106 protein-coding genes, 1 tRNA gene and 1 pseudogene (2 of these 108 cut by a window edge) are annotated in these 113,501 nt (G+C 64.5%); 51 read left to right on the top strand and 57 right to left on the bottom strand.

The features are described 5' to 3' along the window. Positions 1 to 1,006: the 5' portion of a cysteine desulfurase family protein gene (locus tag M2335_RS05970; protein WP_264594096.1), read on the bottom strand. Its footprint begins 47 nt before the window's first position; the window shows 1,006 of its 1,053 coding nt (coding positions 1–1,006); its start codon is at positions 1,004 to 1,006; the stop codon falls past the left edge of the window. Between the two features lie 99 nt (positions 1,007 to 1,105). Here M2335_RS05970 and M2335_RS05965 point away from each other — a divergent pair, with 99 nt between their 5' ends. From M2335_RS05965 to M2335_RS05955, 3 genes are all read left to right on the top strand, one after another. After that, positions 1,106 to 1,897 (top strand): TSUP family transporter, encoded by a 792-nt coding sequence (locus tag M2335_RS05965; protein ID WP_264594095.1) that lies wholly within the window; start codon positions 1,106 to 1,108, stop codon positions 1,895 to 1,897. Between the two features lie 115 nt (positions 1,898 to 2,012). Further along, positions 2,013 to 2,669 carry an alpha/beta hydrolase gene (locus tag M2335_RS05960; protein WP_181560275.1) on the top strand — a complete coding sequence of 219 codons (657 nt, stop codon included), beginning with the start codon at positions 2,013 to 2,015 and terminating at the stop codon, positions 2,667 to 2,669. After that, entirely contained in the window at positions 2,669 to 2,968 is a 300-nt protein-coding gene (locus tag M2335_RS05955) for a putative quinol monooxygenase (protein WP_264594094.1), read from the top strand. The genes M2335_RS05960 and M2335_RS05955 overlap by 1 nt, the downstream gene beginning before the upstream one ends. Before the next feature lie 14 nt (positions 2,969 to 2,982). On the opposite strand, the gene M2335_RS05950 is transcribed toward M2335_RS05955, so the two are convergent. Beyond that, positions 2,983 to 3,864, bottom strand: coding sequence for a DMT family transporter (locus M2335_RS05950; RefSeq protein ID WP_264594093.1), 882 nt, complete (start codon positions 3,862 to 3,864; stop codon positions 2,983 to 2,985). Between the two features lie 112 nt (positions 3,865 to 3,976). After that, positions 3,977 to 5,764 carry an ABC-F family ATP-binding cassette domain-containing protein gene (locus tag M2335_RS05945; protein WP_264594092.1) on the bottom strand — a complete coding sequence of 596 codons (1,788 nt, stop codon included), beginning with the start codon at positions 5,762 to 5,764 and terminating at the stop codon, positions 3,977 to 3,979. A gap of 139 nt (positions 5,765 to 5,903) precedes the next feature. Here M2335_RS05945 and M2335_RS05940 point away from each other — a divergent pair, with 139 nt between their 5' ends. The 4 genes from M2335_RS05940 to M2335_RS05925 all read left to right on the top strand — a co-directional run bounded on the left by M2335_RS05940 (position 5,904) and on the right by M2335_RS05925 (position 9,106). Next, the gene (locus tag M2335_RS05940; RefSeq protein ID WP_264594091.1) at positions 5,904 to 6,638 is read left to right on the top strand and encodes an SIMPL domain-containing protein; all 735 of its coding nucleotides are present in this window, start codon (positions 5,904 to 5,906) and stop codon (positions 6,636 to 6,638) included. 58 nt (positions 6,639 to 6,696) lie between these two features. Further along, positions 6,697 to 7,014 carry a hypothetical protein gene (locus tag M2335_RS05935; RefSeq protein WP_264594090.1) on the top strand — a complete coding sequence of 106 codons (318 nt, stop codon included), beginning with the start codon at positions 6,697 to 6,699 and terminating at the stop codon, positions 7,012 to 7,014. A gap of 48 nt (positions 7,015 to 7,062) precedes the next feature. After that, complete coding sequence (locus M2335_RS05930; protein ID WP_181560281.1) at positions 7,063 to 7,728, top strand: response regulator transcription factor; 666 nt, start codon at positions 7,063 to 7,065, stop codon at positions 7,726 to 7,728. A 73-nt stretch (positions 7,729 to 7,801) separates the two neighbouring features. Then, the gene (locus M2335_RS05925) at positions 7,802 to 9,106 is read left to right on the top strand and encodes a sensor histidine kinase (RefSeq protein ID WP_181561478.1); all 1,305 of its coding nucleotides are present in this window, start codon (positions 7,802 to 7,804) and stop codon (positions 9,104 to 9,106) included. A gap of 4 nt (positions 9,107 to 9,110) precedes the next feature. Here the strand turns inward: M2335_RS05925 and M2335_RS05920 are convergent, their stop codons facing one another. Next, positions 9,111 to 9,515 (bottom strand): MerR family transcriptional regulator, encoded by a 405-nt coding sequence (locus M2335_RS05920; RefSeq protein ID WP_264594089.1) that lies wholly within the window; start codon positions 9,513 to 9,515, stop codon positions 9,111 to 9,113. A 68-nt stretch (positions 9,516 to 9,583) separates the two neighbouring features. Between M2335_RS05920 and M2335_RS05915 the strand changes: the two genes are divergently transcribed. Next, positions 9,584 to 10,363, top strand: a complete 780-nt coding sequence (locus M2335_RS05915; protein ID WP_264594088.1) for a glutaredoxin — start codon at positions 9,584 to 9,586, stop codon at positions 10,361 to 10,363. A 49-nt stretch (positions 10,364 to 10,412) separates the two neighbouring features. Here M2335_RS05915 and purC read toward each other — a convergent pair whose 3' ends face one another. Further along, positions 10,413 to 11,192 (bottom strand): phosphoribosylaminoimidazolesuccinocarboxamide synthase, encoded by a 780-nt coding sequence (gene purC, locus M2335_RS05910; protein WP_181560284.1) that lies wholly within the window; start codon positions 11,190 to 11,192, stop codon positions 10,413 to 10,415. A 190-nt stretch (positions 11,193 to 11,382) separates the two neighbouring features. Here purC and M2335_RS05905 point away from each other — a divergent pair, with 190 nt between their 5' ends. The 3 genes from M2335_RS05905 to M2335_RS05895 all read left to right on the top strand — a co-directional run bounded on the left by M2335_RS05905 (position 11,383) and on the right by M2335_RS05895 (position 16,200). Then, a complete protein-coding gene (locus M2335_RS05905) occupies positions 11,383 to 12,624 on the top strand; it encodes a putative DNA modification/repair radical SAM protein (RefSeq protein WP_264594087.1) in 1,242 nt (413 codons plus the stop codon). After that, a complete protein-coding gene (locus M2335_RS05900) occupies positions 12,621 to 14,045 on the top strand; it encodes a UdgX family uracil-DNA binding protein (protein WP_413716104.1) in 1,425 nt (474 codons plus the stop codon). Before M2335_RS05905 ends, M2335_RS05900 begins: the two co-directional genes overlap by 4 nt. Before the next feature lie 940 nt (positions 14,046 to 14,985). Then, positions 14,986 to 16,200 (top strand): ATP-dependent DNA ligase, encoded by a 1,215-nt coding sequence (locus M2335_RS05895; RefSeq protein WP_264594086.1) that lies wholly within the window; start codon positions 14,986 to 14,988, stop codon positions 16,198 to 16,200. A 59-nt stretch (positions 16,201 to 16,259) separates the two neighbouring features. On the opposite strand, the gene M2335_RS05890 is transcribed toward M2335_RS05895, so the two are convergent. After that, positions 16,260 to 16,754 (bottom strand): cupin, encoded by a 495-nt coding sequence (locus M2335_RS05890; RefSeq protein WP_264594085.1) that lies wholly within the window; start codon positions 16,752 to 16,754, stop codon positions 16,260 to 16,262. Further along, entirely contained in the window at positions 16,751 to 17,560 is an 810-nt protein-coding gene (xth, locus tag M2335_RS05885) for an exodeoxyribonuclease III (protein WP_264594084.1), read from the bottom strand. Before xth ends, M2335_RS05890 begins: the two co-directional genes overlap by 4 nt. A 573-nt stretch (positions 17,561 to 18,133) precedes the next feature. Between xth and M2335_RS05880 the strand changes: the two genes are divergently transcribed. Beyond that, positions 18,134 to 21,247, top strand: a complete 3,114-nt coding sequence (locus tag M2335_RS05880) for a TRCF domain-containing protein (RefSeq protein WP_264594083.1) — start codon at positions 18,134 to 18,136, stop codon at positions 21,245 to 21,247. Between the two features lie 430 nt (positions 21,248 to 21,677). Next, the gene (locus tag M2335_RS05875) at positions 21,678 to 24,059 is read left to right on the top strand and encodes an arylsulfatase (protein WP_264594082.1); all 2,382 of its coding nucleotides are present in this window, start codon (positions 21,678 to 21,680) and stop codon (positions 24,057 to 24,059) included. 482 nt (positions 24,060 to 24,541) lie between these two features. On the opposite strand, the gene M2335_RS05870 is transcribed toward M2335_RS05875, so the two are convergent. After that, a tRNA-Ser gene (locus M2335_RS05870) sits at positions 24,542 to 24,631 on the bottom strand. Positions 24,632 to 24,774: 143 nt separating this feature from the next. Here M2335_RS05870 and hspQ point away from each other — a divergent pair. Then, positions 24,775 to 25,170: a heat shock protein HspQ gene (gene hspQ / locus M2335_RS05865; RefSeq protein ID WP_264571004.1), complete on the top strand. Its 396-nt coding sequence runs from the start codon at positions 24,775 to 24,777 to the stop codon at positions 25,168 to 25,170. Between the two features lie 47 nt (positions 25,171 to 25,217). On the opposite strand, the gene M2335_RS05860 is transcribed toward hspQ, so the two are convergent. Then, entirely contained in the window at positions 25,218 to 26,057 is an 840-nt protein-coding gene (locus M2335_RS05860; RefSeq protein WP_181560303.1) for an ABC transporter permease, read from the bottom strand. A gap of 134 nt (positions 26,058 to 26,191) precedes the next feature. On the opposite strand from M2335_RS05860, the gene M2335_RS05855 reads away from it, so the two are divergent. Continuing rightward, a complete protein-coding gene (locus M2335_RS05855; protein WP_264594081.1) occupies positions 26,192 to 26,893 on the top strand; it encodes a GcrA family cell cycle regulator in 702 nt (233 codons plus the stop codon). A 110-nt stretch (positions 26,894 to 27,003) separates the two neighbouring features. On the opposite strand, the gene M2335_RS05850 is transcribed toward M2335_RS05855, so the two are convergent. Further along, the gene (locus tag M2335_RS05850) at positions 27,004 to 27,855 is read right to left on the bottom strand and encodes an outer membrane protein (RefSeq protein WP_264571006.1); all 852 of its coding nucleotides are present in this window, start codon (positions 27,853 to 27,855) and stop codon (positions 27,004 to 27,006) included. Between the two features lie 352 nt (positions 27,856 to 28,207). On the opposite strand from M2335_RS05850, the gene parE reads away from it, so the two are divergent. Together parE and M2335_RS05840 are read left to right on the top strand one after the other, a co-directional pair. Then, on the top strand, positions 28,208 to 30,187 hold the full coding sequence (gene parE / locus M2335_RS05845) for a DNA topoisomerase IV subunit B (protein ID WP_264594080.1): 1,980 nt from the start codon (positions 28,208 to 28,210) through the stop codon (positions 30,185 to 30,187). Between the two features lie 97 nt (positions 30,188 to 30,284). Further along, complete coding sequence (locus tag M2335_RS05840; RefSeq protein WP_264594079.1) at positions 30,285 to 31,724, top strand: L,D-transpeptidase family protein; 1,440 nt, start codon at positions 30,285 to 30,287, stop codon at positions 31,722 to 31,724. A gap of 130 nt (positions 31,725 to 31,854) precedes the next feature. On the opposite strand, the pseudogene M2335_RS05835 reads toward M2335_RS05840, so the two are convergent. Continuing rightward, positions 31,855 to 31,977: pseudogene (locus M2335_RS05835) on the bottom strand (transposase); the annotation flags it as partial. Positions 31,978 to 32,097: 120 nt separating this feature from the next. Between M2335_RS05835 and M2335_RS05830 the strand changes: the two are divergent. Further along, on the top strand, positions 32,098 to 32,397 hold the full coding sequence (locus M2335_RS05830) for a hypothetical protein (protein WP_264594078.1): 300 nt from the start codon (positions 32,098 to 32,100) through the stop codon (positions 32,395 to 32,397). Positions 32,398 to 32,456: 59 nt separating this feature from the next. On the opposite strand, the gene M2335_RS05825 is transcribed toward M2335_RS05830, so the two are convergent. The 10 genes from M2335_RS05825 to uvrB all read right to left on the bottom strand — a co-directional run bounded on the left by M2335_RS05825 (position 32,457) and on the right by uvrB (position 45,397). After that, positions 32,457 to 32,726: a hypothetical protein gene (locus M2335_RS05825; RefSeq protein ID WP_181560308.1), complete on the bottom strand. Its 270-nt coding sequence runs from the start codon at positions 32,724 to 32,726 to the stop codon at positions 32,457 to 32,459. A 5-nt stretch (positions 32,727 to 32,731) separates the two neighbouring features. Continuing rightward, the gene (locus tag M2335_RS05820; RefSeq protein WP_264571009.1) at positions 32,732 to 33,292 is read right to left on the bottom strand and encodes a type 1 glutamine amidotransferase domain-containing protein; all 561 of its coding nucleotides are present in this window, start codon (positions 33,290 to 33,292) and stop codon (positions 32,732 to 32,734) included. Positions 33,293 to 33,441: 149 nt separating this feature from the next. Beyond that, positions 33,442 to 35,445, bottom strand: a complete 2,004-nt coding sequence (locus M2335_RS05815) for a TonB-dependent receptor family protein (RefSeq protein ID WP_264594077.1) — start codon at positions 35,443 to 35,445, stop codon at positions 33,442 to 33,444. A gap of 40 nt (positions 35,446 to 35,485) precedes the next feature. Next, on the bottom strand, positions 35,486 to 36,109 hold the full coding sequence (locus M2335_RS05810) for an SCO family protein (RefSeq protein WP_264594076.1): 624 nt from the start codon (positions 36,107 to 36,109) through the stop codon (positions 35,486 to 35,488). Next, entirely contained in the window at positions 36,096 to 36,566 is a 471-nt protein-coding gene (locus M2335_RS05805) for a copper chaperone PCu(A)C (protein WP_264594075.1), read from the bottom strand. The genes M2335_RS05810 and M2335_RS05805 overlap by 14 nt, the downstream gene beginning before the upstream one ends. A 67-nt stretch (positions 36,567 to 36,633) precedes the next feature. Further along, positions 36,634 to 37,020 carry a DUF2946 family protein gene (locus M2335_RS05800; RefSeq protein WP_413716137.1) on the bottom strand — a complete coding sequence of 129 codons (387 nt, stop codon included), beginning with the start codon at positions 37,018 to 37,020 and terminating at the stop codon, positions 36,634 to 36,636. An 87-nt stretch (positions 37,021 to 37,107) separates the two neighbouring features. Next, complete coding sequence (locus tag M2335_RS05795) at positions 37,108 to 38,349, bottom strand: DUF445 domain-containing protein (protein ID WP_264594073.1); 1,242 nt, start codon at positions 38,347 to 38,349, stop codon at positions 37,108 to 37,110. A 131-nt stretch (positions 38,350 to 38,480) separates the two neighbouring features. Then, the gene (locus M2335_RS05790; RefSeq protein ID WP_264573348.1) at positions 38,481 to 41,621 is read right to left on the bottom strand and encodes an efflux RND transporter permease subunit; all 3,141 of its coding nucleotides are present in this window, start codon (positions 41,619 to 41,621) and stop codon (positions 38,481 to 38,483) included. 98 nt (positions 41,622 to 41,719) lie between these two features. Beyond that, entirely contained in the window at positions 41,720 to 42,913 is a 1,194-nt protein-coding gene (locus tag M2335_RS05785) for an efflux RND transporter periplasmic adaptor subunit (protein WP_264585525.1), read from the bottom strand. Between the two features lie 288 nt (positions 42,914 to 43,201). Further along, positions 43,202 to 45,397, bottom strand: coding sequence for an excinuclease ABC subunit UvrB (gene uvrB, locus M2335_RS05780; RefSeq protein ID WP_264572290.1), 2,196 nt, complete (start codon positions 45,395 to 45,397; stop codon positions 43,202 to 43,204). A 229-nt stretch (positions 45,398 to 45,626) separates the two neighbouring features. Here uvrB and M2335_RS05775 point away from each other — a divergent pair, with 229 nt between their 5' ends. The 4 genes from M2335_RS05775 (at position 45,627) to M2335_RS05760 (ending at position 49,609) form a co-directional block, all read left to right on the top strand. Continuing rightward, positions 45,627 to 46,181, top strand: a complete 555-nt coding sequence (locus tag M2335_RS05775) for a DUF3617 domain-containing protein (protein ID WP_264594072.1) — start codon at positions 45,627 to 45,629, stop codon at positions 46,179 to 46,181. Positions 46,182 to 46,347: 166 nt separating this feature from the next. Next, on the top strand, positions 46,348 to 46,767 hold the full coding sequence (locus M2335_RS05770) for a VOC family protein (RefSeq protein ID WP_264585528.1): 420 nt from the start codon (positions 46,348 to 46,350) through the stop codon (positions 46,765 to 46,767). Positions 46,768 to 46,836: 69 nt separating this feature from the next. Then, positions 46,837 to 48,714 (top strand): ABC-F family ATP-binding cassette domain-containing protein, encoded by a 1,878-nt coding sequence (locus M2335_RS05765; RefSeq protein WP_264587636.1) that lies wholly within the window; start codon positions 46,837 to 46,839, stop codon positions 48,712 to 48,714. A 16-nt stretch (positions 48,715 to 48,730) separates the two neighbouring features. Continuing rightward, positions 48,731 to 49,609 carry an arylamine N-acetyltransferase family protein gene (locus M2335_RS05760; protein WP_264594071.1) on the top strand — a complete coding sequence of 293 codons (879 nt, stop codon included), beginning with the start codon at positions 48,731 to 48,733 and terminating at the stop codon, positions 49,607 to 49,609. Between the two features lie 134 nt (positions 49,610 to 49,743). On the opposite strand, the gene M2335_RS05755 is transcribed toward M2335_RS05760, so the two are convergent. Then, positions 49,744 to 49,989 (bottom strand): GlsB/YeaQ/YmgE family stress response membrane protein, encoded by a 246-nt coding sequence (locus M2335_RS05755; RefSeq protein ID WP_181560320.1) that lies wholly within the window; start codon positions 49,987 to 49,989, stop codon positions 49,744 to 49,746. Between the two features lie 172 nt (positions 49,990 to 50,161). On the opposite strand from M2335_RS05755, the gene M2335_RS05750 reads away from it, so the two are divergent. From M2335_RS05750 to M2335_RS05740, 3 genes are all read left to right on the top strand, one after another. Then, a complete protein-coding gene (locus M2335_RS05750; protein ID WP_264594070.1) occupies positions 50,162 to 51,685 on the top strand; it encodes a fumarate hydratase in 1,524 nt (507 codons plus the stop codon). A gap of 25 nt (positions 51,686 to 51,710) precedes the next feature. Then, positions 51,711 to 52,634, top strand: coding sequence for an EamA family transporter (locus tag M2335_RS05745; protein WP_181560322.1), 924 nt, complete (start codon positions 51,711 to 51,713; stop codon positions 52,632 to 52,634). 91 nt (positions 52,635 to 52,725) lie between these two features. Next, on the top strand, positions 52,726 to 54,138 hold the full coding sequence (locus M2335_RS05740; protein ID WP_264595365.1) for a methyl-accepting chemotaxis protein: 1,413 nt from the start codon (positions 52,726 to 52,728) through the stop codon (positions 54,136 to 54,138). Positions 54,139 to 54,142: 4 nt separating this feature from the next. On the opposite strand, the gene M2335_RS05735 is transcribed toward M2335_RS05740, so the two are convergent. Both M2335_RS05735 and M2335_RS05730 read right to left on the bottom strand, forming a co-directional pair. After that, positions 54,143 to 55,294 carry a Bcr/CflA family efflux MFS transporter gene (locus M2335_RS05735; protein ID WP_264595364.1) on the bottom strand — a complete coding sequence of 384 codons (1,152 nt, stop codon included), beginning with the start codon at positions 55,292 to 55,294 and terminating at the stop codon, positions 54,143 to 54,145. Positions 55,295 to 55,382: 88 nt separating this feature from the next. After that, positions 55,383 to 55,934, bottom strand: coding sequence for a hypothetical protein (locus tag M2335_RS05730; RefSeq protein WP_264594069.1), 552 nt, complete (start codon positions 55,932 to 55,934; stop codon positions 55,383 to 55,385). Between the two features lie 532 nt (positions 55,935 to 56,466). Between M2335_RS05730 and M2335_RS05725 the strand changes: the two genes are divergently transcribed. The 4 genes from M2335_RS05725 (at position 56,467) to M2335_RS05710 (ending at position 59,830) form a co-directional block, all read left to right on the top strand. Further along, complete coding sequence (locus tag M2335_RS05725; protein WP_181561483.1) at positions 56,467 to 58,335, top strand: ribonucleoside-diphosphate reductase subunit alpha; 1,869 nt, start codon at positions 56,467 to 56,469, stop codon at positions 58,333 to 58,335. Between the two features lie 261 nt (positions 58,336 to 58,596). Continuing rightward, complete coding sequence (locus M2335_RS05720) at positions 58,597 to 59,022, top strand: OsmC family protein (protein ID WP_264571026.1); 426 nt, start codon at positions 58,597 to 58,599, stop codon at positions 59,020 to 59,022. 109 nt (positions 59,023 to 59,131) lie between these two features. Further along, entirely contained in the window at positions 59,132 to 59,476 is a 345-nt protein-coding gene (locus M2335_RS05715; protein ID WP_181560327.1) for a glycine zipper 2TM domain-containing protein, read from the top strand. Positions 59,477 to 59,533: 57 nt separating this feature from the next. After that, a complete protein-coding gene (locus tag M2335_RS05710) occupies positions 59,534 to 59,830 on the top strand; it encodes a hypothetical protein (protein WP_264579531.1) in 297 nt (98 codons plus the stop codon). Positions 59,831 to 59,883: 53 nt separating this feature from the next. On the opposite strand, the gene M2335_RS05705 is transcribed toward M2335_RS05710, so the two are convergent. After that, positions 59,884 to 60,294, bottom strand: coding sequence for a low affinity iron permease family protein (locus tag M2335_RS05705; protein ID WP_181561484.1), 411 nt, complete (start codon positions 60,292 to 60,294; stop codon positions 59,884 to 59,886). Between the two features lie 172 nt (positions 60,295 to 60,466). Between M2335_RS05705 and M2335_RS05700 the strand changes: the two genes are divergently transcribed. From M2335_RS05700 to M2335_RS05675, 6 genes are all read left to right on the top strand, one after another. After that, entirely contained in the window at positions 60,467 to 60,790 is a 324-nt protein-coding gene (locus M2335_RS05700) for a hypothetical protein (protein WP_264571028.1), read from the top strand. A gap of 177 nt (positions 60,791 to 60,967) precedes the next feature. Continuing rightward, complete coding sequence (gene sucC / locus M2335_RS05695) at positions 60,968 to 62,164, top strand: ADP-forming succinate--CoA ligase subunit beta (protein ID WP_181560330.1); 1,197 nt, start codon at positions 60,968 to 60,970, stop codon at positions 62,162 to 62,164. Beyond that, complete coding sequence (locus tag M2335_RS05690) at positions 62,164 to 62,613, top strand: GFA family protein (RefSeq protein WP_264594068.1); 450 nt, start codon at positions 62,164 to 62,166, stop codon at positions 62,611 to 62,613. The genes sucC and M2335_RS05690 overlap by 1 nt, the downstream gene beginning before the upstream one ends. A gap of 49 nt (positions 62,614 to 62,662) precedes the next feature. Then, on the top strand, positions 62,663 to 63,409 hold the full coding sequence (locus M2335_RS05685) for an electron transfer flavoprotein subunit beta/FixA family protein (protein WP_264594067.1): 747 nt from the start codon (positions 62,663 to 62,665) through the stop codon (positions 63,407 to 63,409). Positions 63,410 to 63,516: 107 nt separating this feature from the next. After that, positions 63,517 to 64,446, top strand: coding sequence for an electron transfer flavoprotein subunit alpha/FixB family protein (locus M2335_RS05680; RefSeq protein ID WP_264594066.1), 930 nt, complete (start codon positions 63,517 to 63,519; stop codon positions 64,444 to 64,446). Positions 64,447 to 64,738: 292 nt separating this feature from the next. After that, entirely contained in the window at positions 64,739 to 65,404 is a 666-nt protein-coding gene (locus M2335_RS05675) for a DUF1345 domain-containing protein (RefSeq protein ID WP_264587646.1), read from the top strand. Positions 65,405 to 65,653: 249 nt separating this feature from the next. Here the strand turns inward: M2335_RS05675 and M2335_RS05670 are convergent, their stop codons facing one another. Together M2335_RS05670 and M2335_RS05665 are read right to left on the bottom strand one after the other, a co-directional pair. Further along, a complete protein-coding gene (locus M2335_RS05670) occupies positions 65,654 to 66,439 on the bottom strand; it encodes a 3-hydroxybutyrate dehydrogenase (protein ID WP_181560335.1) in 786 nt (261 codons plus the stop codon). Then, a complete protein-coding gene (locus M2335_RS05665) occupies positions 66,436 to 67,614 on the bottom strand; it encodes a patatin-like phospholipase family protein (RefSeq protein ID WP_264594065.1) in 1,179 nt (392 codons plus the stop codon). Before M2335_RS05665 ends, M2335_RS05670 begins: the two co-directional genes overlap by 4 nt. Positions 67,615 to 67,808: 194 nt before the next feature. Between M2335_RS05665 and M2335_RS05660 the strand changes: the two genes are divergently transcribed. Further along, on the top strand, positions 67,809 to 68,693 hold the full coding sequence (locus tag M2335_RS05660; protein ID WP_264594064.1) for a neutral zinc metallopeptidase: 885 nt from the start codon (positions 67,809 to 67,811) through the stop codon (positions 68,691 to 68,693). A gap of 840 nt (positions 68,694 to 69,533) precedes the next feature. Here M2335_RS05660 and dksA read toward each other — a convergent pair. Then, positions 69,534 to 69,995 carry an RNA polymerase-binding protein DksA gene (gene dksA, locus M2335_RS05655; protein ID WP_181560338.1) on the bottom strand — a complete coding sequence of 154 codons (462 nt, stop codon included), beginning with the start codon at positions 69,993 to 69,995 and terminating at the stop codon, positions 69,534 to 69,536. Between the two features lie 262 nt (positions 69,996 to 70,257). Here dksA and serS point away from each other — a divergent pair, with 262 nt between their 5' ends. From serS to rimO, 4 genes are all read left to right on the top strand, one after another. Next, a complete protein-coding gene (serS, locus tag M2335_RS05650) occupies positions 70,258 to 71,535 on the top strand; it encodes a serine--tRNA ligase (protein ID WP_264594063.1) in 1,278 nt (425 codons plus the stop codon). Continuing rightward, positions 71,535 to 72,308 carry a 5'/3'-nucleotidase SurE gene (gene surE, locus M2335_RS05645; RefSeq protein WP_264594062.1) on the top strand — a complete coding sequence of 258 codons (774 nt, stop codon included), beginning with the start codon at positions 71,535 to 71,537 and terminating at the stop codon, positions 72,306 to 72,308. Before serS ends, surE begins: the two co-directional genes overlap by 1 nt. Positions 72,309 to 72,415: 107 nt before the next feature. After that, positions 72,416 to 73,474 (top strand): potassium channel family protein, encoded by a 1,059-nt coding sequence (locus M2335_RS05640; protein WP_264595363.1) that lies wholly within the window; start codon positions 72,416 to 72,418, stop codon positions 73,472 to 73,474. Between the two features lie 79 nt (positions 73,475 to 73,553). Continuing rightward, positions 73,554 to 74,924: a 30S ribosomal protein S12 methylthiotransferase RimO gene (gene rimO / locus M2335_RS05635; RefSeq protein ID WP_264594061.1), complete on the top strand. Its 1,371-nt coding sequence runs from the start codon at positions 73,554 to 73,556 to the stop codon at positions 74,922 to 74,924. A gap of 97 nt (positions 74,925 to 75,021) precedes the next feature. Here the strand turns inward: rimO and M2335_RS05630 are convergent, their stop codons facing one another. Next, positions 75,022 to 75,849 carry a DUF3298 and DUF4163 domain-containing protein gene (locus M2335_RS05630; protein ID WP_264594060.1) on the bottom strand — a complete coding sequence of 276 codons (828 nt, stop codon included), beginning with the start codon at positions 75,847 to 75,849 and terminating at the stop codon, positions 75,022 to 75,024. Positions 75,850 to 75,932: 83 nt separating this feature from the next. Between M2335_RS05630 and M2335_RS05625 the strand changes: the two genes are divergently transcribed. The 5 genes from M2335_RS05625 to M2335_RS05605 all read left to right on the top strand — a co-directional run bounded on the left by M2335_RS05625 (position 75,933) and on the right by M2335_RS05605 (position 80,346). Next, positions 75,933 to 77,333, top strand: coding sequence for a leucyl aminopeptidase family protein (locus tag M2335_RS05625; protein WP_264594059.1), 1,401 nt, complete (start codon positions 75,933 to 75,935; stop codon positions 77,331 to 77,333). 91 nt (positions 77,334 to 77,424) lie between these two features. Next, positions 77,425 to 78,330 (top strand): C40 family peptidase, encoded by a 906-nt coding sequence (locus M2335_RS05620; protein WP_264594058.1) that lies wholly within the window; start codon positions 77,425 to 77,427, stop codon positions 78,328 to 78,330. After that, positions 78,327 to 79,253: an N-acetyl-gamma-glutamyl-phosphate reductase gene (argC, locus tag M2335_RS05615; protein ID WP_264594057.1), complete on the top strand. Its 927-nt coding sequence runs from the start codon at positions 78,327 to 78,329 to the stop codon at positions 79,251 to 79,253. The genes M2335_RS05620 and argC overlap by 4 nt, the downstream gene beginning before the upstream one ends. Before the next feature lie 242 nt (positions 79,254 to 79,495). Further along, a complete protein-coding gene (gene msrA / locus M2335_RS05610; RefSeq protein WP_264575208.1) occupies positions 79,496 to 80,026 on the top strand; it encodes a peptide-methionine (S)-S-oxide reductase MsrA in 531 nt (176 codons plus the stop codon). Between the two features lie 98 nt (positions 80,027 to 80,124). Further along, on the top strand, positions 80,125 to 80,346 hold the full coding sequence (locus M2335_RS05605; protein WP_264594056.1) for a hypothetical protein: 222 nt from the start codon (positions 80,125 to 80,127) through the stop codon (positions 80,344 to 80,346). A gap of 45 nt (positions 80,347 to 80,391) precedes the next feature. Here M2335_RS05605 and M2335_RS05600 read toward each other — a convergent pair whose 3' ends face one another. After that, entirely contained in the window at positions 80,392 to 82,170 is a 1,779-nt protein-coding gene (locus tag M2335_RS05600; RefSeq protein WP_264594055.1) for a glycosyltransferase, read from the bottom strand. Positions 82,171 to 82,551: 381 nt separating this feature from the next. Next, entirely contained in the window at positions 82,552 to 83,508 is a 957-nt protein-coding gene (locus M2335_RS05595) for an L-threonylcarbamoyladenylate synthase (RefSeq protein ID WP_264594054.1), read from the bottom strand. Between the two features lie 164 nt (positions 83,509 to 83,672). Between M2335_RS05595 and M2335_RS05590 the strand changes: the two genes are divergently transcribed. Beyond that, positions 83,673 to 84,494 carry an ATP-binding protein gene (locus M2335_RS05590; RefSeq protein ID WP_181561485.1) on the top strand — a complete coding sequence of 274 codons (822 nt, stop codon included), beginning with the start codon at positions 83,673 to 83,675 and terminating at the stop codon, positions 84,492 to 84,494. Positions 84,495 to 84,627: 133 nt separating this feature from the next. Here M2335_RS05590 and M2335_RS05585 read toward each other — a convergent pair whose 3' ends face one another. Together M2335_RS05585 and M2335_RS05580 are read right to left on the bottom strand one after the other, a co-directional pair. Further along, the gene (locus tag M2335_RS05585) at positions 84,628 to 85,995 is read right to left on the bottom strand and encodes a PQQ-dependent sugar dehydrogenase (protein ID WP_264594053.1); all 1,368 of its coding nucleotides are present in this window, start codon (positions 85,993 to 85,995) and stop codon (positions 84,628 to 84,630) included. A 73-nt stretch (positions 85,996 to 86,068) separates the two neighbouring features. Continuing rightward, complete coding sequence (locus M2335_RS05580; protein ID WP_264573378.1) at positions 86,069 to 86,251, bottom strand: hypothetical protein; 183 nt, start codon at positions 86,249 to 86,251, stop codon at positions 86,069 to 86,071. 225 nt (positions 86,252 to 86,476) lie between these two features. On the opposite strand from M2335_RS05580, the gene M2335_RS05575 reads away from it, so the two are divergent. Next, positions 86,477 to 86,686: a hypothetical protein gene (locus M2335_RS05575; protein ID WP_181560352.1), complete on the top strand. Its 210-nt coding sequence runs from the start codon at positions 86,477 to 86,479 to the stop codon at positions 86,684 to 86,686. 101 nt (positions 86,687 to 86,787) lie between these two features. Here the strand turns inward: M2335_RS05575 and M2335_RS05570 are convergent, their stop codons facing one another. The 5 genes from M2335_RS05570 to M2335_RS05550 all read right to left on the bottom strand — a co-directional run bounded on the left by M2335_RS05570 (position 86,788) and on the right by M2335_RS05550 (position 92,402). Next, complete coding sequence (locus M2335_RS05570) at positions 86,788 to 88,473, bottom strand: long-chain-fatty-acid--CoA ligase (RefSeq protein WP_264594052.1); 1,686 nt, start codon at positions 88,471 to 88,473, stop codon at positions 86,788 to 86,790. 125 nt (positions 88,474 to 88,598) lie between these two features. Then, positions 88,599 to 89,255, bottom strand: coding sequence for a DUF1013 domain-containing protein (locus M2335_RS05565; protein ID WP_181561486.1), 657 nt, complete (start codon positions 89,253 to 89,255; stop codon positions 88,599 to 88,601). 167 nt (positions 89,256 to 89,422) lie between these two features. Continuing rightward, entirely contained in the window at positions 89,423 to 90,481 is a 1,059-nt protein-coding gene (locus M2335_RS05560; RefSeq protein WP_264594051.1) for a glycosyltransferase family 4 protein, read from the bottom strand. Further along, positions 90,478 to 91,317, bottom strand: coding sequence for a UDP-2,3-diacylglucosamine diphosphatase (locus M2335_RS05555; protein ID WP_264594050.1), 840 nt, complete (start codon positions 91,315 to 91,317; stop codon positions 90,478 to 90,480). Before M2335_RS05555 ends, M2335_RS05560 begins: the two co-directional genes overlap by 4 nt. 104 nt (positions 91,318 to 91,421) lie before the next feature. Next, positions 91,422 to 92,402 carry an NAD(P)H-quinone oxidoreductase gene (locus tag M2335_RS05550; RefSeq protein ID WP_264595362.1) on the bottom strand — a complete coding sequence of 327 codons (981 nt, stop codon included), beginning with the start codon at positions 92,400 to 92,402 and terminating at the stop codon, positions 91,422 to 91,424. Between the two features lie 190 nt (positions 92,403 to 92,592). On the opposite strand from M2335_RS05550, the gene M2335_RS05545 reads away from it, so the two are divergent. The 4 genes from M2335_RS05545 to M2335_RS05530 all read left to right on the top strand — a co-directional run bounded on the left by M2335_RS05545 (position 92,593) and on the right by M2335_RS05530 (position 96,750). After that, positions 92,593 to 92,793 (top strand): DUF1192 domain-containing protein, encoded by a 201-nt coding sequence (locus M2335_RS05545; RefSeq protein ID WP_264594049.1) that lies wholly within the window; start codon positions 92,593 to 92,595, stop codon positions 92,791 to 92,793. Between the two features lie 143 nt (positions 92,794 to 92,936). Then, positions 92,937 to 95,267, top strand: coding sequence for an ATP-dependent Clp protease ATP-binding subunit ClpA (clpA, locus tag M2335_RS05540; RefSeq protein WP_264594048.1), 2,331 nt, complete (start codon positions 92,937 to 92,939; stop codon positions 95,265 to 95,267). Between the two features lie 124 nt (positions 95,268 to 95,391). Beyond that, positions 95,392 to 96,069: an alpha/beta fold hydrolase gene (locus tag M2335_RS05535; RefSeq protein ID WP_264594047.1), complete on the top strand. Its 678-nt coding sequence runs from the start codon at positions 95,392 to 95,394 to the stop codon at positions 96,067 to 96,069. A 51-nt stretch (positions 96,070 to 96,120) separates the two neighbouring features. Beyond that, entirely contained in the window at positions 96,121 to 96,750 is a 630-nt protein-coding gene (locus M2335_RS05530; protein ID WP_264594046.1) for a glutathione S-transferase family protein, read from the top strand. Positions 96,751 to 96,852: 102 nt separating this feature from the next. Here the strand turns inward: M2335_RS05530 and M2335_RS05525 are convergent, their stop codons facing one another. The 19 genes from M2335_RS05525 to M2335_RS05435 form a co-directional block, all read right to left on the bottom strand. Next, complete coding sequence (locus tag M2335_RS05525; protein WP_264575197.1) at positions 96,853 to 97,584, bottom strand: Bax inhibitor-1/YccA family protein; 732 nt, start codon at positions 97,582 to 97,584, stop codon at positions 96,853 to 96,855. 230 nt (positions 97,585 to 97,814) lie between these two features. Then, positions 97,815 to 98,903, bottom strand: coding sequence for an OmpA family protein (locus tag M2335_RS05520; RefSeq protein ID WP_181560360.1), 1,089 nt, complete (start codon positions 98,901 to 98,903; stop codon positions 97,815 to 97,817). 194 nt (positions 98,904 to 99,097) lie between these two features. Next, positions 99,098 to 99,595, bottom strand: a complete 498-nt coding sequence (locus M2335_RS05515) for a DUF2793 domain-containing protein (RefSeq protein ID WP_264594045.1) — start codon at positions 99,593 to 99,595, stop codon at positions 99,098 to 99,100. 56 nt (positions 99,596 to 99,651) lie between these two features. Beyond that, the gene (locus M2335_RS05510) at positions 99,652 to 101,868 is read right to left on the bottom strand and encodes a phage tail protein (RefSeq protein ID WP_264594044.1); all 2,217 of its coding nucleotides are present in this window, start codon (positions 101,866 to 101,868) and stop codon (positions 99,652 to 99,654) included. Positions 101,869 to 101,871: 3 nt separating this feature from the next. Beyond that, positions 101,872 to 102,270: a peptidoglycan endopeptidase gene (locus M2335_RS05505; RefSeq protein ID WP_264594043.1), complete on the bottom strand. Its 399-nt coding sequence runs from the start codon at positions 102,268 to 102,270 to the stop codon at positions 101,872 to 101,874. A gap of 3 nt (positions 102,271 to 102,273) precedes the next feature. Beyond that, positions 102,274 to 103,089: a DUF2163 domain-containing protein gene (locus tag M2335_RS05500; protein WP_264594042.1), complete on the bottom strand. Its 816-nt coding sequence runs from the start codon at positions 103,087 to 103,089 to the stop codon at positions 102,274 to 102,276. Beyond that, the gene (locus M2335_RS05495) at positions 103,086 to 105,413 is read right to left on the bottom strand and encodes a DUF2460 domain-containing protein (protein WP_264594041.1); all 2,328 of its coding nucleotides are present in this window, start codon (positions 105,411 to 105,413) and stop codon (positions 103,086 to 103,088) included. Before M2335_RS05495 ends, M2335_RS05500 begins: the two co-directional genes overlap by 4 nt. 161 nt (positions 105,414 to 105,574) lie before the next feature. Then, positions 105,575 to 106,138, bottom strand: coding sequence for a tail tape measure protein (locus M2335_RS05490; protein ID WP_264594040.1), 564 nt, complete (start codon positions 106,136 to 106,138; stop codon positions 105,575 to 105,577). Then, the gene (locus M2335_RS05485; protein ID WP_413716103.1) at positions 106,131 to 106,304 is read right to left on the bottom strand and encodes a phage tail assembly chaperone; all 174 of its coding nucleotides are present in this window, start codon (positions 106,302 to 106,304) and stop codon (positions 106,131 to 106,133) included. The genes M2335_RS05490 and M2335_RS05485 overlap by 8 nt, the downstream gene beginning before the upstream one ends. Before the next feature lie 32 nt (positions 106,305 to 106,336). Then, on the bottom strand, positions 106,337 to 106,657 hold the full coding sequence (locus M2335_RS05480; RefSeq protein ID WP_264594038.1) for a gene transfer agent family protein: 321 nt from the start codon (positions 106,655 to 106,657) through the stop codon (positions 106,337 to 106,339). Continuing rightward, entirely contained in the window at positions 106,654 to 107,061 is a 408-nt protein-coding gene (locus tag M2335_RS05475; RefSeq protein ID WP_264594037.1) for a phage major tail protein, TP901-1 family, read from the bottom strand. The genes M2335_RS05480 and M2335_RS05475 overlap by 4 nt, the downstream gene beginning before the upstream one ends. A gap of 61 nt (positions 107,062 to 107,122) precedes the next feature. Beyond that, a complete protein-coding gene (locus tag M2335_RS05470; protein ID WP_264594036.1) occupies positions 107,123 to 107,506 on the bottom strand; it encodes a DUF3168 domain-containing protein in 384 nt (127 codons plus the stop codon). An 8-nt stretch (positions 107,507 to 107,514) separates the two neighbouring features. Next, positions 107,515 to 108,054, bottom strand: coding sequence for a head-tail connector protein (locus M2335_RS05465; protein WP_264594035.1), 540 nt, complete (start codon positions 108,052 to 108,054; stop codon positions 107,515 to 107,517). A gap of 95 nt (positions 108,055 to 108,149) precedes the next feature. Beyond that, complete coding sequence (locus tag M2335_RS05460) at positions 108,150 to 109,301, bottom strand: phage major capsid protein (RefSeq protein ID WP_264594034.1); 1,152 nt, start codon at positions 109,299 to 109,301, stop codon at positions 108,150 to 108,152. Positions 109,302 to 109,380: 79 nt separating this feature from the next. After that, positions 109,381 to 109,800, bottom strand: a complete 420-nt coding sequence (locus M2335_RS05455; protein ID WP_264594033.1) for an HK97 family phage prohead protease — start codon at positions 109,798 to 109,800, stop codon at positions 109,381 to 109,383. Continuing rightward, positions 109,797 to 110,942, bottom strand: a complete 1,146-nt coding sequence (locus tag M2335_RS05450) for a phage portal protein (protein ID WP_264594032.1) — start codon at positions 110,940 to 110,942, stop codon at positions 109,797 to 109,799. Before M2335_RS05450 ends, M2335_RS05455 begins: the two co-directional genes overlap by 4 nt. 120 nt (positions 110,943 to 111,062) lie before the next feature. Further along, positions 111,063 to 111,797 (bottom strand): helix-turn-helix transcriptional regulator, encoded by a 735-nt coding sequence (locus M2335_RS05445; protein ID WP_264594031.1) that lies wholly within the window; start codon positions 111,795 to 111,797, stop codon positions 111,063 to 111,065. 78 nt (positions 111,798 to 111,875) lie between these two features. Beyond that, positions 111,876 to 113,180, bottom strand: a complete 1,305-nt coding sequence (locus tag M2335_RS05440) for a DNA-packaging protein (protein ID WP_413716136.1) — start codon at positions 113,178 to 113,180, stop codon at positions 111,876 to 111,878. Positions 113,181 to 113,193: 13 nt separating this feature from the next. Further along, positions 113,194 to 113,501, bottom strand: partial view of a hypothetical protein gene (locus M2335_RS05435; protein ID WP_264594029.1) — the 3' portion only. The gene runs 232 nt beyond the window's last position; the window shows 308 of its 540 coding nt (coding positions 233–540); its start codon lies off the right edge, out of view — the gene reads right to left on this strand; it ends in the stop codon at positions 113,194 to 113,196.

Genomic DNA, 113,501 nt, shown 5'->3' with positions numbered 1-113,501 from the left:
AATCGTCAATGTCGGCCGCACACGTGTCATGCCCCATAGTGACACGGATCACCTCGGCGGCCTCAGCCTGCGGCCAACCCATGGCCGCCAACACATGGCTGGTGCGCAAGCTACCCGACGAGCAGGCGCTGCCCGCCGACACCGCAATCCCGGCCATGTCGAAGCGGATGAGCTGCGCTTGCGCGGACACACTGGGCATTCGGTAGCTCGCGATAGTCGACAAGCGCGGGGAAGCGCCCGCCACGATCACACCGCCGGCGGCGAGAATAGCCGCGTCCATCCGCTCGCGCCAGCCGGCGACGTCAGCCAACCAGCCGCGCGGGGCTTCCAGCGCCGCCGCAAAGCCCTGCGCCAGCGGCATGGCCTCGGTGCCGGCGCGGTAGCCCTGCTCCTGCCCGCCGCTTGGGCTGAGCAGCGTCAGATCCCGTACCAGCAGCGCACCAATGCCGATCGGCCCGCCCAGCTTGTGCGCGCTCAGGACGATCAGGTCCGGACCTTTCGGAAGCGGCATCTTCCCAGCCGATTGGCTGCAATCGGCCAGCAGCAGGCCATTTTGCGCGTGGATGCGCTCGGCGAACGCCTCCAGCGGCTGGATCACGCCGGTCTCGCTATTGACCTGCTGGATCGCGATCAGCGTACCCGGCGCAATGGCATCGGGCAGGCACACGATCCCGTCATGATCGACCGGCAGCCGGCGATCCTCCGGAATGTGGCGCAGCACAGCATCATGTTCGCTTGCCCCTGCCAGCAAAGGAGACGCCTTCGCGCGCGTCAACGCGATGGCCAGGGCCTCGCTCGCGCCGGCGGTGAACAACACATGCCCATCCCAATCCATCGCCCGCGCCACGCGGCGGCGGGCATCCTCCAGCAAGGCGCGCGCCTGACGACCGGCGGCATGCGGCGATGAGGGATTGGCCCAAGCATCGAACCCGGCCAGCATCGCAGCGCGAGCCTGCGGCAGCAGCGGTGTGGTCGCGGCATGATCGAGATAGATGCGTCGGCTCATCGCCCCTTCCCTACAGGCCCGTCGCGCCGCGGCAAATGGATTTGCCCTCTGGTGCAATCAGCCATGTTGCGGCGCAACACAGACCTGATATGCGAAGGCATGGATCCAGCCTTCGACATCATCCTTATCCTCATGGCCGTGGCGTTTCTCGCCGCGACCATCGACGCCATGGCGGGCGGCGGTGGCCTCGTCACCATTCCCGCGCTGCTGGCGGCGGGCATCCCGCCCGTCGCCGCGCTGGCGACCAACAAGCTCCAGAGCAGCTTTGGCACCTGCGGCGCCGTCATCGCCTTCGCCCGGCGCGGACATATTGATTTCCGCCGCTTCGCCTTGCCGGCGCTGGCGTCATTTATCGGCTCTGCGGGCGGCGCGTTTCTGGTGACGCGGATCGATTCCGGCTTTCTCTCCGCGCTGCTGCCGATGCTGCTGATCGCGATGGTGCTCTATTTCCTCCTCTCGCCCCGCATGAGCGATGAGGACAGGCACAGCCGCTTCGGCCCGCTCGCGATTATCGTCACAGCGGCGATCATCGGCGGCTATGACGGCTTTTTCGGGCCCGGCACCGGCTCCTTCTTCACCACCGCGCTGGTCGGCCTGTTTGGCCTGGGCCTCATCCGCGCCGTAGCCCATACCAAGCTGCTCAATTTCGCTAGCAATTTCTCCAGCGTGATCGTCTTCATCATCGGCGGGCATGTGCTCTGGATCACCGGCCTTGCCATGGCGGTTGGCAGCATCGCAGGCGGACAATTCGGCGCCTATCTCGCGATCCGCTTCGGCGCCGGAATCGCGCGACCCCTGCTGATCGTCATGTCCCTCGCCCTCACCACCAAGCTCCTGCTGGACCCGACGAACCCCCTCACCGCCGCTGCTCTGGGCTGGCTCCGGGGCTGAAGCGGGCGCCCTCCACCAGAAACATTGCGAAAATCGCGCTTCCGCCTATATAAGCGCCCGTCCCGCGTCGTCGGCCAGTCTCGGTCGCCCGCTCCCATTTCAAGTCTCAGGTGCCATGCCCGACGTCATTTTTCCCGGTCCCGAAGGCCGTCTCGAAGGTCGTTTCAGCCCTCCGCCCCGCCCGCGTGCGCCCGTTGCGCTGATCCTGCATCCGCACCCGCAGGGCGGCGGCACGATGAACGATCGCATTACGCAGGCACTCTACAAGACCTTCGTGAAGCGCGGTTTCGCGACGCTGCGGTTCAATTTCCGGGGTGTCGGTCGCTCGCAGGGCGTGTTCGACAATGGCATCGGCGAGCTCTCCGATGCCGCCGCCGCGCTCGACTGGATCCAGAGCTTCCACCAGGAAGCGCAGACGACGTGGATCGCCGGTTTCTCGTTCGGTGCGTGGATCTCCATGCAGCTGCTGATGCGCCGGCCGGAAGTGCGCGGCTTCATCTCGGTCGCGCCGCCGGCGAACATGTACGACTTCTCGTTCCTCGCGCCCTGCCCCGCCTCCGGCATCATCGTCCAGGGCGTGAACGATGAGGTCGTCTCCGCCGCCTCCGTGCAGAAGCTGGTCGACAAGCTGCGCACGCAGAAGGGCATCACCATCCATCATGACGAGATCCGCAACGCCAATCACTTCTTCGAGCATGAGCTCGACCAGCTGATGATGAGCGTCGACAATTATCTCGACATGCGCCTCGCCCCGGATTCGCCGATCCGCTGATGCTGATCCTCGCCGGGTCCGTTCGGTTGCCGCCGGAGAACTTGGCCGCAGCGCGTCCGGTTATTGCGCGGATGGTCGCAGCTAGCCGCGCGGAGCCGGGTTGCATCGCCTACAGCTTCGCCGAGGACCTCGCGGAACCCGGGCTGCTGCGTATCTTCGAGGTCTTCCGCGACCGTGAGGCCCAGCAGGCCCATGCCGCGAGCCAGCACATGAAGGACTGGCGCGCCACATGGGAAGACCTCGGCATCGGCGACAAGCAGATCACCCATTATGAGGTTTCGGCCACCGCCGAGGGTTGACCCCTCGGGTGCGCTCACACCGTCGCGGGCGGAGTCCGGCGGCGGCGCTTCAGCACGATCAACATGCCGGCGCTGCCGATCGTCAGCATCCCGACAATCGCCACCGGATCGGGCACATGCCGGAACACGATCCAGCCCAGCGCCGTCGCCCACAGCACCTGCAGATAGGTGATCGGCGCCAGGGTCGAAGCCGGGGCGTGGCGAAAGGCCGCCGTGAACAGATAATGCCCCACCCCGCCCCACAGGCCCAGCGACGCCAGCAGCGCGCCTTCCAGCAGCGTCGGCATCCGTCCCGCCCAGTAGAAGGGCGCTGCCACGCCAAACACGAGGCTGCCAACAGCGGCGCTATAAAACAGCAGGGCGAAGGTTTTTTCGGTCGCCGCGAGCGTGCGGGACATCAGCTGATAGGTGCCATTGAGCATGGCGGCGCCCAAAGCGAGCATGACGCCCACGACATCCAGCCCGCCACCCGGCCGCGCGATCAGCACGACGCCAGCCAGCCCGAGCAACACAGCGCCCCAGCCTCGCAGCCCGACTTCCTCGCCGAGCAGCAGCCCGCCACCCAGCGCGACCAGTGTCGGCGCGAGAAACATGATCGCAGTCGCTTCGCCGACCGGCATGCGGGTGAGCGCCAGCGCCATCAGTACGGAGGCGCAGGCGAGGCAGCAGCCACGCAACCAGACGAGCGCGGTGCGCGTCGTGCGCACCATCTCCCGCCCGCCGCGCGGCGCCATGACGACGAGCATCAACAAGAGGTTGCCGATGAAACGCGCCGCCACGATCACCGGCGCCTCGAAATGCACGGTGAGCACTTTCGTGGTCGTATCCAGCGCCGCGAACAGCAGCAAAGCGGCGGCGCAGAGCAGAATTCCACGAATCGGTTGAGTGCTGGTCATCTGAATGCTCGTCGGCGACAACGCCCCCGCCGGCCATGGCTGGGCACGTCGAAAATCTTGATCGGGGCGATCTGGTCAAAGACAGCCGAACGCCACGCAACCCTTGCCGGGCTCAACCCTGCAGGGCCTCGACCTGCTCGGCCAATTCCAGCCAGCGCTCCTCGGCCGCATCTTTTTGCGCGCGCGCCTTTTCAATCGTCGCGCTTAGCTCGGCGAAGCGCTTGGGATTCTTGGTATAGAGGTCGGGGTCGGCGAGCGCGGCTTCATCGCGCGCAATCGCCGCCTCGAGCGCCTCGATCTGCCCCGGCAGCAGATCGTAATCCCGCTGGTCCTTGTAGCTGAGCTTCGCCGCCTTGGGGGGCGGAAGCGCAGCCAGTGTATCCGCCTTCGCAGCTGATCGCTTGCCCGCCGCATTGGGCTTTTGGCGCTTGGCTTCCCAGTCCGCATAGCCGCCGGCGATCACATCGATCCGGCCCGAGCCATCCAGTCCCAGCGTCACCGTCACCGTGCGGTCGAGAAAGTCGCGATCATGGCTGACGATCAGCACCGTGCCATCATAATCGGCGATCACTTCCTGCAGCAGGTCGAGCGTTTCGAGGTCGAGGTCGTTGGTCGGCTCGTCCAGCACCAGCAGGTTGGATTCGCGCGCGAACTCCCGTGCCAGTAGCAGGCGCGAGCGCTCGCCGCCCGAAAGCGTGCCGATCTTCGCCTCGGCCAGCGAGGGATCGAACAGAAAATCCTTGAGATAGCCATGGACATGCTTGCGCACGCCGCGCACGTCGATCCAGTCGCCGCCCTCGGCCAGCACATCGCGCACCCGTTTGTCCGGCTGCATCAGCGAGCGTTGCTGGTCGATGACGATGCCGTCCAGCGTCTTGGCCAGCGTGATGGTGCCGGTATCCGGCTGCAGATCGCCGGTCAGCAGGCGCAGCAACGTCGTCTTGCCGGCCCCGTTTCCGCCGACGATGCCAATACGGTCGCCGCGCTGAATGCGGATCGAGAAATCCTTGATGACCGCGCGGTCGCCAAACTGCTTGGTGACATGCTCGGCGGTGATCACGCTCTTGGTCTTGGTGTCGTTGGCGGTGACCTCCAGCTTGGCGCCGCCCTGCGGGCCGATCATCGCCGCGCGCTGGGCACGCATCTCCCAGAGCTTGGCCAGCCGCCCCTGATTGCGCTTGCGCCGCGCCGTGACGCCGCGCTCCAGCCAGTGCGCCTCGATCTTCAGCTTGGCATCAAGCTTCTCGGCCGCGCGGGCCTCGTCCGCATAGGCCTTTTCCATCCAGGCCTCGAACCCGCCAAAGCCGATCTCCTGCCGCCGCAGGCTGCCCCGGTCGAGCCAGAGCGTCGACCGAGTGAGGCGCGTGAGGAATGTCCGGTCGTGGCTGATGACGATGAATGCGCCATTGAAGCGCGTCAGCCAATCCTCCAGCCAGGTGATCGCGGCGATATCGAGATGGTTGGTCGGCTCGTCCAGCAACAGGATATCGGGCTCGCTCGCCAGTGCGCGGCAAATCGCCGCCCGCCGCCGCTCACCGCCCGATGCGGTCGATGCCGCGCGGGAAAGGTCGATGCCGAGTTGATCGGCAATCGCTTCCACCTCATGCGCCGCCGGCGCCTTGGCGCCAGACGTGGCGAAATCATGCAGCGTTGCGAAGGCGGAGACATCCGGGTCCTGCTCCAGCATCACCACATGCCGCCCCGGCACGACCGAGCGCTTGCCTTCATCCGGTTCCACCGTGCCGGCGATCAGCTTGAGCAGCGTCGTCTTGCCGGCCCCGTTGCGGCCGATCAGCGCCAGGCGATCACGCTCGCCGACATGAATGTCCAGACCACGGAACAGCCAGCCGGCGCCCTGGATGAGACCGAGATTCTCGAAGGAAAGAAGTGGCGGGGCCATGGCAAGGCGCTAAAACAGATGCAGGCGGCGGGAGCAAGGGCTGAGGCGCCAGATGAACGGGAAGAAACTCGATGGGTCAGGATGCGTTCAGAAGCTTCAGCCCATTTCTATGGCCATCACACAAAAGGGAAAATGTTCCATGCGTCGTTTGCCAATTCTGCTCGCTGCAACTGCCGCTCTCATGATGCCGGCGATCGTCTCGGCCCAGCCGCAACCACCGGCACCCCAGGCTGCCAAGGGCCCGCTGCTGAGCCTGAGCGTCAGTGAATCGGTGAACAGCGCGCCGGATATGGCGACGATCAACACCGGCGTGCAGACCCGCGCGATGTCAGCAAAGGATGCGATGGCGCAGAATGCCACCCAGATGGACCGGCTGATCGCCGCGCTTGTGAAGGCTGGCATCGCCCGCAAGGACATCCAGACCAGCGGCATCAACCTCAACCCGCAATATGATTATAGCGACCGCACGGATGGCAAAGGTCCGCGCTTCATCGGCTATGAAGCCAGCAACCAGCTCACTGTCGCGGTCCGCAAGCTGGATAGCGCAGGCGATCTGATCGACTCGCTGGTCGCCGCCGGGGCGACCAACATCAATGGCCCGAGCTTTGGCATTGCCGAGCCGGACAAGCTGCTCGATCAGGCCCGCACCAAGGCGCTAAAAACCGCTCAGGCCCGCGCAAACCTTTATGCGCAGGCGACCGGCTTCCGCACCGCGCGCCTGGTGAGCATCTCCGAAGGTGGCGGTTTCGCGCCGCCGCCCATGCCGATGATGGCGATGCGCGACTCTGCTGCAGCCGCGCCGCAGACCAAGATCGAGCCCGGTGAGATCGCCACCTCGATTTCCCTCAACGTCCAGTATATGCTGGAACCCTGAACGGGGGACAGATGGGACATTCAGCGCTTGTTCAATGCTTGATGGCTAACATGGCATCATGAAAACTCTTTCATCCTCTCTTCTGCTCGGCGGGCTGATGGCACTGGCGGCCACCAGCCTCCCGGTTTCGGCGCAGAGCTTTGCGCGGGGCGATGACCAGCGGGCGGCGCGGCGCGCCATGCTCGATGGTGAGGTGATGCCGTTTTCGATCATCAAGCGTCGTGTCGAGCGCGAGATCAGCGACGCCCAATATGTCGGCGTTGCCCCATCCGTTCGCGAAGGCGTGTACCGGATGCAGTTCCTCCAGCAGGATGGCAAGGTCATCTGGGTTGATGTGGACGGCAAGACCGGCAATATCATCGGACGGACGCGCTGATCCGGCCGGATCGCCTGCGCACGCTCCCTCATTCGGAAAGGAAAAGCCATGCGTCTGCTGATCGTCGAAGATGAGCCGACCTTGGGCAAACAGCTCAAGTCCACGCTCGAAGGCGTCGGCTATGCCGTCGACTTGGCGACCGATGGCGAGGACGGCCATTTCCTCGGATCGACCGAGAGCTACGACGCGATCATCCTGGACCTGGGCCTGCCGGAAATCGACGGCCTGACCGTGCTCGACCGCTGGCGCAAGGAAGGCTCGGCGGTGCCCGTGCTCGTGCTGACAGCGCGGGACAGCTGGTCCGACAAGGTTGCCGGGCTCGATGCCGGTGCAGACGATTATCTCGCCAAGCCGTTCCAAAGCGAGGAACTGATCGCCCGCCTGCGCGCGCTCATTCGCCGCTCGTCCGGCAATGCCTCATCCGAGCTCATCGCCGGCAGCGTGCGGCTGGATACTCGCTCGGGCAAGGTCACGCTGAACGGGGAGCCGGTGAAGCTGACCGCGCAGGAATATAAGCTGCTCTCCTATCTGATGCACCACAAGGGCAAGGTGGTGAGCCGCACCGAGCTGATCGAGCATATCTACGATCAGGATTTCGACCGGGATTCCAACACCATCGAGGTGTTCGTCACGCGCATCCGCAAGAAGCTGGGGGCCGATGTGATCTCCACCATCCGCGGTCTTGGCTACAGCCTGGAGGACCCCGCTGGCTGAACCGGTGCCGCACGATGCGGAGACGGCGCCCCCGCCAGCCTCCAGCCGCAGCACCGGATCGCTCAGCCGCCGCATTCTCGGCATCTCGGCCATCTGGATCGGCCTGCTGTTGCTCGGCGGCGCGCTGGCGCTCGACCGGGTGCTGGTCAGCACCGTCACGCGCACCTTTGATGACGGCTTGTCCTATGTGCTGACCGCCATGATCTCCTCGGCGGAGATCGGCCCGGAAGGCGAAGTGCTGTTCAACCGTCCGCTGGCCGACCAGCGGTTTCTGGAGCCGGCGAGCGGCCTCTATTACCAGATCAGCGGCCAGGGCCATGAGGACTGGCGCTCGCGTTCGCTGTGGGATCGCGCGATCCGCGTCACGCCGGGCATGACCACCAATCCCGGCGAGGGGATGGACAGCAACCAGTTCCCCGATGAGCCGCTGCGCCTGATGGCTCGCACCGTGATCCTGCCGGGCAGCAATACGCGGTGGATCTTCATCGTCGCACAGGCCCGCGAGGGGCTGGACGCGCAGATCCACGCGCTGCGGGCCACCCTGTTCAACAGCTTCGTTATCCTCGGCGTCGGGCTGATCATATTGGCCGGCTTGCAGGTGTTCTTCGGCCTGCGGCCGCTGCGCCATATCCGCCGCGAAATCGCGCGTATGCGCGATGGCGAGAAGAGCCGGGTGACGGTGCCCCTGCCCCGGGAAGTTCAGCCGCTGGTTGAGGAATTGAACGCGCTGCTCGCCCATAACGAACAGCAGGCGGAGGAAGCACGCCGCCACGCCGGCAACCTCGCTCATGCGCTCAAGACGCCGCTGACGGTCGTGATGAACGCCGCGACGGCCCAGTCGCCCGACCTCGCCACCACGGTGGTGCGGGAAACCGGGACGATGCGCCGCCAGATCGACCACCATCTTGCCCGCGCCCGTGCCCTCGGCCGGCGCGGCGCGGCGCAAAGCCGCACGCTGGTGTGGCCGAGCCTCGAAGCGGTGGAGCGCGCCGTCGAGCGCCTCTACCCGGATGTCCGCATCGACCGCGACGGCGCGCAGACGGCCGTCGTCCGCGTCGAGCGGCAGGATTTGGACGAGCTGCTAGGCAATCTGGTCGAGAATGCCGCCAAATATGGCGGCGGCAGTGTGTTCGTCACCGTGGTGCAGAGCACGCCCTGGGTCGACATTCTCGTGGAGGACGACGGCATGGGCATTCCCGAGGCCGCGCGCGAGCGCATCTTCGATCGCGGCGTGCGGCTAGATAGCGGCAAGCCCGGCACCGGCCTTGGCCTCGCCATCGTGCGCGATGTCGCGGAAATCTACGGTGGCTCCGTCACGCTGGACGAGAGCGAGGATCTGGGCGGCCTGATGGTGCGCCTGCGCCTCCCCGCCGGATAAGCTCTTACACACCGAAGGATTGCAGGATCGGGCACGGCCCTTCTTCGGAACGGGCACAGGTCCGCGCCAACTGGCGCAGCGATGCGCGCGCCGCTTCGAGTTGCGCGATCTTTTCATCGAGCTGGACCAGCCGCTCTTCCGCCAGAGCGCGCGCGCGGGCACGATCCTGCCCCGCATCGAGCGACAAAAGCGTGCGGATTTCCTCCAGCGTAAAGCCGGCCTGCTGCGCCGCCCGAATGAAGTGCAGCCGCCGGACATCCTCCTCACCATAGCGCCTTATGCCCCCGGACAGGTCGTTGCCGGCCTGTTTCTCAGGCGTAGGGAGCAAGTCCTTCCGCTGATAGAAGCGGATCGTCTCGACCCCCACGCCGCCGGCTTTCGCCAGACCCGAAATGCTCATCGCCGCCATGCTTGACTCCGTACCATGGTACAGACCCTATATGGGGTGCATGGACTTCTCAGCAAGGATGAGCGTCAATGCCTGAACCCCGTGCCACGAGCAGCGGTAAGGCCGTTCTCTATCGGATGGTGATGCCCGGCCACATCTGCCCCTATGGCCTCAAGGCGCTGCACCTGCTGCGCAGCAAAGGCTATGATGTCGAGGATCGCTGGATCGAAACCCGCGCCCAGCAGGAAGCGTTCAAGGCCGAGCATTATGTCACCACCACGCCGCAAGTGTTCATCGACGGTCAGCGGATCGGTGGCCATGATGACTTGCGCCGCTTCCTGGGCCTCAGCGTCAAAGATCCGAACGCGACGAGCTATACGCCTGTTCTGGTCGTGTTCGCTGTCGCGGCGTTGATCGCGCTGACGATCGATCTGTTGACGGCCGCGCCGCTGCTCAGCCTGCTCACCCTCGAGCGCTTCATCTCCGTGACGATGATCCTGCTGGCGATGCTCAAGCTGCAGGATGTGGATCGGTTCGCGACCATGTTCCTGGGCTATGATCTGCTGGCCCGCAAATGGGTGCCCTATGCCTCAATCTATCCGTTCGCCCAATTGGCCGCCGGCGTGCTGATGCTCGCGGGCGCCCTGCCCTGGCTCTCGGTGCCGGTCGCCGCGTTCATCGGCGGCATCGGCGCGGTCTCGATCTACAAGGCCGTCTATGTGGAGAAACGCAGCCTCAAATGTGCCTGCGTCGGCGGCGGGACCAATGTGCCACTCGGCTTCGTCTCGCTGACCGAAGACCTGTTCATGGTCGCCATGGCCCTGTGGATGGGCCTCAATGCCTGGGTGCTACCCGGCGCGCCGATGTAAAGGCGCGGGTGCCGGGCGCCGCTGATGAGCGCCCGGCCCGAACCGTCTCTTACTTGCCGCGCTTCTTGCGGTGGCTCTCCAGATCGAGAACGTCGTTCTCAAGGCCCTCGGGCAGCAGGCCCAAGCGGCGCGCGACTTCCTGATAGGCCTCGACCTCACCGCCCAGATCGCGGCGGAAGCGGTCCTTATCCAGCTTCTCGTTAGTGGCCATATCCCACAAGCGGCAGCCATCGGGGCTGATCTCGTCGGCCAGAATGATGCGCGAGAAATCGCCATCCCAGATGCGGCCGAACTCCAGCTTGAAGTCGACCAGACGGATGCCGATGCCGGCGAACAAGCCGCTCATGAAGTCGTTTACGCGGATCGCCATGTCGGCGATGTCGTGCATCTCTTCCTGGCTCGCCCAGCCGAAGCAGGCGATATGCTCTTCGGTGATCAGCGGATCGCCGAGCGCATCATCCTTGTAATAATATTCGATGAGCGTGCGGGGGAGCTGCGTGCCCTCCTCAATGCCCAGCCGGGTGGAGAGCGAGCCAGCGGCGACATTGCGCACCACGACCTCGATCGGCACGATCTCCACCTGACGAATGAGCTGCTCGCGCATGTTCAGCCGCTTGATGAAGTGGGTGGGCACGCCGATGTTCGCGAGCAGCGTGAAGACATGCTCGGAAATCCGATTATTCAGCACGCCCTTGCCGGAGATCGTCCCCTTCTTCTGCGCATTGAAGGCAGTCGCATCATCCTTGAAATACTGGATCAGCGTGCCGGGCTCGGGACCTTCATAAAGGATCTTCGCCTTGCCCTCATAAATCTGGCGACGACGGGACATGTGCGGGTGCCTACTCATCAGTTGTAAAAATCAAGGCCCCGGCGGCGCGAATCAGCGAGGATCAGCGGACACCGGGGCTCTTCCCCAGCGCATAGCGCAAGGCACATGGCAGTGCAATTTTCAGACGAACCGAGCCGGGCTGGCCCCCTCGGCGCTTGCCGCCCCAGCCGCTAGAACATATAAAGAACAAATGAAACAGGAGACGATTACGGATCGGCTGGCGATCCTTGCGGACGCCGCCAAATATGATGCCTCCTGCGCATCCTCCGGCACCGCCAAGCGGAACAGTCGCGACGGCAAGGGGATCGGCTCGACCGAAGGCATGGGCATCTGCCATGCCTATGCGCCGGATGGGCGCTGCATCTCGCTGCTGAAGATCCTGCTCACCAATCATTGCATTTTCGATTGCCATTATTGCGTCAACCGCAAGAGCTCGAATGTGCGTCGTGCGCGGTTCACGGCACAGGAAGTCGTCGAGCTGACGCTCAACTTCTACCGGCGCAATTATATCGAGGGCCTGTTCCTCTCCTCCGGCATCATCAAGTCCGCCGACCATACGATGGAGCAGTTGATCGAGGTCGCCCGCGCGTTGCGGGAGGATCATGGCTTCAAGGGCTATATCCACCTCAAGACCATTCCTGAGGCGGATCGCGCGCTGGTCGAGCAGGCGGGCCTTTGGGCCGATCGCGTCTCGATCAACGTCGAACTGCCGACCGAACGCGGCCTGACCGATCTGGCGCCGGACAAGAATGGCGGGCAGATCGAAGGGGCCATGGCGCGGCTAGGTTCGGCGATGGTCGAAGCGAAGGATGCGCGCAAACGGTTCAAACATGCACCGATGTTCGCGCCCGCCGGCCAATCCACCCAGATGATCGTCGGCGCGGACGGCGCTAACGATACCCAGATTATCGGCCGGGCCAGCGAACTGTATGACCGGCATCGGCTGCGGCGGGTCTATTATTCCGCCTTCAGCCCGATCCCCGATGCGAGCGCGGTATTGCCACTCAAGCGACCGCCACTGATGCGCGAGCATCGGCTCTATCAGTCCGACTGGCTGATCCGCTTCTACGGATTTTCGACCAGCGAGGTGCAGACCGCGACCGACGATGACGGGATGCTGGCGCTCGACATTGACCCCAAGCTGGCCTGGGCCTTGCGGCACCGGCAGGATTTTCCGGTCGACATCAATCTGGCATCGCGCGAGAAGCTGTTGCGCGTGCCAGGACTGGGCACGCGGGCGGTGGCTGCCATCTTGCAAGCCCGCCGCCATCATCGCCTGCGGCTGGATGATCTTGCCCGGCTCACCCGCACGGTCACCAAATTGCGGCCGTTTATCGTCACGGCCGACTGGCGCCCGACTGGGTTGATCGACACGGCAAACCTGCGCGCCCGACTGGCTCCGCCGCCTCGCCAGATGGAACTGTTCGGGTGAGGCCGGCCCCGCTCCAAGATCAGCCGGCGCTGTTCAATGCCGAGCTGGAGGACGCCCATGATTTCGACACATGGCGTGAGCTGGCCCGCGCCCTGGTCTTGCGGGGCGTCAGTCCGGAGCATATCCGCTGGGCAGCGGCATCGGACAGCGCGCGGGATTTGTTCGCGTCCAAAGACACGCCCGAGCCGGCTCCATCACCCCGCCCGGTCACGGCCAACAAGCGCTTCATCGAGTTGGCCCGCAAGGTGATCCTGCACAGCTCGGATACACGGTTGGCGCTGCTCTATCGCCTGCTGTGGCGCCTGCAAAGCGACCCGCACCTGCTTGAAAAGACGAGCGATGCTGATGTGCACGCCCTGACGCAGTTGGAGCGGCAGGTACGCCGCGACATTCACAAGATGCGTGCGTTCGTGCGGTTCCGGCTGGCCCACGATCCCGACGGAACGGACCGCTACGTGGCCTGGTTCGAGCCGGATCACGCGATCGTGCGCGCCAATGCCCCGTTTTTCCTCAATCGGTTCGCGAGCCAGCGCTGGTCCATCCTGACGCCCGATCTCAGCCTTCACTGGGATGGCACCCTGCTTGCGGAGGGGCCGGGCGCTGACTCCCGGGATGCCCCCGGCGAAGACGAGATCGAAGGGCTTTGGCAGCGTTATTATGCCTCCATCTTCAACCCAGCGCGGCTCAAGGTGGCGATGATGGTGAAGGAAATGCCTCGACGCTACTGGAAGAACCTGCCGGAAGCCGCGTTGATCCCCGCACTGATTGCCGGCGCGCAGGCTCGCGAGGCTCAGATGGTCGATCAGGGCGCCGATCCCTTCCAGCGCCCGCCCCCGACGTCCCTCGGCGAGATTGCCGAGGGCATCTCAACCTGCACGGCCTGCCCGATCGGCTGCAACGGCACGCGCGCCGTCGCCGGCGAAGGGCCCGGCAACGCGCGGCTGATGATCGTGGGCGAGCAGCCGGGCGATTTCGAAGAGCAGCAGGGCCGGCCTTTTGTCGGCCCGGCGGGGCAGTTGCTCGACGGGCATCTTGAGACGGCTGGGTTCGATCGTCCCGAGATCCGGCTGACCAACGCCGTCAAACATTTCAAATTCGAGCAACGCGGCAAGCGTCGTCTCCACCAGAACCCGACCGCCGGGGAGATCGACCATTGCCGCTGGTGGCTCGATGCCGAAAGACGGATCGTTCAGCCAACGATCGTGCTAGCCTTAGGCGCGAGCGCAGGACGCGCCCTGCTGGGCCGAACACCCAGCATCGCCAAGGAGCGTGGCCAACCCTATCAGCTCGCGGACGGCAGCCAGCTCTGGCTGAGCGCCCATCCCAGCTATCTGCTGCGCCTGAGCGGCGAGGCGCAAACGCGGGAACAGACTTTGTTCGCCCGCGATCTGGCGGCGGTCCGCGTGGCGCTGCAAGGTTGAGAGCGCAAGAGACGCGGTGCGACGGCCGCTGATGTTGCGCACAGGCCTGCGGAGATCACTTGGAATAAAAGGGGAGCAGAGAGCCATCGAACTGACCATCTCCCGATCGCAGCGAACGCAAGTACAGGCCGAAATCGGGAACGACGGAGCCGAGAGACGCGCGACATCGGTACTGCGCTCATTTTTAAAGGCGGAGGGTGTACGCCGAAATTTTTGTGTCCATAAGGCTTTGACCAAGGACAAGATCCTTCACGGCCGCCACGCGCGACGCCTCTTTAAGACGCCGATTAAAGGATGCGACCAACCGCGATCATGCGCTTCGTGTCGCCGAGCAAGGGAAGCACGCGCGAGCATTGCTTCCCGCCCCCATAAAGGCCGCCCCGCAACAATTTCGCGGCGAGGACAACGAAGCCTTGCCCGACGAGATTGTCCGCTGGAGGGACCCTGAAAGTCCTCCAACCCGATCCCGTCGTGCGCCAGCAAACCGGCTGGCCGGGAATCGAACCTGGCAGCGAGCGATGGGAAAGTGTTCGCGCAACTGCCGCCTTCAGAGATGACATTACAAGCTGCGAGATTGACCTGACGGCGCCAACGAATAGCGAGCTGTCCGTTTTTTCACTAGCTGGTCCGCCTAAGCGTCGCCTTCCGCAGGCAGCAGCACGACCAGCCGGAAGTCGGGATGCCCATTGGCGCCAACGGCATCTGCTTAGCCTGCACTGCGCCCCGCACCGGATTACCCTGTCCGCTCCTGACCAACTTACGCCATTCAGAGTTGGATGCCCGTATGGCCGCTTAGGTCTGAATCGATGACAGCTTTCAGCAACCGCCCATCGACATTTGAACAACGCTATCACGACCAATGCCCCCTGCCCCACCCTCCGCTAAGGCCGTGGACATAGCCAAGAGAGCGCTCGGTGGCGGGGTCCCGTGCGATGGAACGATGGAGCGGCCCATCTCAATCGGCACATGGCTCGTAACACCGCATATGCTGAAAGGTACGCCGGTCTGCCGACTGAATGGACTGCCAGCCCGGGCAACCGCTCTCCCCGCCAGGGGTTATCCTGGCATGGCTCGCTCGAAATCAACCCATACTGACGACAGCAAGGCTCCGCTTGCGCCCATGGAAGCGGTTTTGGTCGAGGAACTGCCCGAGTCACCCGGCTGGCAGTATGAACCCAAATGGGATGGCTTTCGCGCGATCGCTGCGCGCGAGGGCGACAATATCGAGATATGGTCCAAATCGGGCAAGCCGCTCGGCCGCTACTTTCCGGAAATGATTGCACATATTCGCAACCTTCCTGAGAAGCACCTGCTCCTTGACGGCGAACTGGTGATCCCGATTGGCGATCATCTCTCCTTCGATGCGCTTCAGGCCCGCCTCCATCCCGCTGCCTCGCGCATCGCCAAGCTCTCGAGGGAGACACCCGCGCAGCTTATCCTGTTCGACGCGCTGGCAATCGGCAGCAGCAACCTTCGCGACAAGCCGCTGGCGGAACGACGGGGCGCGCTTGAGGCGCTATACAGCTCGATAGCCAATTCATCACTGATCCTGTCGCCGGCCTCAGAATCGCTGGAGCAAGCAAAAACCTGGCTAGCCGAAACGGGCGGCGCCCTTGATGGCGTGATCGCCAAGTCGCTCGACGAGCCCTATCGACCAGGGGAACGCGCGATGCGGAAGGTGAAGCAATTGCGCACGGCCGATTGCGTGGTTGGCGGATATCGCAAGACTGCCAAGGGCTATGTCGCCTCACTGCTCCTTGGGCTCTATACTGAGACTGGTCATCTCGATCTTGTCGGATTTAGCTCGGGTTTCCCCGCCACCGAGCGCAAGGCCCTGATCAAAACACTCAAGCCACATGAAGGCGGGCCGGGGTTTACCGGAAAGGCGCCCGGCGGACCCAGCCGCTGGAATCCCGACAAGAGCGGTGATTATATTGCGCTCGATCATGGGCTGATCGCCGAGGTCATCTATGATCAGATCACCGCAGGCCGGTTCCGCCACGGCACCCGCTTCCACCGCTGGCGCCCTGACAAAGCGCCCGCGCAATGCACGTTCGATCAGTTGGTGCGAGAGTTGAAGCCTGCCGAACTCATTCAACTCGTCGAAAAGAGCGAGGAAATCGGGACGAAACTTCCGCCCGAAGACCTGACCTAAGCGAAGGGGACGACGCGGATCGACGCACTGAAAGCAGAGCTGTCTCGCGACTGACCTTCTTATGCCCCGATCCGCGCGCCCGTTTCGCCAGTCACGGGATCGCGACGGGGTTCAGGCACAGCGGCCATTCGGGCCTCGGCGGCATCGTCGGGCCCTTCCCGGCAGATGTCCCAGCTCAACCCTTTCGGGTACGCGCCAACAACCTGAAAATCTTCGCTGGACGCGACGCAACGGTGGCCGGTGCCGACGGGCAACATCACCGCATCGCCCGCCACGACTTCGACCTGCCGGCCATCGGGTCCGCCGAGTTCGAGCATCGCCCTTCCGGCAAACACGCCGAGCGCTTCATGCGTGGTCGAATGATAATGATGATAGTCGAACACACCGTCACGCCAGTCGGGCAACCAGCCGTTCTCCGCGAACAGCGCTTCGAACCGTTCGGCCAAATCCGAGTTACCGCCCTGCAATACGCCGCGATAGACGATTACGGGCAACCGATCGTTGTTCGGCACCCAGCCGTTTTTGCCCAGGAGGAAGCTTTCAGTCTCCATCATGACATAGCTTTCGGGGTTCTTTTGCGTTTGGGCTTATCGGCAAGTTCGATCCAAACTGGCGCATGGTCGCTCGTTTTTTCCCAGCTACGCACATGGGCGTCAACGTGAGCATCGACCAGTCGGCTGGCGAGGGCCGGGCTGAGCAGCAGATGGTCTATTCTAAGGCCTGCATTTCGGCCGTAGGCGTTCCGGAAATAATCCCAGAAGGTGTAGATGACTTCGCCGGGATGAAGCGTGCGAAGCGCATCTGTCCAACCTTGGTCCAGCAACCGGAAATAGGCCGCCTTCACCTCAGGCGAGAACAGGGCGTCGTCGAGCCAGCGCTCGGGCTTATAGACGTCCAGATCGGTGGGCATGACATTGAAGTCACCAGCAAGCATTACTGGCAGCCCGGTTTCGAGCAACCCGGCAGCGTGATCGATCAGCCGCTCGAACCAGCGCAGCTTATAGTCGAATTTGGGGCCAGGTCGGGGATTGCCATTCGGGAGATAAAGCCCGCCAATCAGGATACCGTTGACCGCCGCCTCGATGTATCGGCTTTGGCTCGGGTCCGGGTCGTCGGGAAGCCCTCGCCGGGTCTCGTGAATTTCTCCGACGCGGCTCAGCATCGCGACGCCGTTCCAGGATTTCTGGCCGTGCCAGATGACATTATAACCAAGATCGCGGATGGCGCCTTCGGGAAAGCGCTCCTGCGGCGCCTTCAACTCCTGGAGCACGACGACATCGGGTTCAGCTTCTTCCAGCCAACGGAGGAGGACAGGCAGCCGGCCGTTGACGCCGTTCACATTGTAGGTCGCGATCTTCACCGCCGAGCACCCGCATGTCCGGCAGCATCCCGTCGGCGGCCGCCCAAGCCTATGAAGACCTCTGGACCGACGCGCTTCATCTGCGCCACATCATGAATCCCGCCAATGGCATATCCACGAAATCCTTTGGCATGAGAGTCGTTCCAGCTTGGTCTAAGGAAGGTTCCAGCGGCCCAACGCACGTCGCTCACCCGCGGAAATGCTCGTTGAGCCGAGTGCAACCGCCGCTAAGGACGCGTTTACTTGCGGGGACGCAAATCTGCCGGTCGATGGATCAGGGGGGCAGTCTCAACATTGACAAGCTAGGGGCTGATGCAGCGAAGGCGGCGCATCGTTGACCAACGTCGGAAGTTCCGATCAGGACAATCAACATAAATCAGACTAAATTTGCTCGCGACCCTGCGACCAGGGGCGAACGTGCGCGTTTCAGGCTTCCTATCGTCCAGTGCAGGAGCAGACCCTGGAAGACTTTGCAGGCCGGATTGCGGCCGCGGCCACTATGATCGCCGCTACGATGGCCGCTGCCAATATCGGGCCGCGAACTGCGGTCGATCTTGCCGGAGAGAACGCGAAATGAGCGGCGGGCATGGAGTGGGTGTACGGGCCCTGACACTATGGAAAGCGCTGCAAGCCGAGGACGTTCTCTATCTCGCCGATGATGAACAGGAAGCGGAGGCGCTGGCCGCCGCCCTCGGCAAGCTAGCGCCCGAGAACGTTGTCATCTTCTTACCATCAAGTGACACACTGCCCGGCGACAGTGCTCCTGCTTCACCTGCGAACATTGGGCAGCGTGTTGCCGCGCTGCGCATGCTCAGGCGCTCCATGCAGGCGGGCGGCGTCAAGCCCATCGCTGTGGTAATGAGCGGCGAAGCGGCGGCAAGGCTTTATCCGGATCCATCCGCCTTTGACGCCGCGCCGCCTACGCTGAGGGAGGGCGACAAGATCGATCCTGCGGGGTTTGCGCAGGACATGAACGCGGTTGGCTATGTCAGTGACGACCGCGTAGACGAACCGGGCGAGATCGCGGTGCGGGGTGAAGTCATTGATATCTATCCGGCGGATGCCGGTGCGCCCGCTCGCATCGAGATTTCTGATGGGCAGATCGCCAGCATCCGGCATTACGACCCGGCGACCCAGCTTAGCACTGGAGATTGCGAAGCGCTGGAGATCGGCCGCGCGCTGGAGCCAACGGATGGTCGGCGTTGCAGCGTTTTCGCTCATCTTCGGCCGGGGCGCCTGTTTCAAAGTGGAAAAGCCGACCAGCGCCGTCGTCGATTTGCTCGACTGGCAGCTGAGACAGGGGGCGAACAGCCGGCGGACGCCGTGGCGGAAGGTGAGTGGAGGGCGGGCGAAGAAGGCTGGAACACAAGTGAGATTACCGATGCTCAAATCGAAGCACTCCCCCGTTTCGCTGAGCAACGCGCACCACTCAACGCGATGGTCCGGTTTGTGAAGCCGCGACTTGATTCCGGCGACCGATTACTGCTCGTTGGAAGCGAGCGGGATGTCCGATTCCTGCGGTCTCGCATCGCGCGCAAATTGGGTCTCGAATTGCGGGACGTGGCCGATCTCGGTTCCGTTCTCGCGTGTCCAAAGTCGAGCGGTGGCGCTTTAATTGCGCCGATCGACGCGGGCGCTGTCGGAGACGGATTGATCATGCTGGCGGCCGCCGATCTCTTGGGCAGCCGGGCGTTGCTGAACGAGGCCCCGGAGACGGCATCGTCAGAAATTGCGCGCGCAGGCGGCGATATTCGCGTGGGCGATGTGGTCGTCCATGAAGACCATGGCGTCGCGCGAGTCCTCGGGCTCAATGCTGCGCCAGCCGAGGGCGGATCGGAAGCGATCATTTTGGAATATGCCGGCGGTACCCGCCGACTGGTGCCTGCCGGAGAGGCGGGGCGTATCTGGCGCTATGGCGCCGATGCGGACGCAGTAAAGCTCGACAAGCTTGATGGCACGAGCTGGGCAAAGCGGCGTGGCGAGATCGACGAGACCGTCGCGGCGAGCGCAAAGGCGCTTTTGAAGCTGGCGCAACAGCGCATGAATACAAAAGCCCCTTCACTGGAGCCGGAGGTGGCTGCCTATGAGCGCTTCGTTGCGACCTTCGCGTTCAATGAGACGGCTGATCAGGCGCGGGCCATCGCAGCCGTGCGCGATGATCTTGCCAGCGGTCGTCCAATGGACCGACTGATCATTGGCGATGTAGGCTATGGAAAGACCGAAGTTGCCCTCCGGGCTGCGGCATTGGCTGCCCTTGCCGGGCATCAAGTCGTGGTGGCAGCGCCGACTACCGTGCTTGTGCGCCAGCACCTCGAAACGTTCGAACGCCGCTTCGCAGGGCTGGGAGTCAAAGTCGCTAGCCTATCCCGCCTTTCGAGTGCGGCAGAGAAAAAGGTCGTCAAGGCGGGCTTGGCGGACGGATCGATCGACATCGTCATCGGAACGAGCGCGGTAATGGCGAAGGACGTGCGCTATGCGAAGCTGGGTCTCGTTGTCATAGATGAGGAGCAGCGTTTTGGTGCAGCTGACAAGGCGAAGCTGCGCGGCCGGGCCGACATTCATTTGCTCGCGATGAGCGCAACCCCGATCCCGCGAACACTCCATCGGGCGATGATCGGACTTCAGCAGATTTCCGTCATCGCAACGCCGCCAGCGCGCCGCCAGCCGATCCGCACCAGCCTTGCCGAGCCGAACGACACGCAGATCAGAACGGCGTTGCTACGCGAGTGCTCGCGGGGCGGGCAAAGCTTCGTCGTCGTGCCACGGATCGAGGATCTCGCGCCCCTCTCGGAGCGATTGCGGCGCATCACGCCCGATCTTGTGCTGATTGAGGCGCATGGCAAGCTGCCGGCGGCGGAGATTGACGCGGCTATGGTCCGTTTCGCCAATGGCGAGGGCGATGTGCTCCTCGCAACGAATATTATCGAGGCGGGTCTGGACGTGCCGCGCGCCAATACCATGCTCGTTTGGCACGCCGACCGTTTCGGCCTCGCCCAGCTTCATCAACTGCGCGGACGGGTCGGCCGGGGCAATAGGCGGGGACAGGTCATGCTGTTCACCGAGGGTGGGACGATTGCCGAGCAGACGATGAAGCGCCTGCGAACGCTTGCGACTTACGACCGACTTGGCGCGGGATTCGAGATAAGTGCAGCAGACCTTGATCAGCGCGGCGCCGGCGATCTGTTAAGCGATGTTCAGGCGGGGCATATGAAGCTCATGGGCGTCGACCTTTACCAGCATTTATTTGAGGCGGCGTTGAAGGCCGCACGCGGCGAGGATGACGGGCTTTGGCTCGCGGAGGTGAATGTTGGAACGGCCGGCGCGTTGCCCGAGGACTGGATTCCCGACGTCGACATTCGTTTGGGTCTCTATGTGCGGATCGCCAGGGCGAGCGACGAAGGAGAACTCGAAGCCTTACAAGAAGAGCTCATCGATCGGTTCGGCTCGCTCCCGGATGCTGCTGAGCGACTTCTTGCGGTCGCGCGGATCAGGCTGCTCGCTCGATTGGCCCAGATAGAGAGGGTCGACGCAGGACCTGCAGCAATCGCGCTGACCCCGCGCGGGCGACGCAGGAAGGTCCCGACCGGGCTGGTCCCTAAAGACGGGCGCTGGCTGCTCAAGGAGCGGATCGCTGAGGAAGAGCAACTGGAGCGGCTGGCAGGCGTGCTGCACGCCATCGCGCCATAATCGCATTGGTCTATCGCTGTGTTTCTTACACCCTCTGCGACGCGCTTTATAAAACCAGAGGGACGCTTGCCAACTTTTCATCCTTTGGGCGCCCTTGACTAATCGGGCCCGACGAGTGCGCTCCCCCCGGGGCCACTACCGCCCCGCCAACTGAGCCAGCCAGACCGGCCCGGAACTGATGCCAATCGACCTGAGCGAATGGCGGCTTTCGGAACGCGGGCAACGCAGACCGCACGACCGCAACCAAGGCGAAGGCACATGCTGCTTTCCAACGACAGGCTTGCTGGTGACGAGTAGTGAACGATCACCTACGTCCTACAGTGTGGAAACAACCTGCTGGACGTCGCTGCCATAGCCGTGCTGATGACGGGCCTGTGATTATATGTGAGGCGGAACGGCGTCAGCGAACTGAGGGATGCACGACATGATTATGAGCCGACTCATTTCGACGTCCTGCCTCACCTTCATCTGCGCGAGCAGCGCGGCGCTGGTGCATGCGCAGTCTGCAGGAGCTGGACAAGCAGAGGTGCGATCCGCACCGGCCCAGACGGCTGGCGCGATCCTGCCAACGCCGGAACAGCGCTTTGAAGGCAAGATCGGCCGCACGCTCGCGCAGTCCGATCCGCCCAAATATGCGCCGCTGCCCAAGCCGCCTGCCGGCGCGCCGAACGTTCTGGTCATCATCACCGACGATGTCGGCTTCGGCGCCACCACCCCGTTCGGCGGCCCGGTGCCGACACCGACCTTCGAAGCACTCGCCCAGGATGGGCTGCGCTACAACCGCTTCCATACGACGGCGCTCTGCGCGCCGACCCGGGCCTCGCTGCTGACCGGCCGCAATCCGCATCGCGTCGGCTTTGGCGCCATTACCGAAATGGGCACGGGCTATCCCGGTTACACGACGATCCTGCCCAAGAGCGCGGCGACGGTCGGCGAGGTGCTGCGCCAGCATGGCTACGGCACGGCGTGGTTCGGCAAGAACCACAATACCCCGGAATGGGAACAGAGTGCCGCCGGTCCCTTCGACCGCTGGCCCAACGGGCTGGGCTTCGACTATTTCTATGGCTTCATGGGCGGCGCGACCAGCCTGTGGAACCCCTCCCTGTTCGAGAACCAGCTTCCGCTCGCCCGCGGAAATTTTCCGCCGGGCTATCATCTTGAGCGCGACATGGCCGATCACGCGATCGAATGGATCCGCATGCAGGGGATTTCGGCACCGGGTCGGCCCTTCTTCATGCTCTATGCACCGGGCACCTCGCACAGCCCCCATCATGCCCCGGCCGATTGGATCGCGCGGTTCAAGGGCCAGTTCGATCAGGGCTGGGACAAGATGCGCGAGCAGATTCTGGCGCGGCAGATCGCGGCCGGCGTCGTCCCGGCCGGCACCAAGCTGACGCCGCGCCCCGCCTCCATTCCCGCCTGGGACACGCTCGGCCCGGACGAGCGGCGGCTCTACGCCCGGATGATGGAGACCTACGCGGGCGCCCTCTCTTATGCGGATCACCAGATCGGCCGGGTCATCGAGACGCTGCGGGCGTCCGGCCAGCTTGAAAACACGCTCGTCATCTACATTCAGGGCGACAATGGCGGGAGCGGCGAAGGCGGCCTGAACGGATCGACTAATGACATCGCGGCGATCAACGGGATGCGCCCCGATCTCCAGACAATGCTCGGCCAGATCGACAAGCTGGGCGGCCCGGAACTCTATAATAATTACCCCGTCGGCTGGGCCTGGGCGATGAACGCCCCGTTCCAGTGGACCAAGCAGGTTGCCTCTCATCTCGGTGGCACGCGCAACGGCCTGGTGGTGTCCTGGCCTGCGCGGATCAAAGCGCACGGCGAAGTGCGCACGCAATTCCACCATGTCGCGGACATCGTCCCGACCATCTATGAGGCGGTGGGCATCACGCCGCCCGAGCAGGTGGATGGTGTGACGCAGATGCCGCTCGATGGCATCAGCATGGCCTATAGTTTCGTTCAGGCCGATGCGCCGGACCGCCGCCACGAGCAGATTTTCGAACTGCAAGGCAATGCCGGCCTGTACCGCGACGGCTGGTTCCTGAGCAGCACCCCGACCCGCGCACCGTGGGATTTCGCCGGCCCCGGCGGCCTGCCCACCGACAATGGCTGGGAGCTCTATAATCTCTCCGAGGACTTTTCCCAGTCGCGCAATCTGGCGGCGCAAGAGCCGGCGCGGCTGAAATCGATGATCGACCAGTTCTGGGCGGACGCCAAGAGCGGGGACATTCTGCCGCTCGACAACCGCTCCTTCGCACGCTGGTCGAGCCGCAATCGCCCTACGCTGCTGGCCGGGGAGACACGCTTCACCTACCAGCCCACGTCACGGCCGATCACCGGCCCCGGCTTCCCGGATCTGGCCGGCCGCTCGTGGCGGGCAGAGGCGGATATCGCCCTTGCGAAAGGCATACGCGCCGAGGGCACGCTGGTCATGAACGGCAGCCGTTATGGCGGCTGGAGCCTCTACATGACAGGCGGGCGACCGACCTTCCTCTACAAGGCCTCGGATTCGCCCGGCGACGTTCTGCGCCTGCAGGGCCCTGCCCTTCCCGCCGGCAAGCACCGCATCTCGGTTGCGGTGACCGACAATGGGCAGGGCAAGCCCGGCGATGCGGTGCTGCACGTGGATGGCGTCACTGTAGGCCAGGGTCCGATCAAGCGGACCATTCCCGCCATCATTCGCGGCGGCGGCGCCATCGGGCGCAGCTTCGACACGCTGGACGGCAGCTTCACGGCCCCCTTCGCCTTCAATGGGCAATTGGACAATGTGACGATCGAGGTGGTGCCGGAATAGATTGGATATTTGCAAAACGCTTGGGGTGTCGCGCGTCGCTCGTAGGACAAGGGCCAACAGCGCATGCAACACGTCAGCCGATACGTTCCATTAAAATGGTGTCGCAACATCGGTCCCGAGTTTTAGGAAACGTCTAATGAACAAAGGGCAGGTTTCAGCGACCATTCGAGCAGTGAATGTCGGCTATGCCGGGGCTTCCACGCGCCTGATCAAGCACGTGCCAATGATAGGTTTCAGAGAGAGCGAAGATATACGGCGGGCGCGCTTGAAGGGCGACCGAGTGCCAGAGTTGCGGACGCGCAAATAGAAGCCCGCCGTCGGAATGGATCCCCGCTTCGCAAGTCTCTCCAACGGGTTGACGTTGAGTTTGTGTGGAGTGCGCATAAGCCGCCATTATTACAATGGGTTAAGCCGTAAAGTCGGCCGTGTCGCACGCGATCTGCCGCAAACGGGACTGGGCTTGATCACTGAGGTGCAGGAACTGGCGGAGAGGGTGGGATTCGAACCCACGGTACGGTTGCCCGTACACCGCATTTCGAGTGCGGCGCATTCGACCACTCTGCCACCTCTCCGCAGAGGTTTTCGCGTCGCAGTGCCCTGAGAGAGGGCGCCGCTGCGGTAGTCGAGCGCGCGCTGTTAGCGGATGATCGGGGCTTTGCCAAGCAGTCGGTGCGGGAAAACTTGCACTCGGTGCCAGCGACACTAAATCTGTCTCATGAATCAAGCCCAAGCCCGCAAGTCATTCTCTTCCGTGACGCACATTCCGACGATCAGTGCCGCCCATCGCGTGTCGCACGCGCATTTCGGCATTGGGGAGAAGGTCCGGCACCGCCTGCTGGGGTTTCGCGGGGTTGTGTTCGACATCGATCCGGTCTTTTCCAACAGCGAGGAATGGTATGAGGCCATTCCCGAGGCGATGCGGCCGGAGCGGGACCAGCCTTTCTACCATCTGTTCGCGGACAATGGTGAAGCGACCTATGTTGCTTATGTGAGCCAGCAGAATCTGGTGGCCGACGGAACCGACGAGCCGATCGATCATCCGGCTGTCACCGCCTTGTTCGGCGAGCATCGCGGCGGGCATTATGCGCTCGACCCGAGCTACTGGCACTGAACTGACGGGCGGCGCCTCGCCTGTTGCAGTCGGGGCGATGCCTGTCTTCAGGATTTGATCCGCCACCCCTGCCGCAGCCCGATATAGCAGACGGCGGCCAGCACGAGGTTGAGCGCGAGCAGGAGCGCCGCGCCCACCGCGATGGGCGAATCGGCCGCGGCGAGGAAGCCATAGCGGAAGCCCGAAATCGCGTAGAAGAACGGATTGACGTGGCTGATCGCCCGCATGATCGGCGAAACGTGGTCCATCGAGTAAAAGGTGCCGGAGAGCAGCGAGAGCGGCGCGACGAGGAAGTTGGTAACGGCCGCGGCATGATCGAACTTCTCCGCCCAGATCCCGGTGAGAATGCCGAGAAAGCCCAGCATCGCCGAGCCGGCAATGCCGAAATAGACGACGGCCCAGAGATGATGCGGGGCCACATGGACGCCCGGCCAGGCCAGCATCGCCAGCCAGATCGCGCCACCGACAAAGGCCGCACGGGTCACCGAGGCCGCGACGAGGGCGAACAGCAGTTCCCCGGCGGAGAAAGGCGGCATGAGATAATCGACGATGGTCCCCTGCAGTTTGCCGGCGAGCACCACGGTAGCGGTATTCTGGAAGCTGTTCTGCACCATCGCCATGATGATGAGGCCGGGCGCCACGAAATCGGCGAAGGGCACGCCCATCACCATCAGGCCGCCACGCCCCAGCGCGACGGTGAAGATGATCAGGAACAACAGGCTGGTGAGCGCCGGCCCCCAGATCGTCTGCAGATGCACCTTGAGGAAGCGGCGGACTTCCTTGAGGTACAGGGCCTTCATCCCGGACCAGTTGACGCCGTGGATGACGGGAACGCCCGGTTCGTGACGAATGAGCGGTTGGGTGTGCGAGGAAGCAGGTTCGGCCATGAAACCGCCCTATCGCGTCCCACCCGCAGCAGCAATGGCACAGCGATACTGTGCCGCCCGGCTTTGTCGATGACAGGCCGTTTGACCTTTGGGCCATGGATGCCCATATGACCCGATCATTTGAAGGAATAGGCATGTCCTGGACAGACGAACGCATCGATCAGCTCCGGCAGATGTGGGAGCGCGGCATGACTGCGAGCCAGATCGCTGAAGAGCTGGGCGGCGTGAGCCGCAACGCCGTGATCGGCAAGGCGCACCGCCTTGGCCTGCAGTCGCGCCCCTCCCCCGTGAAGGCGGCGGACTCCAGCCGCGCTGCTGCGCCGCAAAGCCGCAAGGCCGCGCCTCCGCCGGCACCCGCCGCACCCAAGGCGGAAGCCGCGCCGGCGCCCGAGCCGCGCATCGCAAAGCCGCAGCCCAAGGCGCCGCCGGTGGTGGAAGCACGGCCGCAGCCGCCCGTCGCGGCCCAGCCTGCTGCCGACGCCCCGCCGCCGCCTCCCCAGCCCCGGATCGTCTCGGTTGGCCCTGGCGGCTTCCTGCGGCAGGGCCCGGGCGAGATGCAGCAGCCGATTCCGCCGGCACCGCCGCGCCGGCTGGTTCCCGCCAAGCCCAGCCCGGAAATCGCGGACAAGACCAGCCTGCTCGATCTCAACGAGAAGATCTGCAAATGGCCGATGGGCCATCCGGGCGAGCCGGACTTCCACTTCTGCGGTGAGAAGGTGAACCCCGGCTTCCCTTATTGCGTGGAGCATTGCGGGCGGGCCTATCAGGCGCAGCTGCCGCGTGGCACGCGCCGTCCGCCGCCGCCCATGCCTTATGGCGGCCCGCGGGTGCGCTGAGGCATCAAGCGATGACAAAAAAGGGGCCGGTTTCGGCCCCTTTTCTATATCTGGCATTCCAGTGCGACATACACCCTCCCGCCTTATGAAGCGGGAGGGCGCTATCGATCTTAGAAGCGGAAGCTCGCCGTCGCGCGAACGGTGTGATGATCGAACACATCGTTGGTGCGCTGGATGTCGGTGAAGCCAGCCGGCGTGATAACGAACGGGTTCGTCAACGAGGGCGGCGTGCCCTGACCGGCGCGAACCGTGTAGCCATCCGTGTTGAAGCGGGTGTAGCGATACTGCACGCCGATCGAGAAGTTCTGGCTCACGCGCTGCTCGATGCCGCCGCCAGCAGTCCAGCCCCACTCGTCCGCGCTTTCGTTGGACTCGGTGAAGGTGTTGAAGGTGTTGCTGGTGGCGAAGTTGTTCTTGATCTTGGCGTAAGCCACACCGCCGGTGCCGTAGATCAGCGTACCGGTGCCGAGTGCCAGACCGGCGCGCAGACGAGCGTTGGCATCCCAGTCAATCCGACGCGACAGGACATAGCTGGCCGGAGTGGTGCTGAAGCCGCTGACCGAGTTACCGATCATCGTGCGACCGCCTTCGATGACGGCGCCGACGACAAAGTTGCCCATCTGCATGTCATAACCGGCATGGACACCCCAGGCGACGCGACGATCCTTGTCACCGGCACAGGAGCCGGGCGTGGCACCAAGCGCGCGGCCGCGGCAGAAGCCGGGCGCGAAGGCATTGCCGGGGACAGCCGTAGAAACGGTATCGCCATAATTGCCGTCATTGTTGGTGTCGAAGGTCAGCGTCTCGAGCGTGTCGCGGTCATAATTGGGCTGCCAGGCCATGCCGAGCGAGCCACCGACATACGGACCGGTCCAATCACCCGCGCCATCCTGCGCCAGAGCCGGAGCGGCCAGCAGGCCTGCCATGGCGGTGGTGAGCGAAATGAGAGCGATCTTTTTCATACAATAAATCTCCTGCCTCTGAACTGGCTGGCCGCAATACGTTCACCCCCTCCAATTGGTTTCGCGAACTCGCTCACAAAATTCTGTTAACCACGACACCTGTCTCTTTTTTGTAACGCCTTGCCCGCGAATATTGCTGCCAGATGAACGAAACGGTCGCGATTATTGATTTTGCGTACTTCGTTGCTCACAAAGCCGTCTGCATCTGCAGGCTATTCTATTGCATTTGGCCGCGGTGCGGCGCTGCGATGATCGATCCGCTAGAGCGCTCGGGCGCCGACATGGTTCCACCACCCGCCGGATAAGATCACGCCGCTTGCGCCCGTGACTCCGCTGGCCCTATAGTTCCCGCATGTCCGACAACCTGTTCGACCAGAACATCGCCCGCACAACCGAAAGCTACGACGCCTCCGCCATCGAGGTGCTGGAGGGGCTGGAGCCGGTGCGTCGCCGCCCCGGCATGTATATCGGCGGCACGGATGAGCGCGCGCTGCACCATCTCGCCTCCGAAGTGCTCGATAATGCGATGGACGAAGCGGTCGCCGGCCACGCCACCCGCATCGAGGTGACGCTGGAGGCGGGCAACCGGCTGACGATCACCGACAATGGTCGCGGCATCCCGGTGGACCCGCACCCCAAATTCCCCGGCAAGTCGGCGCTGGAGGTCATCCTCACCACGCTGCACTCGGGCGGCAAATTCTCGGACAAGGCCTATGCGACCTCGGGCGGCCTGCATGGCGTCGGCATCAGCGTGGTCAACGCGCTGTCCGTCGACACCGAGATCGAGGTGGCGCGAAATCGCGAACTGTTCCGCCAGCGCTTCTCCAAGGGGCACCCTGTGGGTCCGCTGGAGAAGGTGGGCGCGGCGCCCAATCGACGTGGCACAAGCGTCAGCTTCACCCCGGATGGCGATATTTTCGGCGAGCTGAAGTTCAAGCCCTCCCGGCTGCACCGCCTCGCCCGCTCCAAGGCCTATCTCTTTGCCGGTGTGGAAATCCGCTGGAAATGCGATCCCGCCATCATCACGGATGACACACCCGCCGAGGCGGTGTTCCAGTTCCCCGGCGGCCTGTCCGATCATCTGCGTGAGCAGCTGGGCAATCGCGAGTGCGCGACGGCGGAGTTCTTCCGCGGCACGCAGGATTTCCCGGACGGTGTCGGGCGCGTGGAATGGGCCATCGCCTGGCCGCTCTGGTCCGACTGTTCCACCAGCTGGTACTGCAACACCATCCCCACCCCGGACGGCGGCACGCACGAGACCGGGCTGCGCGGCGCGGTCACCAAGGGCATCCGCGCCTTTGGCGAGCTGGTCGGGCAAAAGAAAGCCAAGGACATCCAGACGGACGACATCATGTCCGGTTGCGAGCTGATGCTGAGCGTGTTCATTCGCGATCCACAATTCCAGAGCCAGACCAAGGACCGGCTGACCAGTCCCGAAGCCGCGCGGCTGGTGGAAGCGGCTATGCGCGACCATTTCGACCATTTCCTCACGGACAATATGGACCGGGGCAAGGCGCTGCTCGGCCATGTGCTGGAGCGGATGGACGAGCGCCTGCGCCGCAAGCAGGAAAAGGAAATCAAGCGCAAGACGGCGACCTCCGGCCGCAAGGTCCGCCTGCCGGGCAAGCTGACCGACTGCTCGTCAGATGACCCCGAGGGCACCGAACTGTTCATCGTGGAAGGCGACAGCGCCGGCGGCAGCGCCAAGCAGGCGCGTGATCGCAAGACGCAGGCGATCCTGCCGATCCGCGGCAAAATCCTGAACGTCGCCTCGGCCACCTCTGCCAAGATCCTCGCCAATCAGGAAATCGCGGACCTGATCCTCGCCATCGGCTGCGGTACGCGGAAGGACTGCAACCCGGACAATCTGCGCTATGAGCGCATCGTCATCATGACCGATGCCGATGTCGATGGCGCGCATATCGCCACCTTGCTGATGACCTTCTTCTTCCAGGAGATGCCGGAGCTTGTGCGCCGGGGCCATCTGTACCTCGCCCAGCCGCCGCTCTATCGCCTCGTGGCGGGCGGCAAGAGCTGGTATGCGGCGGACGATGCCGCGCTCGCCAAATTGCGCAGTGGCGAACTCAAGGGCAAGAAGCTGGAGGTCAGCCGCTTCAAGGGCCTGGGCGAGATGAACCCCATGCAATTGCGCGAAACCACCATGGACCCCAAGAAGCGCAAGATGATCCGCATCACGCTGCCGCAGAAATATGAGGAGCGCGCGGGCGTGAAGGATCTGGTGGACCGGCTGATGGGCACCAATCCTGCGCATCGCTTCGCGTTCATTCAGGAGAATGCCGCGCAGGTCGACGAGGACGTCATCGACGCCTGAGCCGGGCGAGCCCACGGAATTTCGCGCTTGAAACCGCCCGTAACGGGAGCGTTATCCCGCGCCTCGCGTTTCCCTACCAAGCAGTCGGGAGACATAAGTGCGCACTGGAATTTTTGGATCATCGTTGCTGGCGGTCGCGCTGCTTCTTTTAGGTTGCGATAAAACAAAGGACAATCAGGATCAGGCCGGTGTCGCGCTGGAAGACATGCAGTGGAGCGACGAGGCAACCCATCAACTGACCGAAGCGCTGGCCCAGCGCGCCGCCCATGGACTGGACCAGAAGGATTTCGGCCTCGGCGGCTCGGGTGAAAAGGCCGACAAGACCCAGCTCACCAAGGCCGCGCTCGCTTATGCGCAGGCGCTGGCGCGGGGCGCGACCGACCCAACCAAGCTGTATGAGATTTATACCGTCCCTCGCCCCTCGCCCGATCTTCGCGCCGGGCTTGCGCAGGCGTTGCGGGAAGGCAAGGTCGGCGCGTGGCTGGCCAGCCTCGCGCCGCAGGATGCAAGCTATCGCAAGCTGTCCGAGACCTATCTCGCGCTGCGCAAGCAGGGCAATGGCGCCAGCACCGAAATTCCGGCAACCAGCGCGCCTCTCAAGCCGGGTGAGAGCGATCCCCGCATCCCGGCCATCGCCCGGCAGCTCGTCGCGACGGGTTATCTCGACAAGGCGAATGCCAGCACGGACACGCGCTACACCCCGGCAATCGCCGCCGCCGTGCGGGCCATGCAGGCGGACTATGGCATCGCGACCGACGGGGTGATCGGCGACGATGCGCTGAAGATCATCAACCTGTCCGACGCTGACCGCGCCCGCGCCATCGCGGTGACCATGGAGCGGATGCGCTGGCTCGAACGCACGCCGCCTGCGACGCGCATCGATGTGAACATCGCGGCGGCCCGGCAGAGCTACTGGCGCGACGGCAAGCTGGCCGATGTGCGCCGCGTGATCGTGGGCGAACCGGACCATGAAACGCCGATGCTCGGGTCGCCCATCTATCGCCTCGTCGCCAACCCGACCTGGACCGTGCCCCGCTCTATCGAAGAGAAGGAACTGGCCGGCAAGGGCGCAGACTATCTCCGCCGCAACAACATGGCGCGGAAGGACGGCTGGATCGTCCAGCAGCCCGGGCCGAAGAATTCGCTCGGACTGGTCAAGTTCGACATGAAGAATGATCACGCCATCTATCTGCACGACACGCCGGCCAAGCAGCTGTTTGATGACGTGCAGCGCCAGCGCAGCCATGGCTGCGTGCGCGTGCAGGATGCGCTAGGCTTCGCCGATATGATCGCGCGGGACGAAGGCGTGACGGCCGAATGGCAGAAGGCACGCGAAACCGGCAAGGAGAGCTTTGTCCCCCTGCCCCGCGAAATCCCGGTGCGGCTGCTCTACCAGACCGTGATCTTCGACGATGCCGGCGATCCAGTCGTGCGTGACGATCCTTATGGGTGGAACAACTCCGTCGCCGCCGCACTTGGCTTCGGCTCGGGATCGGAGCGGCGGGTGCGGGGTGACCGCGGCGACATTGGGCCGTGAGCCACTTGGTGCCGGCCGTAGACTCATAAGCGCTGAATCACAGGCTTGTCCGCCGGCACGATCGTGCGCGGGCAGAGATGATTGAGCGGCCTGTTTGCCCGACGTCAGGCCGAGCCGCATCGGTACCGTTGATGATCCAGAAGATGCCCTTCAGCACGCGGCGCCCATGGAGCTGCGGGGCGCCACGCAGCTCCATGGGTAGCAATGGTTCAATCGCGCGCCACTCGAAGCCGGTTAGATCGTATTGGCTCAGGCCGCTCCTGAATCAGAATGTGGCGCGATATGAAAGCCGCCTCTGGCAAATCCGCCGATAGCGGGCATGGGGGAGAATTGTTAAAGGAGTGGCGCCCGTCAGGAAAAGAGATGCCACGAAATGGCAACATTCAAGATCATTGGCAGTCGGCGATGTGGCCTCGAAGATTGCGAGTTTGATGTCATTCTCGAAGACGGCGAGATTATCGTGAACGAGATATTCCCAATCTGGGAAAAAGGAACGCTTTGGGAATTTATTATCCGGGCGATCGAACACCGATCAGATTCTATCACTCTTTTCTGTAAGACGTGGCTTCCGGAAAGCGGCGCATTCGTTGGCCTGAGCGTAAAAACCCGTGCGATGAATGCGGTGGATCGCAAACGCTATGCCAGCGTACTCGGTGGCCAAGATAACGGCTGAGTGTCGCTCCAGTTCAGACGGGCTCCTTCGATGATCGGTCCCGATTAAAGGTTCGCCGCCTAGCCTTCCGCCCGGCGCCGGCCGGGCCGCAGCAGGTAGCGCCACACCCCGACGAGATTGATGACGAGCAGCACGATGTTCTGCACGCCGATGCCTTCGCTCTCCGGCTGGAGGAAACCCCAGCCGATAAGCGCCATGGAGCTGGTGACGAAAATCACCATCGCCCAGCCCGTCCATAGCCTGCCGAGATTGAGCGACACGATGAGCGCGGCCAGCGTCGCCGCGGCCGCGCCATAATATTGTAAGGCTGTCAGCAAGCCGTCAGACATGCAGGTCAGGCCGCATCGACATGACGACCTTCAGCAAATTCCTCAATGATCTTGGCGCAGAAGGCGTCCAGATCATCCGGCGTGCGGCTGGTGACGAGGCCGTTGTCGACGACCACTTCCTCATCCACCCAATCCCCACCGGCATTTTCGATATCGGTCCTGACGGTGGGGTAAGAGGTGAGCGTGCGCCCCTCGACCACATCGGCCTCGACGAGCAGCCACGGACCATGGCAGATCACGCCGATGGGTTTGCCAGCTTCGGCGAAGGCGCGAACCAGATCGACGACATCATCATCGCCGCGCAGCTTGTCTGCGCCGACGCTGCCGCCGGGGATGATCAGGCCGTCGAAGTCATCGACAGACACATCGGCAACCGCGCGATCCACGGTGTAGGTGCCGCCGGGGTCGAGATCATTATTGTTGGTCTTGGCTTCACCCGTCTCGATGCCGATTACGGTGACGGTGGCGCCCGCCTTGGTCACGGCGTCGCGGGGTTGAACGAATTCGGGCTCTTCCGTGCCGCGCGGCGCGATGAGGATCGCGATGGATTTTCCTTCCAGACTCATGGGGTCTCTGCCTTTCCTTGCGTTTGGGGATATTCCGGACAACGCACCGGCAGGCGTTCCGAGCCCAAAGGACGTGCAAGACAGGCTGAACCGAACCAATCATACGCTGGCGGCGGAGCAACCCCCGCCGCCAGCGCTCTCATTCAGGCTCAGAAGCGGGCGCGAACGCCGCCGTACACCGCGCGCCGCTCGACCGGGTAATAGATTGCGGAGGCTGCATTAGCGGTGATTACGGCGGAAATGTCACCGATGGCCTTCTTGTCGGTGATGTTCCGTACGTCGAGGAACAGGTCGATCCCGCTGGTCAGCGTCGCGCCTGCTGTCAGGCCAAGCAGCGCATAGCCGGGCGTGCGCGTGCTGTTGGCGTAATCGGCAAACGCCCCCTGCGGCACCCATTCGAGATTGGGCGCGACATTGAGCGCCGGCGTCCCGATCCGTACTTCGCTGCGCAGCACATTCAGCGGCACGACCGGCAGGCGGTTGTTCCGGAAAACCGCGTCGCTGACGAAGTGGAAGTCCGAATATTGCCAGATCTGGCGCAGGCGCAGCCAGGGGGTCGGCGCGAGGCTGACGGCGGCCTCGATGCCACTGTGCCGCGTGCGATCCGCGTTGAAGGTGGCGGCCGGAACGGTGGTGCCATTGGGGGAATATTGCAGCAGCTCATCGCGCAGGGTGGCACGGTAGGCGGTGATATCCCAGCTCACCATGCCCGCCTGCCCGCGGGTGCCGATTTCCGCCGTCCAGGCCGTCTGCGGAGCGATGGCCGCAATGAGCGTGCTGACCGGCGGCGTGCCGACGCTCTGGAAGACCTCCCCGAAGCCCGGGAATTCCGCCGAGCGGCTGTAGTTGGCGAAGAGCTGGATGTCCGGTGTCGGCTCGATGAGCACGCCGAACTTGGGCGAGAATTCATTGAACGCCAACCGCCCGCTCTGCCCCGTGGAGAGCAGCACTGTGCGCTTGCGGAAGCCATCGGCATAAATGCCACCGGCAATCAGCGTGACGCCCGGCACCGGCTGCAGGCGCGCCTCGCCATAGACATTGGCGGTGCGCGCCGTCTGATCGGCATCGAAGGTCAGGGCACCACGTTCGCCATTCACATTCCGATACTGACGCGCCCGCGTTTCGCCATGGCGGAACTCGCCGCCCAGGGTGAAGGAGAGAATGCCGGCATCATGGTCCAGCCGGGCGAAGACGCCCCGGTCGGTCGATTTCTGATCGATCACTTCATAGATGGGGTGGAACAGATCCTTCATGTTGAGGAAGGCCCCGACATCGAGCCGGGTCTGCCCCCAATCGAAGCGGGTGCGGTTCTGCAGGCGGATCGAGTCGATATCCCGCCCCTGATCGCCGCTGAAATTGCCTTTTTGCGGATTATTCAGAACATCCGTAGCGGTAAGCGCGCCGGGCAGATCCTGACGGATGCGGTTGAGGCTCGCATAGAAGCGCGTGCTCACAACGTCGGACAGAGCGAGGCCGACATTGCCATGGACGCGCATGCTCTCGCGATGGGCGTGCTGGCGGTCGCCATCCGAGCTATCGGCGCTCATGCCGACCCAATAGTCGGCCGGGCCACTGGTGCCGCCATAGGCCGCCAGCCCCCGGACTGTCTCGAAGCTGCCGGCATCGGCACGTAGATACAGGCCGGGCGCGTCCTTGCCGGTGGGCGTCACGCCATTGATCGCGCCGCCCAGCGTGCCCGAGCCGAAGCGCAGGGCGTTGGCGCCGCGATAGACCTCCAGCCGCTCGAAGAAGATCGGGTCCAGTTCCTGAAAATCGCCATTGTCATCGGCGAGATTGATCGGCGCGCCATCCTGGAGCAGCGTGATGCCACGCATGTGGTAGCCGCGCGAGAGGCCCGAGCCGCGAATGGAGAGGCGAACCTCCTGCCCGTAGCGCGGCTGGGTGTAAACGCCCGGCGAAAAGGCGAGCGTATCGCGCAGCGAGACGATGGTCTTGTCGGCATAATCCTCGTGCCGCACGACATCGGTGCCGCCCGGCGTGGCGCGGGCGAGCCGCTCGGCTTCCTGCGTTTGGGACTGGCCCACGACGATGATGGTGCGCTCGCCATCGGCGGCGGCATCGGCAGCCTCCTCGGCAAAAGCGGGCGTGGCCATGGCGAGCATGGTTGCGAGAGCGATAAAGGACGTTTTCATGATGATGTCTCCCCCCGTTCGGGGTCTGAAATGTGGTGGGTCAGGCGATCAGGCGGCGAAGTTCGGCGAGGGCCGCATCTTCGCTATCCTGATCGCTCAGCAGGGATTGCAGGCGCCCGTCACGATCCATGAAGATGACGAAGGCGCTGTGATCGATGGTATAGTCGCCGCCCTCGAGCGGGATCTTCTGGTAGAAGACCCGGAATGACTTCGCGGCGTCGGCAATCTGCGTTGGCGAACCGGTGAGGCCGAGAATGGGCGTGCCGAACAGATCGACATAAGCGCCCACATCGGCCGGCTTGTCATGGCCGCTATCCACCGAGACGAAGACGATACGGAACTTGTCCCCATCGGCACCCATCGCCTTGCGCAGATGCGCCATGCGGCTGAGCGTCGTCGGGCAAATATCCGGGCAGCGCGTGAAGCCGAAAAAGATCGCATAGGGCGTGCCCTTGAGCGTCTGCGCGGTGACCGGCTTTCCATCCCTGTCGACCAGCGAGAAATGCTGGCCCACATCGGCCGGCGCCCCCGCAATCACTTGCGGTGGACCTTGGGTGACGAACCGTAAGGCCAGCAGAATACCAAGGCCAAGGGCAGCGAGCGCCACCAGCAGCCAGAGCCACAGACGAATGCGGGCCAGCCGGCGCGGATCAGTGTCCGCCATGGCTGCCTCCATAAGTGACGGCCTCGACGGCGAATAAGACCTGCACCTTGCCGGCGCGGGCGAAGTCGAGCGTGACGGGAATGGTCTCGCCGCGCACCAGCGGGCGCTTGAGGCCCATGAACATGACGTGGAAACTGCCCGGCTTGAGCGTCACCGAGCCGCCGGCCGGGATCGGCAGGCCGTGCTTGAGCGGCCGCATCCGCATGACGCCGCCCTCCATGCTCATGCTGTGGACTTCGACGCGGGCGGCCACGGGGGTACTGCCTCCGATGAGCCGCTCATCCGCACGGGCGCTGTTGGTGATGGTGAGGAAACCGCCACCCGCCGACTGCCCACGCGCGGTTTCCCGCGCCCAGGGTCGATCGATGGTGAGGCCGTCCTTCTTGACGCCCTGCGCGGTGGCAGGTGCCACCAAAGCTGCGGCGAAACCCGCCGCGATCAGGATAGGAATTTGCATTGTGAAGCACTCCGACATGCCCGCGCGTAACGACGCGCCGACAGGACCGACAAATCAGCTCAGATTGTCAGGCGTTGGCCGGAGGGCCGCGTAATGGGGGACGGAGATAGGTCTCATGCCGGGGCAGCCGCAGATCGGGCTGCAGCAGGGCCGTCGCGAAGATGAACGCCAGCGCGGCTTCAAGCACGACCGGATCGGTTGCGGCAAGCGCCTGAGCCGTCAGGCCACCGAAGGCGCAGGTCTGATCCGATTGGGTCTGCGGCGTCTTGTCCTTGCCCTCGACGGGAATGTGCAGCGTGATCGGCCCCGCCCCGCCGGACGAGCACAGCTCGACGGTTAGCGTCTTGCCACTGACGACCGGCATGAAGCCCGCCGGCATCAGCGCCTTGAACAGCAACGCGAGGCCGAGCAGCGTGGCAGCCCAGCAGCGGTGCGAATGAACAAGGCGGCGCATATGCAACACGGCCGCGCTCCTAATCCCCTCCGCCGCATTTGTCACCCGCGAACGGATAAAACCTTATAGCGCCCGCGCAGCGGCGGATTAGAACAGATAGCTCAGGCTGTGCAGCGTGAGACCGACCAGACCGCCGACCAGGGTGCCGTTGATCCGGATATATTGCAGATCGCGCCCGACTGCATTTTCCAGCCGTCCGGTGATCGTTCGCGCATCCCAACTGCGGACGGTTTCGGAGACCAGCAGGACGATGCTGTCGCCATAGCGCGCCGCCGTGCCGACCGCGACGCGCCGGGCGAAACGATTGACCACATGCTTGAGCGCGGGATCGTCGCGGAGCGTTTCGCCAAGCTGGCGCACCACCTCACCCATCCGCCCGGCGAGCGCTGCCTGCGGATCACGCGCGGCGCGCAGCATGGCCTCGCGCGCGGCTTGCCAGATGCCATCCAGCCAGCGCTGCATGGCCGGGTTGGCGATCATCTCGTCGCGGATGCGGTCGACCCGCGCCTGCATCTTGGGGTCGGTCTGGAGATCGTCCGCAAGAGTCGCCAGCCCCTCCTCCACCTTGGAGCGCAGCCGGTGCTCGGGGTCGTCAGCAGCCTCCTGCAGCAGCCTGTCCAGCCCGTCGATGATCTTGTTGGCCAAGGTCTCGTCGAGCCCCGTGAAGCGCATGATCTTGCCCGAGCGCTCATGCACGATCTGGCGGATGAGTTCGCGATTGGCTTCCAGCGTCCGCGCGCCCCAGCGGATCAGCGCATCGAGCACCGGCTGGTGGCGCCCGTCCTTCATGGCAGCGGCGAGCAACTGGCCCATCAGCGGCGCTGCATTGAGCTGCCCGATGCGCTGGACCAGCACGCCCTTGAGCATTCCGCCTAGCCGCTCGTCATCCAGCGCTTCCAGAGAATCGGCCAGCAAGCGGGAGGCGCCTCGGCGCAAGCGTCCATCACCGGCAGCCGGCGCCGCCAGCACGCGCCCGGCCGCTCCGGCGACATCCAGCCGGCCCATGCGGCGGGCCACGACGGCGGGCGTGAGGAAATTGTCGCGCAGGAAGACGGCCAGCGTATCGCCGATGCGATCCTTGTTGCGGGGGATGATCGCGGTGTGCGGGATCGGCAAGCCCAGCGGATGACGGAACAGCGCAGTAACCGCGAACCAGTCGGCCAATCCGCCGACCATGGCCGCTTCCGCAAACGCCCGGACGAAGCCCAAAGCCGGATGCAGGTCCTCGAACCGACGCGCCGACACATAGGCAATCGCCATCACGACCAGCAACCCGGTCGCAATGATGCGCATCTGCCGCACGCCGCTATGGACGGGAACCTTGATCATGCGACGTCTCTAGCCGAGTGCTGCCCCTGGGTCATCCGGCAAGGCATCGCGCGGCAGGTCCATCCCGGCACGCGAACCAAGCCGCTGCCGGAAGAAGTCCCGCCAGCGACAAGAGTTCCTGAAACCCCTGCTTATTCGGCTGGCTGAGCGGCCTCGCCCTTGCCGTCATAGGTCAGCACCCGGCGGCGCAGCCACGGGCCGATCCGTTTCTCGACGCCATCGGCGAGGCTGAACGCCGCCGGCACGATCGCAAGGGTGAGCAGCGTCGAGAGGATCAGGCCGCCGATTACGGTGATGCCCATCGGCGAGCGCCAGGCGCCATCACCCGTGAGCGAGAGCGCGGTCGGCACCATGCCGGCGGTCATGGCGACCGTCGTCATCACGATCGGCTGGGCGCGCTTGTGGCCGGCTTCCATGATCGCCTCGAACTTGGGCACGCCCTTGTCCATCTCCTCCAGCGCGAAGTCGATCAGCAGGATCGAGTTCTTGCCGACAATGCCAAGCAGCATGAGCAGGCCGATATAGACCGGCAGCGAAAGCGGCTCGTTCATCACCAGCATCAGCAGCAGGCCACCCAGCGGCGCCAGCGCCAGCGAGCACATGTTCACCAGCGGCGAGATGAAGCGCTTGTAGAGCAGCACCAGCACCGCGAAGACCAGCAGCACGCCAGAGGTCACGGCAATGACGAAGTTCTGGATCAACTCCTCCTGCCAGCGATCGCTGCCGACAGCCTGATTGCTCACGCCCTGCGGCAGGTTGCGCATGGTCGGCAGCTTGTTGATCGCCTCCATGACAGGACCCTTGACCGCGCCCTGCGCCAGATCCGCACCGACGAAGATGCGGCGCTGCTGGGCATAACGCTGGATGGAGGTGGGCCCGGAGCCGAAGCTGATCTCGGCGACGCGGCTGAGCGGCACAGTGCCGCCGCCCGCCGTGGGGACAGGCAGGTTCTCGATGTTCGAGAGGTCGCGCCGCGCCGATTCCGGCAGCATGACCCGGATGGGCACCTGGCGATCGGACAGCGAGAATTTCGCGCTGTTCTGGTCGATATCGCCCAGTGTTGCGATGCGGATCGTCTGGCTGAGCGCGGACGTCGTGACGCCAAGTTGCGCGGCCAGATCGAGCCGCGGACGGATGATGAGCTCCGGCCGCTGCATGTCGGCATTGACGCGCGGCGCCACCACACCGGGCAGGCTCTTCATCTCTTCGGCAACCTTCGTCGCCGTCTCTTCCAGAAGCGCCGGGTCAGAGCCGGAGAGCATCACGGAAATATCGCGTCCCGTGCCGAACCCGCCCTGCTGGGACGCGAACGAGACGCGCGCGTCCGCAATTTCCGCAAGGCGCGGCGCCAGTTCGCGCTCGAACTCGATGCTGGTCCGCTTGCGGTCCTTCTTGAGCGTGATGAAGATACGGGCATTGCCCTCGCCGACGTTCGCCATGGCGGTATCGACTTCCGGCTGCTTGTTCAGCAGCTCGGTCACCTGATCGGCAATGGCCTCGCTCTGACGGAGCGTGGTGCCCGGCACTGCCTCGATATTGATCCGGCTGAAGTCCTGATCAGCATTGGGCTCGAACTGCTTGGGCATCGAGATGAGCAGGATGACGGTTAAGGCAAAGGCCGCCAGACCAAAGCCCATCATCCAGACGCGATGATCGAGGAAGCGTGCGCGAATCCGCCGCCCCAGCCCGCCGCCCCGGGCATAAGCCTTAGCCTTGCGATCATCGAGCGCCCAGCCAAGCAGGCTCATATAGCGGTCCATCAGCCAGCCTTCGCCATGCTTCTCCTCGCCATGATGTTCGAGGAAGTAAGCGGCGACCAGCGGCGTGATCATGCGCGCGACGGCAAGGCTGATCAGCACGGCGATGACGACCGTGAAGCCGAAATTCTTGAAGAACTGACCGGTGATGCCGGGCATCAAGGCGACTGGAAAGAACACCGCGACGATGGACATGGTGGTGGCCACCACCGCGAGGCCGATCTCGTCGGCCGCGTCGATGGAGGCCTGATAGGCCGTCTTGCCCATGCGCATGTGCCGCACGATGTTCTCGATCTCCACGATCGCATCGTCGACCAGCACGCCGGCCACCAGACCGAGCGCGAGCAGGGAGAGGGAGTTCAGGTTGAACCCCATCAAATCCATGAAATAGAAGGTCGGGATCGCCGAGAGCGGAATGGCGATGGCGCTGATCACCGTCGCACGCCAGTCGCGCAGGAAGATGAACACCACGATGACGGCGAGCACCGCACCCTCGATGAGAGCGTGCATCGAGCTGCTATACTGGCTCTTGGTATAGTTCACGCTGTTGAAGCGCTGGTAGAAGCGAATGCCGGGATTTTCCGTCTCAAGCTGCTTCAACACCTTGAGCGTTTCATCGAAGACGCTGACGTCCGACGCGCCCTTGGCGCGCTCGATGGAGAAGTTGACGACCTGCTTGCCGCCGACTTTCGCCAGGCGCTTTTGCTCGCCATAGCCATCGGTCACGCTGGCAATGTCCGCCAGCAGGATCGTGCGGCCGTTGCCCAGCGATATCTGGGTCTGGCCGAGGCTGTAGGCATCCTGCGCATTGCCCAGCACGCGCACCGACTGACGCGAGCCGGCGATCTCCGCCTGGCCGCCCGCCGCGTTGACGTTCACCTGACGCAGCGCCTGGTTGACCTGCGACGCCGTAACGCCGAGCGACTGCATCTTGGCCGGATCCAGCGTCACGCGAATTTCGCGATCGACGCCGCCGCCGCGCCCGACGCGCGCCATGCCTTCGATGCCGAGCAGGCGCTTGGCCACCGTATCGTCGACGAACCAGCTCAACTGCTCGATCGTCATGTCCGACGCCTGGACCGAGAAAAACGCGATCTCGGCGCCGCCCACTTCGACCTTCTGGACGAAGGGCTCGAGAATGCCATCGGGAAGATCGCTGCGAATCTGGTCGACCGCGTTCTTCACTTCTTGGGTAGCGACGTTGGAATCGACGCCGATCTGGAACTGGACGAAAGTCTGGCTCGATCCTTCGCTGGCCGTCGACTGGATTTCATCGACGCCATTGATCGACCGCACCGCCGCCTCGACGCGCTGGGTGATCTGTGTCTCGATTTCCGTCGGCGCGGCGCCCGGCTGGCTGATCGTGACGTTGACGGCCGGAAAATCGATGTCCGGATTGTCCACGACGGCCATGCGGCTGAACGCAATGATGCCCGCCAGCAGCAGGCCGATGAAGAGCACGATCGGCGGCACCGGATTGCGGATGCTCCAGGCCGATATGTTGCGAAGACTCATCTCGTCTGTCCTGCCAATCTAGCGTGTGACGGCCGCCACAAGCAGCGGCGCCCTGTTAGACGTCGCCCGTTAGACGTCGCCCTGTCAGGCGTCGCCGGTCAGCCGCCAGCCCTTCCGTCCGTTGCACTCTTCGCGAGCCGGGGCTTGACCGTCTCGCCCGGGCTGAGGAAGCCGCCGGCATAGAGCACGACGCGCTCCGAACCATTGAGCCCCTGCACCACGGCGATGCCCCGCGTTGTCACGGCACCCGTCTTCACCGACCGGCGCTCGACCTTGTTATCCTTGCCGACGACGTAGACATAGCTGCCCTTCGGGTCGCTCTGAATCGCGGACTCCGGCAGGACTGCTGCCGACACGCGCTCCATGGCAATCTCCGCATTGGCGAAACCACCCGGACGCAGCGCGGCATTATAAGGCACGGCGATGCGGACGATGCCCTGGCGCGACGTCTGGTCGATCACCGGCGCGATCTGCCACACGCGGCCCTCGAAGCTCTGCGTCATGCCGACAGGCGTCACGCGTGCCACGGCGCCTTCGGACAGCAAGGCCAGCTCGTCTTCGGAGAGCAGCGCCTTCATTTCCATTTCGCCCGCGCGCGCGATGCGGAACAGCACGCCGCTGCCGCCAGAGACGACCTGCCCCGGCTCGACCGAGCGCGTCAGCACCAGCCCTGCGGCGGGCGCGCGAATATCCAGCCGCCCGACCTGCGCGCGCATCTGGTTGAGCTGCGCCACGGCCACATTGACCCGGGCCACGGCAGCATCGCGCGTCGCGGTCTTCTGGTCGATGTCGGCGCGGGACACGAACCCGTCGCTCACCAGCGCCTTGGCGCGATCAAGATTGTTCTGGGCCAACTTGGCATCGGCCCGCGCGACCTGCACGGACGCTTCGAGCTGGGAAATCTGCTGGGCCTGCACCGAGCGCTCGATGGTCGCGAGAATCTGATTCGCGCCGACCCAGTCGCCCGGCTGAACATGAACGGCGACCACGCGGCCACCCTCGCCAACCACGCCGACGGGCATATCCACCCGCGCTGCCAGCGAGCCGGTGGCATTGGCGGTGCGCGTCACGGCTTCCTGCGCGGGCACGGCGACGGTGACGATTGCCACCTGGCTGACCTGCTCGCCCTGATCGCCCGAACCGCCGAAGAATCGATAGGCCAGCATGGCGATGACCGCCAACGCGACCAGCGCGCCAACGACCAGCAGCAGGCGCCGCCGCTTCTGCCGACTCTCGGCCTCTTCCGGGTCCACACTGGACACGCCGTATTTCATGTTCGCTTCATAGTTCATGAGTTTCGCCGCCTAGGCGCCCCTTAGCTCGAACTGTATTACATGAATAAGTCACTATCGACAAGCGGGATTATACCCACCTTCTCGCAGCCGCAACACCCTGTGTTCACTTCGCTTTCTAAGCTGAAGACCTTACAGGACAGCAGCATGAATGAACGCTGAGCAAAAGCGATGCTCGGCGGATGCGCCTGCATGAAATCCGAGTGTTACAGCGGTGCCGGCTTGTAGACTTCGTCTACTTGCTGTCAAACGAAATTGAGCCGCGAAAAGTCTCCACCGCTTGTGAGGCTAGCGCCCCATTTTTCGCTGCGTCTTGCCATAGCGCATCTTGCGCGTGCCGGGTTTGCCCTCCGTTGCGCGGCCAAGATAGCGCCCGGCATTGGCGGTGACCTGCTGATCGACAGGGAGCCCCAATTCTTCGGCTTCCAGCTTGCGGATCTGGTCGCGCAGGCGGCCGGCTTCCTCGAATTCGAGATCGGCGGCAGCGGTGCGCATCTTCTTTTCGAGATCCTCGATATAGGCGCGCAGATTATGGCCCACCATGTGCGGCGCATCGTCGAGGCCGGTGTCGACGGTCACCTGATCCTTGCTGGCGACATGGGCGATGATGTCGCCGATCTGCTTCTTCACGCTTTCCGGCGTGATGCCATGTTCCAGATTATAGGCGACCTGCTTCTCGCGGCGACGGTTCGTTTCGTTGAGCGCGCGCTCCATCGAGCCTGTCATGCGGTCGGCATAGAGGATCACGCGGCCATCGATGTTGCGCGCGGCGCGGCCGATGGTCTGGATGAGGCTGGTTTCCGAGCGCAGAAAGCCTTCCTTGTCGGCATCAAGAATGGCAACGAGCCCGCATTCGGGGATATCCAGACCCTCGCGCAGCAGGTTGATGCCCACGAGCACGTCATAGACGCCCAAGCGCAAGTCGCGGATCAGCTCGATGCGTTCCAGCGTCTCGACATCACTGTGCATGTAGCGGACCTTGAGGCCTGCCTCATGCATGAACTCGGTCAAATCCTCAGCCATGCGCTTGGTGAGCGTGGTCACGAGGGTGCGGTAGCCCTTTTGCGCGGTCAGCTTGGCTTCATGGATCAGGTCGTCCACCTGATCCTCGACCGGCTTGATCTCCACCGGCGGATCGATGAGACCGGTCGGGCGGATGACCTGCTCGGAGAAGGTGCCGCCGGTCTGCTCCATCTCCCAGTTGCCGGGCGTGGCGGAGACGCTGACCGTCTGCGGGCGCATCGCGTCCCATTCGTTGAAGCGCAGCGGGCGGTTGTCGATGCAGCTTGGCAGGCGGAAGCCATATTCGGCGAGCGTCACCTTGCGGCGATGATCGCCCCGCGCCATCGCGCCGATCTGCGGCACGGTCTGGTGGCTCTCATCCACGAACAGGATCGCGTTTTCCGGCAGATACTCAAACAACGTCGGCGGCGGCTCACCCGGCAGGCGGCCGGTGAGGAAGCGGGAATAATTCTCGATGCCCGCGCAGGAGCCCGTGGCCGCGATCATCTCCAGATCGAAGTTGGTGCGCTGCTCCAGCCGCTGCGCCTCCAGCAACTTACCCTCCTCGACCAGCTCCTTCAGCCGCTCGGTCAGCTCATGGCGGATCGCCTCCATCGCCTGCTTGAGCGTCGGACCGGGGGTAACATGGTGCGAATTGGGGAAGACCTTGACGTAATCGAGGCTCGCCGCCTTCTTGCCGGTCAGTGGATCGAACTCGACAATCTCCTCGATCTCGTCGCCGAAGAAGCTGATCCGCCAGGCATTATCCTCATAGTGGCTCGGGAAAATCTCCAGATTGTCGCCCCGAACGCGGAAGTTGCCGCGCGCGAAGGCGGCATCGTTGCGCTTATATTGCAGCGCCACGAGCTTGCGGATGATCTCGCGCTGATCGGCGCTCTCGCCCTTCTTGAGGCTGAAGGTCATCGCCGAATAGGTTTCGACCGAACCGATACCGTAAATGCACGAGACGGACGCGACGATGATCACGTCATCGCGCTCCAGCAGCGACCGGGTCGCCGAGTGGCGCATCCGGTCGATCCCCTCGTTCACGCTCGACTCTTTCTCGATGTACGTATCCGAGCGAGGCACATAGGCCTCGGGCTGGTAATAATCATAATAGCTGACGAAATATTCCACCGCATTGTCAGGGAAGAAGCTCTTGAACTCCCCATAGAGCTGGGCGGCGAGGATCTTGTTGGGCGCCAGCACCAGCGCGGGGCGCTGTACCGCTTCGATCACCTTCGCCATGGTGAAGGTCTTGCCCGAGCCGGTGACGCCGAGCAGCACCTGATCCTTCTCACCAGCTTCTGCCGCCTCGACCAGCTCGGCAATGGCGGTAGGCTGGTCGCCGGCCGGCTGATAATCGCTCACCAGCTTGAAACGCCTGCCACCCTCCGCCTTTTCCGGGCGTGCCGGACGGTGGGGAACGAAGGACTGGTCGGTCTGGGGTTCAGCCAGATTTGTGCGGATTTGGATCGCCATAGGGGGAATATGGCGATTGTGGCCGCCGGCGGCAATGGGGCGGAAGAACAAAGCGGGATCGACGATGACTGGGCCCGCCATCATGATATGGGGTGAGCGTCAATCAGGCTTTTGCCACCGATCCGTCCGTCGTGCCGTTCTCGAGCTTGCCCTGCGGAGGCTAAAGCGCCATCACCGGCCGGACGAGCTTGGACACACAGGTGCCGGGCCTTGCGAAGAGGACATGCCCATGCGCGCCGTTTTTCTGATCACCCCTACCCTTCTTGTCCTCTCCGGCTGCAATAGCGGCCCGAATGTCTCGGCGACCAACGCGACGCCCGAGGAAGTGCAGCAGCAAGTGGCGGCTGCCGGCGGCGATGGCGTCATGGTCAGCCCCGGCCGGTGGGAAGGCCAGATGACGGTGCAGGACATCGAGATGCCCGGTCTGCCCGCCGAAGCGCGTGATCACATGAAGGCGCAGATGGGCGCCGGGCGAAGCTTCACCAGTTGTGTGACCGAAGAGGATGTGAAGGAGCAGAAGGCCTTTTTCACCGGCGAGCACGACAAGAGCTGCAAATATGATCACTTCACGATGAAAAATGGTAAGATTTCCGCGCTACTCAAATGCGATGGCGGGGCGCAGGGCCGCATGGAAATGAAGATGGACGGCGAATATGCCCCCGACCGCTACCGGATGGAAATGGCCTCAAAGGCCCAAGGCGGAGACGCCGCAGGCGAGATGACGATGAAGATGACAGTAGATGCCAAGCGGGTCGGCGCCTGCAAGGGAGACGAACAGGGCTGACAGCCTCGGGGCGAGAGGGACCCGCCCATGCGAAGCGTTTCAATTCGGGGCGGCAGAACTAGCGTGGAGCGCCACCGGTTAGCACCAGCCGAATTCTACTGTATGGAGCCGCTGGTTCGCGCGGCGTTGAGTCGGGCAAGCGGTCCATCCCGGCGGAGAGGCACCCATGATCGGCTACACGACGGTGGGCACCAATGACCTGCAGCGCGCCATGGCCTTCTATGATGCGCTGTTCGGCAGTGTCGGCATCCGGCGGTTGCTGGAGCTGCCGCATATCGCGGCCTGGGGCGCCAGCTGGAGCAAGCCGATGTTCGGCGTCGCCAAGCCCTTCAATGGCGGGCCGGCGACGCCCGGAAACGGGGCGATGGTCGCCATGGGCCAGCGCACGCGGGAGAAGGTGCGGCGATTGCATGGCAAGGCCATCGAAATGGGCGGGGTGGATGAAGGCCCGCCCGGTCTGCGCAGCGCCGATGGGAGCCAGGCCTTCTACGCCGCTTATGTGCGGGATCTCGATGGGAACAAGCTCTGTTTCTACTGCGTCGGTCCCGGCGAAGGCGATGCGGAGACGGCTGCGCTGGCCGGCTAGATCCGCAAACACGGCCGGCGGTCAGAATTTTCCGGACGACCTGCGCTGCGCTTGTGCTAACGGCGCGCCATGCTGACCATCAATGATATCACCGTGCGGCTGGGGGGCCGTGTCATTCTCGATGCCGCGAGCGCGGCATTGCCGCCGCGGTCGCGGGTCGGCCTGATCGGCCGCAACGGCGCCGGCAAGTCCACCCTGATGAAGACGATCATCGGGGAACTCGACCCCGATGGCGGATCGGTCGACATGCCGCGCGACACGCGGCTGGGCTATATCGCGCAGGAAGCGCCGAGCGGCAGCGCCACGCCGTTCGAGACCGTACTCGCTGCCGATACCGAGCGCGCGGCGCTGCTGGTGGAGAGCGAGACATGCGAAGACCCGGACCGGCTGGGCGATCTGCACGATCGCCTGATCGCCATCGATGCCTACACCGCGCCCGCGCGCGCGGGCCGCATCCTCACGGGCCTCGGCTTCGATGAAGAGATGCAGAACCGGCCGCTCGACAGCTTCTCGGGCGGGTGGAAGATGCGCGTCGCGCTGGGCGCCCTGCTCTTCTCCGAGCCGGACCTGCTCCTGCTCGACGAGCCATCCAACCACCTCGACCTCGAAGCGACCTTGTGGCTGGAAAGCTTCCTCAAGGAGTATCGCGGCACGGTGCTGGTGATCAGCCACGAGCGCGACCTGCTCAACAATGTCGTGGACCACATCCTGCATCTGGAGGGCGGCAAGATCACCCTCTATCCAGGCGGCTACGATGCCTTCGAGCGGCAGCGCGCCGAGCGGCTCGCCCAGCTCGAATCAGCCCGCGAGAAGCAGGCGGCAGAGCGTGCCAAGCTGCAGGATTATGTCGCGCGCAACAGCGCGCGCGCCAGCACGGCCAAGCAGGCGCAATCGCGGGCCAAGGCGCTGGCCAAGATGCAGCCCATCGCCGCTGCGCTGGAAGACCCCAGCCTGTCCTTCGACTTCCCCGATCCCGAAGCGCTGCGCCCGCCGCTCATCACGCTCGACATGGCGTCGGTCGGCTACAATGAGACCCCGATCCTCCAGCGCCTCAATCTGCGCATCGACCCCGATGACCGCATCGCGCTGCTCGGCAAGAACGGCAACGGCAAGACGACGCTGGCCCGGCTACTGGCCGCGCAATTGCCAGCCATGGAAGGCGCGATGAACGCCTCGGGCAAGATGAACGTCGGCTATTTCACCCAATATCAAGTGGAAGAGCTGGATACGGAAGACACACCGCTGGAGCACATGACCCGGCAGATGAAGGGCGCCACCCCCGGCGCGGTGCGGGCGCAGCTTGGGCGGTTCGGCTTTTCAGGCATAAGGGCAACCCAGAAGGTCGGGTCGCTCTCCGGCGGCGAACGCGCGCGGCTGGCGTTGGCGCTGATCACCCGCCACGCGCCGCACCTGCTGATCCTCGACGAGCCGACCAACCACCTCGACGTCGATAGCCGCGAGGCTCTGGTGCAGGCGCTCAACAGCTATTCCGGCGCGGTGGTGATCGTCAGCCACGACCGGCACATGATCGAGCTGGTCGCCGACCGGCTGGTGCTGGTCGATAGCGGACTGGCGCAGCCTTTTGACGGCAGCCTTGAGGATTATACCGACTTCGTGCTCGGGCGCGGTGCCAGTGCCCCGGCGAAGGAGAGCGGGTCCAAGAACGACCGCAAGGCCGATCGTCGCGCGAACGCCCAGGCACGGGAGCGCTACAAGGCGCTGCAGGCGGCTGTGAAGAAGACAGAGAAAGCGCTGGCCGATCTCACCGCCGAGCGCTCGCGGATCGATCTCGCCCTGTTCGATCCGGCAAAGGCTGGCCCGCAGGAAAAGGACCGGACGATGAGCGAACTGATGCAGCGGCGCGCCAAGCTGGACGGCGCCATCGAACAGGCCGAACAGAGCTGGATGGAAGCCAGCGAGGCGCTCGATAGCCTCGACGCGGCCTGACCGGGGCGAGCCTGCCATGACCGCCGCCGCCCGCCTCGACGCCTATCTGGCCCGCCTCGGCCTTGAGTCCGCGCCGGCACTCGATGCGGAGGGCCTGGCCATTCTTCAGGCGGCGCAGCGCCGGCGCATCGCGTTCGAGAATCTGGATGTCCGCCTGGGCCGCCCGATCCTGATCGATGGGGACAGCGTGTTCGACAAGCTCATCACCCGGCGACGCGGGGGCTATTGCTTCGAGCAGAACCGGCTGTTTGCCGACATGCTGGGCACGCTTGGCCTGCCGGCCAGGCCGCTGCTCGCGCGGGTGTTGCTCGGCGCGGCGCCCGGCGACATCCCGCCGCGCACGCATACGCTGTTGCTGCTCGAGATCGAAGGCCAGCCTTGGGTAGCCGATGCCGGATTCGGCGGCAGTTTCGTGCCGCCCCTGCCCTTGCAGGACGGCGCCGAGGCCACGACGCCCGACGGGGCCAGCCATCGCTTGCGCCGGACCGGCCAGCCCGGCGACGTCCTCGGCGAATGGCTGCTGGAGCGCGCCGGCCCGACGGCCTCCACCGACGGGCGCAGCGCTGAGACCGACGACTGGCAACCGCAATATGCGTTCCACCTCGATCCGGTGGCACCGGTCGATCTGGAGCAGTGCAACCACTGGACCTCCACGCGTGCGGACTCGCGCTTTACGACCCTGCACATTGTCAGCATCGTCCTGCCCGACGGCTTTGCCGCGCTGACCGAGCGGAGTTTCTCGATCGCGCGGGGGTCTACCCGCGAAATCCGAGATATTGCCGCTCCGGAAGAGTATCGGGCAACGCTGGCGGAGGTTTTCGGCCTCACACTTTCGTCGGACGACGTAACGAGCCTGCCCCTGTTCGCGCCGAAGAGCCATGAAGGCGGCGGATGATAAGCGAGTTTGCCCCGGTCTCAATGTTGCGGTGCTCCTGCGGAAGCAGGAGCCCAGGGCCTCGGGGCACAGCGGTTGCGCCCTGGGTTCCTGTTTTCACAGGAACACAAGGCGGTTCCTAGGCTTGACCGCGCCTAGCTCAATGATCGCACGATGAAGATCAGCAGCATCCCACCCAGCACGGAGCCGATGAAGCCGACCGGGCGGAAGTTGCCGCTTTTGCCATCCATCAGCCCCGCGACGAAGCCGCCGATGATGCCACCGCCGATGCCGAGCAGGATCGTGGCGATCCAGCCGAGGTCCACGGCGCCGGGATAGAAGAAGCGCGCGAAGACGCCAACGATGAGGCCGACGACGATATAGCCGATGATCCGGAACATTGATGCATCCTTCCTGCCTGCGGCGTCATGAGCGCGCGCCGCTGAGCGGTTATTGCGCGGATCGGCGCGCGCCGCAACGGCGTCGAGCGCTTGCCTGCGCAGGGCAAAGGCGTATAGCGCCCGGCATCCAAACCGCCTTTCCTTGCCATTTGCCGGGAGTCTCACGCGCGCCATGACCGTGACCATCAAGACCGCCGACCTGATCGAAAGCGTCGCCGATGCGCTTCAGTTCATCAGCTACTATCACCCGATGGATTATATCCGCGCGCTGGGCACGGCCTATGAAGCGGAGCAAGGGCCGGCGGCCAAGGACGCCATCGCGCAGATCCTCACCAACAGCCGCATGTGCGCCGAGGGCCATCGCCCGATCTGCCAGGATACCGGCATCGTCAACGTGTTCGTGAAATGGGGCATGGATTGCCGCCTCGACGACACCAGCAAGTCGCTGCAGGAGGTCGTCGACGAGGGGGTGCGTCGCGCTTATCTCAACCCCGAGAACAAGCTGCGCGCATCCGTGCTGGCCGACCCCGCCTTCACGCGGCGGAACACCAAGGACAACACGCCCTGCGTGCTGCATGTCGAAATGGTGCCGGGCCATCATGTCCATGTCGATGTCGCGGCCAAAGGTGGTGGCAGCGAGAACAAGTCCAAGTTCAAGATGATGAACCCGGCTGACAATATCGTCGACTGGGTGCTTGAAATGCTGCCGCAAATGGGCGCCGGCTGGTGCCCGCCGGGGATGCTCGGCATCGGCATCGGCGGCACGGCCGAGCATTGCGTCCACCTCGCCAAGAAGGCGCTGATGGAGCAGATCGACATGGCCAGCCTCAAGGCGCGCGGGCCGCAGACGGACATCGAGGCGCTGCGCATCGAGATTTTCGACAAGGTGAACGCGCTCGGCATCGGCGCCCAGGGTCTGGGCGGGCTTGCTACGATCCTCGACGTCAAGATCCTCGATGCGCCCTGCCATGCCGCTGGCAAGCCAGTGGCGATGATCCCCAATTGCGCCGCCACGCGCCACGCGCATTTCTCGCTCGATGGCTCCGGCCCGGCCTATCTGGAAGCGCCCAAGCTCGATGAATGGCCCAAGGTGGACTGGAAGCCGAGCGCCGAAGCGATCCGCGTCGATCTCGATGCGCTCACGCCCGAGATGGTGCAGAGCTGGAAGCAGGGCGACCGCCTGCTGCTCAACGGCAAGATGCTCACCGGCCGCGATGCCGCCCACAAGCGCATTCAGGACATGCTGGCGCGCGGCGAGCAACTTCCGGTCGAGTTCAAGGGTCGCGTCATCTATTATGTCGGCCCTGTCGATCCGGTCGGCGAGGAAGTGGTCGGCCCGGCTGGCCCCACGACCGCGACCCGCATGGACAAGTTCATGCGCATGATGCTCGACCAGGGCCTGCTCGCCTGCGTCGGCAAGGCCGAGCGCGGCCCGGCGGCGACCGAGGCGATCAAGGAGGCCAAGAGCGCTTATCTGATGGCAGTCGGCGGCGCGGCCTATCTCGTCGCGCGGGCGATCAAGGGCAGCAAGGTCGTCGGCTTCGAGGATCTGGGCATGGAAGCGATCTACGAGTTCGAGGTGCAGGACTTCCCCGTCACCGTCGCGGTGGATAGCGAAGGCAACAACGTCCACCAGCTCGCGCCGCTCGTTTGGCAGGAGAAGATCGCCCGGGAAGGCCTGCTGGAGAAAGCATGAACCTGACCCGGCATAGGGCGCAGCGTTGATTTCTTCGCCGATCTGGCTGCCGGCGACGCTGCTGGCCGGCCTGCTTCAGGCGTGGCGGACGGCCGTGCAACGGCGCGTCGGGCAGATGATGTCCGTGAATGCCGCTGGCCTTGTGCGCTATCTCTACGGCCTGCCCTTCGCGGCGGTGCTGATGCTGGGCTATCACGCCCTGCTGCGGGACGGGCTGTTCCCGGCCTTCTCCAGCGCCACCGTCATCTATAGCGCATTGGGCGGGCTGGCGCAGATACTGGCGACGAACCTGCTGCTGATGGCCTTCCATCATCGCAATTTCGTCGTCGGCACCGCCTACTCCAAGACGGAAGCCGCGCAGGGCGCCCTGCTCTCCATCCTGCTGCTCGGCGAAACGCTGAGCCTGCTGGCCTGGATCGGCATCGCCATTGGCGTGGTGGGCGTCATGCTGCTCTCGACCGGCGGCAAGCGGATGAGCGCGGGCGATTTTCTGCGAGCGCTCGGCCAGCCCGCTGCGCGCTACGGCATCGCATCCGGCTTCTTCTTCGCGCTCACCGCGATCGCCATTCGGCGCGCGACGATGGATGTGACCACGCCCGACCCTATTTCCGCAGCGCTCACGGTGCTGGTCATCACCGTTGCCCTGCAGACGGTGATGCAGGGCGGCTACCTGCTGTGGCGCGAGCCGGAACAGGTGCGCAGGGTGTTCGAGACATGGCGCGTCTCGGGTCAGGTCGGCTTTCTCTCCGCACTCGGCTCGGCCTGCTGGTTCACCGGCTTTGCGACGGCACCGGTAGCGCTGGTGCGGATCGTCGGCCAGAGCGAGGTCGTCTTCACGCTCAGCTTTGCGCATTTCTATCTGCGCGAGCGCCTGCGCCGGAGCGAAGTGATCGGCCTGCTGCTGGTGGTGAGCGCGGTGGTGCTGGCGCTGCTCGGCGCCCGAGATTAGGGCGACGCGCCACTAATACCGCACTGCACAACGTCATTTTAACCGCTTGTTCCTAAACCGCCCGTCGAGCGGGAGACAAAAGCGCGTGAACATGACGAACCGGCTGGAAACGACGATCTTGCATGTCGCCGAGCATACCGGCGCGCTCGGCCTGCGCACGCTCGACCTGCAGGTGGACATTGCCGAGCTGGCCGACCGCGTGACCGATCAGGCATCCATGCTCGAAACGCTCGAAGATGCCGCGATCGCGCTGGGCCAGATGGGCGATGACGTAGGCGACAATGCCGATCAGGCCCGCGCGCAGGCCAGCACCGCGCGCAAGGTGGTCGATGATTCGAGCACGCAGCTCGCCTCCGCCTCGCAGAATGTGCTGGATCTGATCGATCAGGTATCCCGCATTCACGAGCGGCTGGATGGGTTCAATCTCGCCCTTGCCAGCGTGAGTGACACCAGCAAGGTGATCAGCGGCATTGCCGGCCAGACCAATTTGCTGGCGCTCAACGCCGCTATCGAGGCCGCCCGCGCCGGCGACGCCGGACGGGGTTTTGCGGTGGTGGCGGCGGAAGTGAAGAAGCTGGCGCAGGAGACGGCCCTCGCCACGCAGCAGATCGAAGGGTCCATCCGCGAGTTGCGCAGTGAAGCGCAGACCATGCTCGATCGAATCGCTCAGGGCGCGGAAAAGGCCAATGGTGCCCATGCCGCCTCGGGCGAGATCGCCGCGCTGGTCGCGCGGTTGCGGGATCTGATCCTCGGCCTCTCCGGCAACAGCGAGGCGGTGTCGGCCAACATCCACGCTATCCTCGGCTCGGTCGGCGAAATCCGCACCGGCCTCTCCGACCTTGCCGATGCCTCCATCGACAATGCCATCGGCCTCCAGCGGCTATCTACGCGCGTCATCGACGTGAGCGAGGACACCAACCAGCTGCTCCAGTATCTGGCCGAAAGCGGCGTCGACATCCCGGATTCGCCTTATATCCGCTTTGCGTCCGAAGCGGCGGCGGCCATGGCTTCTGCCGTCGAGGAGGCCATCGCAGCCGGCGAGATCACGGCCGATCAGATCTTCACGGACGATTATGAGCCGCTGGCGAGCAGCAATCCGCCGCTGTTCAGCCATCCTGCCCAGCCTCTGATCGAGCGGATTGCGGCGGGCTGGCGGGACGGTGCGCGGCAGCTGCTAGGGCTGGTTAGCTTCAATTGCCTCGACCGCAACGCCTTTTGCGCGCTCGCTCTCCCCGTGCAGGGGATGGAGCAACCGTCAGCGGCCCTGGAGCAGGCGAGCGATCAGGGCCAGCAGGGGCAGATGCTCAATGCGCCGCACATGCGCGCGCTGGCGCGGAACACGCGACCGTTCACCGTGCGGACGAGTCGCCGCCCGCTGGCGCAGGGCAGAAGCGGGCTGTTCAAGCAGGTGGTGGCGCCGCTCTCCATTGCGGGCCAGCATTGGGGCGTCATCGAACTGATCTATCAGCCGCCGCTGGCTGCGCCGCTCACCATCGCAGCCTGACGGCTCAGGCGCGTTGGCGCGGCACCAGATGCCAGGCGCACACCGTCGCCATGCCGCCGCAAACCATCAGGGCCAGAGCGAGCGAAACCGGCTCTCCCGCCGTCACGCGCGAGAAAATCGCCACGATCAGGCCGGCCAGCGCCAGTTGAACGAAGCCCAGCAAGGCCGAGGCCTGACCGATGCTGTGCGGATGGGTGGACAAGGCGCCGGCCTGGGTCTGCGGCTGCACGATGCCCCAACCCATGGTGTAGAGCATCTGCGGGAGCACCAGCGCGACCCATATGTGCGGCCAGGCGGAGACGGCGAGTAGCATGAGCAGCGGCCCGGCCGCCTGAAACAGCACGCCGACCCGCAAGGTGCCATCCACGCCCAGGCGACGGACGAGACGATAGGATAGGAAATTGCCGGCGATGAACCCGGCCGTCGCCAGCGAGAGCATTGCCGCATAGCCGGCGGCCGAGACGCCGAGATAGTCGATGATGACTTGCGGCGCGGCGGAAGAAAACAGCAGGATGCCGCTGTAAGCAAAGGCGTTCGCGATGATGTAGGCCATCAACGCGCGCGACCGGGCAAGGCCTGAGAGAGTGCGGAACAAGGCGCGCAGATCAAAGGGGAGCCGCTCTTCGCGCGCCAGCGTTTCCGGCAAGCGCAGGGTCGTCACGATGACTAGCACGCCGCCCATCACGGCCAGTGCCACCAGGGGCGCACGCCAGCCGCCTGTCGCCACCAGAACGCCGCTGATGAGTGGCGCCAGCGCCGGGGTGAACCCCATGATGATGCCGATCAGCGCCAGAGCGCGCGCGGCGTCCTCCCGGCCGAGCTGATCGCGGACCATCGTGCGGGCCAGCAGCACCGCTGCGGCTGCGCCGACGCCCTGCAGCGCACGGGCGGCGAGCAGCATCGGGAAGCTCTCCGCAAAGGCCCCCAACAGGCCCGCCAGCGTAAACAGCAGCAACCCGCCGATGACGACCGGCCGGCGGCCTAGTGCATCCGCGCACATGCCGCCGAGCAGCTGCGCGATGGCGAAGCTGATCACGAACGCGCTCATCGCGGTCGGCATATGAGTGGGGTCTGCCCCAAGGTCGCTCGCAATAGCCGGCAAGGCGGGCGACACGCCTTCGATGGCGGCCGGCAAGGTCGCCGTCAGCGCGGCCAGCAGTAGGACATGGCCGAGCGGGAGATGCGACGGTGCGGGCGCGCCGGGCGCCGCCTTGGAAGGATGATCGGTCAGAATGGGGGTCCGTTCAACTGTTGCCGGGGCCGTCCAGCTTGCCGAACCGCGCCTCGAAGCCGGCAGTGTCGCCGCGCGCCAGGAAGCCGGCTTGCTCCACCCAATTGTCGCGCACGATGCGGCCCTTGAAGGTGCCCAGATTGGCATCGACCGTTGCAATGTCCGCCGCGTTCCAGGCGGCGATCTGGTCAAAGCGGGTAATCCCGAGTTCCGTCAGCAGCGCAGCCAGCTTCGGCCCGACGCCCTTGAGCAGGCGCAGATTGTCCGGCGCGCCCACGGCGGCAGGAATGCCGATGGCGTTGGGCGTTGTCGCCGCCGGGGCCGGGGCTGCGACGGAGTCATCCGGGATCGGTGTCGTCGCCGGGGCGGCCGTCTGCGGCTCCGACTTGCCCTCGAACTTATGCGCGACCTCTTCGGCGATGTTGCGTGCCGCTTCCGTCACCGCGCCCACGGCGGTGGCCGAGGTATCGATATGGTCCGCCGCCCCGAATCGTGACCGGAAAACCCACACCAGCAGAATGATGAGCGCGATTGCGCCGATGATCATGATGATGCCTTGGGACATGCCGACAATCCTCTGTGCCTGACTCTTGGCCCGATCCATAAGGCGGCCTCGGCGGATTTGCCAGCATCACGAGGGCGCGCATTCGGTGCACGTCGCCAGGCACGTCCCGATGGCCGGCCTTTTCCACATCTTTATTTTTCCGGCCCGCTTTCTGCGCTTGCTTTCCGGCAAGCCCGCGCAGGACCGCGCGTCGCTGCACTGCAACATAAGCCGACGTCGCCCAACCGAGTCATTTCATCGATGAAATGCGCCGCCGCGATCACCATTACACCTTGCATCCGCAATCATCTGTGGCACTATCAATAGTGTTAGGGGGCCGGGGGCTACGCTATAGATTGTGCTTCGTGATGTTCTGGATAGCGCGCCAAGGCGCGTAACCCGGCGGAAAATCCCGCCGACATCCGAATTTGAGGTCTCTCCGGCCAAGGCTTGACGAAACCGAACGAAGCAAGAACATGGGGGTTGAATCATGGAGTTTCGGGATTTGCAGGCGGAAGGTTTGGCAGAAGCAACGCTGGCCAGCGAGGGCATCATGGAGACTGTGCGGACAGGCGATGCGCCTGAAAAGGCGCCCAAGAAGGCGGCAGCATCGAACACCATCGACGCCCGCCGCTTCGATGTGGTGACCGATTCCACCCGCGATGCCCTGCTGACCGAGTTCGGCAAGGAGACGCTCAAGGATCGCTATCTGTTGCCCGGCGAATCCTATCAGGATCTGTTCGCGCGCGTTGCTGCGGCTTATGCCGACGATGAGGCGCACGCCCAGCGCATCTACGATTATATCTCCAAGCTGTGGTTCATGCCCGCGACGCCCGTACTCTCCAATGGCGGCACCGGGCGCGGCCTGCCCATCTCCTGCTATCTCAACAGCGTGGACGATAGCCTGGAAGGCATCGTCAACACCTGGAACGAGAATGTCTGGCTCGCCTCGCGCGGCGGCGGCATCGGCACCTATTGGGGCAGCGTGCGCGGCATCGGCGAGCCGGTCGGCCTGAACGGCAAGACCAGCGGCATCATTCCCTTCGTCCGCGTGATGGATTCGCTCACCCTCGCGATCAGCCAGGGCTCGCTGCGGCGCGGCTCGGCGGCCTGCTATCTGGACGTCTCGCACCCGGAGATCGAGGAGTTCCTCGAAATCCGCAAGCCGTCGGGCGACTTCAACCGCAAGGCGCTCAACTTGCATCATGGCGTGCTCATCACCGATGAGTTCATGGAAGCGGTGCGCGAGGGCGCCGAGTTCCAGCTGCGGAGTCCCAAGGACGGCAGCGTGCGCGCCACCGTCGATGCGCGCTCGCTTTTCCAGAAGCTAGTCGAGACGCGGCTGGCGACCGGCGAGCCCTATATCGTCTTCTCGGACACGGTGAACCGGATGATGCCCAAGCATCATCGCGACGTGGGCCTGAAGGTCTCCACCTCCAACCTCTGCTCGGAAATCACCCTGCCGACCGGCAAGGACCAGTTCGGCGAGGATCGCACCGCCGTGTGCTGCCTCTCCTCGCTCAACCTCGAAACCTGGGACGAGTGGAACGGCGACAAGATGTTCATCGAGGACGTCATGCGCTTCCTCGACAATGTGCTGCAGGACTATATCGACCGCGCACCGGACGAGATGGCCCGCGCCAAATATTCCGCCGGCCGCGAGCGGTCCGTTGGCCTCGGCGTCATGGGCTTCCACAGCTTCCTGCAGGCGCGCGGCATCTCCTTCGAAGGCGCCATGGCCAAGAGCTGGAACCTGCGCATCTTCAAGCATATCAATGCCAAGGCCAACGAGGCCTCGATGGTGCTGGCGCAAGAGCGCGGCCCCTGCCCCGACGCGGCCGATCAGGGCGTGATGGAGCGCTTCTCCTGCAAGATGGCGATCGCGCCGACCGCGTCGATCAGCATCATCTGCGGCGGCACCTCGGCGTGCATCGAGCCGATCCCGGCGAACATCTACACGCACAAGACGCTCTCGGGCAGCTTCATCGTCAAGAACCCCTATCTCGAGAAGATCCTCGCGGCGAAGTCCAAGGATTCGACCAATGTGTGGAACTCGATCCTCGAGAAGGGCGGCAGCGTGCAGCATCTCGACTTCCTGACCCAGGAAGAGAAGGACACGTTCAAGACCAGCTTCGAGATCGACCAGCGCTGGCTGCTCGAGCTGGCCGCCGACCGCGCGCCGTTCATCGATCAGGCGCAGTCCTTGAACCTGTTCATCCCGGCCGACGTGGAGAAGTGGGATCTGCTGATGCTCCACTTCCGCGCCTGGGAGTTGGGCGTGAAGTCGCTCTATTATCTGCGCTCCAAGTCCATCCAGCGCGCCGGCTTCGCGGGCGGCGTCGAGGCGGACAACACAGCCGAGCTCAAGAAGATCGAGCTGGGCGAGTCCACCGATTATGACGAGTGCCTCGCCTGCCAATGATCCCCCGGATCATCGGCACGTTCCGGCTCGGCACTCTCGCCTGCCAGTAAGGAGCGGGCATCGTCCACTCAATCGATCCCATATGGGCCGGAGCGCATGGCGTCTCCGGCCCATATCTTTGGCGGGCGACGCCCCGCCTCCATGGATTGTCGCCAAATCCTCCAGCAAAGATGGTACGATCTGGCACGTCGCCCTTCAGGCAACCGAGCGCGAGGGGCGTTCGTTCAACGATATTGCGCAACGCGTTCAAGGAGACAGCATATGACCACCCGGACAGCATCGGCTCAATATGAAGGCATGGGCAAGGCCGGCAAAGGCCGCCTCACCACCCAATCCGGCGTGCTCAAGGAGCAGCCCTATGGCTTTGGCACCCGGTTCGGCGATGAGCCCGGCACCAATCCCGAGGAGCTGATCGCGGCGGCCCATGCCGGTTGCTTCACCATGGCGCTCTCCTTCGCGCTGGAGCGCGCCGGCTATGCGGACGGGTCGCTCGACACCAAGGCTTCGGTCAAGCTCGAACAGGGCGACGGCGGCTTTACGATCACCCGCTCGGACCTGGTGCTGGAAGCCACCGTCCCCGGCATCGACCCGGATGAGTTTGCGCGGATCGCGGAAGAGGCGAAGAAGACCTGCCCGGTCTCGAAGCTGCTCAATGCCGAGGTGACGCTGGAACATCGCCTGAGCTGATCCGGCACGCGAGCGCGCAGCAGGACAGGTTCTGCGAGCCCTCGGAACGACCTCGCCTTCCAGCCGTTATCTCTGCCAACAAGGGCAGGACGATCAGAAAGGCAAGGACATGACTTTCGCAGGATTTCGCACACCGGCCATCGCGCTCGCAGCCGCGACCATGACCCTCGCAGGGTGCAGCGACATGGGCCTTGGCGGCGGCCCCGGCTACGCCTCGAACAATGATGGCTATGTGCTGGGCGCCAATGACCCGATCTACCGTGACGACCGAGGCGGCTACTATTGCCGCAAGCCGGACGGCACGCGGGGCGCGATCATCGGCGGCCTTGCCGGTGGCGTTCTCGGCAACATCATCGCGCCCGGCGGCAGCAAGACGATTGGCACGATCATCGGCGCTGCGGGTGGCGCCGTGGCTGGTCGAGCCATCGAACGCGGCGAGGTGCGCTGCCGTTAAGGCCTCACCGGCCAACGCAAACGTGCTTCGCAACATTTTGCAAATCAGGAGAGCATCATGCTGAAAACATTTTTCTATGGAGCGGTCGCCGCCTTCATCGGCTCGAAGCTCAAGAAGATGAACGATGAGGGACGCCTCGAGCCGTACAAGGATCGCGCGCGCAAGCGCGCTCAGGAGCTCAAGGACAAGCTGGCGGAACATCGCCAGACGTCCGAGACGGATACGGCCCGGCAGGGGATCGGCAAATCGCTGTCGTCCGACAAGGCACAAGCCAGTGCTTCGGCGTCGCCGGACGTTTCGAAGCCCGCAAAGGCCCATCCTTGGCCGGTCGATCCACAGGCCATGCCGAGCTAAGCGCTCAGTCCTCCACATAAAACGGGCGCCCGAATGGCGCCCGTTTTGCTTTGTCAGCGCCGCTCGATCAGCCTGTTGAGCTCCACCTGGCGCTGGGCGATCAATTCCGGCACCGCGTCGATTTCCTTCTCCAGGGCATCCCGCAGGCTGCAAATCTGCGCATCCGTAAGGTGCTCGATGCCGATATAGCCATTCTGCGCGGACTCGATGGCGCGGATAAGCTCGTCCAGCTTGACCTGCATGGCGCTCGCATCGCGGTTCTGGGCATTCTGGATCAGGAACACCATGAGAAAGGTCACGATCGTCGTGCCGGTGTTAATGACCAGCTGCCACGTGTCCGACCACTGAAAAATCGGCCCGCTGATCCCCCATATGACGATGATGCTCAAGGCGAGAACGAAGGTGAACGGCTGGCCCGTCCAGCTCGCCATGCGGCTGGCGAAACGGGTGAAAAACATCTCGATCATGTTGCGCATTCCAGCAGGGAGGATGCGGCGGATGTGTAACCGGTCGGGGCCGGGCTGACCAGCACGCAGGCACGCCCACCGAGGTTGCTGCGCCCGCCTGTGCGCCAAGACAGAGCAGCCGAAACGCAGGCTCTAGGCATGAGCCTTCTGGCCGGCTACTCTCCCGCGCATGAAGCTCACCTCCGCCCGCGCGCTTGCCGCCCTCGCCCTGCCCGCAGCCATTTTGTTGAGCAGCTGCGCAACGCCGGAAAGTCGCATTCGCGCAGGGCTCGTGCGCGCTGGCCTCAGCGAGCCGATGGCCGGCTGCATGGCGCGCACCCTCACGGATCGCCTGAGCAATGCGCAGCTTCGCCGGATCGCGACGCTGACCGATGGACGCGGCATCGACCCGAACCGGACGACGGTGAGCGAAATGGTTCGCCACCTGAGCACGCTGGGCGATCCCGAAATCCTGCGAGCGGCGACAGCATCGGCCATTAGCTGCGCGATCTGACGCACAGACCTGACGTCTTCCAGCCAATCCGACTTGCGACGCCTTGCTCCGAGGGCGCGCTGGTCCACGCGTAAATAGCATATCCGAACCGTGGATTTTGCAACTTTGCAAATTACGCCGGCGTCGGCTTGGGCTATGGCGCGGCCAACCTCTTCTCAGGCTCAGGATACTGCACCCATGAACATCCATGAATATCAGGCCAAGGAACTGCTCGCGAAATTTGGCGCCCCCGTCCCCGCCGGCCATGCCGCGCTGACCGTGGCGGAAGCCGTCGAGGCCGCCAAGTCGCTCCCCGGGCCGCTCTATGTGGTGAAGGCGCAGATCCACGCGGGCGGACGCGGCAAGGGCAAGTTCAAGGAGCTGGGTCCGGATGCCAAGGGTGGCGTGCGGCTGGCCAAGACGATCGAGGAAGTCGAGGCGCACGCCAAGGACATGCTCGGCAACACGCTGGTGACGATCCAGACCGGTGAGGCCGGCAAGCAGGTCAACCGCCTCTACATCACCGATGGCGTCGACATCGAAAAGGAATTCTACCTCGCCCTCCTCGTGGACCGCGCCAGCGGCCGCATCGCCATGGTCGCTTCGACCGAGGGCGGCATGGACATCGAGGAAGTGGCGCACTCCACGCCCGAGAAGATCCACACCATCACCATCGACCCGGCGACCGGCTTCATGCCGCATCATGGCCGCCGCGTGGCTGCCGCGCTGGAGCTTTCCGGTGATCTCGCCAAGCAGGCCAGCAAGGTCGCCGGCGCGCTCTACAAGGCGTTCCTCGGCACCGATGCCAGCCAGATCGAGATCAACCCGCTCGCCATCGCCGGCGGCAAGATCCAAGTGCTCGATGCCAAGGTCGGCTTCGACGGCAATGCCCTGTTCCGCCACCCGGACCTGATGGAATTGCGCGACGAGACCGAGGAAGACCCCGCCGAACTGGAAGCGAGCAAGTACGACCTCGCCTATATCAAGCTGGATGGCGACATCGGCTGCATGGTCAACGGCGCGGGCCTTGCCATGGCGACGATGGACATCATCAAATTGAACGGCATGTTCCCCGCCAACTTCCTCGATGTGGGCGGCGGCGCCTCCAAGGAGAAGGTGACGGCGGCATTCAAGATCATCCTCTCCGACCCGGCAGTGAAGGGCATTCTGGTCAACATCTTCGGCGGGATCATGCGCTGCGATATCATCGCAGAAGGCATCGTCGCGGCAGCCAAGGAAGTGAATCTCTCGGTGCCGCTGGTCGTGCGGCTTGAGGGCACCAACGTAGCGCAGGGCAAGGAAATCCTCGCCAATTCCGGCCTCGCCATCGTGCCGGCCGACGATCTGGGCGATGCCGCCAAGAAGATCGTGGCCGAGGTGAAGGCACTGGCCTGATGCAGGGCGCGGCAGAAGGCGGTTGCCGCTGTGGCAAGCTGCGCTTCCGGGTGACCGGAGCGCCGCTATTCACGGCGGCCTGCCACTGCCGCGGCTGCCAGCTGATGACGGCGAGCGCCTTCTCGCTGAGTAGCTGCTATCTCTCGACCGGTTTCGACGTGATCGCCGGCAAGCCGGTGATCGGTGGATTGCACGGGGCAACCCGGCATTTCTTCTGCGATCATTGCCTGAGCTGGGTGTTCACGCGTCCGGAGGGCATGGACGAGATCGTCAATGTGCGCACGACCTTGCTGGACGCGCCGCCGACGGACCCGCCGTTCCTCGAAACCTATACCTCGGAAGCGCTGCCCTGGGCAGTCACGAAAGCCAGACACAGCTTCGAGACCTTCCCGCCCATGGAGCAATTCCAACCCCTCATGGCGGAATTCGCCAGTCTCGCGCACGGTTGACGTTAACGTGAACGTCAACTAACATTTGAATGTCTTAAGGAGAGCGCAGATGAAAATCCTCGTCCCCGTAAAACGGGTGCTCGATTACAATCTCAAGCCGCGCGTGAAGGCGGACGGGTCCGGTGTGGACCTTGCCAACGTCAAGCTGAGCATGAACCCCTTTGACGAGATTGCCGTCGAGGAAGCCATTCGCCTGAAGGAAAAGGGCGTCGCGACCGAGATCGTCGCGGTCTCCATCGGCGAGGCGAAGTCGCAGGAGACGCTGCGCACGGCACTGGCCATGGGCGCGGACCGCGCGATCCTGATCACGCATGAGGGCGTGGCCGAGCCGCTGGCGGTGGCCAAGCTCCTGAAGGCGATTGTCGATGAGGAGCAGCCGGGGCTGGTGATTCTCGGCAAGCAGGCAATCGACGATGACAGCAACCAGACCGGCCAGATGCTCGCCGCGCTGCTCGGCTGGGCACAGGGCACCTTCGCCAGCAAGGTCGAGGTATCGGGCGACACGGCGAACGTGACGCGCGAAGTGGACGGCGGGCTGGAAACGGTGGCGCTCGAGCTGCCGGCCATCGTGACGACCGACCTGCGCCTGAACGAGCCGCGCTATGCCTCGCTGCCCAACATCATGAAGGCCAAGTCCAAGCCGCTCGCGCAGAAGACGCCGGCCGACTACGGCGTGGACATGATGCCGCGGCTGACGACGCTGACGGTGACCGAGCCCGCCAAGCGGCAGGCGGGCGTGAAGGTGAACAGCGTGGATGAGCTGGTCGAGAAGCTGAAGGTGCTTGGGGTCGCCTGAGCGACCGATCACTTTTCCGTTCGTGTCGAGCGAAGTCGAGACACGCCGCGCACAACGCTTCTCGACTTCGCTCGAAGCGAACGGGATGCGGATGAAGGGACAGGATAATGAAGACACTGGTTCTGGTCGAGCATGACGATGCCACCCTCAAGGATGCGACCCTGCCGGTCGTGACCGCCGCCGCCAAGCTGGGCGAGGTCCATCTGCTCGTCGCGGGCAAGGGCTGCGCCGGGGTGGCGGAGCAGGCCGCCAAGATTGCTGGCGTCGCCAAGGTGCATCTCGCCGATGATGCGGCGTTGGAGCACCAGCTCCCCGAGAATGTCGCACCGCTGATCGTCGACCTCATGGGGCATCATGACGCCTTTCTCGCCCCGGCCACGACGACCGGCAAGAACATCGCGCCGCGCGTCGCCGCCTTGCTCGACGTGATGCAGATTTCGGACATCATCGCGGTGGATGGGCCGGACACGTTCACGCGCCCGATCTATGCCGGCAATGCCATCGCGCAGGTGAAGACGAGCGACGCCAAGCTGGTCATCACCGTGCGCGGCACCGCCTTCGACAAGGCGGCGCCCGAGGGCGGATCGGCTCCGGTGGAGGCCGTGTCCGGCACCGGCGATGCTGGCACCGCGCGCTTCGTGTCCGCCGAGGTTGCGGCCTCGGAGCGGCCCGAGCTGACCAGCGCCAAGGTGATCGTTTCGGGCGGTCGTGGCGTGGGCAGCGGCGAAAATTACAAGGCGCTCATCGAGCCGCTGGCCGACAAGCTCGGCGCCGCTGTCGGCGCCTCCCGGGCGGCGGTGGATGCGGGCTTCGTGCCCAATGATTATCAGGTCGGCCAGACCGGAAAGATCGTGGCGCCGGACGTCTACATCGCCGTCGGTATTTCCGGCGCCATCCAGCACCTTGCCGGCATGAAGGACTCCAAGACCATCATCGCCATCAACAAGGACGAGGATGCGCCGATCTTCCAGGTGGCCGACGTTGGACTGGTGGGCGACCTGTTCCAGATCGTGCCGGAGTTGACGAGCAAGCTCTGAAGCGCGGGTTGAATTTGGCAGAATGCGGGCGCGTCGATATTGGACGCGTCCGGGTTCTGCGGGGCCAAGACCGGATCATGTTGGCGCTCGGACCGTCCAGAAATGTTGTTTGTCTGAATAACGGAAGTCAGAGATCGAGGAGCCTGAGCGTCGCTCCTGAACGCGAGCGTTGGCGGACCCAAGCGAGGGTTACGCTTTACGCAGCTTCTCGTTTCAACCGGTGACACGCGCCGGCGCTAGCAGATGAAGAAACAAGGTTCGGCAGGCAATTTCGCCCGCTATAGTCGCGCCGATGGCTCTTGACCTTGGACGGCGCCTTGCGCCCATACGCTTCCTCGCTTTTGCGGCGATCCTGCTTGTCAGCCTGCCGCTACTGCATCCGGTGCTGGGCTGGCGCCATGCCATGATGGCAGGATTCGACGTGGCGGCCGGCATCTTTCTGCTGTCCGTCTGGCCTTTGCTGGCGCGCGCCGGGCCGGATCAGATGCGCCAGTCGGCTGCGCGGAACGATGCCAATCGCACCTTGCTGCTGGGGATAACCGGCGCGGTCTCGCTGGTGGTGCTCGTCGCAATCTTCTCCGAACTTGAGAACAGGCACGATCCCGGCGTCGAGGCCATGGCTCTGGTCATCGGGACCCTGGCACTGGCGTGGATCTTCTCCAACATGGTCTACGCCCTCCATTATGCCCATATGTTCTATGTGCGGAGCGAGGGCGACGCGAAGGACGAGGGCGGCGCGGATGCGCGCGGCTTCGACTTTCCCGGCACCAAGGAGCCGACCTATTGGGATTTCGTCTATTTCAGCTTCACGCTGGGCATGACGTTCCAGACCTCGGACGTGGCGGTCACCTCCACCTCGGTCCGGCGCGTGGCGACGATCCACTGCCTCGCCGCCTTTGTCTTCAATCTGGGCGTACTGGCCTTCACGATCAACGTGCTGGGCGGCAGCGGCAACTGAGCCCGTCGCGCCGGCTGCGACACATTGATACAAACTCCGCCGATTGCGACAAAGTCTCGTGACAAGTGGGGGCTATACAGTCTTCATCAGCGTTACTCTCCCACGGCGCTGATACTCTCCCACAGTCCCCGACGGCCCCTCCCTCCCCCAGGGAGGGGCCAAGGACGTTGGGGCTAAGTGCCCCCATCCCAGCTAGATTTGCGAATAGTGCTCCTGCGCGCTTCTATCTAGCTGTCGTAATTCTAGCCCTCAGGCAGCGGTCCAGCCGCCATCCACGCTGATGTTCGCGCCGGTAATGTTGCTCGCGGGATCCGAGCAGAGGAACATCGCGATCGCGGCCACCTGCTCCACCGTCACGAACTCCTTGGTCGGCTGGCCGGCGAGCAGCACATCGTTGATGACCTGCTCGCGCGTCATGTTGCGGGCTTTCATCGTGTCCGGAATCTGGCCCTCGACCAGCGGCGTCCAGACATAGCCGGGCGAGATGCAATTGGCAGTGATGCCAAAGGTCGCCAGTTCCAGCGCGATCGTTTTGGTGAAGCCGGCAAGGCCGTGCTTGGCGGTCACATAAGCCGACTTGAACGGCGAGGCGACGAGGCTATGCGCGGAGGCGGTCTGGATGATCCGGCCCCATTTGCGCTGCTTCATATAGGGCACGGCAAGCCTGGTGGTGTGGAAGGCGGATTCCAGATTGAGCTTGATGATGAGGCTCCACTTGTCGAGCGGGAATTCCTCCACCGGCGCGACATGCTGGGTGCCGGCATTGTTGATAAGGATATCGACGCCGCCGAAGGCCTCCGCCGCCTGCGCCATCATCGCCTCGATCTCCTCCGGCTTGGTGAGATCATGGCCGGAATAGATCGCCTTCGCACCACTCGCCTGCTCCAGCGCCAGCCGCTCCTTCTCGATGGCGTCTGCATCGCCAAAGCCGTTGATGACGAGGTTGACGCCCTCGGCCGCCAGCGACTTGGCATAAGCAAGGCCGATGCCCGATGTGGAGCCGGTGATCAGCGCTGTCTTGCCCTTCAAACTCATGCCTGCTTCTCCTTGATCTGACCGGTCAGCGCGAGGTCGAAGGTTGCGCTGCGGCCACTGACGATGTTTTCCGCGATAAGCTGGGTCCCGTGCGAGAGCACGGCGGCGACGGCGGCATCGCCCTGCGCCCAGTGATCCAGCATCGTGCGGCGCGAAAATTCGAAATCGCGCGCGCCGCTATGCCAGGCGCGCAGGCGGTGGATGAGATGGATGATGTTGACCGATCCTTCTTCGATCATCCCCGCCAGCCGCCGCGCCTCGGATGTTTGGGCGACGTCCTGCGGCAAGCGATCCAGCAGCGCGCGGATCGCCTCATGCTCCCGCCGGGTACGCAGGAAGCGGTCCGTCACCTGCCGGGTGCGGCTGGAATATTGAATATCCTTTTGCCGCGACCAGACATCGCTCATTTCGCGCGGCAGCGGCCCTTCTGCCGGGAAGAGATCGACCTGGAAGATCAGCAGATCACCGGACTGATGATCGAGGACATGACTGAGCGGGGTATTGGAGACCAGGCCCCCATCCCAATAATGGCGGCCGTCAATCTCCACCTGCGGCAGGCCCGGCGGCAGGGCACCGGAAGCCATGACATGGCGGGCATCGATCCGGCCCCGCCATTGCGGATCCTGATTGTCGAAATAGACGAAATTGCCGTTCTCGATATCCACTGCGCCAATGGAAAACCGCATGGGACCGTGATTGACCCGGTCCCAGTCGACCAGCCGGTCCAGCGTCTCGCGCAAGGGCGCCGTGTCGTAATAGCTGATCGCTTCCGTCGTTCCGGGCGGTGCCCATAGGGGCTGCAAGAAATGCGGGCGGAAGAAACCTGGTACGCCCCCGAGCAGCACGGCGCCGGCGGCGGCGAGATGTGCGCCCTCGCGCAGATGATCGTCCTCGGGCAGGCAGATGTTCGGCAGGCCGCTGCTGACGAGAGTCCAGAACTCGGTCAGACGCGCCACCCATTGATCGGCCGTGTTGCCGGCGATGATGGCGGCATTGACGGCGCCGATGGAGATGCCCGCGACCCAGTCGATCCCGATGCCAAGCGCCGCCAGCCGCTCGATCACGCCGGCCTGATAAGACCCCAGCGCACCTCCGCCCTGGAGGACCAGCGCGACCTGATCGGGCAAAGGAAGCGGCGCATGGCCGCCGCGGCGACGCGGAGTCGGCATATCCATGGTGCGATGCAATATCCCATTCCCCGGCTGTCCACCAGCGCCGAGCGGGGACCGGATGTCGTGATCCCCACAGAATTGCCGGGGCGTTGGGATAGTTCCTAGCCTTGTTGCATTTCACCGTCGCAGCGGGGAGAATTTCCCGACACATCGACCATGGCGTGATCATGCAAGCACGCGCTGGGGAAGGGACGAGAATGCGGCTCGACGACGAACGGGAAAGCAGCAACTACGAGATCCAGCGTGGCGGCGGGGGCGGTTTCGGCGGCGGGGGCGGCAATCTGCTCGGCATGTTGCTGCCGATGATCGGCAGCCGCTTCGGCTGCGGCGGGGTGGTAATCGCGCTCGCCGTGTTCGCCTTCATCAGCTTTAGCGGTGGCGGGCTGCTGACCGGCGGAGATACCTCGCAGCCGGCGACCGAACAGGGCGCTCCTGCGGGTCAGGAGGGAGAGCTGACACAGATGCAGAGCTTCTCGCTCAAGGTGCTCAACACCACCGAGCGCATCTGGGGCGATCTCTTCCGGCAAAGCGGCCAGACCTACAAGCCCGCCGTCCTCTCTTTCTATGCCCAAAACGGACAATCTGGCTGTGGGATCGCGCAATCGGCCATGGGACCATTCTACTGCCCGCTCGACGAGAAAATCTACCTCGACACGGATTTCTTCCGGGAACTGCAGCAGCGCTTCGGCGCACCGGGCGACTTCGCCCAGGCCTATGTGATTGCCCATGAAGTCGCGCATCATGTCCAGCATCTGGAGGGCCGGCTGGATGATGTGAACAAAAGGCAGCAGCAGCTGGGCGAAGCACAAGCCAATGCACTTCAGGTCCGCATCGAGCTGCAGGCCGATTGCTACGCAGGGGTGTGGGGACGCCGTACCGGTCTGATGGAAACTGGCGACCTGGAGGAAGGCCTGCGCGCTGCCGCAGCGATCGGCGATGACACGCTGCAAAAGGACGCCGGGCGCCGGCCGGTGCCGGACAGCTTCACCCACGGCACCAGCGCCCAGCGGGTGGCTTGGCTGCGTCGGGGCTACGACTCCGGCGACCCTGCCCAGTGCGACACCTTCAGCGGCGACATCTGATCGTCGAAGCGGGCAGGTGATTCGCGAATGAGGGCGACATTGCATTCGATTGCAATGTTCAGCTAGGAGCAAGGCGCCCTTGTCCATGATCAGAAAATGGCGGGTTTCTTTGAATTTTTTTCGCTTCTTTGAGGCGATCGCCGGTTGATTCCGTCACCTCTCGCGCGCGCGAGATAAAACTCTGCAGCGAGAGGGATGAAGAAGGTTTCCTCTTCGGAGAAAATTTTTTCTCTTTTATATCAACGCTGTATACGCAAATTACATTTTTGCATCAGCGAGTTTCGTTTTTCGCACTTGCAGCAAAAAGCGGATGTGCTATTTAGAAACTGCCTTTCAGGCATCCTCTCCTAAGACTCAAGGGGCCGATCTCTCACGAGGTCGGCCCTTTTTTTTTGTATAAAACTGCATTAGGCAGGCCCGTCTCCATCGCTCTTACAAGATTACTTCGGAGAGGGAGCCGCCGGGAAGACCGGCACGGGCGACGGGACAAAGCGGAGGATCGAGCGCTTAGAAGCAGCTCTCCTCCGCTTTTTCGTTTCTGGACATTGGCGCGATTATAGATGCAGCAGAATCCTGCTGTCATTGCGGGCTGACTGCCGTAGGCGGGTGTGAGCGCGCGGGTTAGGGCACAAGGATGCTCCCCGAGCGAAGGCGGCAGCCCGGCACCGTTGACAGCCTCGCGAGAGAATAGAAAGCCCGCGAGCACTGAACCGCGCACGCGCAATCAACGCTAGTTGATCAGTCAGGAAGGCCAGCGGCCGAACGCCGCTCGTCGCCAGCGCACCCTGCTAAGATGCGCGAGCTATCAGGACGAGGGCAGCCAACCGACGGCCGCTATGATCAATCGTCGCGGGAGACTTTTTCCTGCCGTTCGTGGCGCTCCTGCGCCTCGACGGTCATTGTCGCGATGGGGCGGGCTTCGAGGCGACCGAGCGAGATGGGCTCACCGGTCACTTCGCAATAGCCATACTCGCCATCGTCGATGCGGCGCAACGCGGCGTCGATCTTCGAGATGAGCTTGCGCTGGCGATCGCGGGTGCGCAGCTCGATGGACCAGTCCGTTTCGCTGGAGGCGCGATCGTTGAGATCGGGCTCGCGCAGCGGTTCGCTCTGCAGCGTGGCGAGCGTGCCCTCTGCCTCGGCGAGAATTTGCTTTTTCCAATCGAGCAACCTGCGGCGGAAATATTCCAGCTGCAGCGGCCCCATAAACTCTTCGTCTGCGGAAGGCCGATAGCCCTCGGGAAGATCGATCCCCGAGCCTTTCGAGCCGTTTTTATCCGACGAATCTGCAAGCGAGGCCATTCACTTCTCCGCGTCGATCAAGTCGCCGATTTCCGGCGCTCTCGCGGCGCCTATAGAGCGCAGCCGAGAGTGAAACAAGCACTGTTTCCAGCGCATTGAACGATGACTGAACAACGGCCGAATCCGCCGTGAATCGGCGGCCGAACGAGACGAATACCGCTGCCCTCGCCAGGCTTGGGCGGCGGTGCCAGTCGCGTCCTCACCACTGGGAGATCGCTGGCCGCTTGATCGGCCATGGCGCGCGGGGCATAGGCGGTGCGCCATGCATGATATCAAAGCCATTCGGGACAATCCCGCCGCCTTCGACGCCGCCCTCGCCCGCCGTGGTATGGAGCCGGTCGCCGCCTCTATCGGCGAGGAGGACACGCGCTGGCGCGCCGTCGCCACGCAGGTGCAGGAAGGCCTCGCGCGACGCAACGAGGCCAGCAAGGCCATCGGCCAGGCGATGGCGAAGGGCGACAAGGAGACAGCCGAGGCGCTGAAGGCGGAGGTCGCGACACTCAAGACCAGCCTGCCCGAGCTGGAGGCGCAGGAGAAGGCGCTGGCGGAGGCTGTGCAGAGCCGCCTCGCCGCCATTCCCAATCTGCCCGCCGCAGACGTGCCCGATGGCGTCGATGAGGCGGGCAATGTGGAAGTGCACCGCTGGGGCACGCCGCGCAGCTTCGACTTCACGCCGCAGGACCATGCCGATTTCGGTCCTGCGCTCGGCCTCGATTTCGAGGGTGCGGCTGCCATGTCCGGCGCGCGCTTCGCGGCGCTGCGGGGGCAGATGGCGCGGCTGCATCGGGCGCTCGCGCAATTCATGCTCGACCGGCAGACGGAGACCAATGGCTATACCGAGGTCAATCCACCGCTGCTGGTGCGCGACGAGGCGGTGTTCGGCACCGGGCAGTTGCCGAAGTTCGCCGAAGACCTCTTCCGCACCACCACCGGCCACTGGCTGATCCCGACCGCCGAGGTGAGCCTCACCAATCTCGTGCGCGAGCAGATTTTGACCGAGGCCGCGCTGCCCATGCGGTTCACGGCGCTCACGCCCTGCTTCCGCTCGGAGGCGGGGTCGGCCGGGCGCGATACGCGCGGGTTCATTCGCCAGCATCAGTTCGAGAAGGTCGAGCTGGTGGCGATCTGCACACCCGATCAGGCGGCGACCGAGCATGAGCATATGCTCAAATCCGCCGAGGGCATTCTTGAGGCGCTGGGCCTGCCCTATCGTCGGATGCTGCTCTGTGCTGGAGACATGGGCTTCTCCGCCACCAAGACCTTCGATCTGGAAGTGTGGCTGCCGAGCCAGCAGACCTATCGCGAGATCAGCTCCGTCTCGACCTGTGGCGACTTCCAGGCGCGGCGCATGAATGCGCGCTACCGTCCCGAGGGCGAGAAGGGCACGCGCTTCCTCCACACGCTTAACGGATCGGGCCTCGCCGTGGGGCGGACGCTGGTGGCGGTGTTGGAGAATTACCAGAATGCCGATGGCAGCGTGACGGTGCCTGAGGCGCTGCACGCCTATACCGGCGGCCTCAAATTGCTGACGCCGGCCTGATGCGCATCCTGCTCACCAATGATGACGGCGTGAACGCGCCCGGCCTCAAAGTGCTGGAAAAAATCGCGCGCTGCTTTTCGGACGACATCTGGATCGTCGCACCGATGGAGGAGCAATCGGGCGCCGGGCATAGCCTGACACTCTCCCGCCCGCTGCGCCTGCGCCAGCATGGCGAGAAGCATTACAGCGTCTCCGGCACGCCCACCGATGCGGTGATGATGGCGGTGGGGCATCTGATGAAGGACCAGAAGCCCGACCTGCTGCTCTCCGGCGTCAATCGCGGCGCCAATCTGGGCGAGGACGTGACCTATTCCGGCACCGTCTCGGCGGCGATGGAAGGCGCGATCTCCGGCGTGCGCTCGATTGCGCTGAGCCAGGTCTATTCGCGCGAGGGGCTGGGCGACAGCATCCCGTTCGAGGCGGCCGAGGCCTGGGGCGAGCGGGTCGTGCGCGCGTTGCTCAAGCAGGATGCGCTGGAACGCACGCTCATCAACGTCAACTTCCCTGCCCTGCCCGCCAGCGCGATCAAGGGCATCAAGGTTGCGCGCCAGGGCTTCTACGACATCGACCGCACCCGCATCGTCCCGGGCACCGATCCGCGCGGCTATGATTATTTCTGGTTCGGCCTGCACCATAGCGACTCCGCGCCGGAAGCCAGCGATCTGGCGGCAGTGGCGGAGGGCTATGTCTCGGTGACGCCGCTGCATTACGATCTGACGCATTATGAACTGCTGACGGCGCTGGAAGAGGGGCTGGCGGGGGCTGGAGAGTAAGGCGGCGATCTCAAGCCCCTCCTCTGAAGAGGATGGAGGAAGGTTCAACATCCCCTCCCCGGTTGCTCGCCTTGCACCCTGCCCTCCCCACTGGCACAAGGCCGGTGATGTTCCAGCGCGACGATCCCCGCGTGCCGCCGCGCGCATTCCTCCGGCGACGCTCGTCCCTGCCGGTCTGGGCGGATCTCGCCTGGCGGGTCTGTGCCATGCTCATCCTCGCGACCTTCGTTTTGCTGGTTCACTGGGTCGAACGGGACGGCCTGCGCGACAATCTCGACGGGGAGGTCAGCTTCGGCGATGTCGTCTACTTTACCGCCGTAACCGTCACCACCGTGGGCTATGGCGACATCGTGCCGGTCACGGACCGGACGCGATTGTTTGAGAGCATTTTCGTCACCCCGGCGCGCATCTTCGTCTGGCTGATCTTTCTTGGCACGGCCTATCAGTTCGTTTTCCGCAATGTTTGGCACAGGTGGCGCATGTCGCAGATCCAGAAGTCCCTCACCAACCACATCATCGTCGCCGGCTTCGGCACGAGCGGTTCCGAGGCCGTGCGGGAGCTGGTGGCGCGCGGCACAGACCCCCGCTGCATCGTCGTCATTGAGCGCAGCGACGAATCGCTGGCGCTGGCCGAGGCCGCTGGTTGCAACATCCTGAAAGGGGATGCGACGCGCGACCAGACGCTGATGGACGTGCGCGTTCAAGAAGCGCAGGCCATGATCGTCTCGGCCGGACGCGACGACACTTCGATCCTCGTGACGCTGACGGCTCGCCACCTCGCGCCCGATATCCCGCTGAGTGTCGTCGTGAGGGCGCCAGACAATGAGTCGCTCGCCCGCCAGGCGGGGGCGACGACGGTCATCAATCCGGTCAGTTTCGCCGGACTGCTGCTCGCCGGTTCGTGCCAAGGCGCTCATATCGCCGATTATATGGCCGATCTTGCCGCATCGGGCGGGCGCGTGCAGCTGCGCGAGCGCCGCGTCACGCAGGCCGAGGTGGGCGAACCGCTGAGCGCGATCCAGACCGGCCTGGGCGTGCGGCTCTACCGGGCCGGGCGCGCTTATGGTTTCTGGGAGCCGGAGGCCGCGATGCTCTATGCGGGCGATACGGTCATCGAGATCATCGCCAATGACGGGCCGGCCGAAAGAAGCCCGCCGCCGAACTGATCGCCGAACTGAACCTTCAAGGGCCTTGCGCGGGACGACTCGCATTTTGCGCTGACCACCACTATATGCGCGCGCAATCATGGCATTGAAAATTCCCGACGCGCCCAAGGTGGGCATGGTCTCGCTCGGCTGCCCCAAGGCGCTGGTCGATTCAGAACGTATCCTCACCAAGCTGAGGAGCGATGGTTACGCGCTGTCCCCGGACTATGATGGCGCGGACGTGGTGCTGGTGAATACCTGCGGCTTCCTCGACAGCGCCAAGGAAGAAAGCCTCGAGGCAATTGGCGAGGCCATTGCCGAGAACGGTCGCGTGATCGTGACCGGCTGCATGGGCAATGAAGCCGAGCTGATCCGCGCCCGCTTCCCGGAGGTGCTGGCGATCACCGGTGCGCATCAATATGAGGATGTGGTCAATGCGGTGCACGATGCCGCGCCGCCCGTCCCCAATGCTTTTGTCGATCTGGTGCCGGAGGGCGGCCTTAAGCTCACCCCGCGCCATTATGGCTATGTGAAGATCAGCGAGGGCTGCAACCACAGCTGCGCCTTCTGCATCATCCCCGACCTGCGCGGAAAGCTCGCCAGCCGGCGGATCGATGCGGTGCTGCGCGAGGCGGAGAAGCTGGTCGCGGCGGGCACCAAGGAACTGCTGATCATCAGCCAGGACACCTCTGCTTATGGGGTGGACGTGCGCCATGAGGAGCGGTTATGGAAGGGCGAGCCCGTCCGCACCCATATGACCGACCTTGCCCGCGCACTCGGCGGCCTGCGCACGCCACAGGGCGAGCAGCCCTGGGTGCGGCTGCATTATGTCTACCCCTATCCGCATGTCGACGCGGTGATCCCGCTGATGGCGGAAGGGTTGCTGACGCCCTATCTCGACATCCCCTTCCAGCACGCCGCGCCCAATGTGCTGCGCGCCATGAAGCGTCCCGCCAACGAGGCCAAGGTGCTGGAGCGCCTGCGCGGCTGGCGGGAAATCTGCCCGGACATCGCGATCCGCTCCAGCTTCGTCGTCGGCTTCCCCGGCGAGACGGAAGCGGACTTCCAGTATCTGCTCGACTGGCTGGAGGAAGCGCAGCTCGACCGCGTCGGCGCGTTCCGCTTTGAGCCGGTGGAAGGCGCGCAGGCCAATGCCCTGCCCAACCATGTGCCCGACGAGATCAAGGAAGAGCGCTTCCAGCGGATCATGGACGCCTGCGCGCGGATTTCAGCCGCCAAGCTGGCCGCCAAGATCGGCCGGACGCTGCCTGTGATTATCGACGAGGTTGGCGAACCGGATGAGGACGGCAGTGTCGGGGCGACCGGCCGCAGCCAGGCTGACGCGCCCGAGATCGACGGGCATGTTTATCTGCGCGACGTCGATCCGGGGCTTGCGGCGGGGGATTTCGTGACCGTCGAGATCGAGGATGCGGACGAGCACGACCTGTTTGGCGTGCCGATTTCGGTCTGACGAAGCTTTCCAGCCTCCCGTTCGTGTCGAGCCCTTCGACTGCCCGCCTGCGGGCAGTCGAAGGGCTCGACACGAACGGGAGGTGGGGATTGCGGGCCTACTGCGCCGCCGCGAAGGCCCCCTTCCAGGACGGTTTCACCGCGCCCAGCACTGCCGCATCCACCGGCACTTCGATCTCGTAAATCCCTTCCGCATAGGGTCCGGCCTCATAGGGCATGATCACGAAGTGGAGGCGGTTGAGCGCGCCACCACCTGACGTCGCGGCAATGATCGTCTGCTTGGTTGGATCGACACATTGGTCGAATTCGGGGATCGGGCTGCCCTCCCCGCTGCCAACGGGCTCTCCGCGCCGCTTGGTGCGCTCGGCGTTCAAAGCCGCGCAGAAGCGGTCTTTAACGGCGCGACCTAGCGCAGCGATGTCGAACAGGTCGCCGGCTTCCAGCGTCTTGTTCCCAGCCTTGCCCCAGTAGAGAACCTTGACCAGAGGCATGCCGTGCGCGCCGCCCGTATAGCTATAGCCTTCGCTGCGCAGAACGAGCAGCGTCGGCACGTCGGCTGCCACGGACCAGTCCTCGGTGTAGCTATAGCCACGGAAGGGATAGCCGGCCTCCTTTGCGGAGGCTTCTTCTGCCCGGATGCCGTCCTCCGTTTCCTTGCGCTGCTTCTCCGCGCTCTCTTGCAGCATGGCATCGAGCGGGGCGATGGCAGCAGCCGCGGCAGGCCAGCTGACGCGAAATTCGGATTCGCCCTTGGTGAACGCCACCGACTTGCCCGCCACGGCATTGGCCTGCATCGCATTGGCGGGCTCGGCTGCGTTGGCCGCATTTTCTACCGGCGCCTGCATATTGTTGGCGACCGTCTCATTGCTACAGGCGGCCAGCGCGGTGCACAGGCTGAGCAGAGTGGCGGTCTTGATGGGGGCCATGGGGCAATCCTTTCACGAATGGGGCGAGCCTAACGGATCAGCCGGCGCTTGCCGAGGCCCCTTGCGCACTCTAACCCTGCATTATGACGGACCCAGCCGATCTCGTGCGCCCCGACACGGGCCAGACCGCCCATCTCATCCACCTCATCGATGCCGCCAGCCATGAGCAATGGCTCGCCGGACGGACCGAGCGGGAACGCGCCGCGCTCGTGGCGCAGAATTACCAGCCAAAAGCCTATGCCCACGCCATCCTGCCCGGGGAAAAACCCGATGCATGGAGCGTGGTGACATATGTCGCCAATGTCGACTCGCTCTCCAGCTGGTGCCTTGCCAAATTGCCGGGCGTGCTGCCGGCTGGAACCTATCGCTTGGCGGATAGGGAGCCAGGTCCCGCGATCTTCGGCTGGATGACGGCGCAATATCGCTTTGAGCGCTACAAAGCGAAACCGGCGGCCAAGGGGCCTTGCGTGCTGCTCACCAGCCAGCCCGGCGCCATTGACGGTGCCGCCGCGCAAGCCCGCGCGACGGCGCTGGTGCGCGATATGGTCAATACGCCGACGGCCGAAATGGGACCGGACGAGATCGAGGCGCAGACGCGCGCGGTCGCCGAGCGCCATGGCGCGACCATGACCGTGACGCGGGGCGATACGCTCGAATCGGGCTATCCGATGATCCACGCCGTCGGCCGCGCGGCGGACCGAGCCAATGCGCCCCGGCTGATCGAGCTGGTCTGGGGCCGCGAGGAGCATCCCCGCGTCGCGCTGGTCGGCAAGGGCATCACCTTCGATACCGGTGGGCTCGATATCAAGCCGGCCTCCGGAATGCGCCTGATGAAGAAGGACATGGGCGGCGCGGCCCATGCGCTGGCGCTGGCGGACCTGGTGATGGGTGCGGGCCTGCCGGTGCGCCTGCACCTGCTGCTGCCGGTCGCCGAGAACGCCATCGCCGGCAATGCCTTCCGCCCCGGCGATGTGCTGCGTAGCCGCAAGGGCCTGACCGTGGAGATCGGCAATACCGATGCGGAGGGACGGCTGGTGCTCGGCGACGCGCTGACGCGGGCCGGCGAAGACAAGCCCGAACTCATTATCGACTTCGCGACGCTGACCGGTGCGGCGCGGGTCGCGCTCGGCCCCGACCTGCCCGCGCTGTTCACCAATGACGATGCGCTGGCGGCCACGCTGGCCAGTTGTGGCAGCGACGTGGACGATCCGCTGTGGCGCCTGCCCCTATGGGCGCCCTACAACGACCTGTTCAAGAGCGACATCGCGGACCTGTCCAACAGCGGCGAAACCCCGTTCGCCGGCGCCTCCACGGCGGCGCTGTTCCTCCAGCGCTTCGTGCCGGACAAGACCCTGTGGGTGCATTTCGATACCTTCGCATGGCGGCCGACCGCAAAACCGGGCCGACCCAAGGGGGGCGAGGCCCTCGGCCTGCGCGCGACCTTCGCCATGCTGCAAAAGCGCTACGGACAGTCTGGGGATTGAGCGATCCGGGCATCTGCGCCGGGGTCCGGGATGCACCGTTGCGGTCGGGTATCCCTTGACCTTTCGGCCTGTTTTGCCGCAGGGGGCGCCGATGAAACAGACCATCGCCGGGACTAGCGTGGCGTCGTCGCCCGAACGCAAGAGCGTGAAGCTGGATGGGACATCCCGCAGCTACGATCCGCGCGTGCGCGCGATCCGGCCCGATCTGGCCGATGTCGCCCTCGCCGATCTGTATTTCGCGCCGCATTATGCCGCGCCGGTGCCGCGCAGCTGCATGGTGGCCGCAACGATGCTGCGCGCCGCCCCGGATGCCGCCGCGAGCGCCGTGAGCGAGCTGCTCTATGGCGAGAGCTTTCACATGCTCGATGCCCGCGCCGGCTGGGCCTGGGGCTATTGCGCCCATGATCATTATGTCGGCTATGTGCCGCTGGACGCGCTGGGCGAACCTGCCGAGACCAGCCATGTCGCACGCGGCATCGCGCCGGTATTCGCGGCGGCTGACATCAAATCGCCTGTTCAGATGCTGCTGCCCGCCGGTGCCAAACTGGCGGGTACGGCGCAGGGCGATTTTCTCGCCATCGCGGAAGGATTTGTCCATCAGCGGCACGTCCGCACTCTCGCGGATGTCGAGAGCGACTGGGTTGCCGTCGCGGAGCGCCATCTGGGCGCGCCCTATATATGGGGTGGCCGGGGCCTTGGGCTGGATTGCTCGGGGCTGGTGCAGATCGCTCTGGCTGCCTGTGGTATCAACGCACCGCGCGATACCGACCAGCAGGCCGAGGCCGTCGGCGAGGCGCTGGGCGACAACGCCGCGCTCCGACGAGGCGACATCATCTTCTTCCCCGGCCATGTGGGGCTGATGGTGGATGGCGAGCGCCTGATCCATGCCAATGCCCACGCGATGGCCGTGACCATAGAGCCGCTGGACGATGTCGTCGCGCGGCTCCGCGACACGCATGAACAGCCGGTGACAGGCCGGCGCAGGATTACGACATGATAAAGATTTTCATTGACGGCGCCGCCGGGACCACCGGCATCCAGATCCGGGACCGGCTGGAGGGGCGCAGCGAATTCGATCTCATCACGCTGGGCGATGCCGCCCGCAAGGACGATGGCGCGCGCGCCGAAGCGATCAACGCCGCCGATATCGTCATTCTCTGCCTGCCCGACGACGCGGCGCGCCAGTCCGTGCAAATGATCGCCAATGATCGCACGCGGGTGATCGACGCCTCGACGGCGCATCGCGTGGCCGACGGCTGGGTGTATGGCATGCCGGAGGTCTCCGGCCATGATGCGGTCGCGAAAGCCCGCTTCGTGAGCAATCCCGGCTGCTACTCGACCGGCTTCATCGCGCTGGTCGCGCCGCTGGTGAAAGCCGGCATCATCCCCGCCGAAACGCAGCTCACATGCAACGCCGCCTCCGGCTATTCCGGCGGCGGCAAAGCCATGATCGCCGAATATGAGGGCGCTGATGGCGCGCCGAGTGCCTTCCGCACCTACGCGCTCGGCCTTGGCCACAAGCATGTGCCCGAAATGCAGGCCCGCTGCGGCCTGACGCATCGCCCGCTGTTCGCGCCGGCCGTCGGGCCGGTCTATTCCGGCATGATCGTGGACGTCCCGCTGCATCGCGATCTGTTGGCCAATGGCGCGGATGCCGGCACCATGCGCGCAGCACTGGCCGAGCATTATGCCGGCTCGCCGATCATCAGCGTGGCGGATGGCTATGAGGCGGCGACGCTCCCCATCGAGCTGCTGCGGGACAAGGACATCATGCGTCTGTTCGTGTTTGCGGATGAAAACAGCGCGCAAATCCGTCTGGTCGCGGCGCTCGACAATCTCGGCAAGGGCGCGTCCGGTGCGGCCGTGCAGAACCTCAACCTGATGGCGGGCCTGCCGGAGACGACGGGGCTGCGCCTTTAGGCAACGGCCAGCGGATTCCCGTTCCCGTTCCCGTTCGTGTCGAGCGAAGTCGAGACACTTTGCCACTGCGCTTGACGTGTCTCGACTTCAGCTTGCAGCTGAAGTTTATCCTGAGCGCCCGCCTGCGGGCAGTCGAAGGGCTCGACACAAAGGGCAGGTGGACTGGGCGCACCCCTTTGCACCCCGCCACCGGCTTCCTATCTTTGAGGCAACACACCCCTCCTCGAAAGGACGCCCCCCTCATGAGCGCGACTGCAACGCTGGCCGGCGGCTGCTTCTGGTGCACAGAAGCGGTCTATCAAAATCTCGCCGGCGTCGAGTCCGTCGAGAGCGGCTATATCGGTGGCAGCAAACCCAACCCCACTTATGAGGAGGTCTGCTCGGGCAGCACGGGCCACGCCGAGGCGATCCGCATCACTTATAATCCGGCCGTGATCGGTTATGGCGATCTGCTCGATATCTTTTTCGCCACGCATGACCCGACGACGCTGAACCGCCAGGGAAATGACATCGGCACCCAATATCGCTCGGCCATCTTCCCTCATGATGCCGAGCAGGAGGCCGAGGCACGCGCTGCCATGGAACGGGCACAGGCGGACTGGCCCAGCCCTATCGTCACGACGATCGAGCCGCTTGCCACCTGGTATCCGGCCGAGGATTATCACCAGCAATATTGGGATCGGGTCGGCGACCGGAACCCTTATTGCATGGCGGTGATCCCACCCAAGCTGCAGAAGCTGCGCAAGGGCTTCGCCGATCGCCTGAGGACCTGAGCAGCAAGCGGCTGCCATTCCGGCGCAGCAGGCTTGCGCGACGGCGGGAAGCCGCTCAGACAGTGCTCCTGTCCCTGATGGACATTGGAGAGGCTGCCATGGTTCGACCTGCCCTGCTGATCGCCGCGAGCGTGCTTGGACCGCTCGCCCTGCAGGGCTGCGTTGCTCGCACCGCCTACAAGGTAGCCAAGGCGCCGGTCGATGCCGGTGCGAAGATGGCTGACTGGGCAACGGTCAGCGGCGACGAAGCGGATCGGGAACGGGGTCGCGAACTCCGGCGCAAATGCAAGGCGCGCTACGACCCTTATTATTGCAAATGAGGCAGGAGGGCGGGACTAGCCGCCCTCCCCTCGATTGTCAGAACCTCAGCTTTCCCAGACGCGGCTGACGGCCACGCGCGCATCCCGCGGAATGTAGCGCGGGCGAGACGGCCGGGGCGCCGGGCGGGAGGCACGAATGGCCGTCGCCGCCATCAACGGCGCACAGAAGAAGCGCAGGGCCAGCGACACGAAGCCGATAAAGCTGAGGAGCGCGACGCCCGTGCCAAGCAGCCCGATGGCAAACAGGCAGAGCACCGCCACGGCGAGCGACGCGCACCCTGCGATCGTCTCTGGCCGGGTCGCTGCAAAGGGCGATTCGTCGGCCAGTCCGGCGAACTTGGGCGTACGTCGCCAGGCGAGCGGGCGATTCGAGAGGCCGGCAATGCCTGCCACCAGCACGACATAGCTGAGCGATGCGCGGGCGATCTCGCCCCACACCATGGCGCCAGTGTCATAGCAGCCGGACAGGCGATAGCGATGCACGAGCCGCACCCACCATGTCGCCGCACCGATGAGCATCAGCAGACCGGCGATGGACGGCACCTTGACCGGCTCCATAGCGCCGATGGCCAGCCCAACGACCATGGCAAGCATGCCGCCCACGCTGACGACGAGCGCGGCCAGCGTCTGCAGCGGCGCGAGGCAGCGCACGACTTCCAGCAATTTGGTCCAACCCGGCAGCGGCGCGGCAAAGGGCGCCGGCAGGAACAGGCGCCAGTGACGGCGCAGCTGCTGCACCGGACCCGCCGTCCACCGGAAGCGCTGCTTCTTGTAATCGTCGAAGGTCTCGGGGATCAGGCCGCGCCCAAAGGTCTCGCCGAAATAAAGGCCCTCATAGCCCACCTTGCGCAGGCGAACGGAGACTTCTGAATCCTCGGTCAGACACCACTCGGCCCAGCCACCGGCTTTCACCAGCGCATCCTTGCGCATCAGGCACATCGTCCCGATGGTGAAGGCACCGCCATATTCGCTCACGCCGGGGTAATCGACCTTGTTGACCGGCATATATTCCCAGTAGCAGGCGCTCAGATAGTCATTGCCCTCATAGTCGCGATAGTCGTGCGGCGTCTGAATATAGCCGAGCTTCGGATCGGCGAAGAACGGTAGCAAGCGCGAGAGGAAGTCGTTGCGGGAGTAATAATCGGCATCGATCACGCCGATGATCTGCGCATCGGAGGCGGTCTGCTCAAGGAGGAAATTGAGCGCGCCGGCCTTGGCGCCCGGCAGCGGATCCACATGGAAGAAGCGGAAGCACTCCTTGCCGAGCTTCGCGTTGAGGCGCGCGCAATGGGCTTCCAAGGGCCTCCAAAGAGCTTCGTCCTTCGTATTGTTATCGCAGACCAGAACTTCGAAATTATCGTAATCCTGCGCGGCGAGGCGGTTCATCGTCTCGATCACGATCTCGGGCGGTTCGGCATAGCAGGCGAGGTGCAGCGAGACCTTGAGATGCGCGGCCGCGGGATCGGATGAGGGGATCGCCACAGGCAGGCGCCAGCGCTCATGCGTCAGCACTGCTTCGCGCGCCACGCTGGCGATGAGATTGGCGAGGAAGGCGAACAGCGTCAGCCCGAGCGCGGCGAAGGCCAGCACCATCAGCAACGGCGGCAGACCGGCTTCGAGAATGAACAGCGTGCCCCACAGGCTCGTCATCACGCTGCCAAGCCCCGCGCCGGTCAGCCAGAGGATGCCCGGCATGCTGAAACGCACGAGATAATAGCGCGCGATGGCGACCAGCGTGATCGCGGCGAGGAAGATGGGGATGACCGAGCCGATCTGCCAGGTCACCAGCGCCGTGGCGAAAAGCGCGCCGAACGAAGCGCCCAAAAACTCGTGCACCTCCTCGGACACTGGCCGAGAAATACGATGCGGCGCAGAAACGGCACGAAGTGTCAAAAGTGCAGCCGCAAGTGTAAAAAATGCAACGAAGATCAACGAAGAATCGAGATCAACTCTGGATAAGGCGATCAATTATTCAGTCCTCCGTTTACTGCCGACACGCCAACTGGATTTGCCGCGTCCGTGCATAACGCATGGATTTGACAATCGAGCCTTCACGAACTCTTCAAAAACCGCAAACCAGCCAGCGGCAAACCGTGCATGAGCCGCCGCTGCCTGCCACATGTGCGAGATTCGCGAGGATGGCCAGCGGTTGATCGCCCCGGCCCGGCCCGCATATTTTCGACCGACTCACCGCCTAGGCCGACCTCACGCAGCCGCGCGCCGCAGACGATCGTTGATGGCAAGGCCGAGCCCTTCAGACGGGATCGGCGCCACCGAAATGCGCGACGCCGCGCTCTCGTCTGCTTCGTGCAGAGCGGCGAACAGATGCGCGGCGGCTTCGACCAGATCACCGCTCGGGCTGAGGTTGCGCTGGGATGGTCCCGGACCGAAACCGATGTGGAAGCTGCCCGGTGCAGGGTCCGTGCAGTTGAGCATCAAGGGTTTGGATGGCGCATAATGGCTTTCGAGCTGGCCGGGTGCGGTAATCCCTGCACTGGCTGCCGGTGCGCGCACCGGTCGTCCGGTGATCGCTTCCAGGCGCTCCGGGGTCACGGGGCCGGGCCGCAGCAGGATGATCGCATCGTCGAGCGGCTGGACGATGGTCGATTCCACGCCATCGCTGGCTGGCCCGGCGTCGAGGATGAACGAAATACGCCCCCCGAGGCTGGCCAGCACATGGCTGGCACGGGTCGGGCTGATCGCGCCGGAGCGATTGGCCGAGGGGGCGGCCAACGGCACGCCCGCCGCGCCGATGAGCGCGCGCATTGCCGGATGCGATGGCAGCCGCACCGCCAGCGTGGGAAGACCGGCGCTGGCAAGCCCGGCGACGGGACTATCGGGCAGGCGCGGCAGGACCATCGTCAGCGCGCCTGGCCAGAATGCCTCGGCCAGCGCCTGTGCCGTGGCGTTGAACGACACCAGCTGGCGCGCCATCGCGACATCGCTGACATGGACGATCAGGGGATTGAAGGACGGGCGGCCCTTGGCCTCATAGATGCGCGCCACGGCGAGATCGTTGGTCGCATCGGCGGCGAGACCGTAAACCGTCTCGGTGGGCACGGCGACCGGTTCGCCAGCCATGATCAGCGCGGCGGCTTCCGCCAGCCCGGCGCTGTCATAGGCGCGAATACGCGTTTCGAGGGACCGGGGGGCGCGGGACATGTGCGGCCTATAGCCGCGCCGCGTGACACATTGAAGCGGCATGATAGCGTGGCGGCGAGGGGGCGGAGACCGGTGCCGCCGGCCTTCGCGTCTTGACCTCGCGGGAACGGCCCGCCACGGCTCAATCCATGATGACCGAGGGAAATGCCATGTCCACACCGTCCATGGACGATGCGCTCGCGCGGATCGCCGCCGCGCTCGAACGGCTTGCGCCGAATGCCGCCGCCACCCCGGACCTGGAGGCCCATCCGGCCTATCGTTGGGATGGGAAGATACTGGTGCCCATCGAGGGCTTCGAGCCGATCGACTACGCCCTGCTGACCGGCATCGACGCGCAGAAAGAGGCTTGCCTTGAGAATACCCGTCGCCTCGCGCGGGGCCATGCGGCGCACGACATTCTGCTGTGGGGTGCGCGGGGCACGGGCAAGTCGGCCACGGTCGCCGCCTGCGTCGGCCAGGTGCAGAAGGAAGGGCTGCCGCTCGCTATGGTCGAGATCGCCACGGACGATCTGCGAAGTCTCGCAACGCTGTTCTCGCTGCTGCGCGCCGCGCGCCGTCCGATCGTCCTCTATATCGACGACCTTGGTTTCGACGGTGACTTCGGCGCCGATGCACGAGCGCTGCGCTCGCTGCTGCAGGGTGGCGCCAGTGCGCGCGGGAGCCATGTGCGGCTCTATGCGACATCCAACCGGCGCCACATCGTGCCGCGCTCCATGGGCGAGCAGGACGACCCGATCAATCCGCGCGACGTCGTGGACGACCGGATGGCCCTATCCGACCGGTTCGGTCTGTCGCTCGGCTTCCATGCGCTCGATCAGGATGCCTATGTCGCCATCGTGCGCCGCTATGCCGCCCGTTATGAACTGGACGTCGATCCACTGGCCGCGATCCAGTGGGCAACCCAGCGCGGCAGCCGCTCAGGCCGGGTCGCCTGGCAATATGTCGTGGAACTGGCCGGGCGGGCGGGCATTACGCTCGACCGCTGAGTGACCGGGCGGGACGCTGCTATGAAGGCCGTACTCCTGCGAAAGCAGGAGTCCAGGGCGCGGCCGAGGAGCTGAGCCGCCCTAGGCCCCTGCTTTCGCAGGAGCACCGGGTCCGATCATTTGCGTGAAGGGCTCAGGACGCGGGCGGGCGCTCCGGCGTCGGCGCGGCGGCCGGTTTTGCGGAATTGCTCACACGCCAGATGATCCCGCCGACATCGTCACTGACCAGCACCGATCCATCGGCGGCCACGAGTAAGTCGACCGGGCGACCCTGCGCCTGCCCATCCTTGTTGAGGAAGCCGGTGAGAAGATCGACCAGCTTGCCCTGCGGCCGGCCGCGATCGTCAAAGGCGACATAGGAGACCTTGTAGCCGCTAGGCGGCTTGCGATTCCAGCTGCCATGCAGGGCCACGAAGGCCCCCTGATTGAACGGCGCGCCAAGCGCGGACCCCGGCGTGAAGGCCAGGCCCAGGGGCGCCGTGTGCGTGCCCAGACCAAAGGCCGGGCGGCGGGTATATTCGCGCAGATCATCGCGCTGCGGCTGCACGCGTCGGTCGACATAGCCGCCCCAGTAATTCCACGGCCAGCCGTAGAAGGCCGCGAATTCAACGTCCGTCATGTAATCCGGCACCAGGTCCGAGCCCAGCATGTCCCGCTCGTTGACGACCGCCCAGAGCGAGCCGGTCCACGGGTTCCACGCCAGATCGGTGGGGTTGCGCAGGCCGCTGGCGAAGATATTCGCCTCGCCCTTGCGCGGATCGATCTCCAGAATGGCGGCGCGATAATCCTCCGCGTCCAACCCGTTCTCGGCGATATTGCTGTTTGAGCCGACGCCGACATAGAGCTTGCCGTCGGGGCTTGCTGCAAGGCTGCGCGTCCAGTGATTATTGGGCGCATTGGCGGGAAGATTGGCGACCTTGCGGCCTTCCACGCTGATCCGCGTTTCGCCCAGCTTGTAGGGGAAGGCCATCAGGCTGTCGGTGTTCGCGACGTAGAGTGTCTCGTCGATCAGCGCCATGCCATAGGGCGAGTTCAGCCCTTCCAGCAGAACATGCCGTTGCTCGGCAATGCCATCGCCATTGGTATCGCGCAGCAGGGTGATGCGGTTGGCGGACACGCCACCGGCGCCGGCAAAGCCGATCAGCTTGCCCATGATCCAATCCTGGATACCACCGGCTTTGCGGGGCGGACTGTTGGTCTCCGCCACCAGAATGTCGCCATTGGGCAGGCGCAACATCTGGCGAGGGTGATCGAGACCGGCCGCGAAACGCTGCACGACGAGACCGCGCGCGGCCACCGGCGCGGCGCCATCGGCCCAGCCCACCGGCTTGGCGATCATAACAGTGGGGAGGATCTGCTTGCGCGCCGGCGTAAACTCGGGCTCACGCCCTTCAAGCGCGGTTTCCGGCAGGCGCGCGACATCGGGGCGCGACAAATAATAGAACACGCCACCCGCGATGAGGATCAGCGCGGCGAGTGTCAGCAGGATGATCTTTTTCATGGCGACGATCTTACGGCTGCGCTTGCCTTGACGCAACAAGCCGAGCGGCCATGCCCGCCCTTATCTGCGCGGATCAGCCCCGGCCCTTCAGCCAGATCGCGACAGCCACGATCACCCCCAGCGCAAGCCCGGCCAGAATGCCGATCGAGGGCTGCCCGGTCGCGATGCCGACGATCGTGCCAAGGAGAATAAGGCCTGCCAGCGGCGCACCGCCGCCCATGGGTGATTTGTCGCCTGAAGAATTCGGATCGGTCATGTCACGCCCATGCCATGTCCCGCGCCGCGATGCCAGCCGAACAAGCGCGCGGTCTTCGTCGTGCCGTAACTGGACAGATTGCTCCCGCACGGGACTTGGTTAAGCCGTACTTAGCCAGCGTGGGGCGTCTGATCCGGATGGAGGGCGAAGCTGGCACGGTCCGTGAATGGATTCAGCTGGACCAGAATGACTCGATTTTGCGGGGGCAAGGGATTCGAATTTTGAATGCATCTTCCGATCATGGTCGACCGTCGGAGCTATGACGACGCCACCGCATTGATGCGGATTTTCGGCGATCACGCGGGCGTTGAGGCGGCCCAGCGCGCGGATCGCAGCCGCGATGTCGGCAACCATATCCGCTTCTGCCACTGGAGAGAGGTGGAGCGCGTCCTGTTTCTTCTCCAAGTCCAACATTGCGTGGGAACCGTCCATTGACAGCCGCGTTGAGGGAATGATGCGGCTCCCCGCAATTGCCGCTATCATCTCTCCCGGCTCATCCCTCAGTCCCCCCCAACGATGAGCCGGGAGAGAAACCCTCAAACAAGCCCCGCCTTGGCCCGCTCTTCCGCGACAAGCTCCTTGCGCGAGAGCTTGCCGACCAATGTGCGCGGCAGGCTCTCACGAATTTCGACCGCGCAGACGCGCTCATGCTTTCCGAGCTGCGGATTGAGCCAGTCCTTGAGACGCTCGCCGTCGATGTCGTCCTCAACCTCCGGCCGCAAGGTCACGAAGGCCTTGGGCACCTCCCCGCGATAATCATCGGGAATGCCGATCACGAGCGCCTCCCGAATGGCGGGATGGCGATACAGCAAGTCCTCGACCTGGCTAGGGAAGACCTTGAAGCCGCCGACCGCGATCATGTCCTTGATGCGGTCGACCACGCGGAAATAGCCGTCTTCATCGATGGTGCCGACGTCACCGGTGCGCAGGAAGCCGTCGACGAACACCTCCCGATCGGCATCCGGATTCTGCCAATAGCCTTGCATTCTTTGCGGCCCACTAAAGGCGATCTCACCCGGTTCCCCCGGCTGGGCAAGCCGGGACGGGTCTTCCCGGTCGAGCAGGCGCACGCGCGTGCCGGGAATGGGCTGGCCGATCGAGCCGGTCTTGCCCGGCCCATCATAGGGATTGGCCGAGACGACCCCGCTGCTCTCCGTCAGCCCGTAGCCTTCGACCAGCCGCGCGCCGGTGGTCGCCATGAACCGCTCCTTGAGCGGCAGCGGCAGCGGCGCGCCGCCGGAAATGCAGACGCGTAGCGAAGAGAGGTCGGCTTTGGCGAGATAGGGGCTGTCGAGCAAAGCCTGGAACATCGTCGGCACGCCCGGGAGCGAGGTGACGCGGGTCCGCTGGATCGCCGCGATGACCTGCCGCGCGTCGAAACGTGGAAGGATAACGATCTCCCCGCCGCGAACGACTGTGCGATTGAGCACCGCAGTGTTCGCGAACACGTGGAAGAAGGGCAGCGCACCCAGAATGCGGTCCTCAAGGGCATGCCAGGGATCGAGCAGGTCGATCTGCCGCGCATTGGCCGAGAGGTTCTGGTGGGTGAGCATCGCGCCCTTGGGCCGCCCGGTGGTGCCACCGGTGTATTGCAGCAAGGCAAGGTCGCGCAGGGGATCGATAGACGGCAGGCTGGAGGGATCATCGCCCAGCAGCGAGCCGAACGAGAGAATGCGCGGATCGGACGGGACATGGTCGTCCGCCGACCGCTTGAACAGGCGGTAGAGCAAGGATTTGCCCAGCGGCAGGCCACCGGCGACGGAGCCGACCACCAGCCGGTCAATGCAGGAGCAATCCAGCACGGCGCAGGCATTGCCAAACAGGGGCTTGGCGGAGATGGTGACCAGCAGGGTCGTCCCGCTATCCTCCGCCTGATGCGCCAGCTCTTCGACCGTATAGAGCGGCGAGAAATTGACCGCGATGGCGCCGGCCATCATCGCGCCATAATAAGCCACGACGTAATGCGGGACGTTGGGGAGGTAGAGGCCGACCCGGTCGCCGGGCTGGACGCCAAGGCCGATCAGCCCGGCCGCGAAGCGCCGCGCGTTGCGGTAGCACTCGGCATAGCTGAACTTGCGCCCGTAAAAATCGAGCATCGGGCGGCTGCCGTCCTGCTCCACGGCAGATCGCAGCATCTCCGGCAGCGATAGCGGGGCAAAGTCCTGCGCCCACGCAACGGGGTGATCATAATGGTCCTGCCAGGCGGGTTTTTCGCTCTCCATGCGGAGAGGCTATGCGATCCCGCGTGGCAAGGCAACGCCATGCCGGGCGACGCTACGTCGCCCGGCTGAATGCTTTTGATCACAGTGCAAATTCGACCCCGAACGCCCCGAATCGGGGCGCGAAATCAGTCTTCGCGGGGGCGGCTCGCGAACAAAGCGGCTTCCTCCGCCAGCATCGTTTCAGACGCGCGGCGCTGTGCGTCCTCGCGCTCCTGACGCAGTTCGGCGATCAGTGCCTCGCGGTCGCCATCGAGACGGTTGTCGGTCGGCGCTTCGATGCCGGCCTTCTTGGCCGCCTTTGCCACCAGTGCATCCAGCTCACGCTGCGAGCACAGGCCCAGCGTCACCGGATCCTTGGGCTGGATGTTGCTGATGTTCCAGTGGGTCCGCTCGCGGATCGCCTGGATGGTCGTGCGCGTCGTGCCGATCAGCTTGCCGATCGCGCCGTCCGAAACCTCGGGATGGTGGCGCAGAATCCAGGCGATGCCGTCTGGCTTGTCCTGACGCTTGGAAACCGGCGTGTAGCGCGGCCCCTTGGTGCGGCGGACCGGGTCGGGCCCCTTGAGCATCTGCAGCTTGTAATCGGGGTTCTGCTCACCCTTGTGGATTTCCTCCACCGAGATTTCATGCGCACGGACCGGATCACGGCCGGTATATTTGGTGCCGGCGGTATCGTCCGCGATCGCCTGCACCTCGAGGATGTGCAAACCGCAGAATTCCGCAATCTGCTCAAAGCTGAGCGCAGTGTTGTCGACCAGCCAGCTGGCTGTGGCGTGGGGCATGAGCGGCTGTGCCACGGGACAAGTCCTTCTGTGCAAAATAGAAGGGCCACCCCTCACGGGATGGCCTTGATGGTCGCACAGATAAGCTATTCCGGCTGGATCGGCAAGCGTTCGCGCGCGTCGCGGCCCCCAAGGGGGCGAAAGGCCGTTCGGGCGGTACAATGGACTCAGGCCGCGTGCGCCAGCGCTGGGGCGTCGAGCCAGTGCAAGCTCTCGAGGAACTGCTCCGCGCTGCGCCGCCAGGTGAAGCCGCGCGCATGCCCCGTGCAGGCCGACGGAGAAAGCTCCAGCGCCTGCGTCACGGCGCGCGCGAGATCCTCATCCATCGCGCCGGTCTGTGCTGTCAGCACGTCGACCGGGCCGGTGACCGGATAAGCCGCCACCGGCGTGCCGCAGGCGAGCGCCTCGATCATCACCAGCCCGAAGGTGTCGGTGCGACTGGGGAAGACGAAGACATCGGCAGCCCGATAGGCCGAGACAAGCGCCTCGCCGCTCAACATGCCCAGAAAATGAACGGCGGGATGTCGCGCCTCCAGCGACGCGCGGGCAGGCCCATCGCCCACCACGACCTTGCTGCCGGGCGTATCGAGCGCGAGGAAGGCCTCGATATTCTTCTCCACGGCGACGCGGCCTACGTGAAGAAGGATTGGCCTCGGCAAGTCGGCAAGCGCGGGATGCCCCTCCCCCTGCGGCGAGAATTGCGTCAGATCGACGCCGCGCCCCCAGTGGTGCGTGTGACGGATACCGGCTTGATGCAGTTCCACGCGCACGGACGGCGTTGCCGTGAGCACCGCTTGCGCCGCCCCATGAAACCAGCGGAAATAGGGCCAGAACCAGTCCGCCGACAGGCCCGTGCGCCGCTCGACATAATCAGGGAAATTGGTGTGGAATGCCGTGGTGAACGGGCGGTGGTGCCGCAGGCACCAGCGCCGCGCTGCGAGACACAGCGGACCTTCGGTCGCGAGATGGATCGCATCCGGCCCGAACGCCGCGATCATGCGGGCAATCGCCCCCGGCGCCGGCATTGCCAGCCGAATTTCAGGATAAGTGGGGCAAGGCAGCGTGTGAAAGCGATCGGGCGCGATCACCTCGACCGTGTGCCCCATGGCGATGAGTTCCGCGCGAACCGCCTGAAGCGTTCGCACGACGCCATTGACCTGCGGCGCCCAGGCATCGGTGACGATGAGGATGCGCCGGCGGGCCGGAGCAGGCCCATAACCGCTCAAGCGGCGGCCTCCAGATCATCCGCAGCGGCGCCTGGGGTGCGCGCTTCCATCACCTCGGCCCAGTGCAGGATTTCCATCCGCCCATCATGATGCTCGACAAGCGCCGTGCATCCCTCCACCCAGTCGCCATCATTATAATAAGTGATGTCGCCGAACTGGCGGATTTCCGCCGTGTGGATGTGCCCGCAGACGACGCCATCGACACGCCGCCGTCCCGCCTCGTGCGCCACGATCTCCTCGAACCGCGTAATAAACGCCACCGCATTCTTGACCTTGTGCTTGGCGATCTTGGAGAGCGACCAATAAGGCAGGCCCAGCCAGCGGCGGACCTGATTGACGCGGCGATTGAGCGCCATCAGCGCCGTGTAGGCCGCGTCCCCCACGAAGGCGAGCCAGCGATGGGCGAGCATGACCGTGTCGAACTCATCGCCATGCAGCACCAGCAACTTGCGGCCATCGACAGTGGTGTGGATCATCTTGCGGCGAATCTCGACGCCGCCAAAGCTCATGCCGGTGAACTGGCGAAAAATCTCGTCATGATTGCCGGGGATATAGATGACGCGCGTGCCGCGCCGCGCCCGCTTCATCACGCGCCAGACCACATCGTTATGGGCGGTCGGCCAGTAGACCCGCTTCTTGAGCTGCCAGCCATCGACGATGTCGCCGACCAGGTACAGCGTGTCGCTGTCCACATTGTCGAGAAAATCGACCAACATCTCGGCATTGCACCCCTTGGTGCCGAGATGGATGTCGCTGATCCAGATCGTGCGGTAATGGGCGCGCGGATGACCGCTGCGCACGGCCCGTTCCTGCGCGATTGAGCTGATGGCGTTCATGGCTTTCTCGACCCCCGGGGACACCATTTCCCCGAGCGCGCTCTAGCCGAACAATGTGACAGTTTTTCTGGGAATATGACGGATTTGCGTCACTCGGTAACTCTTCACCGAACCTTCAAGACGATCTTGCCAAAGTGCCCGCCCGCTTCCATCAGCGCATGGGCTTGCGCGGCTTCGCCGAGCGAAAAGACGCGGTCCAGCGCGGGACGCAGCGCGCCCTCCTCCGCCATCGACCAGACCGTGCGGCGGATCTCATCGACGAGCAGGCCCTTGAAGCCCGCGGTGCGCGCCCGCAATGTGGACCCGGTGAGCGTCAGGCGGCGCATCATGATTTTGGGAATGAACAGGTCGGCCTTGGCCCCACCCAGCACCGCAATGGAGACATGCCGGCCGTCCTCGGCCAGGCACTCCAGGTTGCGCGGGAGATAATCGCCGCCAACCATGTCCAGCACCGCCGTCACGCCTTTGCCGTCCGTGATGCGCTTCACAGCTTCGACGAAGTCCTCGCTGCGATAATTGATCGCATGGCCAGCGCCCCATTCCAGCGCGGCGCGGCACTTGTCGTCACTGCCACAGGTGACGATCGTCGTGATCTCGAACAGCCGGCATAGCGCCACGGCCATGGTGCCGATGCCGCTCGTCCCACCATGGATGAGCACGCTGTCGCCGTTCACGATATAGGCGCGCTCGAAGAGATTGTGCCAGACCGTCATCAGCGTCTCAGGGATTGCAGCCGCTTCTTCCATGGAGAGCGCCGGTGGAATGGCGAGGCATTGGGCATAGTCGGCGCAGGCATATTCGGCATAACCGCCGCCCGCGACCAGCGAACAGACGCGTTCGCCGATCACGTCAAGGCCTATCCCCTCACCCACCGCCACAATGGTTCCGGCCACTTCCAGCCCGGGCAGCGGGGAGGCGCCGGGCGGAGGCGGATAGCTGCCCTGCCGCTGCAGAACGTCCGGGCGATTGACGCCTGCCGCCGCAACCGCAATGAGCACTTCGCCTTGCGCGGGCACCGGCAGGGGAACCTGAACCTCGGTCAGCACATCCGGCCCGCCTGGCTCCCGAATAGCAATGGCGCGCATGGTCTCGGGCAGGTTCGTCACCTTGGCTTGCTCCCCCTGGCTGGCCGTGATCGGCCCTACGTCTAGAGTCCGGTGCGAAAAAGACCAGCCCGGAAAGCAACATAGGCGGATTGGGACGGCCCCTTCCGGCATGCCGAGGCTTCTGCCAACCCCGGTTGACTTGCGCGGACTTTGGCGCAAGCATGTCGCCATGGATTTCGACGACGCCTCACCCCGGGCGCGGCCCGGCGACCTGATTGCAAAGCTGATCCGCGAAGATCTGGATCGGCTTTCGGTCGATGAGCTCGATGAACGCATCAGCCTTCTTTCAGCCGAAATCGAGCGCACCCGCGCCAAGAAATCGAGCGCAGTTCACCATAAGGCAAGCGCTGAGGCGCTATTCAAGAAATGAGGAGAGCGGAGGCAGGATCGCCTTCTGGCGCATATCGGCCTCCGGCAAATCGGTGGATGACAGAGCGGCCCTTGAAGGCGGCTCGCGGCGTGCCGACATTGACCCTAACGCGACCCTCTCTCGGGCCGCAGGAGTAGAACAATATGCCCTCTTTCGCGTCCGCCCTCGAAACAACTCTGCACAATGCCCTGGCACATGCCACGGAGCGCGCGCACGAATATGCGACGCTCGAGCATCTGCTGCTGGCGCTGATTGACGATGAACATGCCGCAAAGGTCATGCAGGCCTGTGGCGTGGATCTTGGTGAGCTTGGCGACACGGTCACCCATTATCTCGATACCGAACTGGAGAGCCTGAAGGTCTCGGGCGGCGTCGACCCCTCTCCCACCAGCGGGTTCCAGCGCGTCGTCCAGCGCGCGATCCTGCACGTCCAGTCTTCCGGCAAAGAGGAAGTGACCGGCGCCAATGTGCTGGTGGCATTGTTCTCCGAGCGGGAAAGCTATGCCGTCTACTTCCTGCAGCAGCAGGACATGAGCCGACTGGATGCGGTCTCCTATCTCTCCCATGGCGTCGGCAAGGGCGCTGCCTCGCCGGAGCCGGCCAAGCCGGCCCAGGCCGAGGAAGAGAAGAAGCCGGAGGCCAAGAAGAAGGAAGGCGCGCTCGACCAGTTCACCGTCAATCTCAACGAGAAGGCGAAGGAAGGAAAGGTCGATCCGCTGATCGGCCGCGATTCCGAGGTGGATCGGACGATCCAGATCCTGTGCCGGCGTTCCAAGAACAACCCGCTCTATGTGGGTGATCCGGGCGTGGGCAAGACGGCCATTGCCGAGGGTCTGGCGCGCAAGATCGTCAATGGCGAAGTGCCCGACGTGCTCAAGGAAGCGGTGATCTACTCACTCGACATGGGCGCGCTGCTCGCTGGCACGCGCTATCGCGGCGACTTCGAGGAGCGGCTGAAGGCCGTCGTCACCGAACTGGAAAAGATGCCGCACGCGGTGCTGTTCATCGACGAGATCCACACGGTGATCGGCGCCGGCGCGACCTCAGGCGGCGCCATGGATGCCTCGAACCTCCTGAAGCCTGCGCTGTCGGGTGGCGCGATCCGCTGCATCGGCTCGACGACCTACAAGGAGTTCCGCAACCACTTCGAGAAGGACCGCGCGCTGCTGCGTCGCTTCCAGAAGATCGATGTGAACGAGCCGACGGTGGATGATACCGTCAAGATCCTCATGGGCCTGCGCTCTGCCTTCGAGGATCACCACGCGGTCAAATACACGCCCGATGCCATCAAGGCCGCCGTGGAGCTGTCAGCGCGGTACATCAATGACCGCAAGCTGCCGGACAAGGCGATCGACGTGATCGACGAAGTCGGCGCGATGCAGATGCTTGTGCCGCCCTCGCGTCGCAAGAAGATGATCACGCCCAAGGAGATCGAGGCTGTGATCGCCACGATGGCGCGCATCCCGCCCAAGACCGTGTCGAGCGACGACAAGAGCGTGCTGGAAACCCTCCAGACCGATCTCAAGCGTGTCGTCTTCGGGCAGGACAAGGCCATCGAGGTGCTCAGCTCCGCGATCAAGCTGTCGCGCGCCGGCCTACGCGATCCGGACAAGCCGATCGGCAACTATCTTTTCTCCGGCCCCACCGGCGTCGGCAAGACGGAAGTTGCCCGCCAGCTTGCCACGCTGCTCGGCATCCCGCTCCAGCGCTTCGACATGTCGGAATATATGGAGCGGCATTCGGTCAGCCGCCTGATCGGCGCACCTCCGGGCTATGTCGGCTATGATCAGGGTGGCCTGCTTACCGATGCCATCGACCAGAACCCGCATTGCGTGCTGTTGCTCGACGAGATCGAAAAGGCCCATCCGGACCTGTTCAACATCCTGCTGCAGGTGATGGACAACGGGCGCCTGACCGATCACCACGGCAAGACCGTTGACTTCCGCAACGTGATCCTGATCATGACGACCAATGCCGGCGCGTCTGACATGGCGAAGGAATCGATCGGGTTCGGAGAGTCGACGCGCGAGGATGTGCAGGAGGAAGCTGTGAAGAAGCTCTTCACGCCGGAATTCCGCAACCGCCTCGATGCGATCGTGCCATTTGGCTATCTGCCGTCGGAAGTCGTCGCCCGCGTTGTCGACAAGTTCATCCTGCAGCTCGAGCTTCAACTGGCCGATCGCGATGTGCACATCACGCTCGACGACGAAGCCCGCAACTGGCTCACTGCCCGCGGTTACGACAAGCTGTACGGTGCCCGTCCGATGGGTCGGCTCATGCAGGAGAAGATCAAGCAGCCTCTTGCCGAGGAACTGCTGTTCGGCAAGCTCGTGCACGGTGGCGAGGTTCACGTCCGCCTCAAGGACGATGCTCTCACCTTCGAGATCACGCCTGCAGCACCCAAGCGCAGCAAGGGGAGTGCTACGCGCAAAGCAAAGAGCGGCCCTTCCGAGGTCTCAGAGCCAAAGAGCTGAACGCCATCGACGGCACAGTTCATATAATCTTGACCGGCCCCGGGCAGCTGCTCGGGGCCGGCTTGTTTTCAGGATATCCGCATCACCTCGAGGATGGCCGGGATCGCTCAGGCATGATCAGGCGTTGACACCCACCGTGCAGCCGACCGTCCTCCTCATTCATGGCTTTGCCGGATTCGCGGTGATGAACCGCCCCCTCGCCGCCATGCTTCGCAGCACCGGCTATCAGCCCGTCGATCTGAGTTACGACAGTTGGCGGCTGGACCTCGAGGGCATATGCAAACTGCTCGGCTCACGTCTGGAAAAGATTGATAGAGCGGGTAGCCCGGATCAGCCTCTCCACATCGTCTGCCATTCCATGGGCGGTCTGGTCGCCCGCGCGCTGATCAGAGCGCGGCGCCCGGCGCGGCTGGGCCGGGTCGTCATGTTGGGAACCCCTAACGCTGGCAGCGAGATAGCCGACACATTGCACCGTTATGCTCTGCTGCGCCCGATACTCGGTAGGGCCGCCCCGGCCCTGGTCACGCAGCGCCCGGCAGAGGTCACTGCAATGTTGGGTGAGATCGACTATCCGGTGGGAATCATCGCCGGCGACCGCCCGATGATGCGGTATGGCGCGTCACGCCTTCTGCCCGGGCCGAGCGATGGCAAGGTCAGCGTGGCCTCGACCAGATTGAAGAACGCGACGGACCACATCGTCCTCCCGCTCTCCCATATGCTGTTGCCCTATCACCCGACCGCCCACGCCCAGATAAAGCATTTTCTGAGCGAAGGACGCTTCGCTCGTGAGACAGGGCTTTGACGGAACTCTAAATTTCGTTCATGATACGTTCCAGTCACTGGGGAGACGATCATGAGCCAAATTCAATTCTACACCAACCCGATGTCGCGTGGGCAAATTGTCCGCTGGATGCTGGAAGAAGTCGGCGTCCCGTACGAGACCCACCTGCTCGACTACCAGACCGAGATGAAAGGCCCGGCCTATCTGGCCATCAATCCGATGGGAAAGGTGCCGGCCGTAGTGCACGAAGGAGCGGTCGTCACAGAATGCGCCGCGATTTGCGCCTGGCTGGCGGATCGCTTTCCCGAAGCAGCGCTGGCCCCGCCCCTGCCCGATCGTGCCGATTATTATCGCTGGATGTTCTTCGCGGCGGGACCGCTAGAGGCGGCTGTGACGAACCGTGCCCTGGGTTTTGTCGCTGAGCCTGGCCGGGAAAGGACTTTGGGCTATGGCAGCTTCGAGCAGACAATCGACACCTTGGAAAACGCGCTCCGGGGGAAGACGTTTATCTGCGGAGAGATGTTCACGGCAGCCGATGTATATGTCGGATCGCATATAGCCTGGGGGCTGCAGTTCGGCACCATCCCTTCCCGGCCGATTTTCTCGGACTATGTCGCGCGCCTTGAGAGCCGACCCGCCTATGCGCGCGCGAAGGACATCGACAATGCGCTTATCGCGCAGGCGCAGTCGGGCAAAGCTTAGTCCAGACCCAGTTCCGGTGCACTCGCTCGGGCTGGTTTAATAAGAAAAAAGGCCGGGAGGATATCTCCCGGCCCTTCTGGTCAATAAAAGAACTCGGCGCGATCAGTCGCGATTGCCGAGGAACTGCAGCAGGAACGTGAACATGTTCACGAAGTCCAGATACAGGCTCAGCGCGCCCATGATGACGGCCTTGCCCATCATGTCGGACCCGGCAACCTGGAAATACAGGCTCTTGAGGCGCTGCGTATCATAGGCAGTCAGGCCGGCAAAGATCAGGACACCAAGGATGCTGATGACCAGCTGAAGCGCCGTCGACTGCACGAAGATATTGATGACCATGGCGACGAGAATACCGATCACGCCCATGATCAGGAACGTGCCGAAACCGGAGAGGTCCTTCTTGGTCGTATAGCCGTAAAGGCTCAGGCCCACGAAAGCCGCTGCCGTGGCGAAAAATGTCTGCGCAATCGAGACACCCGTGAACACCAGGAAGATCGACGACATGGAGAGGCCCATGACGACCGCAAATGCCCAATATAGCGCTTGCGCGGTGCTCGTCTGCAGCTTGTTGATCCCGAAGCTCAGCACCATCACGAAGGCCATCGGCGCCAGCATGATTACCCAGCGCAGCGGGGTCACCAGCACCTGAGCTGCGAAGCCGGAGCTTGCAAACAACAGCGCAACGATACCCGTGACCAGAACACCGCTGGCCATGTAATTGTAGATCGAGAGCATGTAGGAGCGCAGGCCTGCGTCATAAGCAACCTCGCTCGCATGCGTGGAAGCACCACCGTAGCCCGTAGCGGACGACCGGGGATCTGGCCAATTCGCCATTTTATCATCTCCTCTTTCCGGCAACAGCGCCGGACTATCAGCGCACAATATCGGGCTATGCCCTTAGATTTCAAGTGAAACCGGTCCGCGAGGCTTATCATGCCTGCTGTATCGCCCGCTCTCGATGCGCGCCCATAGACGCAAGATGACAGCCCGACGCTCTTTCACACAAAAAAAGGGGCCGGATAAGCCGGCCCCTTCCTTGTTCGTCCCGCCGAAGCGGAGAGTTCTTAGTTGCCCGAACCCGGACCGTAGGTGATTTCCACGCGACGGTTCTGGAGTTCACGCACACCGTCGGCCGTGTCGACACGCGGACGCGTCTCACCGAAGGCCTGCGTCGAGATGACGCCGTCGGAGATGCCACGCGAGGTGAGGTAGCCACGGACCGAAGCGTTACGACGCTCGGAAAGGCCCATGTTGTAGCGGGGCGAGCCCGAACGGTCAGCGTGACCAGCGAGCATGACCTGCGCACTACCGCAGTTCGCATAAGCCGAAACCGCGTTGTCGAGGATCGAGGCAGCATCCGGCGTAACGTCGGCGCTATCCCACTCGAAGAACACGATGTACGGCCCCGGCTGGCACTGCGCAACCGGCGGAGGCGGCGGAGGCGGAGGCGGCGGGGGAGGCGGCGGCGGGGGCGGCGGGGGAGGCGGCGGCGGAGCCGGCTCTTCACCACCGAAGTTGAACACCAGGCCAGCCAGGATGCTGTGGCTGCGAACCTCAGTTTCCAGCGGCGTGCCAGCGGTGTTGATCAGGTCGATGTTGCTGTGGTTGAAGAAGCGATACTTCAGCGACAGATCGACGTTGTTGCTCACCGGATAACGGACACCAGCGATTGCCTGCCAGGCGAAGCCCGTGTCGGAATCGCGCGTGTCGGGCAGCGAGATCTTGGACCGCGCAACGCCGACGCCACCGCCGACGAAGCCCTGCAGGCCATCATCGGGACCGAAGTCGAGCATACCGTTCAGCATGATGCTGTCCACGCGAGCCTGGCCGCCGGGCAGAGCCGTCGTCCGGTTCGAGTAGGTGGTGTTCTTGTTCATCGCCTTCTTGTGCGAATATTCGGCTTCCAGGCGGAACGCGCCGAAGTCGTAACCCACATAACCCGCGGCGTCGTAACCGACCTTGTGCGGGGTGTTGGCCGTGACGCCAGTGGTCGCTGCCACACCGGCAACGGTGCCGGCGTCATACGTGGTGTCAGAGTCCTCGACGATGATCGCGCCAACGTCACCGCCCAGATACCAGGCGCCGTCCTTGGCGAGCGATGGTGATGCCATCGCGGTCGAAGCGAGCGCTATGGCGAGGCCAAGCTTCCGCATATCATTCCCCTTTCAGGTTGATCGTAAAATGCTGCTCGACGTTTTTAGGAGTGCGCCGCAAAGGTTTCAAGCGCACAATCGCATGATGTTGCCTAAATGCCGCATTGTGATCAGCTAATGTTGGCCCTGCAGGAAATATTGCCTGTCGCGTCCGCATGTTGGGAACCGACAACGTCTTTGTGCTTTATGCGTGGTTACGATGCGATGAGGCCGTGTGCCCTCAGGGTATCAAGCACTGAAATGATCGCCTCTCTCGCCTGCGAATCGACGGGCGCCCCCCCGGATGGATTCGCGATTGCAGGCCGCCTGCTGCCAATCACTTTCTCGCCATCAACATAGAAACCGTCAGTCCGCAGACCTTCTTCCCGCCAGTCGCCGGCCTGGAATCTCACGCCGCTTTGCGTATCCCGCTTCCAGCAATGCAAGCCCTCGAACGGCGCAAGGAAGCGCCATCCAGCCGCAGTCCACGCCGCAATCATTCGCTCGCACCCCGCCCATTCGCCCGTAGCGCCACTTCCCACGAGCCAGCACGCACCCAGATCGGGCGCGGCGGGAGGCGCTGATAGGCTCGCGCTTTCCACCACTCGTCCAATCGCGATGTCGATGAGCGACAACGCCTCATTATGGGTAAGTTCCTTTTGCGCCTGCCTAGCAGAGAGCAGCGGCAAGCCAAATCGATCGGTTTGAGCCATAGATCGTCGTCCTTCTGATGTGGGAAGTCGCGCGCGGAGACGCGGATAAGACAGGGCTAGGGAATGACGAGCGCTCGCCCCGCTCCCCAGCTTCCCATCTGCCTCACTTCGATCTGCACGCCAGCCGAGGCCGCCGCCGCGAGATCGGTCGCAACGTCACTCGCCGCGTAGACGCAGGACGGGAGCGTCGTTTGCCATCGCCGCAATGTCACTCCGTCTGCGACGACACTGACCGCATAAGCCTCCCGCTCCTCCCCGAGAGGCGCATCCACGCCGTCGATCCATGCCGAGCCAAGCCGGCTTCTGCGAACCCAACTGATCTCAACATCACCACCGGCCAAAGTCGTGCGCCGCCCGTGCACCGGCGAAAGAGGCATCAATGCGCGGCCGTCGATCAAAAGGCTGTCCTGCGCGGGCGTACTGTCCCCGCTGCCGATTGCCCTCAGAGTCAGCGTCGTTCCAACCGCGCTTTGCTCTACCGGGATCGGCGCCAGCCGCTCGCGGTCGATCAGCACGAACCGTTCGCCCGGATCGTGCCCAGTCATGGCCCATTCGGTGCCCATGCGCCCGCGAACGAGACGCGACAGACGATAATGCCCCGGCCCGAGCGCGTCCGCCTGACCAAATTGCAGCAGTTCCTCTCCAATCTGGCAGATGTTCGCGCCGCCGAGCAGAAGATCGTCCCCCACCCCGGTCAACACATCACCGGGATCGTCGAGAATGATCTCAATGCTGCTGGAAAGGTCCATCCGCCACGGCGCGCCCGGAGGCAGCGCGCCAACAGTGCGGCCCATCACGGCGCGCGGCGCTGTGCTGCCAATGGGCTCGGCAATCTCCAGGACCGGATCATAGCGAAAGAGGGCTGCGCGCCGCCACCCGGCATTTGTACCGCACGCCGCTGCCGCAAGGACTGGGCTCGTGGAAATCGTAGTCCCGTCACCCGGCAACTCCACAATCGTCAGACTGGTCGGCCCCTGGACGAGGTCAGGCTGACGGACCGGCTCCCCGGAGGCCCCTGCGCCCGCGATGGCCCGCGTGCCGCTCTCAAAAGCCTGCAAGCTGAGCCTGACGGCCATGTCATCCCATTCCGTCGTCTCGACGAGCCACTGCCCCGGCTCGCCCGCGACCGTCACAAGATCGCCCGCACCGAGGTCCAGCGCGCTCCAACCAGCGCCGATATTGAGGCACCGGCGGTGCCGCAGCGCATTGCGCAGCTTCCGGTCGGCCAGGCGCCGCGCATCATCCGCCCCCATCGCCGCCGGCAGGTCGATTTCCTCGCCGCGCATCCCCGGCCCCGCCCGCAATGCGGTCTGCAAGCCAAGCTGATAGTCGCGAGCCGGGTCGTGGTGACGGATTGCCAGCCGGGCAGCCACCGTCTCAATCGGTGTGCGAACATGCTGAGGCTCGGCTTGCTTCTCGCCATCGATGCTGCGCACGGCGGTGACCGGATCGATGACATGGCTCGACGGCGTCCCGCTGCTCAGCGCGAGCTCCCCCTCGCGCTCTGTCCATCGCACGTCGTGCAGCGAGACGATGTCGCGCATCGCTTCCTCCACAGCGCCTTCTGCAGCGAAGCCCAGCAGGCGCGCAGGATCGCCCTCACCGGCATGACTGACGGTGCGTCCGGCAAGGTCGGTGGCAATCGCCGGCAGGGCCACTGGTTCGGCATCAGCGATCACTTCGAACGTCAGCGAGGGAATCCGGTTGCCGAAGTCCGCCAGCTGCAGCCCTTCGAACACGACGTAAGCGCAGCCGCGATAAGCAGGGCATTGCGCCACGCCCACTGCGGACGCCACCAGCGGGTCCACCATCTGGTCCGGCCCGCCCAGATACAGCCGAAATGCCGTGAGCGGCGATTTGAAATCCCCGACCGCGCCACGAAGCAGATTGCCGTCCGCCCAGATGCGTCCGATGCCGAGAATAGGCCGTGAGGAAAGCGCAACAGCCAGGCTCGCGGAATAGCTGTAGGTCGTGACGCTTGGGCTGCCCTTGCCTCCACCGCTTGTCGATGTGCTTTCCTGAAGGTCCGTGGCCCAGATCACCGTGCCCGCGACACGGATCGTTCCGTGGATGCGCGGGATCGCCGCGCCGTAGCGGGATGTCTGAACCTGAAGGTCGCTCAGCCGGGGCCCCGTCCGCCCGCCGGGTCGAAAAATCAGGGCATCGACAGACCGTCCGGCGAGCGCGCCGACCGCGCCGCCAATCGCCGCGCCCACAGCGCCGAACGTTCCGCCAAGGGCACTGCCCACGGCGGTGAGAACCAATGTCGCCATGCGCTACTCCTGAAATTGCCACGCGCCCAGCACCGTCCAGGGCGATGGCCCCGGCATCAGCACCACCTTGCCCAGTCCGGCATGAGCATGGACATGACCGCCCCGCGTCACGATCATCAGATGCAACTGCATCGGACCGCTATCGACCAGCAGCACGGCGCCCTCGCCCATCTCCGGCGCCGGTGAGAGGCCGCATGCCGCGAGGTTCCGCACCGCCCTCGCCTGCCCCATGCCCCTCAGCTTATAGGTCGGGAGCGTGGGAACGCGGACTCCGGCCCGCCGCGCCGCAAGCGCAACCAAGCCCACACAGTCCACCCCCGTCTCTACGCTGCGCCCGTGCAACCGAAAGGGCACGCCGACCAAAGCCAAGGCCTCGGCCGCCATTCGTTCGCCAACGTCCATCACTCAGCTCCCGGGATAGCGCGTCAGCAGATCCATGCCGGGCAGATGCGGCTCCCCGCGGAAATTGACGGCATTGCCGAACCGCCCCGCACAAGTCGCGAGGCGCTTGTCGCACCCCTGCGTCAACTGCGCGCGCGTGCCTGCTGCCACCGGAAACACCGGCGGTTCCGCCAAGAAAACGCCCCCCGCCTCCTGATCGACAATGGTCTGCAGGAGGCCGCAATTGGGCCCCTCCAGCCAGCGCAACGAGCCGAAGGGATACACCCCAGCCAGCAGGCCACCGCACGCAACGCGGTCATCCGCCACGGCACCAACCGCGACGATCTGCTGATGCCGTCGCAAATCGATCCGGCAGTCCGCATCCCCCAGCGTCGCCCGGCAGGTGGCCCTGGTCACCGGCGCGACCGGTCGCTCAAGCGCCGCAGCAAGCGTGGACCGCAGGCTCACCGAATAAGCGCCGCCGCGCCGCTCGATGCTTCCCAGTTCGCCGCGCGCAAGTTCCAGCCAGAGCACCCCGGGTTCGGTCCATTCGGTGAGATGCAGGAGCAGTGTCGCACCGTCCCAGCGCCCGGCATCAAGATCGACCTCACTGATGGCCGCGCTGCTGATGGCGCCCTGCAAGTCCGTCAGGTCCGGGTCGTTGCCACCCTGCACGATGGCGCTCGGTGTGATCCCGGGTGCTGCCGCATAACGCAGGCCGTGCGCCTGCAGGCCCCGGTCATGGCTGGTCAGGCCGATGGTCACGCCATCCCGCCGCTCCAACCGCCAGCAAAAAGCGAGCGCGCAAAGCGGCTTGCTCAGGATCGCCGCAGCGCTCACTCACGCACCTCCATCAGGGGGACGGACGGGACAATGCCCGCCGCAAACGTCTCTCGGTCGATATCCAGCCGGTCTTCGGCAAAGCGCACTGGCACCTCGAAGACAAAGCCCGCCGTCACCACCGCGCCCTCGGGCGGCGGGTCATCGAACGCGATCTCCCCCATGCCCGGATGAGACCAGCCGGCAAACCGCTCGACCCCATCCACCGCAACCCTGATGCTCCCTGCGACGGGCCGCGTGATCCGTCGTTGCTGGGGATCATTCACCCCGTAATTCTTGCGCAACTGGAAGCTGGTCGTCACGCCATCGCCCGTTCCGATCCACTGATCAAACGGCCCCGGCGCAACGCCGAACGGGCCGGACGCATGATCGAACGGATCGCGGAACCGAAACCCCCGAGCTGCACCGCGTCGAGCCCGAAAAAAGGCGATGAGCGTCGCGATATCCGCCTCGGATCGCACCCCCGGCCCCGCATCGAACTGTAGCCGCGCGTCAGCCCATTGCGTGCTGCGCTGCTCGTGGCCGGACACGCTCTCCACGATCCGCGTCGAGAAAGCCGGCGCCACCTGCGCGCGATTGCCGATGTCGAGCGGAAAGGCGAGGTCGTCGAAATGCTGCACGTCCGCATCTCCTGAAAGCTGGAAATAGGTAAAGCCGTCCCGCGCGATCTGGGGCAGCGCCCAGATGAAGGTGGCGGCATGGCCGCGCGCCCGCGCAGCATCTGCCGCCGCGGCGATGCGGTCCCAGCCGATCTGCGTTGACTCATCGGTGGAGCCAGCCGGCAAAAATCCGGCGAAATAGTGCTGCTCCTCTGGCGGATAGCCCAGGCGCGCGTCCATCGCGGCGCGCCCTGCGGCTGAGCGGGCGGTTCGGCCCTCGGTCACCCAGTCATAATCTTCGATCTGCAACCGGTCGAACGCCGGCGCGGCCCAGCCTGTCGGCACGTTCGCGCGTTTGAGTTCCGGCGCCGCCGGATCAAGTACGCTCGGTAAATAGACAAGCAGAAGAAGCTCGGCGCCCGGAGTCTCCGCGCGCACGGCATCCGCCACGCCCGCCGTCGAAGTGGCCAGCAGAGCGCCAGCGGCATCCAACAAAGCCATCTGTCCGCTGTCGAGCGTATCGCGAACCGTCGGAATTTCCACCGCAGCACTCCCGAACGCGGCGCGCGCAGCATCATCATAAAGGCAGGGACGCCCATCCGCCATCACCCACCACCAGGGCTCGCCGATCTGGAAACGCACTGCCAGCCCCGCATCCCGCGCGATGCCGGCAAAGGCCCGCGCCACCGCACGCAAATAGTCGTTAGCCGCGGCATTAGCTGGCGAAAGCAGGGTGGAGGGCGGCGTCCACCCTGTCAGCGCGGGCGCTCCGTCCCACGCCCGCTGCTTCCACTCAGGTGGGCAATAAGCATCGAACAACTCGTAAGAGAGCGACAGGATCAGCCCGAACCCCAGCGCCTTGCAGCGCGTCGCGAAATCCTCGTGCCAGCGCCGGCACGGCGTCGCCAGCGCACCGCCCACCAGCGTCACGCGAAAATCGCTGCCGTCAGGGGCGAGCCGCATATAGTGGCTCATCCCGACATAATGATTGATCGCGCCGCGATAGCCGAGCGCCAGCGCCTGCCGAAGCAAGCGCTCGGGCGTCTGGTTGTAGGCATCATCATAGCCGCTGGCGATGGACAGCCCATGCTCCGGCACCATCGGATCGCCGATGGCGATGACCGATCCTGCTCCCTCGCAAACCATCTCGCTGACCTCCACCCAGCCTTCGCGGGCGTCAGGAAAGGTCGTCTCTCCCTCATCATAATCGGCCTGGACGATGGAGATGAACAGGCGGTCGATATCCCGCGCATCCACCGGGTCCGCATCGTCCGGCAAGGCAAAGCCACCAATCAACGCGTCGAAGTCGAGGGTGACGACCGCGTCCTCTGGACTGCCTTCCGCATAGTTCCAGAGCCGCACATACCAGGCGCGCGCATTGCCGGCCGCATCCCGCCCTTCGAGCGTCAACGTCGGGCCCTGAATGGCATCGAGCGGCTTGACCCCAGCGCTCCGCCACCGGAACCGCAGGGTGCAGCCACGATAATCCCGTCGCGTCTCATAACGGAGCAGCGGATGGTCCCATACATCAGCCGATTCCCAGATCAGCCCGGCAAGGTCGCCCGAGCCATGGAACACCGCATCGACGCGCAATCCATCATCCCCGACCGTCACGACGGAGGTCGTCATCGGCCGTGGGAAATTGACGGTCCAGAAAGGTGGCGAGAAGCGCTTGACCACGCCGCTCTCCTGATTGCGCCTCTCAGTCGCCAGCCAGTAGGCCATCGGGGTTATCCTTTGTTGATATCGAGCAGCCATTTCGGCGGGCGATCCCACCCGCCCCCGCCCGTTTGTGTCGAGCCCTTCGACCGCCCGCAGGCGGGCGCTCAGGGTAAACTTCAGCCTCTCGGCTCAAGTCGAGACACAGTCATGGACGCGAAAAACGCCTACTCCCCGAGCGCCCCACGCACCGCCCGCGCCACCTGACGCGCACTGCGCGCCAGCGCGCGCGGCGCCTCCTGGCCGCTGCCATTGACGGTGATCGACACGCGCACGTCTCGTCCGCCCTGCCCACCGACGCCAGGCGCGATCTGGCCGCTGTTCGTCGGGACGAACACTTCGGGCCCGCGCTCGCCGACGAGATAGGCCCGCCCCGGCGCCACCGGGCCGCCCGTTGCCCGGCCGGGCAACCCAAGCGCACCGGTGAGGAGGCTCGTTCCCAACCCCAAAAGCCCGGAAGAGCCTCCGCCGCCAAGGACGGCCTCCAAGCCGTTACGGACCGCCGAACGGGCAATCTGGTCCATGACGGACAGCGCGATCTTGCCGAGATCTTCAAAGCCGATCCGCCCCGTCCGCACGGCACGCAGCAGCCCAGCCTCGATGGCGCGGCTCGCTCGTTCCGCGCCTGCGCTCAGTAAATCCAGCTCGTCCCGCAGACCGCTCGCATCTTCGCGCAAGCGGGCCATGTCGCTACCCATCGGCGCGAACAGGCTTTGCATATCCTCATCCATCGGGATGCCTTTCCATCATCTTGGCCAGTGCAGATCGGTCGAACGGCGCGACCTGAGGCCCGGTCAAATCGCGCAACACCGCCAGGGCGTCGGCCAGCTCGGCCGGCGTCGCGCGCCAGAACTCGTCGGGGCGCCAGCCGAGCAACAGCCCGGCCTGCCCGGCCAACGTCCGAGCGACCTCCGCAAAGCAGGCCGACGTCATACCCCGCCAGCCACAACCTGCCGCATGATTGCCCGGAGCGCCGGCAAGGCCACGCCCACGCCTTGCGCGATCAGCGCGTCGCCCAGATCGGCCCGGGCCATTGCCTCGGGTCGATCCGCAAGGCAGTGCCACAACAGAGCTTCCATCTCGGCGAGGCCGAGCCGCCCGTCCGCCGCGCGCTCGACCAGCGCAAGCAACGGCCCGGTCTCGCGCTCGGCAGCGACCAACGCTGCAAAGCTCGGGCGCACCGTCAGGCAGTGCTCGCCGATCATGAGCGCGGCTTCCCCGCGCGCCTCATTCGCGACCGCCCCGCTCACAGCGCACTCACGGCGCCGGAGCTTTCCAGCGCCAGCGTATAGGTGCGTTCGCCATTATAGTCGCCGGCATAGTCCAGCCGCGTGACCAGAAACCGCCCGCGCAGCTTCTCACCGCTCTCGAAGCTCAGTTCATAATCGTCGATGGCGCCGACCAGCGCATGATTGCGCAGCCGCGTCTCCGCCGCCGATCCGGTAAAGATGCCGGAGCCGGACACACTCACCGAGCGCACCCCCGCGCCTGGCAGAAGGTCGCGCCAGCCGCCGGAATCCTTGGAGGTGACATTCACCGCCTCACCATTGACGGAAAGCTGCGTAGCGCGCAGCCCCGCCACCGTCGCATAGCTCACCGGCGAACTTCCGTTGCCGATCTTGAGCAGAAACGCGCTGCCCTTCTCCACTGCCATCGCCTTGATCCTTTCTGTATCCGCATCCCCGCTCGCACCGAGCGAAGTCGAGATGCGGGCTTCAATTCAGTCGCGCCGCCCGCACGGCATAGTCGGCGCTCGCTCGCCACTCGGTGCGGCTGCGCAGGATGCGTGATCGCTCGAACCGCAAGCTGGTGATCCGCCAGTCGCCCAGATCGCCATCGACCCCCGCGAGCACGGCATCCACGCGCGCCAGCACGGCGGTCACCCGCGCCAGATCATCGCCACGGACGACCAGCTGGATAGGCAAGCGGAGCGTCAGCCCCGCCACATCCCGTGCGCCCCAGCCGGTCGACATCATCTCGCCGACCAGAAGCCAGGACGGGCTTGCCTTGATCGGCTCGCCATTGCTCACGAGGTTGACCAGGGCCATCAGGTCCGCATCGTTGCGGAGTGCGGCGATCACCGCCCCCCTCACTGCCATCTCGCCGCTCATGCGAGGTGCACCCGTCGCCAGGGCCGCAACAGGGAGACAACCGATGCCGGCAGGTCTCCCTCCAGCCCGTCGCGTCGTGCATACCACTCGCCCGCCAGCCGAACGACGGCGTGCTGAAGCGCATCGGGCACATTGTCCGTGGCCAGGGCAAGCCCGGCACGATAGGTCACGCGAACCCGCCCGGCCGATCCCGGATTGAGGATCCGCACCCATCCCGCCCCCTGCGCATCGATATCGATGGTATAGGCCGTAACCGGCAGGACGAATGCCGCGCCATCCGCCGGCAGTCCTTCAATGCTGCTGATCGCGCTGACCGGCGCCATCGTCAGCCGACCCCGTGCACCGCTGGCGCCGCGCACTTCGGTCACAGCTCTCTCGATCAGCATTTGGCCGAGATATTGCTCGGCCGCCTCGCTCGCCGCGCGCAGCAGATCGGTGAGCGCAGCATCATCGTCGCCAAGGCTGATGCCAAGATACTGCTTCAAGTCTTCGAGCGGCACCGCGACCGGCCCGCCCTTCTCGATTGTCACGGTCATGATCGCAGCCGTCCTTCAAGCATGAGAAAAAGGCGCCATGCCGGCGGGGAGAGACCGGCATGGCGCCCCTCATCGGTTCGCCGATCAGCGCCTCCTCAGGAGGCGGCGAACTTCATGAGCTTGATGGCCTCGCTGTTGGCGACCGCGCCGCCGATCCGCTTCACTGCGTAGAAGTGGACGAACGGCTTGTTGGTGAAGGGATCGCGCAGAATGCTCGTCTCGCTGCGCTCGGCGATCACATAGCCATTGGCGAAGTTGCCGAAGGCGATGGAAAGGCTGTTGGCGGCGATGTCGGGCATGTCCTCGGCCTCGATCACCGGATACCCAAGCAGCGTCGCAGGCTGGCCCGCGATCATGCTGGGCTGCCACAGGAACGCGCCGTCACTGGTCTTGAACTTGCGGATCGTCGCCAGCGTCGCGGCATTCATCACGAACACCGCACCCTGCCGATAGGGCGCCCGCAACGACTGGACGAGGTCGATCAGCCGATCCTGCGGATTGCTGGCCGGGAAGCCGCCCGCCGCCCCGGATGCAATATATTGCAGCGATCCAAACGGACGAACGCTGTCCGCCTGATTGGTGGTGGCGTAAGTCAGGAAGCCCTTGGGCTTGCTGGTCCCGTCGCCATTGATGAAGGCCGCGCCCTCGGCCCGGCCAAATTCGCGGGCGATTTCCTCGGCGAGCCAGCTCTCCACATCGAACTGGGCATCGTCCAGCATCGCCTGGCTGGCCGACGGATTGGCGTAAAGATCACCCGAGGGCGGCGCGATTTCCTGGAAGGTGGGGGTCGCCGTCTCGGGCCGCGCGGCGGTCTCGGCCGCCCAGCCGGATACGACACCGCCGGTCGTCACAAGCTTGCGATATCCCGCCGATCCCGTGCGCACCACATTGGCCACCGCGCGGATCGGGGAAATCGATTTGAGCGCCGCGTCGATCATCTGGTCGATCTCGCGCGGCATCGCATAGCCACCGCTGCCGCCGCTCGCGCCCGAGAAGCTCTTCAGCTCCACACCGGCCTCGATGCCGCGCCGCAGATAGCGATCGGTGAAGGCTGCCCGCGCCGGGTCGACATCGCTGCCCTTGGCACCGTCCAGCGGCGGCCGACCGGCCAGCGCCATCGCCCGCTCCGCCTGCTTGCGCAGCGCCTCGTCAAAGGCGTCCATCCGGGCTTCCATGCCGGTCAGCCGGTCTGCCTGCAGGATCGCGTCGAAGCTCTCCTCAAGGCTCTTGGTTTCCACGTCCTGCATTGCGTCATTCTCCTGCCGTCAAAAACAAAAAAGGGGCCGCGGTCGGCCCCTCAAACATCCAGAAAATCGGCGGGCGCTGTCAGCCAGCCTCCACCGCGTGAACGCGCGCCAGCGGCTGCATCGGGTGAGTCACCAGGCTCACCTCGACCAGATCGAGCGCATCCAGCCGGCGGGGCTGATGACCCTGCGCCGCCACCACGCGATAGCCAAAGGACAAGCCCTCGATCCGGCGATCGCGCAGCAGCGCCCGCGCCTGTTCCGCTGTCGGACCGGCAGCACTGATCGTGCCGATCACCCGCAACCCGCGCGCGTCCTCCGCGACATGATCGATCCGCCCGATCATCGCGCCTGCCCGATGCTGCCAGAGCAAGGGCAGGCCTTTTGCAGCACTGCGCTTGAGACTCGCCGAAAAAGCGCCCGGCGCAATGATGTCGCCGCCCTGATCGATCTTGTCGAAAATCGCCGCATAGCCCGCGAACCGCACCGTCCCGGCGCTCATGCGCGCGTGGCGTCCAGCCCCAGCATCGCGCGCTTTTCCTCGGTCGAGAGGAAATCCGCCCTCTCGATCCGGTCCCACAGCAGCATCCTGTCCTCGGCGAGCGCGGGCAAGCGATTGAGATCGACCTCCAGCGCCAGTTCGGGCCAGAAGTCGCGCAGCCCCTGCCCGAGCGCGCCAAGCAGCTTGGCCAGCAGCGGCAGCACGCTTTGCCGCCAAAGCGCTTTGTTGGCCTCCCGATAATTTGAGTAGGTGCTGTCCCCCGGCATCCCGATCAGCACGGGTGGCACACCGAAGGCGAGCGCGATGTCCCGCGCCGCCGCTGCCTTCAGCGCCACAAAATCCATGTCGTGCGGGGAGAGGCTCATCGACTGCCAATTCAGCCCCCCCTCCAGCAGCATCGGCCGCCCCGCATTGTCCGCACCCTGAAATGCGCCTTCCAGCTCGGCCTTCAACCGGGCGAACTGCTCGGGCGCGAGCACGCTGCCATCGCCCGGCGCATAAATGAGCGCGCCGGATGGCCGCGCCGCATTGTCGAGAAGCGCCTTGTTCCACTGCGTCGCCGCATTGTGGATCGCCACCGCACCCGCTGCAGCGCCCAGGCAGCCTAGCCCATAATGATCGTCTGCCGGGTTGATCGCTTTGACATGGATGACCGCAGTCCGCCCCGCCGCGTCCTCGCTGGCATAGCGCATCTCGCTATCGCCCGCCCGGTAGCGATAGCCCACGGGCCAGCCGGCGCGATCCTGCTCGATTGTCACCCGTTCGGGGCGCAGGGCATAGAGGGTCGCGGGCAGACCATCGGCGCCATGGCCAATCTGTGCGTAACCATTGCCATGCAGCAGCACATGCGCGGCGAGCATCTCGATGAGACTTTGCCCCGCCACGCGCCGCTGCACGAGCGCCAGAGCCGCTTGCGCATCCCCCTCCTTGGCAGCCACCGCGTGCAACGCCGCGCTTCCCGCCGCCTCTGCCACCAGCCGCACCGCACGCTGCGCCACCGGGTTGGCAATCACTGCCGCCTTGAGCTGCGCCTCATAGCTTTGCGGCCAGTCGCCCGCTCCTGCCCAGCCAAGCCCCAGCCAGGCGCGCGCCAGCGGCGGCCGCGTCGGTGTCGACGCGGCTTTTCGTCCAAACCATTTCACCTGATCGTCTCCTCGCTTGCGCACGGAAAAAGCCGCCAGCGTCGGGGCTGGCGGCTGCAAAATCACTTATCGGTCGCGACGGCCGATGCGTGGCAACGCCCCCGATCGCGCGGGAATGGATCAGGCCGCGATCAAGCCGGACCCCACACCTTTGACGGCGGCAGACGTCCGGTCAGACACCTCCAGCTTCTCGTAAATCCGCCGCATATAGGTATCGACCGTTCCCGGCGATATCTGGAGGATGTCGGCAATCACCGTGTTGCTTTTGCCGCGCGCCACCCAATGCAGGATCTCCTTTTCCCGCGCAGAAAGTTGCCGTTCGCGCCCCGTTTCTTCCGCGAAGAGACCGCAGATCCGCAAATGCGCCGCTTGCGCCGCAAAATGCAGTTGGGTCATCCGCTCTTCGCTCAGGTCCGCATCCGGCGCGATCCTCCCCAGACCAACGACGCCATTACGATTGCCGGGGCCATAGCAGGGCAAGGAGAACCCATCGGTGAAATCGATCTGCCGCATGGCCTCCAGAAACTGGCGCTCCTCTACCGTCAATTCAGTATTGCCCCACACCTCATGCCACCGGATGGGTACGCCTGCTGCCAGCGCCGCGCGCGGCACGATATCCAGCCGCTGGAAGTCGAATGAGCAATAGAGCGCCACCTCCTTTTTGGAGAAGCCATGTTGCAGCGGCAGAGTCGCCGGCATGTTGGTGCCGATTTTCACCCAATAATAGCTGACCGCGCCGAAACCGTTGCGCGCATAATAGCGCGTCATCCCGCGCCACAGCAGCGGGAGGCTGGATGCCTCGGCAATCTTCTCCAAAATGTCGTTCACCCGTGGAAGCTCCTGGGACAGCTTCATGGGACGATCATGCTGTGCCTGCTTGCAACCAATAGCAAGCACTTCCGTATCGTTCCCGAAACGGGGTGAAGCGACGAGCTAGAGTGACCGCACCCGCGCCTGCGGATTGGCCTTCAAAAGCAGTTCGGTCAGGCACCAGACGAGGGCATCCGCACGGTCAGGCGATCGTCCCGGCCCCTCGTAACGCCCATTGATCAACAAGCCGCACAACTGGTCCTCCAGCATCGCAAAGGGTCGGCCATGGCGGACCCGACCAGCCTCGTAAGCGGCGGCAATCGGCTCGGCTCGCGCCACTTTGCCCTGCGCCGCGTGAACGAGGCGGACCGGCAGGGCCATGTCGGCCCCGCGCAGCACGGTACGCACCATCTCGCCGCCATTATTCGCTTCCGCCACGATGCGGTCTGCCGCCCAGCGCTCTGCGGCGTGCGCTACAGCCTGTGCCCAGCGTTGCGGGCTCGCCCGCTCGACGCTCGCATCCTCCAGCACGATTGCCGTGCCGGCGTGATCGATTCCTGCGACAATGATGCCGCAAGCGTCGCCCTCCGCACTGGCTGGCGGATCGACGCCCACCGCGACCCGCACCAGATCCCCACGCTCCAGCACGGGGCCCGTTAAACGGCACGTCTCAATGAGCGCCCGCGTCCACAGCGCGCCTTCGTGATCGAGCAACAATTCCCCGTCCAGCTCCTGTCGCCCCAGCCGCGTGCCCCCGAAATTTCGTTCCATCTCCGCGAGAAAGCTCTGCGGAAGCGCACCACGATTGTCCTGCGTGCTGCCTCGCGTCACCACCACGCGCGGATCGGCTGCCAGACGTCGGACCAGTGGCACGGCGCGCGGCGTGGTGGTCGCGACGATGGCCGGTCGATCGCCCAGACGCAGCCCCATCGCGAGATTGTCCCACGCCGCCTCCCCGCGCGGCCACTTCCCGATCTCGTCCGCCCAGGCGTGGCTGTGCTGCGGCCCACGCAACGTCTCCGGGTCCGCAGCGCCGTAGAGCATGGCGCACGCCCCACCCGGCCAGCGCAACTGGCGCTTGGCAGGAAACCATTTCGGTTCAATGCCCTGCGTCGCGATGGCAAGCAGCCCGCTCTCACCTTCCACCATCACAGCTCGCGCTTCATGCAGGCTCGCCCCGACCAAAGCGATGCGCGCGGTGGGGTCGCCCTCGGCCACCATCCGCACCCATTCGGCGCCGGCTCTCGTCTTGCCAAAGCCCCGCCCCGCCATGATCATCCAGGTGAACCAGTCGCCCCGGGGCGGCAATTGCGCAGGTCGCGCCCGAAAGCGCCAAGCCTGCATCAACCGCCGCCGTTGCAAGAGTGACAAGTTCCGTAAGAGTTGCTGCCGCCGCGTGGGCGCCAGCCTGGCCAGGCGATCGATCATCGACAGCCTGTCGTCATTCACCTGCTGGCTCCCCGGCATTCTCCTCTCCATCGTCCTCCGTGAGGAACCGCTCGCAAATGGCCTCCAGTTCGGCATCCAGCGCGTCCACATCTCCCGGGTCATCGCCAGCGCCACTTGCCGCTTCGGTTTCGCGCCGCCAGGATTCCACCTCCTGCCGATGGGCTGTCAGCAATCGCACGGCCACCGTCAGCGGATAGCTGTGGATGGTCCGCACCTGCTTGACTGCCTTGGTTTCGCCATCGATAACCGTTTCGGTTCGCATCGTCCCGTCGATCGATTGGCGCATAAGATGCAATTCGA

This window comes from Sphingobium sp. B12D2B (assembly GCF_025961775.1).
Classification (GTDB): domain Bacteria; phylum Pseudomonadota; class Alphaproteobacteria; order Sphingomonadales; family Sphingomonadaceae; genus Sphingobium.
Note: the sequence above shows the minus strand (reverse complement) of the source record. Positions and strands in the feature narration are given on the sequence as shown.

Excerpts from the sequence above, each read along its gene's own strand:
- M2335_RS05775 (WP_264594072.1), top strand. The coding sequence starts at position 45,627 with ATGCGCGCCGTTTTTCTGATCACCCCTACCCTTCTTGTCCTCTCCGGC.
- M2335_RS05815 (WP_264594077.1), bottom strand. The coding sequence starts at position 35,445 with ATGAAAACGTCCTTTATCGCTCTCGCAACCATGCTCGCCATGGCCACG.
- M2335_RS05860 (WP_181560303.1), bottom strand. The coding sequence starts at position 26,057 with ATGGCCGAACCTGCTTCCTCGCACACCCAACCGCTCATTCGTCACGAA.
- M2335_RS05930 (WP_181560281.1), top strand. The coding sequence starts at position 7,063 with ATGCGTCTGCTGATCGTCGAAGATGAGCCGACCTTGGGCAAACAGCTC.
- msrA (WP_264575208.1), top strand. The coding sequence starts at position 79,496 with ATGAGCGCGACTGCAACGCTGGCCGGCGGCTGCTTCTGGTGCACAGAA.
- M2335_RS05905 (WP_264594087.1), top strand. The coding sequence starts at position 11,383 with ATGAAACAGGAGACGATTACGGATCGGCTGGCGATCCTTGCGGACGCC.
- M2335_RS05770 (WP_264585528.1), top strand. The coding sequence starts at position 46,348 with ATGATCGGCTACACGACGGTGGGCACCAATGACCTGCAGCGCGCCATG.
- M2335_RS05570 (WP_264594052.1), bottom strand. The coding sequence starts at position 88,473 with ATGGAGAGCGAAAAACCCGCCTGGCAGGACCATTATGATCACCCCGTT.
- M2335_RS05685 (WP_264594067.1), top strand. The coding sequence starts at position 62,663 with ATGAAAATCCTCGTCCCCGTAAAACGGGTGCTCGATTACAATCTCAAG.
- M2335_RS05595 (WP_264594054.1), bottom strand. The coding sequence starts at position 83,508 with ATGTCCCGCGCCCCCCGGTCCCTCGAAACGCGTATTCGCGCCTATGAC.
- M2335_RS05720 (WP_264571026.1), top strand. The coding sequence starts at position 58,597 with ATGACCACCCGGACAGCATCGGCTCAATATGAAGGCATGGGCAAGGCC.
- M2335_RS05620 (WP_264594058.1), top strand. The coding sequence starts at position 77,425 with ATGAAACAGACCATCGCCGGGACTAGCGTGGCGTCGTCGCCCGAACGC.
- M2335_RS05920 (WP_264594089.1), bottom strand. The coding sequence starts at position 9,515 with ATGGCGGCGATGAGCATTTCGGGTCTGGCGAAAGCCGGCGGCGTGGGG.
- M2335_RS05520 (WP_181560360.1), bottom strand. The coding sequence starts at position 98,903 with ATGCGGAAGCTTGGCCTCGCCATAGCGCTCGCTTCGACCGCGATGGCA.
- M2335_RS05760 (WP_264594071.1), top strand. The coding sequence starts at position 48,731 with ATGACCGCCGCCGCCCGCCTCGACGCCTATCTGGCCCGCCTCGGCCTT.
- M2335_RS05830 (WP_264594078.1), top strand. The coding sequence starts at position 32,098 with ATGGCAACATTCAAGATCATTGGCAGTCGGCGATGTGGCCTCGAAGAT.
- M2335_RS05875 (WP_264594082.1), top strand. The coding sequence starts at position 21,678 with ATGAGCCGACTCATTTCGACGTCCTGCCTCACCTTCATCTGCGCGAGC.
- M2335_RS05715 (WP_181560327.1), top strand. The coding sequence starts at position 59,132 with ATGACTTTCGCAGGATTTCGCACACCGGCCATCGCGCTCGCAGCCGCG.
- M2335_RS05525 (WP_264575197.1), bottom strand. The coding sequence starts at position 97,584 with ATGGCGAATTGGCCAGATCCCCGGTCGTCCGCTACGGGCTACGGTGGT.
- clpA (WP_264594048.1), top strand. The coding sequence starts at position 92,937 with ATGCCCTCTTTCGCGTCCGCCCTCGAAACAACTCTGCACAATGCCCTG.
- M2335_RS05440 (WP_413716136.1), bottom strand. The coding sequence starts at position 113,180 with ATGATCGATCGCCTGGCCAGGCTGGCGCCCACGCGGCGGCAGCAACTC.
- M2335_RS05855 (WP_264594081.1), top strand. The coding sequence starts at position 26,192 with ATGTCCTGGACAGACGAACGCATCGATCAGCTCCGGCAGATGTGGGAG.
- M2335_RS05565 (WP_181561486.1), bottom strand. The coding sequence starts at position 89,255 with ATGCCCCACGCCACAGCCAGCTGGCTGGTCGACAACACTGCGCTCAGC.
- M2335_RS05630 (WP_264594060.1), bottom strand. The coding sequence starts at position 75,849 with ATGGCCCCCATCAAGACCGCCACTCTGCTCAGCCTGTGCACCGCGCTG.
- M2335_RS05730 (WP_264594069.1), bottom strand. The coding sequence starts at position 55,934 with ATGTCCCAAGGCATCATCATGATCATCGGCGCAATCGCGCTCATCATT.
- M2335_RS05580 (WP_264573378.1), bottom strand. The coding sequence starts at position 86,251 with ATGACCGATCCGAATTCTTCAGGCGACAAATCACCCATGGGCGGCGGT.
- M2335_RS05555 (WP_264594050.1), bottom strand. The coding sequence starts at position 91,317 with ATGAACGCCATCAGCTCAATCGCGCAGGAACGGGCCGTGCGCAGCGGT.
- surE (WP_264594062.1), top strand. The coding sequence starts at position 71,535 with ATGCGCATCCTGCTCACCAATGATGACGGCGTGAACGCGCCCGGCCTC.
- M2335_RS05665 (WP_264594065.1), bottom strand. The coding sequence starts at position 67,614 with ATGGATATGCCGACTCCGCGTCGCCGCGGCGGCCATGCGCCGCTTCCT.
- M2335_RS05940 (WP_264594091.1), top strand. The coding sequence starts at position 5,904 with ATGCGTCGTTTGCCAATTCTGCTCGCTGCAACTGCCGCTCTCATGATG.
- M2335_RS05890 (WP_264594085.1), bottom strand. The coding sequence starts at position 16,754 with ATGATGGAGACTGAAAGCTTCCTCCTGGGCAAAAACGGCTGGGTGCCG.
- M2335_RS05750 (WP_264594070.1), top strand. The coding sequence starts at position 50,162 with ATGACCGTGACCATCAAGACCGCCGACCTGATCGAAAGCGTCGCCGAT.
- M2335_RS05935 (WP_264594090.1), top strand. The coding sequence starts at position 6,697 with ATGAAAACTCTTTCATCCTCTCTTCTGCTCGGCGGGCTGATGGCACTG.
- M2335_RS05605 (WP_264594056.1), top strand. The coding sequence starts at position 80,125 with ATGGTTCGACCTGCCCTGCTGATCGCCGCGAGCGTGCTTGGACCGCTC.
- M2335_RS05945 (WP_264594092.1), bottom strand. The coding sequence starts at position 5,764 with ATGGCCCCGCCACTTCTTTCCTTCGAGAATCTCGGTCTCATCCAGGGC.
- M2335_RS05690 (WP_264594068.1), top strand. The coding sequence starts at position 62,164 with ATGCAGGGCGCGGCAGAAGGCGGTTGCCGCTGTGGCAAGCTGCGCTTC.
- M2335_RS05785 (WP_264585525.1), bottom strand. The coding sequence starts at position 42,913 with ATGAACTATGAAGCGAACATGAAATACGGCGTGTCCAGTGTGGACCCG.
- M2335_RS05465 (WP_264594035.1), bottom strand. The coding sequence starts at position 108,054 with ATGACCGTGACAATCGAGAAGGGCGGGCCGGTCGCGGTGCCGCTCGAA.
- parE (WP_264594080.1), top strand. The coding sequence starts at position 28,208 with ATGTCCGACAACCTGTTCGACCAGAACATCGCCCGCACAACCGAAAGC.
- M2335_RS05765 (WP_264587636.1), top strand. The coding sequence starts at position 46,837 with ATGCTGACCATCAATGATATCACCGTGCGGCTGGGGGGCCGTGTCATT.
- M2335_RS05790 (WP_264573348.1), bottom strand. The coding sequence starts at position 41,621 with ATGAGTCTTCGCAACATATCGGCCTGGAGCATCCGCAATCCGGTGCCG.
- M2335_RS05960 (WP_181560275.1), top strand. The coding sequence starts at position 2,013 with ATGCCCGACGTCATTTTTCCCGGTCCCGAAGGCCGTCTCGAAGGTCGT.
- hspQ (WP_264571004.1), top strand. The coding sequence starts at position 24,775 with ATGAATCAAGCCCAAGCCCGCAAGTCATTCTCTTCCGTGACGCACATT.
- M2335_RS05575 (WP_181560352.1), top strand. The coding sequence starts at position 86,477 with ATGCATCTTCCGATCATGGTCGACCGTCGGAGCTATGACGACGCCACC.
- argC (WP_264594057.1), top strand. The coding sequence starts at position 78,327 with ATGATAAAGATTTTCATTGACGGCGCCGCCGGGACCACCGGCATCCAG.
- M2335_RS05475 (WP_264594037.1), bottom strand. The coding sequence starts at position 107,061 with ATGGCAGTGGAGAAGGGCAGCGCGTTTCTGCTCAAGATCGGCAACGGA.
- purC (WP_181560284.1), bottom strand. The coding sequence starts at position 11,192 with ATGTCCCGTCGTCGCCAGATTTATGAGGGCAAGGCGAAGATCCTTTAT.
- M2335_RS05550 (WP_264595362.1), bottom strand. The coding sequence starts at position 92,402 with ATGCGCGCCATTGCTATTCGGGAGCCAGGCGGGCCGGATGTGCTGACC.
- M2335_RS05820 (WP_264571009.1), bottom strand. The coding sequence starts at position 33,292 with ATGAGTCTGGAAGGAAAATCCATCGCGATCCTCATCGCGCCGCGCGGC.
- serS (WP_264594063.1), top strand. The coding sequence starts at position 70,258 with ATGCATGATATCAAAGCCATTCGGGACAATCCCGCCGCCTTCGACGCC.
- rimO (WP_264594061.1), top strand. The coding sequence starts at position 73,554 with ATGGCATTGAAAATTCCCGACGCGCCCAAGGTGGGCATGGTCTCGCTC.
- M2335_RS05495 (WP_264594041.1), bottom strand. The coding sequence starts at position 105,413 with ATGGCCTACTGGCTGGCGACTGAGAGGCGCAATCAGGAGAGCGGCGTG.
- M2335_RS05850 (WP_264571006.1), bottom strand. The coding sequence starts at position 27,855 with ATGAAAAAGATCGCTCTCATTTCGCTCACCACCGCCATGGCAGGCCTG.
- M2335_RS05955 (WP_264594094.1), top strand. The coding sequence starts at position 2,669 with ATGCTGATCCTCGCCGGGTCCGTTCGGTTGCCGCCGGAGAACTTGGCC.
- M2335_RS05515 (WP_264594045.1), bottom strand. The coding sequence starts at position 99,595 with ATGGCTCAAACCGATCGATTTGGCTTGCCGCTGCTCTCTGCTAGGCAG.
- M2335_RS05505 (WP_264594043.1), bottom strand. The coding sequence starts at position 102,270 with ATGGACGTTGGCGAACGAATGGCGGCCGAGGCCTTGGCTTTGGTCGGC.
- sucC (WP_181560330.1), top strand. The coding sequence starts at position 60,968 with ATGAACATCCATGAATATCAGGCCAAGGAACTGCTCGCGAAATTTGGC.
- M2335_RS05490 (WP_264594040.1), bottom strand. The coding sequence starts at position 106,138 with ATGGATGAGGATATGCAAAGCCTGTTCGCGCCGATGGGTAGCGACATG.
- M2335_RS05725 (WP_181561483.1), top strand. The coding sequence starts at position 56,467 with ATGGAGACTGTGCGGACAGGCGATGCGCCTGAAAAGGCGCCCAAGAAG.
- M2335_RS05470 (WP_264594036.1), bottom strand. The coding sequence starts at position 107,506 with ATGGCAGTGAGGGGGGCGGTGATCGCCGCACTCCGCAACGATGCGGAC.
- M2335_RS05530 (WP_264594046.1), top strand. The coding sequence starts at position 96,121 with ATGAGCCAAATTCAATTCTACACCAACCCGATGTCGCGTGGGCAAATT.
- M2335_RS05625 (WP_264594059.1), top strand. The coding sequence starts at position 75,933 with ATGACGGACCCAGCCGATCTCGTGCGCCCCGACACGGGCCAGACCGCC.
- M2335_RS05675 (WP_264587646.1), top strand. The coding sequence starts at position 64,739 with ATGGCTCTTGACCTTGGACGGCGCCTTGCGCCCATACGCTTCCTCGCT.
- M2335_RS05660 (WP_264594064.1), top strand. The coding sequence starts at position 67,809 with ATGCGGCTCGACGACGAACGGGAAAGCAGCAACTACGAGATCCAGCGT.
- M2335_RS05700 (WP_264571028.1), top strand. The coding sequence starts at position 60,467 with ATGAAGCTCACCTCCGCCCGCGCGCTTGCCGCCCTCGCCCTGCCCGCA.
- M2335_RS05810 (WP_264594076.1), bottom strand. The coding sequence starts at position 36,109 with ATGGCGGACACTGATCCGCGCCGGCTGGCCCGCATTCGTCTGTGGCTC.
- M2335_RS05805 (WP_264594075.1), bottom strand. The coding sequence starts at position 36,566 with ATGCAAATTCCTATCCTGATCGCGGCGGGTTTCGCCGCAGCTTTGGTG.
- M2335_RS05460 (WP_264594034.1), bottom strand. The coding sequence starts at position 109,301 with ATGCAGGACGTGGAAACCAAGAGCCTTGAGGAGAGCTTCGACGCGATC.
- uvrB (WP_264572290.1), bottom strand. The coding sequence starts at position 45,397 with ATGGCGATCCAAATCCGCACAAATCTGGCTGAACCCCAGACCGACCAG.
- M2335_RS05915 (WP_264594088.1), top strand. The coding sequence starts at position 9,584 with ATGCCTGAACCCCGTGCCACGAGCAGCGGTAAGGCCGTTCTCTATCGG.
- M2335_RS05585 (WP_264594053.1), bottom strand. The coding sequence starts at position 85,995 with ATGAAAAAGATCATCCTGCTGACACTCGCCGCGCTGATCCTCATCGCG.
- M2335_RS05545 (WP_264594049.1), top strand. The coding sequence starts at position 92,593 with ATGGATTTCGACGACGCCTCACCCCGGGCGCGGCCCGGCGACCTGATT.
- M2335_RS05740 (WP_264595365.1), top strand. The coding sequence starts at position 52,726 with ATGACGAACCGGCTGGAAACGACGATCTTGCATGTCGCCGAGCATACC.
- M2335_RS05510 (WP_264594044.1), bottom strand. The coding sequence starts at position 101,868 with ATGGCGACATTGGTTCTCACCGCCGTGGGCAGTGCCCTTGGCGGAACG.
- M2335_RS05800 (WP_413716137.1), bottom strand. The coding sequence starts at position 37,020 with ATGCGCCGCCTTGTTCATTCGCACCGCTGCTGGGCTGCCACGCTGCTC.
- M2335_RS05950 (WP_264594093.1), bottom strand. The coding sequence starts at position 3,864 with ATGACCAGCACTCAACCGATTCGTGGAATTCTGCTCTGCGCCGCCGCT.
- M2335_RS05680 (WP_264594066.1), top strand. The coding sequence starts at position 63,517 with ATGAAGACACTGGTTCTGGTCGAGCATGACGATGCCACCCTCAAGGAT.
- M2335_RS05590 (WP_181561485.1), top strand. The coding sequence starts at position 83,673 with ATGGACGATGCGCTCGCGCGGATCGCCGCCGCGCTCGAACGGCTTGCG.
- M2335_RS05965 (WP_264594095.1), top strand. The coding sequence starts at position 1,106 with ATGGATCCAGCCTTCGACATCATCCTTATCCTCATGGCCGTGGCGTTT.
- M2335_RS05455 (WP_264594033.1), bottom strand. The coding sequence starts at position 109,800 with ATGAGCGCCGGGACGGTGCGGTTCGCGGGCTATGCGGCGATTTTCGAC.
- dksA (WP_181560338.1), bottom strand. The coding sequence starts at position 69,995 with ATGGCCTCGCTTGCAGATTCGTCGGATAAAAACGGCTCGAAAGGCTCG.
- M2335_RS05670 (WP_181560335.1), bottom strand. The coding sequence starts at position 66,439 with ATGAGTTTGAAGGGCAAGACAGCGCTGATCACCGGCTCCACATCGGGC.
- M2335_RS05445 (WP_264594031.1), bottom strand. The coding sequence starts at position 111,797 with ATGAAGCTGTCCCAGGAGCTTCCACGGGTGAACGACATTTTGGAGAAG.
- M2335_RS05880 (WP_264594083.1), top strand. The coding sequence starts at position 18,134 with ATGAGCGGCGGGCATGGAGTGGGTGTACGGGCCCTGACACTATGGAAA.
- M2335_RS05710 (WP_264579531.1), top strand. The coding sequence starts at position 59,534 with ATGCTGAAAACATTTTTCTATGGAGCGGTCGCCGCCTTCATCGGCTCG.
- M2335_RS05825 (WP_181560308.1), bottom strand. The coding sequence starts at position 32,726 with ATGTCTGACGGCTTGCTGACAGCCTTACAATATTATGGCGCGGCCGCG.
- M2335_RS05895 (WP_264594086.1), top strand. The coding sequence starts at position 14,986 with ATGGAGCGGCCCATCTCAATCGGCACATGGCTCGTAACACCGCATATG.
- M2335_RS05795 (WP_264594073.1), bottom strand. The coding sequence starts at position 38,349 with ATGATCAAGGTTCCCGTCCATAGCGGCGTGCGGCAGATGCGCATCATT.
- M2335_RS05755 (WP_181560320.1), bottom strand. The coding sequence starts at position 49,989 with ATGTTCCGGATCATCGGCTATATCGTCGTCGGCCTCATCGTTGGCGTC.
- M2335_RS05640 (WP_264595363.1), top strand. The coding sequence starts at position 72,416 with ATGTTCCAGCGCGACGATCCCCGCGTGCCGCCGCGCGCATTCCTCCGG.